At 69.5% G+C, this 115,343-nt stretch carries 87 protein-coding genes and 3 tRNA genes (1 of these 90 running past the window's edge); 54 read left to right on the top strand and 36 right to left on the bottom strand.

Translation table 11 applies throughout. From position 1 onward, the window contains the following. Window positions 1-9,816, top strand: partial view of an Ig-like domain-containing protein gene (locus K8625_RS44190; protein ID WP_370641936.1) — the end only. 22,263 nt of this gene lie to the left of the window's left edge; 9,816 of the gene's 32,079 nt are visible here — the last part of the coding sequence; the start codon falls outside the window, past its left edge; its stop codon occupies window positions 9,814-9,816. Between the two features lie 51 nt (window positions 9,817-9,867). Here K8625_RS44190 and K8625_RS20490 read toward each other — a convergent pair whose 3' ends face one another. Next, on the bottom strand, window positions 9,868-10,323 hold the full coding sequence (locus tag K8625_RS20490; RefSeq protein WP_223783649.1) for a hypothetical protein: 456 nt from the start codon (window positions 10,321-10,323) through the stop codon (window positions 9,868-9,870). Between the two features lie 492 nt (window positions 10,324-10,815). Between K8625_RS20490 and K8625_RS20485 the strand changes: the two genes are divergently transcribed. Together K8625_RS20485 and K8625_RS20480 are read left to right on the top strand one after the other, a co-directional pair. Then, window positions 10,816-10,889: transfer RNA gene (locus K8625_RS20485), tRNA-Arg, on the top strand. A gap of 547 nt (window positions 10,890-11,436) precedes the next feature. Next, window positions 11,437-12,975 carry a hypothetical protein gene (locus K8625_RS20480; RefSeq protein ID WP_223783648.1) on the top strand — a complete coding sequence of 513 codons (1,539 nt, stop codon included), beginning with the start codon at window positions 11,437-11,439 and terminating at the stop codon, window positions 12,973-12,975. A 617-nt stretch (window positions 12,976-13,592) separates the two neighbouring features. Here K8625_RS20480 and K8625_RS20475 read toward each other — a convergent pair. The 9 genes from K8625_RS20475 to K8625_RS20430 all read right to left on the bottom strand — a co-directional run bounded on the left by K8625_RS20475 (window position 13,593) and on the right by K8625_RS20430 (window position 23,122). Then, on the bottom strand, window positions 13,593-13,946 hold the full coding sequence (locus K8625_RS20475; RefSeq protein ID WP_223783647.1) for a hypothetical protein: 354 nt from the start codon (window positions 13,944-13,946) through the stop codon (window positions 13,593-13,595). Window positions 13,947-15,515: 1,569 nt separating this feature from the next. Then, window positions 15,516-15,869 (bottom strand): hypothetical protein, encoded by a 354-nt coding sequence (locus K8625_RS20465; protein ID WP_223783646.1) that lies wholly within the window; start codon window positions 15,867-15,869, stop codon window positions 15,516-15,518. Between the two features lie 849 nt (window positions 15,870-16,718). Next, entirely contained in the window at window positions 16,719-17,933 is a 1,215-nt protein-coding gene (locus tag K8625_RS20460) for a methyltransferase (protein WP_223783645.1), read from the bottom strand. 38 nt (window positions 17,934-17,971) lie between these two features. After that, on the bottom strand, window positions 17,972-19,450 hold the full coding sequence (locus K8625_RS20455) for an FAD-dependent monooxygenase (RefSeq protein WP_223783644.1): 1,479 nt from the start codon (window positions 19,448-19,450) through the stop codon (window positions 17,972-17,974). 191 nt (window positions 19,451-19,641) lie between these two features. Further along, window positions 19,642-20,367, bottom strand: a complete 726-nt coding sequence (locus tag K8625_RS20450) for a hypothetical protein (protein ID WP_223747419.1) — start codon at window positions 20,365-20,367, stop codon at window positions 19,642-19,644. Between the two features lie 688 nt (window positions 20,368-21,055). Further along, entirely contained in the window at window positions 21,056-21,478 is a 423-nt protein-coding gene (locus K8625_RS20445; protein ID WP_223783643.1) for a DUF1579 domain-containing protein, read from the bottom strand. Between the two features lie 241 nt (window positions 21,479-21,719). Then, a complete protein-coding gene (locus K8625_RS20440) occupies window positions 21,720-22,214 on the bottom strand; it encodes a hypothetical protein (protein ID WP_223747421.1) in 495 nt (164 codons plus the stop codon). Window positions 22,215-22,411: 197 nt separating this feature from the next. After that, entirely contained in the window at window positions 22,412-22,567 is a 156-nt protein-coding gene (locus K8625_RS20435; RefSeq protein ID WP_223747422.1) for a hypothetical protein, read from the bottom strand. Window positions 22,568-22,702: 135 nt separating this feature from the next. Next, entirely contained in the window at window positions 22,703-23,122 is a 420-nt protein-coding gene (locus tag K8625_RS20430; protein ID WP_223747423.1) for a hypothetical protein, read from the bottom strand. A 309-nt stretch (window positions 23,123-23,431) separates the two neighbouring features. On the opposite strand from K8625_RS20430, the gene K8625_RS20425 reads away from it, so the two are divergent. The 8 genes from K8625_RS20425 to K8625_RS20390 all read left to right on the top strand — a co-directional run bounded on the left by K8625_RS20425 (window position 23,432) and on the right by K8625_RS20390 (window position 31,424). Continuing rightward, window positions 23,432-24,403 carry a M91 family zinc metallopeptidase gene (locus tag K8625_RS20425; RefSeq protein WP_223747424.1) on the top strand — a complete coding sequence of 324 codons (972 nt, stop codon included), beginning with the start codon at window positions 23,432-23,434 and terminating at the stop codon, window positions 24,401-24,403. A 112-nt stretch (window positions 24,404-24,515) separates the two neighbouring features. Next, entirely contained in the window at window positions 24,516-26,042 is a 1,527-nt protein-coding gene (locus tag K8625_RS20420; protein WP_223747425.1) for a kelch repeat-containing protein, read from the top strand. A gap of 93 nt (window positions 26,043-26,135) precedes the next feature. Next, window positions 26,136-27,407: a CCA tRNA nucleotidyltransferase gene (locus K8625_RS20415; protein ID WP_223747426.1), complete on the top strand. Its 1,272-nt coding sequence runs from the start codon at window positions 26,136-26,138 to the stop codon at window positions 27,405-27,407. 327 nt (window positions 27,408-27,734) lie between these two features. Continuing rightward, window positions 27,735-28,781 carry a tRNA 2-thiouridine(34) synthase MnmA gene (gene mnmA, locus K8625_RS20410; RefSeq protein ID WP_223747427.1) on the top strand — a complete coding sequence of 349 codons (1,047 nt, stop codon included), beginning with the start codon at window positions 27,735-27,737 and terminating at the stop codon, window positions 28,779-28,781. A 29-nt stretch (window positions 28,782-28,810) separates the two neighbouring features. After that, window positions 28,811-29,578 carry a hypothetical protein gene (locus K8625_RS20405; protein ID WP_141323298.1) on the top strand — a complete coding sequence of 256 codons (768 nt, stop codon included), beginning with the start codon at window positions 28,811-28,813 and terminating at the stop codon, window positions 29,576-29,578. Between the two features lie 77 nt (window positions 29,579-29,655). After that, on the top strand, window positions 29,656-30,021 hold the full coding sequence (locus K8625_RS20400; RefSeq protein WP_223747428.1) for an integration host factor subunit beta: 366 nt from the start codon (window positions 29,656-29,658) through the stop codon (window positions 30,019-30,021). A gap of 136 nt (window positions 30,022-30,157) precedes the next feature. Further along, entirely contained in the window at window positions 30,158-31,033 is an 876-nt protein-coding gene (locus K8625_RS20395) for an SPOR domain-containing protein (RefSeq protein WP_223747429.1), read from the top strand. Between the two features lie 28 nt (window positions 31,034-31,061). Then, entirely contained in the window at window positions 31,062-31,424 is a 363-nt protein-coding gene (locus K8625_RS20390; protein ID WP_046714085.1) for a cupin domain-containing protein, read from the top strand. A gap of 42 nt (window positions 31,425-31,466) precedes the next feature. On the opposite strand, the gene K8625_RS20385 is transcribed toward K8625_RS20390, so the two are convergent. After that, a complete protein-coding gene (locus tag K8625_RS20385; protein WP_223747430.1) occupies window positions 31,467-32,090 on the bottom strand; it encodes a hypothetical protein in 624 nt (207 codons plus the stop codon). A gap of 94 nt (window positions 32,091-32,184) precedes the next feature. Between K8625_RS20385 and K8625_RS20380 the strand changes: the two genes are divergently transcribed. From K8625_RS20380 to K8625_RS20335, 10 genes are all read left to right on the top strand, one after another. Further along, complete coding sequence (locus K8625_RS20380; RefSeq protein WP_046714083.1) at window positions 32,185-32,364, top strand: ribbon-helix-helix domain-containing protein; 180 nt, start codon at window positions 32,185-32,187, stop codon at window positions 32,362-32,364. Window positions 32,365-32,392: 28 nt separating this feature from the next. Continuing rightward, on the top strand, window positions 32,393-33,349 hold the full coding sequence (locus K8625_RS20375) for a UDP-glucuronic acid decarboxylase family protein (protein WP_223783748.1): 957 nt from the start codon (window positions 32,393-32,395) through the stop codon (window positions 33,347-33,349). A gap of 71 nt (window positions 33,350-33,420) precedes the next feature. Then, window positions 33,421-34,362: an NAD-dependent epimerase/dehydratase family protein gene (locus tag K8625_RS20370; RefSeq protein ID WP_223747432.1), complete on the top strand. Its 942-nt coding sequence runs from the start codon at window positions 33,421-33,423 to the stop codon at window positions 34,360-34,362. 213 nt (window positions 34,363-34,575) lie between these two features. Beyond that, window positions 34,576-36,387 carry a translation elongation factor 4 gene (lepA, locus tag K8625_RS20365; RefSeq protein WP_141323305.1) on the top strand — a complete coding sequence of 604 codons (1,812 nt, stop codon included), beginning with the start codon at window positions 34,576-34,578 and terminating at the stop codon, window positions 36,385-36,387. 3 nt (window positions 36,388-36,390) lie between these two features. Beyond that, window positions 36,391-37,647, top strand: coding sequence for a signal peptidase I (lepB, locus tag K8625_RS20360; protein WP_223747433.1), 1,257 nt, complete (start codon window positions 36,391-36,393; stop codon window positions 37,645-37,647). 74 nt (window positions 37,648-37,721) lie between these two features. Continuing rightward, complete coding sequence (gene lepB / locus K8625_RS20355; protein WP_223783642.1) at window positions 37,722-38,969, top strand: signal peptidase I; 1,248 nt, start codon at window positions 37,722-37,724, stop codon at window positions 38,967-38,969. 86 nt (window positions 38,970-39,055) lie between these two features. Continuing rightward, window positions 39,056-39,949 (top strand): aspartate carbamoyltransferase catalytic subunit, encoded by an 894-nt coding sequence (locus K8625_RS20350; RefSeq protein WP_223747435.1) that lies wholly within the window; start codon window positions 39,056-39,058, stop codon window positions 39,947-39,949. Then, window positions 39,946-41,250, top strand: coding sequence for a dihydroorotase (locus K8625_RS20345; RefSeq protein ID WP_141323313.1), 1,305 nt, complete (start codon window positions 39,946-39,948; stop codon window positions 41,248-41,250). Before K8625_RS20350 ends, K8625_RS20345 begins: the two co-directional genes overlap by 4 nt. Continuing rightward, window positions 41,250-42,374 (top strand): glutamine-hydrolyzing carbamoyl-phosphate synthase small subunit, encoded by a 1,125-nt coding sequence (gene carA / locus K8625_RS20340; RefSeq protein WP_223747436.1) that lies wholly within the window; start codon window positions 41,250-41,252, stop codon window positions 42,372-42,374. Before K8625_RS20345 ends, carA begins: the two co-directional genes overlap by 1 nt. A 15-nt stretch (window positions 42,375-42,389) precedes the next feature. After that, window positions 42,390-43,055: a hypothetical protein gene (locus tag K8625_RS20335; protein WP_223747437.1), complete on the top strand. Its 666-nt coding sequence runs from the start codon at window positions 42,390-42,392 to the stop codon at window positions 43,053-43,055. Between the two features lie 19 nt (window positions 43,056-43,074). On the opposite strand, the gene pyk is transcribed toward K8625_RS20335, so the two are convergent. The 3 genes from pyk to K8625_RS20320 all read right to left on the bottom strand — a co-directional run bounded on the left by pyk (window position 43,075) and on the right by K8625_RS20320 (window position 45,890). Beyond that, window positions 43,075-44,475, bottom strand: a complete 1,401-nt coding sequence (gene pyk / locus K8625_RS20330) for a pyruvate kinase (RefSeq protein ID WP_223747438.1) — start codon at window positions 44,473-44,475, stop codon at window positions 43,075-43,077. A 149-nt stretch (window positions 44,476-44,624) separates the two neighbouring features. Then, window positions 44,625-45,410 carry a bifunctional nuclease family protein gene (locus K8625_RS20325; protein ID WP_223783641.1) on the bottom strand — a complete coding sequence of 262 codons (786 nt, stop codon included), beginning with the start codon at window positions 45,408-45,410 and terminating at the stop codon, window positions 44,625-44,627. 102 nt (window positions 45,411-45,512) lie between these two features. Then, a complete protein-coding gene (locus K8625_RS20320; protein WP_194869028.1) occupies window positions 45,513-45,890 on the bottom strand; it encodes a hypothetical protein in 378 nt (125 codons plus the stop codon). Between the two features lie 81 nt (window positions 45,891-45,971). Between K8625_RS20320 and K8625_RS20315 the strand changes: the two genes are divergently transcribed. After that, the gene (locus K8625_RS20315) at window positions 45,972-47,786 is read left to right on the top strand and encodes a long-chain fatty acid--CoA ligase (RefSeq protein ID WP_223783640.1); all 1,815 of its coding nucleotides are present in this window, start codon (window positions 45,972-45,974) and stop codon (window positions 47,784-47,786) included. An 89-nt stretch (window positions 47,787-47,875) separates the two neighbouring features. Here the strand turns inward: K8625_RS20315 and K8625_RS20310 are convergent, their stop codons facing one another. From K8625_RS20310 to aroF, 8 genes are all read right to left on the bottom strand, one after another. Further along, window positions 47,876-49,177: a citrate synthase gene (locus tag K8625_RS20310; protein WP_223747441.1), complete on the bottom strand. Its 1,302-nt coding sequence runs from the start codon at window positions 49,175-49,177 to the stop codon at window positions 47,876-47,878. A 77-nt stretch (window positions 49,178-49,254) separates the two neighbouring features. Further along, entirely contained in the window at window positions 49,255-50,544 is a 1,290-nt protein-coding gene (locus K8625_RS20305) for a 3-phosphoshikimate 1-carboxyvinyltransferase (RefSeq protein WP_223783639.1), read from the bottom strand. Next, window positions 50,541-51,611 (bottom strand): 3-dehydroquinate synthase family protein, encoded by a 1,071-nt coding sequence (locus K8625_RS20300; protein WP_223783638.1) that lies wholly within the window; start codon window positions 51,609-51,611, stop codon window positions 50,541-50,543. Before K8625_RS20300 ends, K8625_RS20305 begins: the two co-directional genes overlap by 4 nt. Further along, entirely contained in the window at window positions 51,608-52,627 is a 1,020-nt protein-coding gene (gene aroC / locus K8625_RS20295) for a chorismate synthase (protein WP_223783637.1), read from the bottom strand. The genes K8625_RS20300 and aroC overlap by 4 nt, the downstream gene beginning before the upstream one ends. After that, complete coding sequence (locus K8625_RS20290; RefSeq protein WP_223747445.1) at window positions 52,624-53,895, bottom strand: shikimate dehydrogenase; 1,272 nt, start codon at window positions 53,893-53,895, stop codon at window positions 52,624-52,626. The genes aroC and K8625_RS20290 overlap by 4 nt, the downstream gene beginning before the upstream one ends. Continuing rightward, complete coding sequence (locus K8625_RS20285) at window positions 53,892-54,437, bottom strand: shikimate kinase (RefSeq protein WP_223747446.1); 546 nt, start codon at window positions 54,435-54,437, stop codon at window positions 53,892-53,894. The genes K8625_RS20290 and K8625_RS20285 overlap by 4 nt, the downstream gene beginning before the upstream one ends. Before the next feature lie 37 nt (window positions 54,438-54,474). Beyond that, the gene (ubiE, locus tag K8625_RS20280) at window positions 54,475-55,164 is read right to left on the bottom strand and encodes a bifunctional demethylmenaquinone methyltransferase/2-methoxy-6-polyprenyl-1,4-benzoquinol methylase UbiE (protein WP_141323327.1); all 690 of its coding nucleotides are present in this window, start codon (window positions 55,162-55,164) and stop codon (window positions 54,475-54,477) included. Next, entirely contained in the window at window positions 55,161-56,066 is a 906-nt protein-coding gene (aroF, locus tag K8625_RS20275; protein WP_223747448.1) for a 3-deoxy-7-phosphoheptulonate synthase, read from the bottom strand. The genes ubiE and aroF overlap by 4 nt, the downstream gene beginning before the upstream one ends. A gap of 116 nt (window positions 56,067-56,182) precedes the next feature. Here aroF and K8625_RS20270 point away from each other — a divergent pair, with 116 nt between their 5' ends. From K8625_RS20270 to K8625_RS20245, 6 genes are read left to right on the top strand one after another with little or no spacing between them, the layout of a single operon-like run. After that, window positions 56,183-57,493 (top strand): isochorismate synthase MenF, encoded by a 1,311-nt coding sequence (locus K8625_RS20270; protein WP_223783636.1) that lies wholly within the window; start codon window positions 56,183-56,185, stop codon window positions 57,491-57,493. Then, complete coding sequence (menD, locus tag K8625_RS20265) at window positions 57,477-59,246, top strand: 2-succinyl-5-enolpyruvyl-6-hydroxy-3-cyclohexene-1-carboxylic-acid synthase (RefSeq protein ID WP_223783635.1); 1,770 nt, start codon at window positions 57,477-57,479, stop codon at window positions 59,244-59,246. The genes K8625_RS20270 and menD overlap by 17 nt, the downstream gene beginning before the upstream one ends. After that, window positions 59,237-60,097: a 2-succinyl-6-hydroxy-2,4-cyclohexadiene-1-carboxylate synthase gene (gene menH, locus K8625_RS20260; protein WP_223783634.1), complete on the top strand. Its 861-nt coding sequence runs from the start codon at window positions 59,237-59,239 to the stop codon at window positions 60,095-60,097. Before menD ends, menH begins: the two co-directional genes overlap by 10 nt. Further along, the gene (locus K8625_RS20255; RefSeq protein WP_223747452.1) at window positions 60,094-61,017 is read left to right on the top strand and encodes a 1,4-dihydroxy-2-naphthoate polyprenyltransferase; all 924 of its coding nucleotides are present in this window, start codon (window positions 60,094-60,096) and stop codon (window positions 61,015-61,017) included. The genes menH and K8625_RS20255 overlap by 4 nt, the downstream gene beginning before the upstream one ends. 9 nt (window positions 61,018-61,026) lie before the next feature. Further along, on the top strand, window positions 61,027-62,187 hold the full coding sequence (locus K8625_RS20250; protein ID WP_223747453.1) for a mandelate racemase/muconate lactonizing enzyme family protein: 1,161 nt from the start codon (window positions 61,027-61,029) through the stop codon (window positions 62,185-62,187). Next, the gene (locus K8625_RS20245) at window positions 62,184-64,019 is read left to right on the top strand and encodes an AMP-binding protein (protein ID WP_223783633.1); all 1,836 of its coding nucleotides are present in this window, start codon (window positions 62,184-62,186) and stop codon (window positions 64,017-64,019) included. The genes K8625_RS20250 and K8625_RS20245 overlap by 4 nt, the downstream gene beginning before the upstream one ends. On the opposite strand, the gene K8625_RS20240 is transcribed toward K8625_RS20245, so the two are convergent. From K8625_RS20240 to K8625_RS20230, 3 genes are all read right to left on the bottom strand, one after another. Continuing rightward, a complete protein-coding gene (locus tag K8625_RS20240; RefSeq protein ID WP_267700796.1) occupies window positions 64,006-65,694 on the bottom strand; it encodes a DUF6311 domain-containing protein in 1,689 nt (562 codons plus the stop codon). The two genes, K8625_RS20245 and K8625_RS20240, sit on opposite strands and share 14 nt — an antisense overlap. A 44-nt stretch (window positions 65,695-65,738) precedes the next feature. Then, entirely contained in the window at window positions 65,739-67,487 is a 1,749-nt protein-coding gene (locus tag K8625_RS20235) for a DUF6311 domain-containing protein (protein ID WP_223783631.1), read from the bottom strand. A gap of 302 nt (window positions 67,488-67,789) precedes the next feature. Next, window positions 67,790-68,002, bottom strand: coding sequence for a hypothetical protein (locus K8625_RS20230; protein WP_223747456.1), 213 nt, complete (start codon window positions 68,000-68,002; stop codon window positions 67,790-67,792). A 571-nt stretch (window positions 68,003-68,573) separates the two neighbouring features. On the opposite strand from K8625_RS20230, the gene K8625_RS20225 reads away from it, so the two are divergent. Next, window positions 68,574-70,196 (top strand): bifunctional 3-(3-hydroxy-phenyl)propionate/3-hydroxycinnamic acid hydroxylase, encoded by a 1,623-nt coding sequence (locus tag K8625_RS20225; RefSeq protein ID WP_223747457.1) that lies wholly within the window; start codon window positions 68,574-68,576, stop codon window positions 70,194-70,196. Window positions 70,197-70,299: 103 nt separating this feature from the next. Here the strand turns inward: K8625_RS20225 and K8625_RS20220 are convergent, their stop codons facing one another. Then, the gene (locus K8625_RS20220) at window positions 70,300-71,043 is read right to left on the bottom strand and encodes a hypothetical protein (protein WP_074952194.1); all 744 of its coding nucleotides are present in this window, start codon (window positions 71,041-71,043) and stop codon (window positions 70,300-70,302) included. Between the two features lie 19 nt (window positions 71,044-71,062). After that, entirely contained in the window at window positions 71,063-73,207 is a 2,145-nt protein-coding gene (locus tag K8625_RS20215; RefSeq protein WP_223747458.1) for a hypothetical protein, read from the bottom strand. 528 nt (window positions 73,208-73,735) lie between these two features. Here K8625_RS20215 and K8625_RS20210 point away from each other — a divergent pair. The 17 genes from K8625_RS20210 (at window position 73,736) to rsmI (ending at window position 89,526) form a co-directional block, all read left to right on the top strand. Continuing rightward, on the top strand, window positions 73,736-74,167 hold the full coding sequence (locus K8625_RS20210) for an ATP-binding protein (protein WP_223747459.1): 432 nt from the start codon (window positions 73,736-73,738) through the stop codon (window positions 74,165-74,167). A 178-nt stretch (window positions 74,168-74,345) separates the two neighbouring features. After that, on the top strand, window positions 74,346-75,644 hold the full coding sequence (icd, locus tag K8625_RS20205; protein ID WP_223747460.1) for an NADP-dependent isocitrate dehydrogenase: 1,299 nt from the start codon (window positions 74,346-74,348) through the stop codon (window positions 75,642-75,644). 33 nt (window positions 75,645-75,677) lie between these two features. Next, a complete protein-coding gene (gene mdh, locus K8625_RS20200; RefSeq protein WP_141328680.1) occupies window positions 75,678-76,622 on the top strand; it encodes a malate dehydrogenase in 945 nt (314 codons plus the stop codon). Between the two features lie 219 nt (window positions 76,623-76,841). After that, window positions 76,842-78,719 carry a succinate dehydrogenase flavoprotein subunit gene (gene sdhA, locus K8625_RS20195; protein ID WP_223783630.1) on the top strand — a complete coding sequence of 626 codons (1,878 nt, stop codon included), beginning with the start codon at window positions 76,842-76,844 and terminating at the stop codon, window positions 78,717-78,719. Between the two features lie 83 nt (window positions 78,720-78,802). Beyond that, window positions 78,803-79,609 carry a succinate dehydrogenase iron-sulfur subunit gene (gene sdhB / locus K8625_RS20190; RefSeq protein WP_141328678.1) on the top strand — a complete coding sequence of 269 codons (807 nt, stop codon included), beginning with the start codon at window positions 78,803-78,805 and terminating at the stop codon, window positions 79,607-79,609. A gap of 267 nt (window positions 79,610-79,876) precedes the next feature. Continuing rightward, the gene (sucC, locus tag K8625_RS20185) at window positions 79,877-81,037 is read left to right on the top strand and encodes an ADP-forming succinate--CoA ligase subunit beta (RefSeq protein ID WP_046714051.1); all 1,161 of its coding nucleotides are present in this window, start codon (window positions 79,877-79,879) and stop codon (window positions 81,035-81,037) included. A gap of 36 nt (window positions 81,038-81,073) precedes the next feature. Further along, entirely contained in the window at window positions 81,074-81,970 is an 897-nt protein-coding gene (gene sucD / locus K8625_RS20180; protein WP_141328676.1) for a succinate--CoA ligase subunit alpha, read from the top strand. A gap of 30 nt (window positions 81,971-82,000) precedes the next feature. Then, window positions 82,001-82,444: a nucleoside-diphosphate kinase gene (gene ndk, locus K8625_RS20175; protein ID WP_223747464.1), complete on the top strand. Its 444-nt coding sequence runs from the start codon at window positions 82,001-82,003 to the stop codon at window positions 82,442-82,444. Between the two features lie 225 nt (window positions 82,445-82,669). Beyond that, window positions 82,670-83,806 carry a 23S rRNA (adenine(2503)-C(2))-methyltransferase RlmN gene (rlmN, locus tag K8625_RS20170; protein WP_223747465.1) on the top strand — a complete coding sequence of 379 codons (1,137 nt, stop codon included), beginning with the start codon at window positions 82,670-82,672 and terminating at the stop codon, window positions 83,804-83,806. Window positions 83,807-83,895: 89 nt separating this feature from the next. After that, window positions 83,896-84,159 (top strand): 30S ribosomal protein S16, encoded by a 264-nt coding sequence (rpsP, locus tag K8625_RS20165; protein WP_141328672.1) that lies wholly within the window; start codon window positions 83,896-83,898, stop codon window positions 84,157-84,159. A 26-nt stretch (window positions 84,160-84,185) separates the two neighbouring features. After that, complete coding sequence (locus K8625_RS20160; RefSeq protein WP_223783629.1) at window positions 84,186-84,470, top strand: KH domain-containing protein; 285 nt, start codon at window positions 84,186-84,188, stop codon at window positions 84,468-84,470. After that, window positions 84,467-85,030: a ribosome maturation factor RimM gene (gene rimM / locus K8625_RS20155; protein ID WP_141328670.1), complete on the top strand. Its 564-nt coding sequence runs from the start codon at window positions 84,467-84,469 to the stop codon at window positions 85,028-85,030. Before K8625_RS20160 ends, rimM begins: the two co-directional genes overlap by 4 nt. Next, on the top strand, window positions 85,027-85,770 hold the full coding sequence (gene trmD / locus K8625_RS20150) for a tRNA (guanosine(37)-N1)-methyltransferase TrmD (RefSeq protein WP_223747466.1): 744 nt from the start codon (window positions 85,027-85,029) through the stop codon (window positions 85,768-85,770). The genes rimM and trmD overlap by 4 nt, the downstream gene beginning before the upstream one ends. 121 nt (window positions 85,771-85,891) lie before the next feature. Then, a complete protein-coding gene (gene rplS / locus K8625_RS20145) occupies window positions 85,892-86,275 on the top strand; it encodes a 50S ribosomal protein L19 (RefSeq protein WP_223747467.1) in 384 nt (127 codons plus the stop codon). Window positions 86,276-86,368: 93 nt separating this feature from the next. After that, complete coding sequence (locus K8625_RS20140; RefSeq protein WP_223747468.1) at window positions 86,369-88,264, top strand: chromosome segregation protein SMC; 1,896 nt, start codon at window positions 86,369-86,371, stop codon at window positions 88,262-88,264. 51 nt (window positions 88,265-88,315) lie between these two features. Next, on the top strand, window positions 88,316-88,687 hold the full coding sequence (locus tag K8625_RS20135; RefSeq protein WP_046714041.1) for a YraN family protein: 372 nt from the start codon (window positions 88,316-88,318) through the stop codon (window positions 88,685-88,687). Window positions 88,688-88,695: 8 nt separating this feature from the next. Further along, window positions 88,696-89,526, top strand: coding sequence for a 16S rRNA (cytidine(1402)-2'-O)-methyltransferase (gene rsmI, locus K8625_RS20130; protein ID WP_223747469.1), 831 nt, complete (start codon window positions 88,696-88,698; stop codon window positions 89,524-89,526). 60 nt (window positions 89,527-89,586) lie between these two features. On the opposite strand, the gene K8625_RS20125 is transcribed toward rsmI, so the two are convergent. The 5 genes from K8625_RS20125 to K8625_RS20105 all read right to left on the bottom strand — a co-directional run bounded on the left by K8625_RS20125 (window position 89,587) and on the right by K8625_RS20105 (window position 94,926). Beyond that, on the bottom strand, window positions 89,587-90,885 hold the full coding sequence (locus K8625_RS20125) for a hypothetical protein (protein WP_223783628.1): 1,299 nt from the start codon (window positions 90,883-90,885) through the stop codon (window positions 89,587-89,589). A gap of 96 nt (window positions 90,886-90,981) precedes the next feature. Further along, complete coding sequence (locus K8625_RS20120) at window positions 90,982-92,028, bottom strand: M23 family metallopeptidase (protein ID WP_223747471.1); 1,047 nt, start codon at window positions 92,026-92,028, stop codon at window positions 90,982-90,984. Window positions 92,029-92,103: 75 nt separating this feature from the next. Next, window positions 92,104-93,528, bottom strand: a complete 1,425-nt coding sequence (locus K8625_RS20115; RefSeq protein WP_223783627.1) for a sigma-54 dependent transcriptional regulator — start codon at window positions 93,526-93,528, stop codon at window positions 92,104-92,106. 11 nt (window positions 93,529-93,539) lie between these two features. Then, on the bottom strand, window positions 93,540-94,406 hold the full coding sequence (gene encA, locus K8625_RS20110; RefSeq protein WP_141332916.1) for an encapsulin nanocompartment shell protein EncA: 867 nt from the start codon (window positions 94,404-94,406) through the stop codon (window positions 93,540-93,542). Between the two features lie 46 nt (window positions 94,407-94,452). Further along, window positions 94,453-94,926: a ferritin gene (locus K8625_RS20105; protein ID WP_223747473.1), complete on the bottom strand. Its 474-nt coding sequence runs from the start codon at window positions 94,924-94,926 to the stop codon at window positions 94,453-94,455. A 104-nt stretch (window positions 94,927-95,030) separates the two neighbouring features. On the opposite strand from K8625_RS20105, the gene murJ reads away from it, so the two are divergent. From murJ to K8625_RS20075, 6 genes are all read left to right on the top strand, one after another. Then, the gene (gene murJ, locus K8625_RS20100; RefSeq protein ID WP_223783626.1) at window positions 95,031-96,731 is read left to right on the top strand and encodes a murein biosynthesis integral membrane protein MurJ; all 1,701 of its coding nucleotides are present in this window, start codon (window positions 95,031-95,033) and stop codon (window positions 96,729-96,731) included. Window positions 96,732-96,968: 237 nt separating this feature from the next. Further along, complete coding sequence (locus K8625_RS20095; RefSeq protein WP_223747475.1) at window positions 96,969-98,963, top strand: S1 RNA-binding domain-containing protein; 1,995 nt, start codon at window positions 96,969-96,971, stop codon at window positions 98,961-98,963. Window positions 98,964-99,066: 103 nt separating this feature from the next. Continuing rightward, window positions 99,067-99,140: transfer RNA gene (locus K8625_RS20090), tRNA-Met, on the top strand. Window positions 99,141-99,208: 68 nt separating this feature from the next. Next, a tRNA-Met gene (locus K8625_RS20085) sits at window positions 99,209-99,282 on the top strand. 496 nt (window positions 99,283-99,778) lie between these two features. Next, on the top strand, window positions 99,779-104,851 hold the full coding sequence (locus tag K8625_RS20080) for a myxosortase-dependent M36 family metallopeptidase (RefSeq protein ID WP_223783625.1): 5,073 nt from the start codon (window positions 99,779-99,781) through the stop codon (window positions 104,849-104,851). A 261-nt stretch (window positions 104,852-105,112) separates the two neighbouring features. Then, entirely contained in the window at window positions 105,113-107,512 is a 2,400-nt protein-coding gene (locus K8625_RS20075) for a cation:proton antiporter (RefSeq protein WP_370641935.1), read from the top strand. 13 nt (window positions 107,513-107,525) lie between these two features. On the opposite strand, the gene K8625_RS20065 is transcribed toward K8625_RS20075, so the two are convergent. Continuing rightward, window positions 107,526-108,584 carry a patatin-like phospholipase family protein gene (locus K8625_RS20065; protein WP_223783624.1) on the bottom strand — a complete coding sequence of 353 codons (1,059 nt, stop codon included), beginning with the start codon at window positions 108,582-108,584 and terminating at the stop codon, window positions 107,526-107,528. A gap of 108 nt (window positions 108,585-108,692) precedes the next feature. Between K8625_RS20065 and K8625_RS20060 the strand changes: the two genes are divergently transcribed. Further along, the gene (locus tag K8625_RS20060) at window positions 108,693-110,348 is read left to right on the top strand and encodes an amidase (RefSeq protein WP_223783623.1); all 1,656 of its coding nucleotides are present in this window, start codon (window positions 108,693-108,695) and stop codon (window positions 110,346-110,348) included. A gap of 16 nt (window positions 110,349-110,364) precedes the next feature. Here K8625_RS20060 and K8625_RS20055 read toward each other — a convergent pair whose 3' ends face one another. The 3 genes from K8625_RS20055 to K8625_RS20045 all read right to left on the bottom strand — a co-directional run bounded on the left by K8625_RS20055 (window position 110,365) and on the right by K8625_RS20045 (window position 114,099). Beyond that, complete coding sequence (locus K8625_RS20055) at window positions 110,365-110,736, bottom strand: DUF1330 domain-containing protein (protein WP_141323122.1); 372 nt, start codon at window positions 110,734-110,736, stop codon at window positions 110,365-110,367. Between the two features lie 212 nt (window positions 110,737-110,948). Then, a complete protein-coding gene (locus K8625_RS20050; protein ID WP_223783622.1) occupies window positions 110,949-113,237 on the bottom strand; it encodes a zinc-dependent metalloprotease in 2,289 nt (762 codons plus the stop codon). A gap of 157 nt (window positions 113,238-113,394) precedes the next feature. Further along, a complete protein-coding gene (locus K8625_RS20045; RefSeq protein ID WP_223751785.1) occupies window positions 113,395-114,099 on the bottom strand; it encodes a 2OG-Fe(II) oxygenase in 705 nt (234 codons plus the stop codon). Window positions 114,100-114,292: 193 nt separating this feature from the next. Between K8625_RS20045 and K8625_RS20040 the strand changes: the two genes are divergently transcribed. Further along, window positions 114,293-115,270: a methyltransferase gene (locus tag K8625_RS20040; RefSeq protein ID WP_141323119.1), complete on the top strand. Its 978-nt coding sequence runs from the start codon at window positions 114,293-114,295 to the stop codon at window positions 115,268-115,270. Window positions 115,271-115,343 lie beyond the last annotated feature (73 nt).

The following is a 115,343-nucleotide window of genomic DNA, read 5'->3' as shown; positions in this document are numbered from 1 at the left end:
GTGGGCGCCGTGCCGCTCGCGCAGAAGGTGTTCAGCGCGACGTTCGACGAGCCCATCCGGATGCACACGGGGAGCGAGTCGGCCACCACCGCGGTGCTGACGAACGTCGCCACGGGTGAGGTCCTGCCGGGCACGGTGAGCGTGTCGGGCTCGACGTTGACCGTGACGCGCGGCACGACTCCGCCGACCCTCGCGTCCAACGGCGCTTACAAGCTGACGCTGAAGAACGTCTACGACCTGGTGGGCAACGTCCAGGCCTCACCGGACGCGCACTACTACTACGCCCAGGACACCATCGACCCGACGGTGGCGCTGGCCTTCGTCGGCCGCGCGATGCCCGTGCACAACGCCACGCTCGGCATCGGCACGGAGTACGTCTTCGCGGTGTCAGGCACGGACGCCAGCGGGACGAATCTGGAGATGGAGTTCTTCATCGACGGCGAGGAGGTGTCGCGCGTGGACCGCTGGACGCCGCACTTCCGCTACACGTGGCGGAGCATCCCGCCCAGCGGCCAGTCCACGCTCGTGGCCCGGGTGACGGACCCCAGCGGCAACGACGCCGAGCTGTCGGCCACCGTCTTCCTGACGAATGACCGGGTCCCCTCGGTGCGCTTCCTCGAGCCCACGCTGTCCGCCGTGGAGCGCACGGAGGGGGGCACGCTCCCGCTGGTGGTCCGCGCGGAGGACCCCGACGCCCTCAACGCCCTGGAGCTCAGCCTGGACGGTCAGCCGTTCCGGCGCGTCACGGGCCTGTCGGGCCAGCTGCATGACTTGACGGAGTCGCTCCCGCTGACGCTGTCGGGCTCGACGAGCGAGGTCCACGAGCTGGTCGCGGTGGCGACGGACTCGCGGGGCCAGACGTCTCCGCCCGCCCTGTTGCAGGTGACGGTGACGCCGGACGTGCAGGACCCGACGGTGGCGTGGCTGTTGCCGACGGCGGGCGCGAAGCTGCCCTCGGGCGCGGGGCTGGACCTGCGCGTGAAGGTGACGGACGACAACCGCGTCGCTCGCGTCACCATCGAGGAGCTGGTGGGGACCGGCGCGGCGAAGCAGGTCGCCTCGTTCACGAGCGTGCCCGGGGCGGTGCGCTGGGTGGCGCCGACCGTGTCCCAGGACACGCAGGTGAAGCTGCGCCTGCGGGCCTACGACGCGCGCGACAACGACGCGGAGGCGACGGTGGACGTCACCGTGCTGGGCGCGAGCTCGAGCGCGACGCGGCCGATGGTGAGCCTGCGTGAGCCCGCCGTGGGCAACACGCTCGCGGAAGGGGCGCTCGTGGACGTGCTCGTGGACGTGAGCGCGCCCGCCGGCATCGAGTCCGTGCGGCTGGAGATGGACACGCAGTCGGTGACGCTGACGAACGCGCCGTGGCGGCACACGTTCAAGGTGCCCGTGCTGGTGAAGGACGCGCCGTACTACGTGCCCGTCCGGGCGGTGGCCACGGACGTGGACGGACTTCAGAGCGAGCAGTTGGTGCACTTCTTCTCCGTGGTGAACGCGCTGCCGGACCCGGTCATCCAGGTCGCGACGCGCCCCGCGGGGCCGATGTGGCTGGGAGGCTCGTTCCTGCGCGTGGGCGCCGAGGCGGGCAACATGACGCCCGTGCCCTCGCTCCAGGTGGGATCGGTCGCCCTCACGGAGACGGCGCCGGGCGTGTACCACCTGCCGTCCGGGCCGGAGTCGGCGCCGGTGGTGGCGAGGGTGGAGGCGCTGGAGACGGGCTCGCAGCGGCTGGCGAGCACGAAGTCCGGAACGCTGGCGGTGTTCGCGGGCACGGAGGCGTCCGTGGTGCGGGAGCCGTCGCTGCCGGTCATCGCGGTGGCGGCGCGGAGCGACGCGTGGGCGGTGGTGCGTGAGGACCCGGCGGGCGAGAGCCTGGTGGAGCTGCGCTCGCGCGGCGCGCTGGGGGTGTTGGCCGAGCGTCGGGTGAAGGGCCGAGCGGTGGGCCTGGCCTTTGTCGAGGACTCGCTCGCGGTGGCGGTGCGTCGCGACGGCGCGGGCGTCATCGAGCTGATGTCGCTACCCGACCTGACGGTGACGACGGTGCCCGTGCGGCGCACGCCCACGGCGCTGGCCTCGGTGCGTGGCGCGCTGTTGATGGTGGGCACGGACGAGGGCGTGGAGGTCCTCACGGCCTCGGGTGCGCTCGCCGCGCGGCTGTCCGGAGCGCCGGTGAAGTCCCTGTCGGCGAACGGGACGCGCGCGCTGGTGCTCGAGTCCACCCGACTGGTGTCGCTGGACCTGTCCACGCCGCACGCGCCCACGCAGAAGGCGTCGGCGCCCGTGTCGGATGGGCAGCTCGTCGTGGGCGTGGGCGCGGACCAGGCCTGTGTGATGGGGACCCATACCGTGCGCTGCTTCGAGGAAGCCGGGAGCCTCCTGGAGCAGCAGGGGACGGGGGCCGGCGTGGATGCGCCGGTGCGCTCGGCCTCCGTGCTCGGGCCGTGGCTCGCGGTGGGGACGGACCTGGGCGTGCGCGTGTTCGACGTGCGCTCGGAGCCGGTGTCGGGTGGGGTGTATCCGTTCGGCGCGGGTGACTTCCCCGCGCTGACGGGGGCGGCGGTCCTGGCGGCGGGAGACCTCCTGTCCGCGGAGGCCGGGACGGTGGCGCGCCTGCCGCTGGTCCGTGGGCCGGCCAGGCCCGAGCTGTCGCTCCAGGTGGCATCGTCGACGGCCGTGGCGGGGAGCCGCCTGGCGCTGACCGCGTCCATGACCGACGAGGCGGACACGTTCGAGGCCTTCGTCTCGGTGCTGAAGGTGAACGGCCGCACGGTGCAGGTGCTGGACGGACGGCTGCCGTCCGCGGTGGACCTGCCGTTGACGGGGGCCACCGCTCGCCTCGAGCTGTCGGTGTTCGACCAGGCGGGCAGGTCCGACGCGAAGGTCGTCGAGGTGGGGCTGACCCCGCCGACGACGGGCCCGGAGTTCGTGTCGCTGGACGCGCCCGCGCAGGTGTACGAGGGCACGCTCATGACGGTGGTCCCGAGGTTCGTGGACCCGTCGCGGGTGAAGCAGGTGACGGTGACGCTGAAGGATGGGGCGACGGTGCTCGACAGCGTCACCGTGAGCGCGCCCTTCCTGCGGGCGGTGCTGCGCGTGCCCATGGTGGGCACCGGCGTGGGCCATGGCGTGACGGTGGAGGCGACCGCGACGGACGACGTCCACACGGCCATCTCCGCGCCCACGCCCGTGCTCGTCTTCACCAACCCCCAGCCGGTGGGGACGGCGTTCACGCTGACTCCCGCGGTGGCCCAGGTCGTCGAGGGCCAGCCGGTGCAGGTGACGATGGCCTTCGGCAGCGGGGTGAGCGCGCCGGAGCGGTACACGGTGAGCTTCTCGGTGGGCAGGACGACGATGACGCAGACGGAGCAGCAGGTCATCGTCGCGCCCGCCACCGTGGCCACGCCCCGGATGCCGAACCTGGCCCAGGGAGAGGTCCAGGCGCAGATGCTCATCACCGCGCGCCTGGTCGATGGTGACGGCCGCGAGTCGGTGGCGAGCACGCAGGTGCTGGTGCTGGAGGATGTGTCGAACCCGACCATCTCCGACATCGTGGTGACGCCGACGGGGACCGAGGTGTCCGCGGGCTCGACGGTGACGGCGAAGCTGGTGGCCGCGGATGGGACGTTGCCGCTGGCGGAGCAGGTGCTGCGCGTGAAGCTGGGCGGGGCGCTGGTGGCCTCGGGTGGGCCGGCGCTGAGCTACACCGTGCCGGTGGGCACGCCCTCGGGCACCGTGCTGCGCGTGGAGGGTTGGGTGAAGGACCTCCAGGGCCGCGTCGGCGAGGCGTTCCGGGAGCGGACCGTGAGCGCGCCGGTGTTGTCCGACGGCGCGGTGACGGTGGCGGGCATGTTCGCCAACGCGGTGGACCTCGCGGTGCTCGGCGACCGGGTCGTCGTCGCCACGCCCTCGGGAGTGGCCGTGGGTCTCCGGGTGGAGGACGCGCAGGGCGTCACCGTGACGCCCGTGGGACAGGTGCGCGTGGAGGGCACGCCCCGCTCGCTGGTGGTCCAGGGACATCACGCCCTGGTGGCGGTGGAGCAGGGCGGCCTGTGGGTGGTGGACGTGTCGAGGCCGGAGGCCCCGCGCGTGGTGGGCCGGCACGAGACGTCGTTGGTGATGTCGATGGGCGCGTCGAGCCGGGCCTTCGTGGCGCACGAGTCCTCGTACAACGTCGACGAGGTGCACCTGACGGAGCCCTCGGCGCCCGAGCTGCGGCGGTACGTGGAGCGCTACAACCCGTGGCTGAACACGCCGCTGCTGGGCGTGTCGAACGACCGGCTGTTCTACGCGTCCGCGCAGACGCTCTACTCGCACAAGGTGGAGTCGGAGTCGGTGCCTTGCTGCGGTGGGCCCATGTCCGTGGGCCTGCAGTCCACGGTCCGGCAGGTGGACGTGGAGGGGGGCATGGCGGTGGTGGGCACCGCGCGGGGCATCCACGTGGTGCACCTGGGCGCGTCGAACATGGTGGCGCTGGGCGAGGCGCAGCTGGGCATCGGGACGCGGGCGCTGACCGTCAGTCGGGGTCTGGCCTACGTGGCCGGCGACGACGACGTGCTGCGCGTGGTGGACCTCCGCGAGCCCACGGCGCCGCGAGTGCTGGGGCAGCTGCCAGTGGCGGCCCGTTCGCTGCGCGTGTCGGGTGGCGCGCTGCTGGCGGCGACCCCGCGGGGGCTGGTGGTGCTGAAGCTCGTCGACCGGGTCTCGGAAGGGACGCAGCCGCCGATGCTGGGCGAGGGCTGGTCCACGACCGATGCCGTGGTGGGCGTGGCTGCGGCGCGGCGGGGTGTCATCGTGGCGGCCGGGCTGGGTGGCGCGTCGCTGCTGGACCTGGCCGACCCGTCGCACCCGATCTTGAATCGCGCGGTCTCCACCACGCTGAAGGCGGTGCGGCAGACGGAGCGGCTCGGCGGGGACACCTTCCTGCTGAACGACGCGACGCTGTCCGTGCATACCGACGCGAACAGCACGGGAGCCTTCACCGTGGACTCCACGCGGGGAAGCCGGCTGGGCGGCATCGGGAGCGTGGAGCGGTTCGCCGTGAGCACCGGCCGGCTGTGGACGGTGGGCGGAGGAGTGCTCGCCACGGCCAGCCTGCCCACGGTGGAGTCCATCAAGAAGCTGGACCTGCAGGGGCCCACGCTCGACGTGGCGGGTGATGAGCGCCGCGCCGTCATCGCGCAGGGCCCCCTGGGCTTCACCTGGGCGGAGCGTGACAGCGCCGGAGACATCCTCCGGAGGGCGAGCGTGTCCGGTCAGGCCGCGAACGTGGTGGCGCTGGAGGGACAGCGACTGCTGGCGGGCAACGACGACGGCTTCCGCGTGTACACGCTGGACGCGGCGGGGAGCCTGCGCGAGGTGGGCACGGTGCCCACCGAGGGGGCCGTGCGCCGCATCCGGATGGTGGGCCTGCTGGCGCTGGTGTCGACGGACGTGGACGTGCAGCTCTGGGATGTCTCGTCCCATACGCCCGTGCTGAGGGCCACGCTCGACGCGCCGGACGCGCGCGACGCGGTGCTGGCCGGCGACCAGGTCGTCGTGGCGCGGGGCTTCCAGGGCCTGTCGGTGTTCACGGCGCCCGCGCAGCTCGCGCCTCCTTCGGCGACCCTGCGGTTGGCGGCCGCGCCGCTCATCGTGGAGCCGGGCACGCTGGTGTCGTTCGACGCCCGCACGTCCGGGGCGCGGCTGGGGAGCGCGACGCTGTGGGTGGACGGGGCGCCCTTCGCGCACCTGGAGACTGGCGCGGTGTCGGGGCAGTGGTGGGTGCCGGAGTCGGCGCTGCCCGGCTCGGAGTGGTTGCTCCAGGTCCGCGGACGGACCGCCAGCGGCGCCGAGGCGCAGTCCGAGGCCCAGATCATCCGCGTGAGCGCTCCCGAGGAGGAGTCGCTGTGGGTGTCGATGCAGGAGCCGTATGCCTATCAGGAGTTCGCCAGCGGTCAGCTGGTCCCGGTCCGGGTGGACGTGTCCGGCGGCGCCCGGCCGTACACCGTGACGGTGAGCATGGAGGACGTGTTCGTCGGTGTGCTGTCGCCCGTCGTGGGCGCTCCGAGAAACTACGCGGGGGTCGTCCGGCTGCCGGCGCACCTGGTGGGCAACCCCGAGGTCCATGTGGACGTGGTGGACGCCCTGGGCCAGTCGGTGCGTGGAACCCTGCCGCTCCAGGTGCGTGACTCGTCGAGTCCGCCGATGCTGCTGTCGGGTCTGCCGCCGCGCCTGTTCGCGAGCCCCGCGAAGAACCCGCTCTACCTGTCGGCGTGGGACGACGGGCCGTCCGTGCTGCGCTTCTCCGTGGACGGTGTGGTCGTCGCGAGCAGCGCCTCGGACGAGCAGGGCGGCGAGCACGGCTTCGAGCACCTGCTCGAGTTCCCGACGAAGCAGGCGGGAGACACGGTGACGCTGCGGCTGGTGGTGGAGGACACCCTGGGCCAGCGCGTGGATACGGGTGAGCGCAGCTACACGCTGCTGGAGCCCGTGGCCCTGCCGGACATCGAGTACGTGTCGATGTACGAGACGCGAGCGGAGGGGACGTCCACGAACATGAGCGCCGAGGCCAGCGACGTGGACGGAGACCTGGACACGGTGAGCGCGTGGATCATCTACGGCGCGACCTGGGTGAGCCCCACGCACATCGTGGGAGGCGGGACGCCGCAGCACCTGGCCACCAGCACCGACGGCTATGTCGAGGCCACCTTCCCGGTCCCGCTGCTGTCGGACCCGGTGTTGGAGGGCAAGACGTCCCTGGTGGTGATGGTGGTCGCCCGGGATTTGATGGGCCACGAGAGCCGGCGCTACACCGAGCTGAACATCAGCGAGAACGAGGTGCCCGAGGGCACCTTCAACTTCGGCTCATGGCCGTGGGGCCGGGAGCTGGTCGCGGACCATCCCGTCGAGGCGGGGGTCAGCGCGTGGGATGACGTGGGGCTCCAGTCGGTGTCGCTGACGGTGACCGACTCCACGGGCGCGGTCTTCACCGCGTCGACGACCTGCTCTGGCACGAACAACTGCTACGTGGCGCTTCCGTCCAGGGCCTTCCCGGCGGGTGCGCTGCACCTCGAGGCGGACCTCACCGACGTCCGGGGGCTGTCCGTGTCCATCGAGGCCACGCACCAGGTCGCGGTGAACCGCGCGCCGTGGTTCTACCTCTCCTCACGTGAGAGCTATGCGCTGGCCGGCCGTCCCATCCAGGTGCGGGCGACCGTCTACGACGAGAAGCGCATCGCGCTGATGTCGCTGACGGCGGACGGCGTCACGCTGGGCGGCAACGGTGGGATCGACGTGAATCCGTACTCCGGTTACACGCTGACGGGCACGCACACGCCGTCGGCCCCGGGGACGATGACCGTCACGTCGTTCGCGGCGGACTGGCTCGGCGCGACCGCGACGTCCGCGCCGCTCCAGGTGCCTGTCTATCCGTCCGACCGGGGCGGGGCGTGCCAGTCCTCCATCACGATTCCCACGGGCGTGGACTTCTTCCCGCTGAACGTGGCGCATGCCACGACGGTGCAGCAGCCCTGCGGGTATGGCTCCAGCTCGGGCAGCGGGACGTGGTTGTCGCTGCCGTTCGATGGCCCGGTCGAGCGCCTGGAGGTGTCGGGGAGCTCGGGCTACTACCTGCCGCTGGCGTTCTTCATCCAGGACATGACGGGCGAGGAGGGCTGCACGCCGGTCCCCGAGCGCGCCACGTGCCGGACGACGGCGGTGACGAGCCTCACGACGGGGCCGCTGTCGAAGGACGCGAAGATCTACTTCCCGAACTCCGGGCCGGGCGTGGGGCTGCGGCTGGCGAGCGCCGTGCTGGGGGTCGGGGCGCGGTGCACGCCCGGGAACGCGAACTTCGTCTGCGGCCACGGTGTCTGCGGCGAGCAGGAGAACGAGCAGGACCCGGATGGCTCACCGGTGTACCGCTGCCAGGCGAACGCGTGTGACGACGGCAAGAACAACGCGGACGGAGACCTGGTCTACGACTACCCGAGCGACCCGGGCTGTGAGTCGCCCGAGGACGACGACGAGACGGACCTGCTGCCGCAGCCCGCCTGTGCGGATGGCGACGACGACGACGGGGACGGTCTGGTGGACTGGCCGGAGGACCCGGGGTGTGGCAGCGCGGCCGGGACGTCCGAGTCGGGTGAGGGCGACAGCTGCGAGGCGCCCATCGACCTGACGACGGAGGCGAGCGTGGGCCTGGAGCCGCGGGCCGTGCTGCCGCTCGACTTCACCGAGGCCGTGGATGACCACCGGTTGAGCTGCTCGACGGCGGGGCAGGTGGACCGGGTGGTGGGCATCCGGGTGCCGGGGCCCGGGTCGGTCTTCGTGGTGGGAGACCCGCAGGTGCAGGGCATCTCGCTGCGGGATGCGTGCGCGCTGGACTCGCGGACCCGGACCTGTGACGTGGCGTCGGAAGCGCAGGTCACCGGCTACACGTACCGGCCGGAGGCAGGCGTGGTCTTCGCCGTCGTCGAGGGGACGGGCCTGGGACGCATCGACGTGTCCGGCCTGCTCGATGACGACGCCGCATGCGACCCGCTGCAGCCCTGGTTCCAGTGCTCGGAGACGCAGGTCTGCCGGCCGAAGGAGCTGGAAGGGGGAGGCGTGTCCTCCACGCTGTTCCAGTGCCGGCTGCCCCGGTGCTCGGACGGGGAGGACTCGGATGAGGATGGGAAGAACGACTTCCCGTACGACCCGGGGTGCGAGAGTCCGATGGACGATGACGAGACGGACCCGACCCCGGTGCCGGCGTGTGGCGACTCGGTGGACAGCGAGCCGGTGGGCTTCACGGATGGGTTGATCGACTTCGCCCTGGCGCCGGGGGGAGACCCGTCCTGCACGAGCGCCGCGGATGACAACGAGGTCGCGTGTGGACAGGTCCTGCCGGCGCAGAACCTCCCCACGGCGCCGCTGGTCCTCGCGGGGAAGACGGCGCGGGCGGGGCGGTACGTGGCGGCGCAGTGTGGCGGGGTGAGCGGGGCGTCCATCAACGCGGTGGCCTATGACCTGGTGGCGCCCATCGCGGGGACGTACCGGTTCGCGGTGGAGGGGCGCTCGAACCTCTACCTGTCCCTGCGCCAGGAGAATTGCCGGGGTGGGTTCGTCGCGAAGTGCAGCCGGAACAACTGGCCGGACGGCGTGATGGGCGAGGTGACGCTCGCCGCGAACGAGCGCGTGGTCGTCGTCCTGGAGAGCTACGGCCCGCAGGACTTCACGCTGAACGTGGACATGCCGTACGCGTGCAGCAACGGGCGCGACGACGATGGTGACGGGCGCGTGGACTACCCGAGCGAGCCCGGGTGCGATTCGCCCAAGGATGAGTCCGAGGTGGACCCGGCGGTGCTGCCCACGTGCTTCGACGGCGTGGACAACGATGGCGACGGAGAGGTGGACTATCCGCAGGACGCGGATTGTCAGGCGGCCTCGGGCCGGACGGAGCGCGCCAACTGCCAGGGCGTGGAGGGGGTGACGCTGACGGGGGCGCTGCCCCTCTGGACGGCGGGGAGCACGTCGGGGGCCGGTCATATCGACCACGATGTGCCGGCGTGCCGCTATCCCTCCTCGGCGCCGGAGAAGGTGTTCTTCTGGGAGGCGCCGGCGGCGGGCACGTATGTGATTGATACGGCGGGCTCGAGCATCGGCACGGTGGTGGCGGTGTACCCGCGCACGTGCGAGCCTCGGCAGGTGCTCACGTGTGATGGGAACTACCGGGGCGAGGGCGTCTCGGAGGTCCGGATGCCGCTGGCGGCCGGTCAGGCCATCTCCATCGTCGTGGATGGCTACAGCGACTGGGACGTCGGCAGCTTCCAGCTCAGCATCCGTCAGGAGTGAGTGGAGGGAACACGGCCCGCGCTCGAGGAGGAGCGCGGGCCGGAGCGTCGCTCAACAGTGGCCGAAGTCGAAGGTGAGGTACCAGTTCGTCTCGACGCCGGATTTGTAGCCCACGCCGCAGCGGCAGATGTCGGTGCCGACCGAGTAGGTGTAGTACCCGTCGCTGTAATAGGTCGTCTCGACGTTGAGGAAGTAGGGGCAGATGTACGGGCCGTTGGGGCCGCCAGGGTTGGTGGGGCCGCCGCCCGTTCCAGCGTCCTCATCGGTGCCGGCGTCCTCGCTGCCCGCATCCTCGCTCCCGGCGTCCTCCTCGCCCGCGTCCTCCTCGCCTGCGTCCTCTTCTCCCGCGTCCTCGGACGCTCCGCCATCCGGGTCACCCCCCGCGTCGTCGAGGAGGAAGCGGTCGTCTGCGAAGGGGAGGGCCTCGGGGGCGGCATTGCCTCCGCAGCCCGTCAGGGCGAGCAGGGTGGAGAGCAGTGCCACACGGCAGGACGGTCCTGGTTGCATTCACGACTCCTCGAGGGGCTGCGTGGGTGCGGGGGCATCCGCGTCGCGACGCCCCAACCAGGCCGCGACGAGGTGGCGCAGGAGCAACGCGAGCGTCAGTGGAGCCAGCATGGTGCCTTCCCCCGGGAATCCTGGCGGGTGCTCCAGGGACTGAGCGCTGGTGACGCTCCTGGGTGGAGACCCAGCGTGAGCGAGGCCTTACGGGCAGGTCCATCCCAGGAATGTGGGGGCGCCCGGCCTCTGCGCGGTTCACGCCGGGTCCCGTGGCCCACGGCGTGGACGGGCGATCTGTTGATGGGTGGACGGAGCCCTGGCGGTCGGTGCCGCGAACCCGTACGTAGGGTCCAGCAGGGACGTACCCGGTGTCGATCTGCCGGAATTCGACCGGATTCGGTGCGCTTGGGCAGCCGGGCGAGGGGGGACGTACGTGGTGCTTGAGGTACCCCGGGGCTCTTGCTAGAAAGCGCCGTTGTTTCAGGCGTTTGTTGGCACGACCCCGTAGCTCAGTTGGATAGAGCGGCGGTTTCCTAAACCGCAGGCCACAGGTTCGATTCCTGTCGGGGTCACTCGCCAACTCCCTGGAACCCCAGCGGTTTCCTGGGGCGGCGGAGGATGTCGCCGGTGAAGTGGCTCCCGGCGTGGCGTCCACGTGGCGTTGGGCCTGCGCGGCGGCGAGTTGGAACGCCCAACGCAGGACCACCGGTCCAGGAACCATCGCCTTTCGCGCTGCCTTGGAGCCTCCCGTCCGGATGTCAGCGCAATGCCTGACATCCGGACCGACAGACGGGTAGGGCAGACGCTGCTGCTTGACGAACTGCGCGACCTGGCGCTCGTTCGCCTCGGACACGGGAAGCCCCCGCGCCATCGCATCGAAGACTTTGATTCGGACCCACTCCACGACTCGGACGGAAGCGGGAGTTCAGGAATGCCGCTGCCCTCCGCGACATGCTATCCGAGAACAGCTGCACATCGAAGGTCGATGAAGGATGACATTTCGAGCAGGGCTGGACCTGGACATCAATCACATTCTCGCTCAAGCTCGGAATCCTCCCATCCCAGGAGCATTCAATGAGAGGCATATCTCCGTGGGCCCTAGCGAAGACACTCGCGCTCGTGGCCTTGCTGACGACCTCAAGCGCCCTCGCGCAGAGGACCGTCACCTACAACAGCTCTAGCGGACTCTCGACCGGCATCTGCAACGTCTTCAATCTCTCGACGCCTGCGAAAGTCAACGACATCATTCATTACCCGGTCTCTGGAGGGGCCAGATTCAATGGCAGCGCTGTCATCCTCGAAGCCCAGGCAGGAAACACCTCAGCCTCGAACCTGGGAACGGCCTATGCCCTGAAGGTCGGGTTCAAGGCCGGACGCAAGTACACCCTCGCGGTGACTGCGTCGAAGATCTCAGATGATCCTGTGTCCAGCCCCCATCTCATCTTCTCTGTGCGCACGTCGCTCCCTGCGCCCAATGAGACCCAACCCACGAGCTGCGGGCCCGTTGGCGCGGACCGCTGGTCGATGCTGCTGGATGACGTCGTGGGGGCGGCCTACATCAGCTCGGCGACCGCCAGCAACTACCCCCTCACCGAGTGGACCGCCAGCGAGGACCTGGACTACCTCTTCGTCCTGGCGACCCAGGGCTCCAGCACGAAGTCGACGCAGGTCTTGATCAACAAGATCTCCATTACGGAGACGATTCCTCCCGTGTTCTCCCTCACCCCTGCGTCCATCGCCCTGGCGTGCGGGGACACGTCGGCGCGGACCTTCACTGTGAACAACCTCGGAGGAATTCCGAACGTCACGGCGTACGAGTGGGACCTTGGCTCGGCGAGCAATGGCTGGCTCCACCAGGGCGGACCAGCACCGGCCACGCTGACGACCTCCGAACCGTCCCTCACGTTGACTCCCAACTGCGGAGCTGCTCAGTCGGGCATCGCCGTCTCGGTGAAGGCCGGGAGCACCACTCATGGGCCCTATCGGTCCAGCGTGGCGAACTCTGGCTACCCCACGATGGCTATTACAGGCCCCGACATCCTTTGCGCCGCGACACCCCAGGAGTATCGAGTTACAGGGCTGCCTTGTGGTGCCTCCGTCGTCTGGAACTCAAGCAACCCGACCTTGGCGACGGCGACCACCCACGGCAACAACACTGGAACGCTCGCTCGAGGTCCTCAAATCGGCGATGTCGACCTGACCGCGACCATCTCCGGCGCCTGTGGAACCACCACCCTCACCAAGAGGGTCCGTTCTGGCCCCTACTCATTGACCCGGCCCTACGGAACCCTCACTTTCGAGACCAATGCAGGCTCCTACAGGACGGTGGAGCTGGTGACCGGGACGGACTTCTACGGTTGGACCTACGGCACGAATGGCTTGCTGCTGCGGGCCTCCGTGACCAGCCCAGGCATCGGTGGGTACTGGCTCCTGGGGGAGCCCACGGGATCGAGCGCCGAGGTCCTGTCATTTGAAACGACGGATGTAGGCAGGACCGCCATCGTGCGATTCAACCCCTTTGCGCCGGGGGACAAGGTCGTCCATATGACGTTCTACACGACCGCCAATGGCTGCAGCAGTGGCGGCGCCAACAGCCACTGGCTCTTCTATCGAGGAAGCAGCGGTCTCGCGCCAACAGGCGCGTCTACCCCCCGGTGACGCGCGGGGCGAAGGCCTTGGGCCACGAGGAAAAGGAGTCTCCCTGGTCCCAGCATGAGATTGCCCAGATATGACATTCACGCTCCATGATCACCGCGGCGATGCTCCCATCCATCCGCGAGACGGCCTCTGCGGTGCTGGGCTGGCCGGCATCGGCGCTCGCTGGACGTTCGGCCAGTAGTGGCGGGCAGCTCGCTATGGCCTCAGAGCGGGCTGCCCTCTCCCATCCGGCTAGTCCACTCCTCCCTGGCCACAATTTGGCACGCAGCGCGCGGGAGAGCCGCAGCACTGCATTCCCGCTGGGCAGGTGACAGTCTTTCCGCAGATGGCGGGCGCGTGATAGCTCTGTTCAATTTCAACGAGTTGCGCTTCCGACGCGTTCTCGGTGTCATCGACGGGCCCACCACACCCGAACATCAATCCAAGCGCCAGCAGACCACCAGTCATGAGCAACTTCATGGATTCCCCTCCGTTGCAGTGGTAATGCAGTGGCGGAATCTAGCACTCAGTGTGAAGGCTGCGAATAGGGGCTCCGGTGGTGATCGACTCGGTAGCCCTTCGGGTCGCTCCCGAACACCGGGGCGTCCGTCGGAGGTGCGGGCGGCTGCGGCGAAGCTCTACCCCGGCGGAACACGCGCATGGGGCGTCTTCGCGGGCACATAGCAGCCGCCCTCGTGAACGTAGCCAACAGAACCGCAGTCTCTGATCCACAACTCCACCTTCTCCCAGCACCCGCCGTTAATGCTAACGGGCCCTCCAGTGCACGGGGGCGTGGCCTGGCCCTGGCGCGCCCCGTGCTCGCCCATGAGCACGTGAACGTGGTTGGAGACCTGTCCGAACTGGGGCCGGGCCTCGCCCTGCCACGCCTCGAGCGCGCGCAGGCGCTGGTCCACCAGCCGGAGTTCCGCGCGGTCCGCGGCCTGCTCGTGCTTCACCTGCCGACGCGACAGGAGTCCGTTGAGGCGTGGCACCAGGAGCTGGCCGACGGCGAGGGCGAAGATGGAGTTTTCAATCGTGGGTTCATGAGGGCCAAGAAGGGGCGGTCGTTACTTCTTGGCCATTGGTCACTCGGACGTCACCGCGACGGCGCCATGCACTGTGGGCGCTGCGAAGCAGTTGGCCGGTCCTTGTTTGGCTGTGCCTCACACAGTGTGCTCAGCTTGTCATGCAACTGCTTGAGCTGGCTCCGCACCACGACAGGAGAGCGGGTGTCTTGGTATTCAGCCTTCAACTCCTCAAGGAGAGGCTCACAGAAGTCGATGCTACAGTCTTCGCATGATGTGGGAATGGGCTCCGGTAACGGCTCATACTCTCCACAGAGGTACGGAGACAGTGACGAGAAGGCAATGATGTCATTGCAAATCGCCAATTGCGTCTCAGAGTCGCAGGAGCCGTCTCTACACGCAGCCACTCGCTCGTCGAGGAGCGCGCAATACGGCTGCTCGGGCTCCGGATCACGACAACCCAGGGTTGACAGCAGCGCTCCAAGCCCAGCAAACCACGATATTCGAATCATCCCGAGAACCCCTGAGAGAGGACTCACCGTCGCAGGACAGAAAGGTGCCAGCCATCAGTCGCGAGGGAGGCCGGCAGTCCACTGCCGAGCAGAACTCTCCTGCACGCCGCGTGTCACGACCGTGCCAATGCCCAGGGGCGATAGGGGCATGGTGTGTGTGGCCGGGAGAACGGGCGGACCCGAACCGTCCACCCCTTCTCGCGGGCATGCACGACGCCGACGTACGTCCCGCGCTCCTCGCCCACGTCCGGGCCAAGCGCCCTCACGCACGGGTGGTCGAGGTGGCGCCCCAGTCGTTCCTTGGATTCAACGCCGGGACGCGCAATGCGAGCGGTGATGCCGCGCAGGCGCAGCCCACGTCAGCTCCTCTTCGATGCGTAGGCCTTGTCACCATGCAGACGACGACGAGGTTGACGACGGCAGCGCCGACGTCCCGGTCATCGGCGCATCAACGCTGATTCCAGCGCCGCCCTTGGATGTCCATCGCTTGTCCGACTGCTCCGGACGGCGTGGCTCCGCCGTCCGGAGTGAGTCGGTAGGCTACGGCGACCAGCGAACGCGCCGAACGCCACCGTGGTTGCTACACCTGCCCTGAGCCCAATCCAGACAGTTGCCACAGACCTGGTAGGAACTGTCCAGGTCTCCATCACAGCAACGGACTTCGCACGTGCGCCACCCGGGAACGCAGGCTTCCGCGAACTCGAAGCACGCGAGGTCCGCACCTGGCTTCTCGACCACCTCCGCCGACTCCTCGCGGGGGGCCGCCTCGACTCCCTCCTGCTCCTCCGGGAGGGGGCCTCCACACGCGGTCATCAACGTGAGCCCAACCCACAACACATAACGGCGCAGTCCAACAGCTGTCATTGCGGCCTCCACTTCGTTTGTGTCTGTGCGCAGCCTGGATGACGGACATGTGAAGGGCAAGGTCGTGGGGCGCGGTTCTGACGCTGTCAGGGGTTCGGGTGTGCTGGAGTTGACGGATGGGTGTTTGTGGTTGGAATGGAAAGTTCTGGTTGCTGCTTTGTCAGTCGTGTGCAGGGATGTGTCTATGGGTCTTGGTTGCAATCCCCTGTCCAGGTTGGACGGACACGTCCTCGAAGTACGTCAGCTCCGGGAACACATCCTTCCATCCGTAACGCTCACAGGACATGTGAAAGTAGATGTAGCCCTTCATGTCATTCTCCAGCAGTGAGCGCATCCGCTCCGCCCCGGGTGGGGCCGCTGCCAGGATGAACCCGCGGGCATCCATCTCCGCCTGAATCGTGGCGACCTCACGGTCGATGCTCGCCAGGTCCACCCGTGGCACATAGCGCAGGTCGGCGGGGGCGCTTGGATCCGCACCCATCACCTGAAGCAGTTGTCCACAGACAGCCCGCATCGAGGACCCGCTCCACGAGGGCTCGGTATCCCTCGTTCTCGATTCCTCTCAGCCCGGGCGCGCTTCGGTCATTCGCATACATGGATGTCGGGTCCTGGCGATGGGGTTCGTTTCGGGCATCCAGCGTCCAAAACTCCACGCTTCGTCCTGGGCACGGGCTTTCGACAAGCGCCCCAGTTCCTGGGGTGTCCGCCATGCGTCAGTGTCATGCCCTCGAGGAGGAGCCGAAGAACGTCTCCGGGGACTCCTCGAATGCCCAGGTGCGTCGCGACGAGTCGCTCCAGGATGGCTCTTGCGATTGGGTATGGTTTGCCCTGGGCCCTCAAATCTCGGAGGATGTCCGTGGCCCGGTGGTCCCTCGCTCGCACACGCTCACGACAGGGGAACCCTCATGAAGAGCTTGAAGCTGCTGTGGGTGGCTTTCGCCGTCATGTTCGCACTGGGGTGTGGCGGAGCCGCGACAGAAGTCGTCGGCGAAGAGGCATTGAGTGAAAGCTCGCAGGAGCTGGCGACGTGCTATGCCAACTGCGCCAACGGGCCCATCAGCTGCTCGGGAACGCCGTGTCAGGCCGTCGACTACTCGGGAGTGACATGCAGTGGGGTCTTCCATGCGTGTCCTCCTACGAATCCTCCGGATCCCACGTGCGCGTATGCGCCGTGCAGTTCGGTCACCAGTCAGCAGTGCTGGGGGGGAGAGAGTGTCCTCTGCTGCAACAGCGCTGGAGGGAAGAGTCAGTGCACGTGTCTGGGCGGATGGTCCTGCGTCGACGTTGATTGGTAGGCCGCCATCGGGGGCTCCTCCAGTCTCCTGGGCTGGGGAGCCCCGTCGTGGTGCTCCTCCTGCTTTCCTCAGGTGTTCCGTGACGCGATGAGCGCGAGGTTTCGCGGCGACACGTCGGGCTCGAAGAGCTGGAGCAGCTCGACCTGGAAGCCCAGTTCCTCCAGGAACATCGCGCGATCGAGCAGGAGCACGACCTCCAACGCCCTCGCGAAGCGGTCCCTCAGCAGATGGCAGAGCAGGAGCTCCCGCGTCTCGGCGCGAACGGAGACCTCGAAGGCATTCAATTCGGCCTCGGTCATTCCCGAGGAGAGCCCCAGGCGCTCCAGGCGGTCGAGCGCATAGATGGCGAAGGGGCCGTCATAGAGCGCCCGGGGCGCGTCTCCCGCCCTCACGAAGTCTCGCTCGGGAAACCGCTGCTTCGACAGGAGATGGAACGCGAAGCGCCACGCGTACACCTGCTTCATCCGCGCGAACTCCGCCTCGGTCTTCCGCGGCCGTCCCCGCGTCGTCAGTGCCAGGGCATGCGGTGTGAAGGGCAGGGGATGTTCGCGGCCGACTCGGGAGACGGGGTAGTCCCTGGGGACCTCGAGCTTGTCGTAGCAACAGCCAATGTTCAGGACGAAGCCCGCTCCCAGACTCTTGCGGAGCTGCGTGAGCGCGAGCGGCCCGCAGGTGTGCAGACCGATGGACGCGCGGTCTCGACCGGAGAAGAGCGGATCGATCCCCGGTTGGGGGGCGTCCTCGACGGAGGCCTGGATGAAGTGCAGGGTGTCTCCGACCGAGGCTCGGGTCCTCTTCAGCCACTGTCGGCCCTTGTCCTGCAACGCGGCGTCCCTGTCGATGCTGTGGAAGGTCCAGCCGAACGTCCGCGCACAGAGGCGGGCCAGGTGCCCCATGCCGCCGCCGATGTCGACCGCCTGCTGGATGAAGCGCGTTCTGGGCCCCAGCAGGGCCAGCACCCGTTCGAGCTCGTGGGTCTTCTTGTCGCTGAGTCCCTGCGTCTCCGTGACCGTCAGCGCGTGACGGCCGTCGTGCCAGGGAATCGCCGTCAGCTCCTGGAGCGCGCCCAGGAGCGCAGCCAGGGAGGGAGGCGGCACTCCCTGGAGCACTCCTTGGTCCAAGCTCCGCTCGCCTGCTTCATCGAGTGACCGGGCATAGGCCCGCCACTCCTCGGGATAGGCGGCGCCGGACTCGGGCCAGCCCTGGAGGATGGAGCGGGACCAGAGCGCGGACCAGGGGCGGAGTTGGTGCGTGAGCGCCTCGAGCCGCGCCTGGAAGTCCATGGCGGCGCATCCTATGCGCCACCGGGGACGAGCGCGTGTTACGTCGTGCTCGGCGGCCCGAACCATCGGGCCAGGGCTTCAGGCAGTCCCTGCTCCGTGCCCTCGCCGACCCACGCGACGTGGCCGTCCGGACGAATCAGCACCGCGACGGGTGCGGGGACCACGCCGAGCACTGGGAGCACCCACTCGCCCGGGTCGCGAGCCGAGACCCGTTGAACCCGGTCCGCCCAGGGCGCGATGTCGAGGGCCCCTGGTTCGCCCAGGTCGAGCAGCACCGGTCGTGCCTCGTGCAGCAGTTGGAACACGCGGCGTGGGCCGTCGGCGGTCACCAGGTCGAGGTCCGGCACGCGCCGCCCGAGCAACGGGTGTCCAGCGCCCAGGTCATACTGGACGTCCAGCCCCGACATCATCGCCGCGTACTGCTTGCGAGGCTCGTCCATCCGCAACAGCTCCGACAGCGTCTCGCGCACGGCATCCATCCGCGCGTCGCCGCGACTGAGCGCGGTCTGCGCCATGGTCTTGCGCAACGCGCGGGCCGCGACGGGGTGTCGCTCGGCCTGGTACGTGTCGAGCAGGCTCTCCGGCGAAACGCCTCGCACGACCTGCGCCAGCTTCCACCCCAGGTTCACGGCATCCTGCACACCGAGGTTGAGCCCCTGTCCGCCCATCGGCGAGTGTACGTGGGCCGCGTCTCCAGCCAGCAGCACCCGTCGGTCGCGGTAGGACGCCGCCTGCCGCGTCATGTCGGTGAACCTGGAGAGGTACGTGGCGCTTCGCAAGCCGAAGTCCGACCCGTAGAGCCTGACGAGGCCCTCGCGCAGCGTCTCGAGTGTCGGCGCCTCGCCCGTGTTGACCTGTTCCTCCCGCAGCACGACGCCGACGCTTCCGTCCGCCTGCTTGCCCATGGCGAACGTGCCCTTCTCGTCCCGGCGGATGCCGAACGCGGGGGCTCCCGTCATCTCGACCTCGGCGATGAGGTAGCTGATCGACGCGTCCCAGCCCGGGAACTCGATGCCCGCTGACTTGCGGACCAGGCTCCGGCCCCCATCGCATCCGACGAGGTACTTCGCCCGCAGCGCGCGGCCGTCGGACAGCGCCACGTCGACGCCCGTGTCGTCCTGCGCGAAGCCCGTCACCTCGCATCCTCGGTAGATGGGCACCGCGAGCTCCTCGACCCACTGCGCCAGGATGCGCTCGAAGCGCTCCTGCAGGAGCGCGAGCCCGTGGTTGTGACGCGTCGGGAAGTCACTGAGGTCCAGCGGCGTCTGTCCGAACGCCACGTTCTGGACCGGCTGCCCTTGTGAGACGAAGCGCTCGACGACTCCGCGCTGATCGAGCACCTCCAGGCTGCGCGCGTGCAGGCCTCGCGAGCGCGAGCCGGCGACATCCTGACTGGCACGACGCTCGACGATGGCCACGTCCACCTTCGCCAACGCCAGCTCCGCCGCCAGCATCAGCCCGGTCGGGCCTCCTCCCGCAATCACCACGGCGTGTTGCGTTATCATGTCCCTGTGCATGGCTCGGTCCTCCCGCTCCTGGGTCGAAACGGGCGAGGGTGGACCATGACCGGGGGGGCTTGCGGCAATACCCGGGGTCTGGCATTTGCTGATGGTGGAAGGAAGGCGGGCCCGCGCCGTGGCGGTCGGCCAGGGCGAGCGCCGCGAAGAAGCGCCACGCCGCGGCCAGGTGATTTCCTGCCCGGAGCCCTCTATGTGACGGTGGGGAGTCCGCCCTCTGCTGCTGGGAGCGGCGGGCCGTACCATTGCCTCCCAGCGACCCGTCCAATCACATAGAGGCAGATGTTGAAGGGCAGCAGATACGTGAAGAAGAAGGGCATCGTGAGGAACTCGGAGCCCGAGACCTCATATTCGATGGATGCGATCTCTTTCTCCTCGCCTTGGGTGAACAGCACCTCCCGATAGGCAAAGAGGTCATTGCTGAGTTCTCCCGACGTGCAGGTGATCAATCGCATCTGCCCCGAGTCGCCTTGCACGGTGATCGCCTTACCTCGTCGTGACGAGGCCCAGTTCCCGCAGACGCTCTCAATCTGCGGACGAAGTTCTTCCACCGACTCCGTCCGAGAGAGGTCTCCCGGTAACGTGATCACCGCCGCCATCAGCCGGTCATGCATGCACCTGGACGTGAAGTCGAAGAGCGGGCATCCGATGAACTCGCTCGGCACGATGGGCTGAGTCGGACGCAGCTCCACATCCCCGTTCGGGTCGCTCCTGAAGGACGTCAGTGCTTCGAGTCGGCGCGAGGCGGCCAGCACGCCCGCTCCACTTGGCGGCGTGATGAAGTAACCCCAGAGGCTGTAGCAGAAGACCGAGGCCTCGAGACCGCTGATGAACACCAGCGCGAGGACGACGAAGGCCTTGTTCAGCATGGCGTCGAATCCCTCCAGGGATTCCGGGTGACGCGCCGGCAGCGCCACACAGAAGAATCCCTCGCCATCCTACCTGGAAGACTCGTGCACCGCCGCCCCTCCCATGTCCGGCATGGGACGGGAGGGGCGTGATTCCAGCCATCCTCGAGCGGAATCGAGGACGGCCGTCAATGCGCCGCGACTAGAACGCGCAGGCCCACCGGTAGGGAGGCCGCGTCGCGCCAGCTCGGAAGCACACGCAGGAGCTCTCCCACGAGCCGGACGTCTCCACGATACAGCAGGGCGTCTCGGCGTTGAGGGAGTTGCAAAGCTGGCCCTGAAGCGTCGTGCAGAGCGGCAGGGAAGGGTCGCACTCCTGCGGCTCCGGCGGAGGGCACGGGATGTCAACGCCGTCGCACGTCACGCCCACGTAGTGGGTCGCGGAGCACGTCGTCGACGAAGACGGACAGCTGACCGTGCCCTGCTCGCAGGTCGCGGTACATCCAGTCAGCTCCTGGGCAGCGCCGGTCGCGTCCTCGACGGCGAGTTCGTCCGACGGAGTTCCGCAACCGAATGCGAGCACGGCGACGCATCCCAGCAACAACAGCTTCAAGCGGTTCATGGAGAATCCCCTGATGTGAAGATGTGCGAGCGAAGGACGACCGGGCCGCGCGCATCGTCGGGGATTCAAGTGCGGGGAGCAACCTGGGTCGATTCCAGACACCTGAGTCGTCCCGGCCCCGCATCCCGTGACTCGTCACTTCTCGCAGGTCAGGTCGTAGCCGGTGTTCCAGCTCATGCCATCCATCGAATACTGGCCGCGCAGGGTCAGCATCCCAGGCGAGACGAGGTGCTCGGTGTCCTGGATCTTCATCCTGCCCATGGGGCCGGTCGACTCGCCGACCCAGGTGACGCCGTCCGTGGACGAAGACGTGGCATCGCCTCCCATGTTGTCGAGGATGACATTCCTCCACGTGCGAGCCGTTGAATCGAACGTCCGGTACGACGTGAACTTGTAGGGGTACTCACCGGACACCGCCACGAAGTCGGTGCGCAGCCAGGCCTTGTCGAGCTCGAGCCGGGCCTCGAATCGGACTTTGCTCGGGCTCGCACCGCCGGGTCCGTGGATGGAGCCGTTGCAGGTCCAGGTCCCGGTCAGCTCCCTGGCGGCGTCAGACACTGCTGACGCCGCAGGGGCCGCGGATTCGGCCATCGAGGGTTGCACGGAGGCGGTGTTCGAGGACGTGCCTCGACAGCCCATCAGGCAGACAACGGTGACGAACACGGTGAGGGTCGGACGCGCGAGCAAGAGATCCTCCGGGAAGGCTGCTGTGAATGCACAGGGCATCTAAAGCAGCCTCGCTCCATGAGGACAGGGCGCCGTTTACGCGAGGATCGGCGGATCCGAGGGTGGGTTCGGATTAGAGGCCGTTGATGTACAGGCGGCCTGCTCCGCAATCGCCGCTGTAGCCGTCGACGATGATGAAGAGTTTGCGGCCCTTGGGTTGGTCCCGGAGCACGACTCGAGACCGATAGTTGCCATCCGCCCAATCGTCATTGCAGGCATAGACAACGCCCGTGTCCGCGGCCCTGCGGACCTCCAAGATCGTGTCGTACGACGACCCGTAGGTGGTGATGGAGTAGTCCCCGGTGACAGGAACCGTCCACGTGTACGACATGTCCCGCGCCGCGCCCGTGCCGCAGGTCGTGCGCCACTCGTTGTTGGCGGCGCAGCTATCGAATGAGGCGATGTGGCCCAGCGCACTGCCCAGATGCCCCCCGAACGTCGCCTGCGACACGCTGCCGTCCTCTCCTGGCTCTTCGACTTCGGGCGAAACGTCCTCCGACCGAGAAGGAGCGCCGACGTCGCCTTCGTAATCGGGGCCGCAGGCGCTCAACAGCAGGGCACAGCTCAACGACGAAAAGACTGCTCTGGGAGGGATGGGCATGTCTGGACCGGCGGGGGTGCGCGCCCAATGCTTGTCATGACAGGCTGGGCGGTCAGGCACCAGGGAGTGTGCCTGGCTGCTCTATCCTTGGGTCCACGGCTGGAGCCGGCCACTGTCTCTGTCGGGCAGGTCTCCGTCCGCTGATGGACGCTGGTGGCAATCACTCACCGAGCGAGCGTCGGCGCCTGCTGGAACGGCCGCGCGTCCTTGGGAATGTCGATGGTGAAACGGGTGCCACGCTCGGGAAGGCTGTCCACGGTGATGGTGATGGGCCGCTCCGAAGAGCCGTACTGCACCGCGTTGCTGGTCAGGTTCTCCACCGCGCGCCGCAGCGGCTCGGGCGCGGAGTACCCCCGGACCTGTGAACGCCTGGCTTCAAAGCCGGGCGCCAGGCCGAGTCCCAGGCAGGCCCGGCGAGCTCCTGTCCGCAGGGCTCGCCGACGGAGCGTATCGGCTCACCGCTGTAGTCCTGGCAGCAGCGGCCCGGCGCCGAACTCCGGCGTCGCCGCGAGCCTGCGCAACGCCAACGTCAACAACCCCAGCACCTCCAGGCGCGTCAGCCCTTCCTCATCGCTCCACACCGTGAGGCTCAACGGCGGCGCCATGTTCCGCCGCGCGCTCTCACACGCCTCATCCCAGAGCCGGTGCTCGACGACCTGGGCCGCCGATGGCTCCGCCGGGAAGGGCCGCCGCAGCTCCTCGCGACTCGACTCCTTGCGCGTCTCGGCCAGCAGCTTGTCGAGGTACGCGTGGGCCTCCGGGGACATACGCACCTGTCGCTCGACCAGGTGCCGCGCGGCCTTCAAGTCCGGGTCCCCCGAGGCAATCCGGGTCCGGAGCTCCTTCAAGGCCTGCGTGAGCGTGTGGCGAAGCATCCGTGAGCCTCCCGCGACTGGTGGGGACCCGCTCCAACACCAACACCCTGGCCATGCGCACGCCGCACGGCCACCGCCCAGCGTGCCACGTCCGAGCCCCGCGCCTCCAATCCCGGCCCCGCCCCTGATGACGACCGTCATCACCCCCTTGCCCCCAGACATCACCGCCCCCGCCCGAAATCGTCCCCTCAAAACCGCAACCCACTGGAATCACGAGCCCCAGGTGACGGAGTCGAAGTGGGGAAGGGTCGGCACGGCGAATGCTCCAGGGCTTCCACGTCACCGACTCCCACTCCGAGGCGATCCCCCATGAAGCTCCGCTCCCGCCCGTCGTTCTCCACGCCGGCCCCCAAGACGGACACGACGTCGCGCCCCCGCTCCAACAGCACCCCGGCGAAGCCCGAAACGACGTCGCTGCCCAAGGCCCGTCCGTCCGCCACGGAGCTCCAGGATGGGAAGAACCACCTCAAGCCCACCGACTACGGCGTCACGCACCCGGACCTCCCGGGCATCCGGACCCGCCGCGATGGCGGCCAGAGCGGCGCCCAGTTCGCGGACTTCACCCGCGACACGCGCGAGTCCACCCACACGTTGATGAACCGGCCCACCGGCAATCGCATGTTGACGGAGCTGGACGGCCGCACCCAGGCGCTCAACCCCGGCCAGACGGGCACCGTGCGCAACCCCATCACCTCCACGGACATCTACTCGGGCCGCAACGCCGACATGCCCATGTCGCACCTGCCGAGGCACCAGGGCACCTACGAGTCCATCCGCCCGGCCTACCGTCACGATGGCCAGCCCAGCGCGGGCCTGCCCAGCCGCATCAACTACGATGAGACGGCCCCCGGCAACATGCGCTTCAACAGCCTGGGCCACGAGTCGGTCCACGCGTGGCGCGCCTCCAACGGCCTCCAGGTGGGCTCCATCGAGTCGAGCAAGCACGCCAACGCCGACGTCTTCAAGCGCTACCCCGACTTCGCCGACAACATGAAGGCGAACCTCAACCGTCGCACGATGCTGACCGAGGAGTTCGAGACGGTGGGCCTGAAGCCCACGCCGCACACGCCCGCGGGCTGGGCGCCCACGGAGAACAAGATCCGCGCCGAGCACGGCCTGCCCAGCCGCAATGACTACTCGGGCCGCGCGCCGAACCTGCCCAACCCGACGAACGAGGCCATCCAGCGCTACGACGAGGGCTCCGACAATCGCAGCGTCTTCCAGAAGATGATCGGCACCCCGACCCCCATCGGGAAGATCCTCGGCGACATCGAGGGCTGAGCACCCCCGACGCCCGGCTCCCACAAGGGGCCGGGTAGGGGAATGCGAGGAGGCAACTGCCGGACTTCCGGGCCCGCTCCGTATACGTCACGGACTGTTCTCCGGAGGCGTCGTGAGCCAGCAGGCTGGGATGAAGAGGGGCGCCGCGCTCCTGGGAGTGTTCTTCGTGATGGCATGCGGCTCGCCCGCGCCGAAGAGCGCCGAGCCCGCCGCGCTGGTGTCCCAGCAGACGCGGGTCCTGACGGCCTCGCCCACGTACAACCGGACGGGCTTCACGCAGACGACGCTCGCGGATGGGCGGGTGCTCGTCGCCGGAGGCACCGCGCAGGGCGCTCCCGCCGACTTCCGCGCCACCGAGCTCTACACGCCGGGCGCCTCGACGCCGTGGAGCACCACCGGGGACATGGTGGTGGCGCGGTACGAGCATGCCGCCACCCGGCTCCAGGACGGGCGCGTGCTCGTGTCCGGAGGCATCACCCCCCTGGGAAATGGCCGCGACGCGGAGCTGTATGACCCGGCCACGGGGACGTGGACCGCCACCGGCTCGCTCATCGCGGCGCGGGCCCGACACACCCAGACGCTGCTCCAGAACGGCAAGGTGCTGGTGGTGGGCGGCGACGGCACCGCCACCACGCAGGGCCTTGGCTCCGCGGAGCTGTATGACCCCGCCACCGGCACGTGGACCCTCGCCGCCTCGCCTTCGAGGGGCGGGTACTCCGGCCACACCGCGACGCTGCTGCGCAATGGCGACGTGCTGCTCCTGGGAAACCGCAACCAGCACGAGCGCTATCGGCCGAGCACCAACACGTGGATCGCCACGGCGAACAGCGGCGCGGTGCTCGCGGCGGGACACTCGGCGACGTTGCTGACGACCACGGTCAATGGCGAGGTGCTCGTCGTGGGGCCGCAGTGGCAGAGCGATGTGCCCAGCCAGATGGCCTCCCGCTACGACCCCGTCGCGAACACCTGGACGACCGCCATCTGGGCGCCGTTCCCTCGCGTCGGACACGGCGCGGTGGAGCTGAGCAACGGCTCGGTGCTGGTGGTCGGCGGATATCACCCGACGACGGGCGCGCCGGCGCAGTGGGTCTCGCGCTACGACATCGGCACGGGCGGCTGGACCGCGTTGACGGCGCTCGCGCTGGCGCGGCGGGACTTCGGCATGTCGCTCGTTGGAAACGCGCCGGACCAGGTGCTGCTCAACGGCGGGTGGAACGTCGACTCGAATGGCGTGTGGTCCCGCCAGCCCAGCGAGCTGTACTCGACGGGCTGTGTGCCGAAGACGTCGTGCCTGGCGAACAACTGGCAGTGCGGCAGCCCCTCGGATGGCTGCGGCGGCAAGCTGGAGTGTGGCTCCTGCGGGGTCGGCTACGAGTGCAACCCGCTGAACTACTGCGAGTCGAGCTGTGTGCCGGACCCCCTCCTCACCACCTGCCAGAACCGCTGCGGCTGCGTCGCCAACAACTGTGGGACGTCGGTGAACTGCGGCCCGTGCCCGGACGGCGGCGCGTGCCCGACGGGGCAGCAGCTGTGCTGTGACGGGGTGTGCCGCTCCAAGAACGAGTGTTTCATCATCGCCTGCGCCACCTCCGCGCAGCCCCACGAGTCCGTCGGACTGTCCTGCGCGCCGGAGTCCTGAACACGACGGCGCATCCTGGGCCTGGATCCAGAGCGGGGGGCGCAAGTACAACCCAGGTGTCAGGCGGGCACGACGCCCGCCGACCTGGGACGCATGCTCGCCAATCTCCATAACGCCGACATTCCCCGCCCCGTGCTCGACGTCATCGCGCGGCTGCGGGAGCTCAACCACGCCGTGTACCTGGTGGGCGGCTGCGTGCGGGACATGGTGCGCCAGGTCCCCCCGAAGGACTTCGACGTGGCCACCAGCGCGCTGCCGGAGGAGGTCCAGCGCGCCTTCCGCAAGGTCATCCCCACCGGCATCCAGCACGGCACCGTCACCGTCGTCCAGGGCGGCACGCATGTGGAGGTGACGACGTTCCGCTCGGAGGGGGACTACCTGGACGGGCGCCGGCCCAGCTCCGTCGCCTTCGAGCGCGACATCGTCAAGGACCTGTCCCGCCGCGACTTCACCATCAACGCGATGGCCTACAACCCGTTGGACCGCGACCTGGTGGACCCGTTCGGCGGCCAGACGGACCTGCGGGCCCAGCTCATCAAGTGCGTGGGCTCCGCGTTCGAGCGCTTCTCCGAGGATGGCCTGCGCCCCATGCGCGCGGTCCGCTTCGCCGCGGTGCTCGGCTTCTCGCTGGACTCGGCCACGCGCGACGCCATCCCCGCCACGCTCGGCGTCTTCCGCAAGGTCGCGCTGGAGCGCGTGCGCGAGGAGCTGGTCAAGCTGCTGCTGTCCCCGCGCGCCGAGGGCGGGCTCGTGTTGCTGGTGGAGACGGGGCTGTTGGACGTGTTCCTCCCCGAGGTGGCCCGCGCCGCGCCCGAAGAGGCCCGGCTCGCGCGCGCCGCCGTGCAGGCCGCGCCGGCGGAGGTGGAGGTCCGGATGGCCGCGCTCCTCGCGGACCTGGTGGACCGGAGCCAGGCCCGGGACATCGGCCTGCGCCTGAAGTTCCCCAACAAGGTCGCGGACCTGGTGGCGCTGCTCGTGGAGACCGCGAAGCTCGAGGAGCGCTTCGCGGACCCGGACCCCGCGCTGCGCCGGCTCCTGGCCCGGGTGGGGCTCGCGCAGCTGCCCGCGCTGATCACCGTGGCCCGGGCCCGCGTCCAGGCTCGGGCGCCCGAGCGTTCGGCGGAGCTGGAGCGGCTGTGCGCCCGGCTGGAGGCGCTCGCCGCCGCGAAGCCGCCCCTGGTGGCCAAGGACCTGGCGCTCACCGGCGGCGACATCATGTCCACGCTCGGGGTCGGCCCGTCGCCCATCGTCGGAGAGGCCACCCGCTTCCTCATGGACTCCGTGCTGGATGACCCCGCGCTGAACACCCGCGAGGCCCTGGCGCAGCGGCTCAAGGACTGGCACGCGGCCCGCCCGAAGGCTTGAGGCGGGGACTGCTCGCGCGGCGGTGCGCGGGCTGCCACCTGGCTCGGTCGAAGGCCCGAGGTGAGCCCCTCGCGCGGCGGCGCATGGCTTGTCAGAGGGGCCCCGAGGTTGGCGGCCCGGCGTCCGAGCTGACACGCGGCTTGCCAGAGCCGCCAGGGGCGGCTCGCTTCCCCTGTCGGGCGTGGGCCCACCGGGGCGCACGAGGGCGCGCCTGCTCTCGTGTCGGCCGGGGCTGCCCTGTCCAAGGGGGGCTCCCGGTCGGGTTCCGGGGGCATCCAGCGTCCTGCCGCGTGCGCCCGGAGGCCGGGGCGTGTAGGAAGGGACACCATGCGAGTCGTCGTTGCGATGAGCGGCGGGGTGGATTCCTCGGCCGCTGCCGCCCTGCTCAAGGAGCAGGGCCACGAGGTCATCGGCATCACCCTGCGCGTCTGGTCCTACGAGGGCAAGGCGAAGTGCGGCAGTTGCTGCAGTCCCGACGACATCGATGACGCGCGCGCCGTCGCCCAGGCGCTGGGCATCCCGTACTACGTCGCCAACGCGGAGGAGATCTTCCAGGACCGCGTCGTCAACCCCTTCGTCCAGTCGTACCTGGGCGGACGCACGCCCATCCCGTGCGTGGCCTGCAACCGCGACGTGAAGTTCAACTTCCTGCTCAAGCGGGCCCGGGCGCTCGGCGCCAGGTTGGCCACGGGCCACTACGCGCGCGTCGAGGAGCAGGACGGCCGCTACGTCCTGCGCCGCGCCGCGGACCTGGCCAAGGACCAGAGCTACTTCCTCTTCACGCTGGGCCAGGACGAGCTGCGCGACATCGTCTTCCCCGTGGGCGACATGACCAAGGCCCAGGTGCGCGCCGTCGCCGAGCGCCACGCGCTGCCCACCAGCCACAAGCCGGAGAGCATGGAGATCTGCTTCGTGCCGGACGGCGACTACGCGGGCTTCGTGGAGAAGGTCGCCGGCCCCCAGCCCGAGGGCGACATCGTCGACGCGGAAGGGCAGGTGCTCGGCAAGCACCACGGCATCCATCGCTACACGGTGGGCCAGCGCAAGGGCCTCAACCTGGGCGGCGGCCAGGTGCGCTACGTCCAGCGCCTGGAGCCGGACACCCACCGCGTCGTCGTGGGCAACGCCGAGGACACGGGGCGGGATCGCTTCGGGCTGCTCCAGCCCCACTGGGTGGACGCGCCCCCGTCTCCCGAGACGCCCGTGGAGGTCCGCATCCGCCACCGCCACGCCGGCGCCGCCGGGCGCGTGGAGATCTCCCCCCACGGGCTCGTTTCGGTGAAGCTGGAGGCGCCGGCGCGCGCCGTCACGCCGGGACAGGCCGCCGTGGTCTACGCTCAGGACCGGGTCCTGGGTGGTGGGTGGATCGTCTGAGCTCGAGTCAACCGGGAGGAGTACGGGACATGGCGCAGCGCCTCGTGGGATGCCTGCTGGTCGCGGCCAGTCTCGTCGCCGGCTGCAAGGAGCGCTCGGACAAGCCCATCGCCGGACTGCTCGCGGCCGGCGCCCCCGTGGTGCGCAAGGAAGGCAAGGCCGAGTACACCATCGCCGTGGGCGCGCAGCTCCTGGGCGACGTGAAGCTCACCGCCACCGGGCCCGCGGTGCTCGAGTACTTCGGCGGCGGCCTGCGCTTCCTGGAGAAGGGTGACACGCTGGAGGTGGGCGACGCGGACGAGGCGAAGCTGCACGGCTCCAACCTCCCGTCGTACCGCTGGGCGGACGGCGGCGTGCAGGAGGCGCCCCGCGCGCTGCGCATCGTCGCCGCCCGCTACACCAACGTGCAGGTGACGCCCAAGAGCGCGCACGAGGACGCGTACACGTCCACCCAGTACTTCGTCGCCTTCTTCACGCCCAACGGCCTGAGCCGGCTCGGCTCCGACACGAAGCACGAGGGGCCCCACCAGCCGCTGCCCGCGCCGCCGTTCCGCCCCAAGGTCCCCTTCATCCACGCCGGAGACCTGGGCGAGGGCGGGCTGGTGGCGGTGGTGGAGGACGGCTTCGCCGTGGCGGAGACGGATGACCTGGCCACCGCGGTGCTGCTGGAGGGGCGCGAGGTGCCGCTGGGCCGCACCGTGCGCCTGCTGGTGCCGGACGGCGCGGAGGTCACCCTCAAGGGCGCGGGCGGCGTCGAGGTGGAGGTGGAAGGGCCCGCCGACGTGCGCCTGCGTTGAGCCTGGACCCGGGGACGGTTTGTCCTCGCGGGGCCGGCTTCTGTAGAGTCCCTCGTCCCTCTCGGCCGGGGTGTGCCATGACGAGGAGTGAGCTCATCGAACGCATCGCGGAGCGTGCGCCCCACGTGCCGCGACGTGAGTTGGAGTCCATCGTCCACGCCGTCTTCGACTGCATGGCGGAGGCCCTCGTGGCCGGCCGGCGCATCGAACTGCGCGGCTTCGGCGTCTTCTCGCTGCGCACCCGGCGCGCGCGCACCGGCCGCAACCCGAAGACGGGCAAGAGCGTCGCCGTGCCCGAGCGCCGCACGCTCTCGTTCGCCGCGGGCAAGGAGCTGCGCGCGCGCCTCAACGCGCCAGCGCCCCGACAGGAGCCCGTGGGCTCCGTGCTGCCGCCGGGGGTGCTCGCCACGCAGCCGCTCGCGTCGACGTCGCTCGCCCCTTAGCGGGGGCGCGGGCGCGCGGCTTTCCGTGAATTTGACCGTGTGGGAGGTGGGGCGTACCTTCCCTCGACGCCGACGCTACAGGCCGCAACACGGACTCGTGTGGCCCGCTCTGTCCGCGCGCGAGGATTCCTGAGTCATGCGTGATGCCCACCGGATGAAAGAGAAGTTCGATGTCTCTCTGGACAACCGGCAGATTGTCAGCCTGTTGATCGCCGGCATCGTGGTGCTCGGCGCCGTCTTCGTGCTGGGCGTCGTCGTGGGCAAGAAGCTCGCGGGCGATGCCCAGACGGCCAGCGCCCCCGACCTGCTCTCCGCCCTGGACGCCAACGCCCAGGCGCTGCAGGCCGTGCGCAAGGAGCCGCAGCTGACGTTCCAGGACGAGCTGACGCGCAAGGCCAGCGCGGAGCCCATCGCGCCTGTCGCGCCCAAGCCCGCCCCCAAGGCGCCCGTCGTCGCCGAGAAGCCCGTGGCGAAGCCCGCCGAGCCGGTGAAGACCGCCGCGCTCGCCCCGACGCCGGACCCGGACACCGGTGAGCTGCCCCCGGAGGAGCCGGCCGAGGAGCCCAAGGCCGTCGTCGAGGCACCCAAGCCCGTGGAGAAGCCCGCCGCCGAGAAGCCGGCCGAGAAGCCCGCGGCCCTCGCGGTGAAGCCCGCGGTGGTGTCCGGCAAGGTGGAGGTGGCGGCCGTCCCCACGCGCACGACGCAGAAGGAGGGTGGCGGACTGAAGGAGGCCATCGCCCGGGCCGCGCAGCTGCCGGACCCCGCGGTGAAGGGTGGGGCGTTCACGCTCCAGCTCTCGGCGTTCCAGGACAAGCAGGAGGCCGAGCGTTTCATGGGTCGGTTGCGCGACCGCGGCTATGCCCCGTATATCGTCACCGCGGAGGTGGCCGGCAAGGGCACCTGGTACCGCGTGCGCATGGGCACCTTCGCCTCGAAGGACGCTGCCACCCGGTATCTGTCAGACTTCAAGCGAGAGACGCAGCTCGACGCGTTCGTGGCCGGCACGAACTGAAGAGCGGCCGAGGAAGACAGGAAGCACCATGACGACGACGAGGCGGGTGGAGAAGCCCTGGGGCCACGAGCTCATCTGGGCCCACACCGAGCGCTATGTGGGCAAGCTGCTGCACGTGAAGCAGGGCCACAAGCTCAGCCTGCAGTACCACAACCAGAAGGACGAGACGATCCACGTCCAGAGCGGCAAGCTGCTCTTCGTCGTCGACGAGGGACAGGGGCTCATCGAGAAGGAGATGAACCCGGGCGAGAGCTACCACATCAAGCCGCTCACCAAGCACCGCATGGTGGCCCTCACCGACTGCGACATCCTCGAGGTGAGCACCCCCGAGCTGGATGACGTCGTCCGGCTGGAGGACTCCTACGGTCGCACCGGCACCAGCAAGCCGTAGCCGTCCTCGCCGCACCCGGAAGGTGGACGCGGCCCGGCGCCTTCAGTCGCTGGCCGCGTTGTTGGGATTGCGGGTCCACTTGTCGACGGTGCCGTCGCCGTCCAGGTCCTCGCCGATGCGGTCCACCTGGCCCTTCTCCCAGTACTCCCAATAGTCCACGCGGCCGTCGCCGTTGGTGTCGCGCTCCTTGCGCACCAGCACGCCGCGCTCGTAGTACGTGACGCTGTCGGGCTTGCCGTCCCCGTCGAAGTCCCGCTCGCGGCGCGTGTTGGCCCCCTTCTCGTAGAAGTAGGTGGCGTCCACCTTGCCGTCGTAGTCCAGGTCCATCACCTCGCGCATCAGCGCGCCGGACTCGTCGAAGAAGCGCGTCAGGTCCACGCGCCCGTCCCAGTTCAGGTCCAGCTCCTGGCGCACCTTGCGCAGCGTGTCCGAGCCCTCCACGTCCACCGTGTACGTCCACACGTCGGGCTTGCCGTCGCCATTCACGTCCTGCGCCGTGACGTGCTCGCCGCGCGCGCGCTCGGGCTGCACGGACTCGCCGGTGGTGGTGGGTGAGGATTGACCCGAGGCGCCCTGCTTGGGCCCGGAGGCCTTGTTCCCGGCACAGCCCGCGAGCAGGCCCGTGGTGACGAATCCGAGGAAAATCCAGCGCTTGCCGACTGTCATCCGGGGCTCCCGCGACGATGGGGCGTCTGGGCCAGGACATGTGCACGAGATGCTTCCGCGCGCCACGTCATTCCATATATTTTCACATATCGCCATGGCCCGAAAGAAAGTCAGCACCACCATCTACATTACCCCGGAGCAGAACGAGCTCCTCAAGGCGCTGAACCAGAAGACCAAGGTGCCCGTGGCCGAGTACATCCGCCAGGGCATCGACCTGGTCCTGGAGAAGTACAAGGCGCAGCTGCCGGGGCAGGCGACCTTCGACGAGATTTGAGAGAAGAAAGAGGCGGCACGTGAAGAGCATGCAGGGGAAGCGAGTGGTGGTCCTGGGCGGCGCGGGCTTCGTTGGCTCGCACCTGTGTGAGCGCTTGCTGGATGACGGCGCGGCCCGGGTGACGGCGGTGGACAACCTGATCACGGGCAATGAGGAGAACCTGCGCACGCTGAAGGGGCGCCCGGGCTTCTCGTACGTGAAGGCGGACATCACCGAGGGCATCCCCGTGGAGGGGCCGCTCGACTACGTGTTGAACCTGGCCTCGCCCGCCTCGCCCATCGACTACGCGAACCTCCCGCTGGAGACCTTGCGCGTGGGCTCCATCGGCACGGAGAACGGGCTGAAGCTGGCGGAGAAGCACCACGCCGTCTTCCTGATGGCCTCCACCTCCGAGGTGTATGGAGACCCGTTGGTGCACCCGCAGCGCGAGGACTACTGGGGCAACGTCAATCCCATCGGTCCGCGCTCGGTGTACGACGAGGCCAAGCGCTACTCGGAGGCGATCACCGCGGCCTACGGGCGCAAGGGCGTGCAGGTGCGCATCGTGCGCATCTTCAACACCTACGGCCCGCGCATGCGCCTCAACGACGGCCGCGTGGTGCCGGCCTTCGTGGGCCAGGCGCTGCAGGGCGAGGACTTCACGGTGTTCGGGGACGGCAGCCAGACGCGCTCGTTCTGTTACGTGAAGGACCTGGTGGACGGCCTGGTGCGGCTGGCGCTGTCGGACGAGCCCAACCCGGTCAACATCGGCAACCCCCGGGAGATGACCATCCGCCAGTTCGCGGAGGCCGTGCGCACGGCGGCGGGCGGGGGCGGGAAGATCATCGAGAAGCCCTTGCCCAAGGACGACCCCAAGCAGCGTCAGCCAGACATCACCCGGGCCCGCACGATCCTGAACTGGGAGCCCAAGGTGCCGCTGGAAGAGGGTTTGCGAGAGACCATCGCGTACTTCCGCGAGGTTGCCGTGCGACGCTCCCCGGCATAGGTTGCCGCCGCGAGTGATCCTGGATGTGAAGACGGGTCCGGCCACGGCCGGATGGCGGGGAGAGCGATAGCGTGAAAGTCCTGGTGACGGGTGGCGCGGGCTTCATTGGCTCGCACGTGTGTGACGAGTTCCTCCGGGGTGGGCATGAGGTCATCGCCCTGGATGACCTGTCCGGCGGCCGGAAGGAGAACCTGGACCCTCGCGTCCGGCTGGCGGTGCATGACATCCGCAGCCGGGAGGCCTCGGAGCTCATCAAGGCGGAGAAGCCGGACGTCCTCTGCCACCTGGCCGCGCAGATGGACGTGCGGCGCAGCGTGGACGACCCGGGCTTCGACGCGGACGTGAACATCCGCGGCATGCTCAACCTCCTGGAGGCCGCGCGCGTCTCCGGCGTCAAGAAGGTCATCTTCAGCTCCACGGGCGGCGCCATCTACGGAGAGCAGGACGTGTTCCCCGCGCCGGAGTCCCACGCCACGCGGCCGGTGTCGCCGTACGGCGTCTCCAAGGCGGCCGGCGAGCTGTACCTGGGCTACTACAAGGCCCAGTACGGCCTGCCGTACGTCGCCCTCCGGTACGCGAACGTCTACGGCCCGCGCCAGAATCCGCACGGCGAGGCGGGCGTGGTGGCCATCTTCTGCCAGCGCCTCTTGTCCGGGCAGGGCTGCACCATCTTCGGCGAGGGCAAGCAGACGCGTGACTTCGTCTTCGGTCCCGACGTCGCCCGCGCCAACCGGCTGGCCTTCGAGAAGGACTACGTGGGCGCCATCAACATCGGCACCGGCGTGGAGACGGACATCAACCGCCTCTATGGTCTGCTGGCCGAGGCGGCCGGCTCGTCCGCGCCCGCGGCCCACGCCCCGGGCAAGCCGGGTGAGCAGCTGCGCTCGTGCATCGACAACTCGCTCGCGAAGAAGGTCCTGGGCTGGGAGCCCACGGTGGACCTGCGCGAGGGCGCCCGCCGCACGGTGGCGTTCTTCCGCGAGAAGGCCGAGCCCGGCCGCGCCCACGGCTGAAGCCCGCCGGGTCGCAGGGCAGGGGAGTCCGGGAGGGGCCCTCGGGGTGCCTCCCGGGGTCCTGTCATGGCCTGGGGCGTGCCTCGGGCGGCATGATGCTTGGGGAACAATCGAGCGCCCCTGACGGGTTGCTCGTCGGGCAGTCGTTCGCGCGTAGATTTTCGCGCGGTTCGATGTTACTCACGCCCGCTTCTTTCGACGAGCGCCCCGAACATGCCGGCTGAAAACGCGCACATCCGCAACTTCTGCATCATCGCCCATATCGACCATGGGAAGTCGACGCTGGCCGACCGCCTCCTCGACAAGACGGGGACGCTGAGCAAGCGCGAGGCGCAGGCCCAGTTCCTCGACAACATGGACATCGAGCGCGAACGGGGCATCACCATCAAGGCCCAGTCCGTGCGGATGAACTACACGGCGAAGGACGGCAAGCAGTACGTCCTGAACCTCATCGACACGCCGGGGCACGTGGACTTCGCCTACGAGGTGAGCCGCAGCCTGGCCGCGTGCGAGGGCGCGCTGCTGGTGGTGGACGCGTCGCAGGGCGTGGAGGCGCAGACGCTCGCCAACGTCTACATGGCGTTGGATCACGACCTGGAGATCATCCCGGTCATCAACAAGATCGACCTGCCCAGCGCCGACGTGGACCGCACGCGCGCCGAGATTGAAGACGTCATCGGCATCGACGCGTCGGTGGCCGTGCCCGCGTCCGCGAAGGAGGGCATCGGCATCCACGAGATCCTCGAGTCCGTGGTGGCCCGCGTGCCCCCGCCGACGGGCATGCCGGACGCGCCCCTCAAGGCGCTCGTGTTCGACTCCTGGTACGACAACTACCGGGGCGTGGTGACGCTGGTGCGCGTGCTCGAGGGCACGCTGAAGCTCAAGCAGAAGATCAAGCTGTGGAGCAACAACAAGGTCTTCGAGGTCCAGGAGCTGGGGGTCTTCAGCCCGTTCTCCCGTCCGGTGCAGCAGCTGATGGCCGGCGAGGTGGGCGTGCTGGTGGCCAACATCAAGGAGCTCCAGGACGCCAAGGTCGGTGACACCGTCACGGAGGAGGCCCGTCCCACGGACGCGCCGTTCCCCGGCTTCCAGGAAGTCAAGCCGATGGTGTTCTCCGGCATCTTCCCGGTGGACTCGGACCAGTACGAGAACCTGCGCGACGCGCTGGCGAAGCTGAAGCTCAACGACTCCGCCTTCACGTACGAGCCCGAGTCCTCCACGGCGCTCGGCTTCGGCTTCCGCTGCGGCTACCTGGGCCTGCTCCACATGGAGATCGTCCAGGAGCGCCTGGAGCGCGAGTACAACCTGGACCTCATCACCACGGCGCCCAGCGTGGTGTACCGCATCACCACCAGCAAGGGGGACGTCCTGCTCGTGGACAACCCCGCGAAGCTGCCGCCGGTGCAGAGCATCGAGAAGTTCGAGGAGCCCATCCTCACCTGTCACATCCACGTCCCGAATGATCACCTGGGCGCCATCCTGAAGCTGTGCCAGGAGCGCCGCGGCGTGCAGAAGGACATGAAGTACCTGGGCAGCAGCGGTCAGCGCGTGCAGGTGACGTACGAGATGCCGATGGCCGAGGTGGTCTTCGACTTCTTCGACAAGCTCAAGAGCGTGTCGCGCGGCTACGCGAGCCTGGACTACGAGCTGACGGGCTACGAGGAGGCGGACCTGGCGCGCCTGGACATCCTCATCAACGGGGACCCGGTGGACGCGCTGAGCGTCATCGTGCACCGCGAGCGCGCGTACCTGCGCGGCCGCGAGGTGTGCCAGAAGCTCAAGGAGGTCATCCCGAAGCAGATGTACGAGGTGGCCATCCAGGCGGCCATCGGCGCGAAGATCATCTCGCGCGAGACCATCTCCGCCATGCGCAAGAACGTGCTCGCCAAGTGCTACGGCGGCGACATCAGCCGCAAGCGCAAGCTCCTCGAGAAGCAGAAGGAGGGCAAGAAGCGCATGAAGCAGGTGGGCACGGTGGAGATTCCGCAGGAGGCCTTCCTCGCGGTCCTGAAGACGGAGCAGTAGCCCATGAACGCCGCCAGTCCTTCGGCCACCCCTCCCGCGAAGCTGGCGTCCGTGATGGCGGCCCGGCGCACCCCCGAGCAGGTGCGCGCCCGGCGCACGCTGGTGTGGCGGGAGATGCTCACCAGTCTGTGGGCCCCGCTGTGCATCATCGCCATCGTCCTGTTCCCGTACACGGTGCTCATCGAGTACGTGCCCACGGCGGCCTCGTGGGCGCAGCCGGCGATGAAGGGGCTGGGGCTGTTGATGGTGGCGTACTTCGCGGCGCTGCTCGTGTGGCGCAACGTGTCGCCCAAGGAGAAGCAGCTGCGGCGCCTGCGGCACGAGGCGCACGAGCTCATCTCGGAGAACGAGCGCATCCTCCAGAAGCCGGGCGTGCGGGAGAAGGTCTCCCCGGCGGTGGCGGAGCAGATCGCCGAGCAGGCGCTGAAGGTGGAGGGCGCGTCGGCGGCGGGTGACTCGGACGCGCTGGTGCGCGAGGTGAAGGCGCTGGAGGCGCTGACCACGCAGCACCTGGGGGCGTTCCGCAAGGAGTCGGCGGCGGACTTCGTGGGCGGCTTCGTGAAGATGCTGCTGGTGGCGCTGGTGTTCCGCACCTTCATCGTGGAGCCCTACCGGATTCCGTCCGGCTCCATGCTGCCCACGCTGCAGATCGGCGACCAGGTCTTCATCAACAAGTTCATCTACGGCGTGCGTGTGCCGTTCGCCAACGTGGTGCCATTCGTCATCGTCCGCCCCCCCGCGCGCGGCGACGTCATCGTGTTCAACAACCCCGTCAACGAGGCCACCGACTACATCAAGCGTGTGGTGGGCGTGCCGGGCGACACGGTGGAGATGTACGACGGCGTGGTCCACATCAACGGTCAGCCGCAGGCGCGCCAGCTGGTGGACGGCGAGTACATCGTCCACAACATCACCGACAGCGGCCAGTGGTACGACCAGCAGGAGGCGCTCTACCAGGAGAGCCTGAGCGGCGTGCCGCACAGCGTGCTCCAGACGCCCACGCGCATGCCCCGCCACGAGGGCCCCTACGTCGTCCCCGAGGGCCACGTCTTCGTGATGGGCGACAACCGCGACAACAGCTCCGACAGCCGCCACGGCCTGGGCGTCACCGGCTATGGCCGCACGGAGTTCGTGCCGTACGGCCACATCAAGGGCAAGGCCATGGTGGTGTGGCTGTCCCTGGGCTACCACGGCCTGTTCCACGGGCTGTTCGGCGGCACCGGCCTGCGGTTGGACCGCTTCTTCGAGCCCGTGCGCTGACGTCGCCCGTCCCGGGTTGACGGGAGCTCCTGGCAATCGTTCCCCTCGTGGTTCGTAGAGGGGAGCGGTCGACCATGCGCTCCTCGAGTCCCTCCGCTGTGTCCGTGGTGTCGTTGCCCTCCCTGATGGCGGCCCGGCGCACCGTCGCGCAACGGCAGGCCTACCAGCGGCTCCGGTGGCGAGAGCGGCTCACCAGCTTGTGGGCCCCGGTGCTCATCATCGCCGCGGCGCTGTTTCCGTACATGACGCTCATTGCGTACGTGCCCTCGGCGGCGAGCTGGGCACAGCCGCTGATGAAGGGGCTGGGGCTGCTCATGGTGGCGTACTACGTCGTCCTCTGGGGCCGGCGTGGCGTCCAGCCCACCTGGTTCCAGGCCCGTCGCGCCGCGCGCGAGCAGCTCGACGAGAGCGAGCGGGCCCTGGCCCGGGCGCAGGCGAAGCAGGCATTGGCCGTGGGGACGGGCGAGCTCTTCGCCGAGCAGGCGCTGAAGGTGGAGTCAGCCTCGGTGCGCGGGGACGCGGACGTGCTGCACGGAGAGGTGAAGCTCCTGTCGGCCCTCACGGAGCGGCACCTGGGCGCCTTCCGCAAGGAGTCCACCGTGGAGCTCTTCGGCGGCGTGGCGAAGTTCCTGCTCATCGCCCTGGTGTTCCGCACCGCCTGCGTGGAGCCCTATCGGATTCCGTCCGGCTCCATGCTGCCCACGCTGCACATCGGCGACTTCGTCCTCATCAACAAGTTCATCTACGGCGTGCGCGTGCCGTTCGCCAACGTGGTGCCGTTCGTCATCCTGCGGCCCCCGGCCCGAGGGGACGTCGTCGTGTTCAACAACCCCGTCGATACGTCCGCCGACTACATCAAGCGCGTGGTGGGCGTGCCGGGCGACACGGTGGAGCTGTTCGACGGCGTGGTGCACATCAACGGCCAGGCGCAGGCCCGCCAGCTCGAGGACCCGGAGTTCGTCGTGCACGACCTCGCGGAGGGGACGTGGTTCGAGCGACAGGAGGCGCTCTACCGGGAGGACCTGGGAGGTGTGTCGCACGCGGTGCTCCAGACGCCCACGCGGACGCCTCGCCACGAGGGGCCCTACGTCGTCCCCGAGGGCCATGTGTTCGTCCTGGGCGACAACCGGGACAACAGCGCCGACAGCCGCCACGGGCTGGGCAGGCCCGGGGGCTACGGCGAGCCGGCCTACGTCCCGTATGGCCACATCAAGGGCAAGGCGCTGGTGATGTGGCTGTCGGTGAGCCACGGTGGTCTGTTGCACGGCCTGTTCGGCGGCACCGGTCTGCGGGTGGACCGCTTCTTCGAGCCCGTGCGCTGAACCACACCCAGGGGGGCGAGCGACCCGCCGTCCCTCGGACGGTGCTTGACGCGCCGCACGGCCCGGGGTACGCGGCGGCCCCGGCCATGAGACACCTCCTTGGAATCGAAGGCTGGCGCCGGGACGAGCTCGAAGCGGTGCTCGACAGGGCGCGTGCGCACCTGCCCGGTGGCCCGGATGCCACCCACACCCTGCGCGGCAAGGTCGTCGCCAACCTCTTCTTCGAGGACTCGACGCGCACTCGCACCTCGTTCCACATGGCCGCCCGCGGCCTGGGAGCGGGCGTGCTCAACTGGAGCCCCTCCGGCTCGTCCACCTCCAAGGGCGAGACGCTGCTGGACACCGCCCGGAACATCGAGGCGACGGGCCCCGTGGCCATCGTCATGCGGCACCGCTCGTCGGGCGCGCCGCACCTCGTCGCCAGGCACGTGCGCTGCGCCGTCATCAACGCGGGCGACGGCACCCACGAGCACCCCTCCCAGGCGCTGCTGGACGCCTTCACCCTGCGCCAGCGCTGGGGCGGCCTGGACGGCCGCACGGTGCTCATCGTCGGCGACATCCTCCACAGCCGCGTGGCCCGCTCCAACCTCTGGTGCCTGAAGGCGCTGGGCGCGCGCGTGGTGTTCTGCGGTCCGCCCACGCTGATGCCCCCGGGGCTGGCGGAACTGGGCGCGGAGGTGACGCACAACCTGGACGCCGCGCTGCCGCAGGCGGACGCGGTGATGTGCCTGCGGCTGCAACTGGAGCGGATGGGCGAGGCGTTCCTGCCCTCCACGAAGGAGTACTCGCGGCTGTTCGGCCTCACCGCCGCGCGCGAGGAGCGGATGAAGGCGGGCGCGCTGGTGATGCACCCGGGCCCCATCAACCGAGGGCTGGAGCTGGCGCCCTCGGTGGCGGACGGTGCGCGCAGCGTCATCCTGGAGCAGGTGTCCAACGGCGTCGCCGTGCGGCGGGCCATCCTCGAGGTCTGCACGTCATGAGTGCCACGGTGCTTTTCCGCAGAGGCCGCGTCATCGACCCGCGCAACGGCGTGGATGGCGTGCGCGACGTCCTGGTGCAGGACGGCAAGGTGGCCCAGGTCTCCGACGCGCCGCTGTCCGCGCCCGCCGGCGCCGAGGTGGTGGACGCCGACGGCAAGTGGGTGCTGCCGGGCTTCATCGACCTGCACGTGCACCTGCGCGAGCCGGGCGAGGAGGGCAAGGAGACGGTGCTAACCGGCTGCCGCGCCGCCGTGGCCGGAGGCTTCACCGCCGTGGTGGCCATGCCCAACACCAAGGTGGTCAACGACAGCGGGCTCGTCACGGAGCTGGTGCTGTCGCGCGCCCGCGCCGCCAACCTGTGCCACGTGTACCCCGCGGGGGCCATCACCAAGGGCCTCAAGGGCGAGGAGCTGGCGGAGACGGGCGAGCTCATCTCCTCCGGCTGCGTGGCGATCACGGACGACGGCCGGCCGGTGATGAACGCGGCCCTGATGCGCCGCGCGCTCCAGTACGCCACGCAGTTCGGCGTGCCGGTGATGGTGCACGAGGAGGACCTCACGCTGTCCGCCGGTGGCGCCATGCACGAGGGGCCCACGTCCACGCGGCTGGGCCTGCGCGGCATCCCCGCGTCCGCCGAGGTGGCCATGGTGGCACGCGACCTGGTGCTGCTCGAGGAGACGAAGGGCCGGCTGCACATCGCCCACGTGTCCTGCGAGGGCAGCGTGCGGCTCATCCGCGAGGCCAAGCGCCGGGGCCTGTTCGTCACCGCCGAGGTGACGCCGCACCACCTCATCCTGGATGACCGGGCGGTGGGGGACTACGACACGCACGCGAAGATGGCGCCGCCCCTGCGCGCGGACCGGGACGTGGAGGCGCTGCGCGAGGCCATCGTCGATGGCACCATCGACGCCATCGCCACGGACCACGCGCCCCATGGCGTGCTGGACAAGCAGGTGGAGTTCGAGAAGGGCATCAACGGAATCGTGGGGCTGGAGACGGCCCTCGGGTTGACGATGGAGCTGGTGCACGCGGGGCGGCTGGACGCGAAGCGGGCGGTGGAGCTGCTCTCGCACGGCCCGGCGAAGGCGTTCGGCCTGCCGGGCGGCCACCTGGCCCCCGGGGCTCCGGCGGACATCACCGTGGTGGACCCCTCGGAGGAGTGGACGGTGGATGCCCACCGGTTCTATTCCCGCAGCCGGAATACCCCCTTCCATGGCCGTAAGCAGAAGGGACGCGTGGTGCAGACCTGGGTTTCTGGCCGGAAGGTGTACGCCGACGGTCAGGTGAAGGAGTCGCGGTGATGACGAAGCGGGCAGTGCTCGCCCTGGCGGATGGCACCACCTTCGAGGGTCGCGCTTTCGGCGCGGTCGGCGAGACGGTGGGTGAGGTGGTCTTCAACACGTCCATGTACGGCTACCAGGAGATCCTCACGGACCCCTCGTACGTCGGGCAGATCGTCACCATGTCCTACCCGGAGATGGGCAACGTCGGCACGACGCCGGAGGACGAGGAGGCGGGCAAGCCGCACGCGGTGGGCATGGTGGTGCGCGCCCTCGCGAGCCAGCCCTCCAACTGGCGCTCGAAGGAGTCGCTGGACGCGTACCTGAAGCGCCACAACGTCGCCGGCATCGAGGGCCTGGACACCCGCCGCCTGGTCCGCCACCTGCGCACCCACGGCGCGCAGATGGGCGTCATCTCCAGCGAGGGCCTGTCCCCGAACGCCCTGGCCGAGCGCGCCCGCACGGCGCACGGCATGGAGGGCCTGGACCTGGCCACCGGCGTGTCCACCAAGACGCCGTACACCTTCACCGCGCCCTCGCCGGACGTCTTCACCGGCATCGGCGAGGCCCACCCCCAGGGCGAGCCCCGCTTCGACGTCGTCGCGTACGACTACGGCCTGAAGAAGTCGATGCTGCACTTCCTGGTCGACGTGGGCTGCCGCGTGACGGTGGTGCCGTCCCACACCACGGCGGACGAGGTGCTGGCCCGCAAGCCCCACGGCGTCTTCCTGGCCAACGGCCCCGGAGACCCGGCGGCGGTGAAGGGCGCGGACCGCACGGTGGCGGCGCTGCTGGGCAAGGTGCCGGTGTTCGGCATCTGCCTGGGGCATCAGATCATGGCCCTGGCGCTGGGCGGCCGGACGTACAAGATGAAGTTCGGCCACCGCGGCGGCAACCAGCCCGTGAAGGATTTGACGACGGGCAAGGTGGAGATCACCGCGCAGAACCACGGGTTCGCCGTGGACGACGCCAGCCTCAAGGGCAAGGCCGTGGTGACGCACATCAACCTGAATGATGGCACGGTGGAGGGTCTGGCCGTCCCGGACGCGCGGGCCTTCAGCGTGCAGTACCACCCCGAGGCCTCTCCGGGCCCCCACGACGCACGCTATCTCTTCGGCCGCTTCGCGAAGCTGATGGCGGGGTAGGATCTACCACCCAATATGGACTCCCCGCTGTCACCGCTCTCCTACCAGCCGTACCTGGACCAGCTCATCGCCTTCGGCAGCGCGGAGTCCCGGAAGGAGGACCTCCTCGCGGCCAAGGCGGAGTACTTCCGCCTGACGGGAGAGGTCTTCGAGGACGACAAGCTCTTCGAGCTGCGCATGGCGTCGTTCCTCGACTTCTACCTCTACGACCGCGTCTCGCCGCTCACTGGCAAGACGCCGGCCGCGGAGTTCTACGAGCAGCGGCTGGCCAACACCCCGCCCGAGGAGGCCAACGCCTTCCGCAGCTTCACCGAGACGGTCCACGGGCTCTTCGAGGTCCGCAAGCTGGCCAAGGGCCTGGTGCGGCTGCGCGAGCTGTACTCGGGCAAGGACTTCGACGTGACGGAGCGCCGCCACATCGCGGGGCTGGAGACGGGCGACATCCTGGAGGCCCGGCTCATCCCCTTCGGCGGGCACCTGCTGTTCTCCGCCGCCTTCTGCTACCACCCGCGCGTGGCGCTGAAGTCCATCAAGGCCGAAGTCAAACGCCGCAAGAAGAAGGAGCCGCAGCGCACCCCCAACGAGCTCGTCTGGGAGTGCGCCCGCCGTGCCCTCAACATGGACCGCTACCGCCAGCTCTCCGTCGAGAAGATCTACGACTTCGAGCAGAAGGTGCTCTGACGACGCGCGTCCACCGCGCTCACACGCGGTGGATGCTCATCAGGTTGGTGTTGCCGGGGATGTTGAGCGGCACGCCCGCGACGACGACGACGGGCGCGCCCTCCTCGCAGATGCCCTCGCGCAGGCACAGCTTTCGCACCTGGCCCAGCATCGCGTCGGTGGAGCGCACCCGGCGCACCTGCAGCCCCGTCACGCCCCAGTACAGCGACATCCGGTTGACGGTGGTCTCGCTCGGCGTCAGCGCGATGATGCGCGCGTTGGGGCGGAACTCGGAGATGAGGCGCGCGGTGTGGCCGCTCTCCGTGTACGCGACAATCGTCCCGATGTTGAGCTGACCGGCCGCCGCCACCGCCGCCGCCGCCACGCCCGTGCCCAGATCCTCCGAGCGCTCGAAGGGGGAGTGGTGCTGGTGGCGCGTCACGCCGCGCTCCGTCTCCTCGACGATGCGGGCCATGGTGGCCGCGGCCTCCGTGGGGTAGCGCCCCGCGGCCGTCTCGCCCGACAGCATCACCGCGTCCGCGCCGTCGAGAATCGCGTTGGCCACGTCGGACACCTCCGCGCGCGTGGGGCGCGGGTTGCCCACCATGCTCTCCAGCATCTCCGTGGCGACGATGACCAGGCCGCCCATCTGGTTGACCACCTTCACCATGTGCTTCTGGATGGCGGGCAGCTGCTCCAGCGGCATCTCCACGCCCAGGTCCCCGCGCGCCACCATGATGCCGTCCGCGGCGCGGGCGATGGCCTCCAACTGCTCCACGGCCTGGGGCTTCTCAATCTTGGCGATGAGCGGCGTCTTGTTCTTCGCCACGTGCTTGCGGGCGCGGTGGATGTCCTCGGCGGTGCGCACGAAGGACAGCGCCACGTAGTCCACGCCCACCTCCTGGCCGAAGGCGAGGTCCGCCTCGTCCTTGGCGGTAATCGTGGGCACGGACATGGGCGAGCCGGGCAGGTTCAACCCCTTGTGGTCCTTGAGCAGGCCGCCCACCTCCACCTCGCACAGCACGTCCTGGCCGGACACCTTGCGCACCCGCAGGCGCACCCGGCCGTCGTCCAGCAGGATGGCGTCCCTGGCCGCCACGTCCTTCACCAGGGACTTGATGGGGGTGGGGATGATGGAGCCCTGGCCCACCACGGCCCGGGTCGTCACCGTGACGCGTTGGCCCGGCTTCACCACGAGCTGTCCTCCCTCGAACTTTCCCAGGCGGATCTTCGGCCCCTGGATGTCCTGGAGGATGGCCACCGGCAGCTTCAGCCGCTGGGCCGCCTTGCGGATGAGGGACACCCGGTGGCGGTGCTCGTCATGCGTGCCGTGCGAGAAGTTCAGCCGGGCCACGTTCATGCCCGCGCGGATGAGGCCCTCGATGGCCTCCAGCGAGCTCGTTGCGGGCCCCAGGGTGCAGATGATCTTCGCCTTGCGCATAGGTGCGCGCATCCTAGGCGCCCGGGTGCGTGGCTTGACAGCTTCGCGCTCGGGGGACTAACTCTTCGCGTCCAAGTACCGAGCTTCAGCAAGAAAGCCCGGCTTCCCTGGGAGGGGGGGCCGGGCTTTCTCGCGTCCAACGGGGCGCGTCACAGCTCGAGGGTCTTCCCCGAGCCCTTGGGCGCGCCCAGCGGCGGGTGGCCCGGCGGCAGCACCTCCGCGTCCATGTCGATGGGAGGCGCGCTGCCCGGGGCGGGCATGCCGGGAGGAGGCAGCGGGGCGGGCTCGTCCATCAGGCCTCCCGGGCCGCTGCCACCCACGCCGGGGCCACCCTCCTGGAGGGATTCGATCTCCTCGCGGCTGATGCCCGCGAGCGTGAGCACCTTGCGCGTGACGCGGATGCGCGCGTGGCTGGTGAGCGCCATGGCGATGGAGTCCGAGGGTCGGGCCTCCAGCGTCATCTTCTTCGCGCCCTGCTCCAGGAAGACGCGGCCCGAGTAGACGTTGTCGCGCAGGTCGTCGATGCGGACCTCCGTCACCTTGCCGCCCAGCTCGTCCACCACGTTGTCCAGGAGGTCCTGGGCCAGCGGCTGCGGCGGCTCGCGCTTGGCCAGGCGGAAGGCGATGGAGACGGCGGAGGCCTCGTCCACGAAGACGGGCAGCACCACCTGGCGATCCTTGGTGGTGAGGACCACCGCGTGCGTCTGGGCCTCCATCAGCGGCACGACGTCCTGGACTTCCAGTTCGACCAGCTCCGAGCAGGCCTTGGGGTCGCCCCCGTGCTCGGTGATGCAGGGTTGCTCGGTGGCGCCAGGCAGGGTGGCGGCGACAGCACCGGGCGCCGTGAAGGCGGGGAGCAGCAACGTCCCCCCCAGCGCCAGCAACAGCGCCGAGAGGGGGGCGAAGAAGAAAGTGGCGCGGTTGGGTGTTCTCACACCCTGAAGCTACGCACCCGCACCCCTGTCGGGAGGGTACGGCTTCCGCCCGGTTGCCCTGGGCGCCACGAACCGGCCGCCCGGAGGGCAAGGGAGCGAACGTCAGCGGCGCTCGTCGTCCTCGTCCTCGTCGTCGTAGTCCTCTTCGTCGTCGACGTCCTCGTCCTCATCCTCGTCGAGGTCGTCATCCTCGTCCTCGGAGTCCTCGTCCTCGTCTTCATCCTCGTCGTCGAGGGTGTCCGCGACGTCCTCCGACTCCAGCGTCATGGAGACGGCGAACTTCTTGTCGAGCACGGCGATCTGCGCGCGCATCTCCGAGAGCGCGGCGACGAAGTCCTCCGTGAGATTCGCGGGCGCCTTCGCGTCGCAGTGGGGACAGACGATCTTCTCCGTCCCCTCGATGAGGTCTTGAACGTCAAGCTCGAAGCTTGCCTCGCACTTCTGGCAGGTGAAGTCGATGCTCATGGTCGGGCGCGGCATACAAAGCCCTCCAACCAGCTGTCAACGTCCGCGAAAAGGGGGCGTGGTGGTGAGGGCCCTACATCCGGTAGCGTCCGTCGGATGGACCTCCCGAAGACGATGGTGCATGCCCTCCATGACCGGGCCGCGCAGCATGAGCATCGGCCGGCCCTCTGGACGCGTCGAGGACGCGCCTATGTCCCCACCTCCTGGTTCGAGTACGCCCAGAAGGTCAAGGCCTTCGCCCTGGGCCTGAGGAGCCTGGGCTACGGCGCGGGCCAGCCGCTGGGCATCATCAGCTTCAACCGCGAGGAGTGGCACGTCGCGGACCTGGCCGCCATGGCCATGGGCGGGGTGCCGGTGGGCCTGTACACCACCAGCGCGCTCGAGCAGCTCGAGTACATCCTGGGCCACTGTGAGGCCACCGTCCTCGTCGTGGAGAACGAGAAGCACCTGGCCACGGGCCTGGCGCTCAAGGCCCGGCTGCCCAAGCTGCGCCACATCATCGCCCTGGACGTGCCGGAGGGGCCCCTGCCCGAGGGCGTGTGGCGCTACTCGGAGGTGCTGGCGCGCGGCACGGGCGTGGACGACAAGCCCTACTGGGACAGCGTCAATGCGCTCCAGCCGGAGGCGCTGTGTACGCTCATCTACACCTCCGGGACGACGGGCCACCCCAAGGGGGTGATGCTCAGCCACCACAACATCGCCTGGACGTCGCGCCAGCTCATCATGGCCGTGGAGTTCGGCAAGCAGGACGGCGTCATCCTCTCGTATCTGCCGCTGTCGCACATCGCCGAGCAGGTCATCTCGCTGCACAGCCCGCTGATGCTCGGCGTCCAGGTGTACTTCGCCGACTCGGTGGAGGCGATGCCGGGCAACCTCAAGGACGTGCGCCCCACGTTCTTCTTCGGCGTGCCCCGCGTGTGGGAGAAGTTCCGGGCCAAGGCGGAGGAGGGCCTGCGCTCCCAGCCCCCGCTCAAGCGCCGCATCGTGTCCTGGGCGCGCGGCGTGGCGTCCGAGTACCACTCCCGGGCCCAGCGCCACGAGCGCATCCCCGTGACGCTGGACGCGCAGTACAAGCTGGCGCAGCGGCTGGTGTTCGAGCCGCTCAAGGCCCGCATCGGCATGGAGCGGGTGGACTTCTTCGCCACCGCGGCGGCGCCCATCGCCCGGGAGGTGCTGGAGTTCTTCGCCTCCATCGACATCTTCATCCACGAGGTGTGGGGCATGACGGAGGTGTCCGGCCCCGGCACCGTCAACACCCAGGAGGCCACGCACCTGGGCACCGTGGGGCGCGCCATGATCGGCGTGGAGGTGCGCATCGCCGAGGACGGGGAGATCCTCGTCAAGGGCGGCAACGTGTGCATGGGCTACTACAAGAACCCGGAGGCCACCGCGGAGCTGCTGGAGGGCGGGTGGCTGCACTCGGGGGACGTGGGGCAACTGGACGGCGAGGGCTACCTGCACATCACCGGCCGCAAGAAGGAGATCATCGTCACCTCTGGCGGGAAGAAGACGGCCCCGGGAAACATCGAGGAGCTGCTCAAGTCGCTGCCCGCGGTGGGCCACGCGGTGGTGGTGGGCGAGCGGCGCAACTACCTGGTGGCCCTGCTGGCGCTGGACGTGGAGAAGGTGCGCGCCCTGGCGAAGGAGAAGGGCTGGCCCGAGGACGTGGGCACGCTCGCCCGCGACGCGCGCCTGCGCCAGCTGCTCCAGGAGAAGCTGGACCGCGACATCAACCCGAAGCTGTCCCGCTTCGAGACCATCAAGCGCTTCGCGGTGCTGGAGCAGGAGCTCTCCGTGGACGCCGGTGATTTGACGCCCACGCTGAAGGTCCGCCGCAAGGCCGTGGAGCAGAAGCACGTGGCGCTCATCGAGTCGCTCTACGCGGAGCTCGGCGCGGCCCACACGGGCTGAGGCGGTGCGGGGCAGGGTGGCCCGCAAGCAGAAAGGGGCGGGAACCTCTTGGGTCCCTCGCCCCTTCTCACCTCACGGAGGACCGCGGCCTACTTCGCGGCGCGCTTGTCCATGGGGACGTAGTCCCGGCGCTTCTGGCCCGTGTAGACCTGGCGCGGACGGGCGATCTTCTGCTCGGAGTCCAGGACCATCTCCTCCCACTGCGCGCACCAGCCCACCGTGCGGGGGATGGCGAAGAGGACGGGGAACATCTCCGCCTGGAAGCCCATCGCCTCGTAGATGAGGCCGGAGTAGAAGTCGACGTTCGGGTAGAGCTTGCGCTTGACGAAGTACTCGTCCTGCAGCGCGATGCGCTCCAGCTCCACGGCCAGCTCCAGCAACGGGTTCTTGCCCGTCACCTCGAAGACCTCGTCCGCCACGCGCTTGATGACCTTGGCGCGCGGATCGTACGACTTGTAGACGCGGTGGCCGAAGCCCATCAGCTTCTTTTCGCCCTCGCCGCTCTTCACCGACTTGATGAAGTCCGGGACCTTGGAGATGTGGCCGATCTCACGCAGCATGCGCAGCACCGCCTCGTTGGCGCCGCCGTGCAGCGGGCCGTAGAGGGCGCCGATGCCCGCCGTGACGGCCGAGTACGGGTCCACTTCCGACGAGCCCACCGTGCGCACGGACGTCGTCGAGCAGTTCTGCTCGTGGTCCGCGTGCAGGATGAAGAGGACGTCGAGCGCGCGCTCGAGCACCGGGTGCACCTTGTAGGTGGTGGTGCCGATGCGCTTCACCATCGCCAGGAAGTTGGCGACGTAGGACAGGTCATTGTCCGGGTAGATGTAGGGCAGGCCCATCGTGTGCCGGTAGGAGAACGCGGCCAGGGTGGGCATCTTGGCGATGAGCCTGGTGATCTGGATGCGGCGGCTGAGCGCATCCTTGGTGTTCTTCGCGTCCGGGTAGAAGCTGGACAGCGCGGCCACGGTGGAGCCCAGCATGGACATGGGGTGCGCGTCGTAGCGGAACCCGTCCATGAAGGACTTCACGTTCTCGTGCACGAACGTGTGGTGCGTCACCAGGTGGACGAACTGCTCCAGCTCCTTCGGGGTGGGGAGCTCACCGTTCAGCAGGAGGTAGGCGACCTCCAGATAGCTGGACTTCTCGGCCAGCTGCTCGATGGGGTAGCCGCGGTACTCCAGGATGCCCTTGTCACCGTCGATGAAGGTGATGGCGCTCTTACAGTTCGCGGTGTTGAGGAACGCCGGGTCGTAGCCCATCAGACCGAAGTCATCGTCCGAGACCTTGATCTGGCGGAGGGCGTTGGTGCGAATACAGCCGTGCTCGACCGGGACCTCGTACGTCTTGCCGGTCCGATTGTCGGTGATCGTCAGCGTGTCCTTGGGCATGGGCGGAGATTTCACAGGGCGCAGATCGCTTTCAACAAAAAAGAACGATAAGTCGGTGAGGGAGACACTGATGTTTCCTACGGGGACGCTGAAATGCGGACGCCCGAGCGGGTGAGCTGACGCCAGAAGCCCGGAAAGCTCTTCTCGACACACTCGGGGCCGGTGAGGACGAGGGTCACTCCGGACAGCACGCTCAGGGTCGCGGCCGTCATGGCGAGCCGGTGGTCACCCCGGCTGTCCATCTCGAAACGGGCGGGCGGCGTGGACGGGGGCGTCACGAGGAGGGTGTCATCCTCCAGCTCCGCCTTGCCGCCGAAGGCCGTCACCAGGTCCCGGATGCCTTCCAACCGGTCGCTCTCCTTCAGTCGGAGGATTCCGACGTCCGTGAGCGTGGAGGGCGCGGGGAGCACACAGGCGAGCGCCGCCAGGGTCGGCAACAGGTCCGGGCACTCCTTGCCCGAGGCCCGCAGGCCGCCCGTGGGCCGTCCCGTCACCTTCAGGACGTGCGCCTCCGACGCGGGTTCGGTCTTCAAGCCCACCTGCTCGATGAGCCGGAGGATGGCCTGGTCCGGATGGGCGCTGGCCGTGTCCGCGCGCTCCACGGTGCCGCCGGCCTTCCAGGCCACGAGCAGCAGGTAGCCCAGCGAGGACCAGTCGCCCGGGAGCGTGGGGACGCTCGGCGGCGGGGTGTGGCCGGAGACGGTGTAGCGGGAGGCGGACTTCTTCAGCTCGAAGCCGAAGCGCTCCAGCCACGTCAGCGTGAGGTCCAGGTAGCCCGCGCTCGTCAGCGTGCCCTCGATGTCCACGCTCCACGCGCGGCGCTCGCGCAGGGACAGCGCCGCGCAGCCCAACAGGAGGCTGGAGGCGTACTGGCTGCTCTGCGAGCCGGGGACACGGAACACGGGCTCGACGGAGGACGTGTCCGTGGGCGCGGTGATTTCCACCGGCCAGGGCTGTCCCTCGGTGAGGGTGAGCCCCGCGGGGCCGAGCGCGTCCTTCAGCGACGTGAAGAGCGGCCCGTGGGGACGCTCGCCCAGGCGAGGGGTGCCGCTGAGGCGCACGCGCGCGCCCGGCGTCACCGCGACCTGGGTGGCGAGGATGCGGAACGGGGCGCCACCGTCGGCGCAGTCCACGTCTCGCACGGGGCCGGCCGGGAGGCGCAGGGCCTCCACGCCCCGGCGCAGCACGCGCACGTCGGCGGGCAGGTCCTCGTCGGACTCGGCCTGCACGGAGGGCAGGGGCCAGGAGCCGGTGAGGTGGCCCAGCACCAGCGCCCGCTGCGCGTCCGACTTGGACACGGGCGGCGTGAGGGGCGAAGCCTTCAGGCCCGAGGTCTCCACCACGATGCGATGGGTGCTGGCGCTCACGGGCGCACCCCCTTCGTCCACGCGGGCCACAGCGCGCGCCACGTCTCCGGGCCCACGTCGCGGACCTCGGTGGCGCCGATGGCCGTCAGCAGCACCATGCGCAGCTCGCCCTTGGCGCCGGCCTTCTTGTCGGCGTCGAGCAGGGTGGTGATGGTCTTGAGCGATGCGGGGCGCAGCAGCTGGGCCACGCGCTCGCGGCCGAGCACGCCGGGGCCGTTCTCCAGCGCGGCCTCCGCCTGGGCGGCGATGGGCTCGGGGGTGACGCCCAGGTGGCGGCCCACGTCCAGGGCCAGCAGGATGCCCAGCCCCACCGCGTCGCCGTGCGACAGCTTGAAGTGGGACACGCTCTCCAGCACGTGGCCGAAGGTGTGGCCGAAGTTGAGCACCCGGCGCAGGCCCTGGAACTCGTACGGGTCCTGGGCGCAGACCTTCTCCTTGAGCCCGCGCGCGTGCTTGACCAGCCTCTCCAGCGCGGGGGGCGTGCGCGTGTAGCGGCGGAACAGGGCCGCATCCAGGCTGATGACCATCTTCCACGCCTCGAGCGAGCCCTCCCGCACCTGCGTGGGCGACAGCGAGGCGAACAGCTCCGGGCAGATCCACGACTCGTCGGCGTAGTGGAAGACGCCGGCGGGGTTCTTCACCACGCGGCCCTTCACGGTGAGGTCCACCGCGCCCTTGCCGCCGAGGCTGCTGTCGACGGCGGCGAGCAACGTGGTGGGCACCTGCACCAGCCGCACGCCGCGCTTGAGCAGGTGCGCGGCCACGGTGGAGACATCTCCCACGGTGCCGCCGCCCACGGCGACGAGCGTGCCCGAGCGCGGCAGGGACAGGCCCGCGGCGAGCACCTTCTCCAGCGCCGCGAAGCTCTTGGCGCTCTCACCGCCCACCAATTGGACGATGGCGCGAGGCGCGCGGGCCTCGAGCGCGGGGAGGAGCGTCGGGTGGAGCCTGGCGACGGTGCGGTCCACCACCGCGAGGCTTCCCTCGGGGAGGCGCCTGGCGAGTCGGGTGAAGGGTCCCCAGCGATCGTTGGGTGGACGGTAGGCGCCGGGAGGGTAGGGGGTCATAGGGTGTTGGGGCGTGCGTTCATCTGTTGGACGAGGTCTGCGATGACCAGGGACACCATGGACTCCAGCACCGGGACGGCGCGGGGCATGATGCACGGGTCGTGACGGCCACCCTTCGCGTGGTCCGCCAGCGTCGCTGGGGGTTTGAAGTAGGCGCGGACCTGGAGCGGCTCGCCGTTGGTGAGCCCGCCCTGGATGCCGCCGTAGACGTCCTTCACGGAGTGGAACCGGGTGCCCGGCTGACCGATGCGCTGCATCAGGTCCGGCGGTCCCCAGACGACGCCGGTGACGGCGCCCACGCTGCCCAGGGCCTGGGCGATGAGCGCCTTGATCTTCCCGAAGATGGGCTCGCCCAGTCCCACCGGCAGGCCCTCCACGCGGATGTCGATGGAGCCGCCCAGGCTGTCTCCGGCCTCCTTGGCGGCGAGGATGCGGCGGGACATCTCCTCGCGCACCGCCTCATCGGGGCAGCGCGTGGGGTGTGCGTCCACCATGGCGCGCGTCAGGCCCGGGGCGGGCACGGAGGCGACGAGGTCGCCCACCTGGGACACGTACGCGACGGTGCTCAGGGTGGGCATGTCCCGCTCCAGGTACGCCTCGGCGATGGTGCCGCCGATGACGCGGCAGAGCGTCTCGCGGCCGCTGGTGCGCCCGCCGCCGCGGTGGTCGCGGTGCTTGTAGCGCTCGCGCCACACGGCGTCCGCGTGGCCGGGCCGGTCCACCTGCTTGAGCTCCTTGTAGTCACCGGAGCGCTGGTTGGTGTTGCGGACGATGGCGGCGATGGGCGTGCCGAGCGTCTTGTCCTCGAACACACCGGAGAGGATCTCCACCTGGTCCGGCTCGTTGCGGGGTGTGACGAGCGCGGACTGGCCCGGGCGGCGGCGGTCCAGCGCGGCCTGGATGCGAGCGCTCGTCAGCGGCACACCCGCGGGGCAGCCGTCCACCACCGCGCCGAGCGCGGGGCCGTGGCTCTCGCCAAAGGTCGTCAAGCGAAAGAGGACGCCGAAGGTGTTCATGTCGCGGTCTCCCAGAGCTGGCGCTGTCGCCGGGCCTGCGCGACGAACCACGCCGCACCCAGCAGGACCGGGGTTCCGCCGCGCCGCGTGATCTCCGCCGCGATGCGTCGGCCGGGCGCACCGTACGCGATCACCGCGACGCGTGCTCGCTCGAATCGCAGGGAATCCGGTGGAGCCACCCGGTCCGGCCAGGTCCACACGACGGCCCCCGTCACCGGCCCCTGGATGTCGGCGCGCCGCAGGACTCGCAGCGCCTGGCCACGCTCGGCGGCCACGGTGCGCAGCGCGGAGGTCGCCCCGCCGTCGCCCAGGATGACGACGTCCTTCGCGTCCAGGCGCTCCAGGACCTTCCGGGCGCCCTCGGTGTCGGTGTTGAAGGACTCCCACTGGGAGCCCCGGCGGACCAGGGTGTTGATGGCGTCCAGCGACGAGCCGGTGTGCTTCGCGAGCCGCAGCTTGAAGGGGCTGGTGACGGCGAAGCCGCCGTAGTGGGGCACGAGCGAGTCGAGCACCGCCTCGACGGGTCCGTCCTCGGGGAGGTCGATGCGGTCGAAAGGCTGGCGGTGGATGCGGGGCGAGCGGGAGTGGGTGATGGCCGTCCCGAAGATGCCCAGGCGCAGGGGGGCGGGGAGCGTCGTGCGGTCCGCGCCCCTCCACTCGCGCACGGCGTCGTCGAGCAGCCGCTGTCCCGGCGCCGCGGCCCAGGAGCCGCCCGCGGCCACGTAGTCGAGCAGGTTGTTGCGCGCCAGTACCGCGCGCGCCGGCAGCGCCACCGCGCCCATGCCGAGCACGGTGACGCGCGACACGCCGAAGCGCTCGCCCAGCTGTCGCTGCGTCTCCAGCAGCACGGAGAGGTGGGCCGGGTCCGTCATGGGCTCCACGTGCTTCACCAGCGCGTCGGCGGGCAGCTCGCGCGACCACAGCGCGAGCGCTTCATCGGTGGTGAGCTGCCGGTCCGCGTGGTGCGACGCGAGCAGCTTGCCGGAGGGCGCGTCGAGCGGGCCCTTCTGCCCGGTGGCGTCCATCAGGTCCCGGTCCACGCGCCACGCGGCGGCGACCCAGGCGGGAGGAAGGGGCTTGCCACGCTCGGACACGAGCAGCGGGAGCACGTCCGCGAGCGCGGCGGCGTCCACGGCGTCGGGGGCGTGCAGGTCGGTGCGAATCTCCAGCACGTCGGCGCCGCGACGCTGGCACCCCCGGGCGAAGTGCACGGCGTCGGGGCCGAGCAGGGTGGGGGGCAGCGTCACGATGCGCCGGGCGGGCGTCACAAGACCTCCTCGGGATGCAGGCAGCCCCGGAGGAAGTCCACCAGGGCGACGGTGGGAACGCGGGCGTGCAGCGCCTCGCGCTCGCGGAAGATGGAGGCGATCTCCTCTTCCAGGGAGACCTCCGGTCGCAGCCGGGGGCGCGTCCGGTCCGTGAGCAGCCGCTCGCGGTAGGTCTCGAACGTCACGGGGATGATGAGGGTGAAGGTGCCGGCGAGCGCGTCCGGGTGATGCGACAGGAACCCGCCGCCCACGGCCACGAGCCCCCCGGGGGGCAGCTCCAGCAGCGCGCGGCGCTCGGCGGCGCGGAACTCGGCGGGGGCCTGGGCCACCCAGGTGCGCAGCGGACGTCCGTGCGTCTTCTCCAGGTGCGCGTCCAGGTCCACGCCCGTGCGCCCGAGCAGCCGGGCCACGCGGGGCAGCAGCGTGGACTTGCCGGCGCCCCGGTGGCCACCCAGCACCACGGTCTGCCCCGCAGCGGGACGGGGCGTGGGCCCCGGGCGCGTGAGGGCGTCCCTCAGTGCCGGCCTGAGCCGGGGATCCACCGAGGAGAGGACATTCTCGACGAGGTGTTGCCGCGGCTCAGCGGACGAGGCCGACATACACGTTCGCCGTTCCGAACGTCAGCGGATGCGCGCTTCGCTCCGCATAGGCGCCGGACTGGTCCATCAGCGACAGGAAGCGCTCCCCCGCGGGGAACGCCGCCGACGTGCGGGGCAGGTACTCATACGCCGCGCGGTTGCCGGTGAGCAGGCCGCCCACCGTGGGCATCACCGTCTTGCTGTAGAAGCGGAACAGCGCGCCGAAGACGCCCGTGGGCTGACCGAACTCCAGCACGACGACGCGGCCGCCCGGCTTCACCACGCGGCCCATCTCGCTCAGGCACTTCACCGGGTCATCCACGTTGCGGATGCCGAAGGCGATGGACGCCACGTCGAAGCGGTTGTCCTCGAAGGGCAGGTCCATGGCGTCGGCCACCTGGAAGTCCACCTGGAGCCCCGCCTTCGCCGCCTTGGCGGGGCCGCTCTCCAGCATCTCCGCGCAGAAGTCGGTGCCAATCACGTGGCCCGTGGCGCCCACCTTGCGCTTGAACGCGAGCGCCAGGTCACCCGTGCCGGAGGCGCAGTCGAGGACGCTGTCCCCCGGCTTCGCCTGGCTCAGGCGCACCGCCGTCCGTCGCCACAGACGATGGATGCCGAACGACAGGACCTCGTTCGTCACGTCGTACTTCGTGGCGATGGAGGAGAACATCTGACGGACTTCGGTGCTCATCTCGCCCTCACGACCTGGGCCGGACTCTCCGGCCGCCAAAGATGTCGACCCACCGCGTCTAGCACGGGTGGTAGCCGCTGCATCAACGTTTGGAAGCGCTCCGGCGTCAGCGCCTGGTTCCCATCGCACAGCGCCTGCTCGGGCCGGGGATGGACTTCAATCAGCAGCCCGTCCGCGCCCGCCGCCGCGGCGGCCAGGGACATGGGCAGGATGAGGTCCACCTGCCCCGTCGCATGGGACGGGTCGACGATGACGGGCAGGTGCGTGCGCTGCTTGGCCCAGGCGACCGCCGCCAGGTCCAGCGTGTTGCGCATCTCCGTCTCGAACGTCCGGATGCCCCGCTCGCACAGCATCACCTGCTCGTTGCCGCCCTCGAGCACGTACTCCGCCGCCAGCAGCCACTCCTGCAGCGTCGCCGACAGGCCCCGCTTCACCAACACCGGCCGGCGCACCTTGCCCAGCGCGCGCAGCAGCGAGAAGTTCTGCATGTTCCTCGCGCCCACCTGGAGGATGTCCGAGGACTCCGCCATGAAGGGAATCTGCGCGGTCTCCATCACCTCACTGATGATGGGCAGCCCGTGGCGACGGCCCGCCTCGGCCAGCAGGTGCAGGCCGGGCTCGCCCATTCCTTGGAACGCATAGGGACTGGTGCGGGGCTTGAACACGCCACCCCTCAGCACGTGGGCGCCCGCCTGGGCCACGGCGGCGGCGGTCCGGTCCACCTGCTCCAGACCTTCGACGGCGCACGGCCCCGCCATCACCACGAACCCCGGTCCACCCACCTCCACCGAGCCCGCACGCACCCGCGTGCCCTCGGGACGGAAGGCTCGGAGCACACGCCGCGCGCCCGTCTCCTTCCCGGCCACCGCCGGCGCGGATTCGTCTGGCTGCTTGCCTCCCACGAGCCCTCCCATCCACCGAGTTCAAGAGGTTTTGAACTCCTTGGTGCATGTATAGCCGTTATGGCTTAGAAGACAACCGAAGGTGATTTCAGGGCAGTCGCGGATGAGGACCGCTGATGAAGACGCTCAATCCCGTTGAGGGCCAGCGCTGGGTGGCCGGAATGATGCCCCTGGCGGCGGTGGATCCACTCTCCGGAGCGGATTCGCTGGGCGTTCCGACGGTGTATTGGGAGCGGCCCCTGGCGCGCGAGGCGGCGGCGGGCTGGGGCGAGGCGGCGGTCGTCGAGGCGACCGTGCCCGCACAGGTCCCCGCGGTGCTGGGCTCCTTGAGTGACCTCTCGTTGCGGTGGTTGGGCCCGGCGCCGTCCGACATGCCGGGGCCCTGGTTCGGCGGGCTCCGCTTCGGCGCGGCGGGGGTGGTGGACGAGGCGTGGGCCGCGCATGGCGTGGCGCGCTGGACGCTGCCGGAGGTGCTGGTGTGGCGCACCGGGAGCGGGCTGGCCGTGGCCGCGTTCGCACCGGAGGCGCGTGGGGGCGAGGACGTGGTGCGCTCGCGGCTCGAGCGGGTCCGCGCGCGCTTCTCCGAAGGGTATCGGCACGCGCGGGGCGCGGAGGTCGCGCTCACGGTGGTGTCGTCGCGGCCGGAGTTCGAGGCGCGTGTGGAGCGGGCGCTGGAGGCGATTGCCTCGGGACAGCTCCAGAAGGTCGTGCTGGCGCGGCCCGTGGATGTGGAGGCCGCCGAGGCGTTCGACGTGGTGGACGTGCTGGCGAGGCTGCGTGAGCAGAACCCGCGCTGCGCCACCTTCTTGTTCCGCGCGCTGGACGGGACGTGCTTCCTGGGCGCGACGCCGGAGACGCTGTGTCGGGTGGAGGGCCGGGCGCTGGAGACGGAGGCCCTGGCGGGCACCGCGGCGCCGCGCGAGGCCGAGGGGTTGCGAGGACAGGACAAGGACGCGCGTGAGCACGCCGCGGTGGTCCGCTACATCCTCGCGGCGCTGCGCACGCTCGCGGACGAGGTCCACTCCGACGCGGAGCCCCAGCTGCTGGCGTTGAAGAACGTGGTGCACCTTCGCACGGGCATTGGCGCGCGGCTGCGCGAGGGGGTGTCGGCCGCGCAGGTGGTGGAGGCGCTGCATCCGACGCCGGCGGTGGGCGGGACGCCTCGGGAGCGCGCGTTGTCCTTCCTGGTGGAGCACGAGGGGCTGGACCGGGGCTGGTACGCGGGGCCGGTGGGGTGGGTGGGGCCCGAGCGGGCGCACCTGATGGTGGGGCTGCGCTCGGCGCGGGTGCGGGGTGCTCGCGCGCGGTTGTACGTGGGTTGCGGAATCGTGGCCGGCTCCATCGCGGAGGCGGAGTGGCGGGAGACGGAGATGAAGAGTCTGGCCGTGTTGCGTGCGTTGGGAGGCGGGGATGTCGGGCGACAGTAATCTCAACCTGCTGTGGGCTCGCGCGCTCGTGGAGGAGCTGGTGCGCGGCGGCGCGCGACACGCGGTGGTGTGTCCGGGCTCGCGCTCCTCGCCGCTGGCCATCGCCTGCGCGCGCGCGGAGGGCCTTCGCACCTGGTCCGTCATCGACGAGCGGAGCGCGGCCTTCTTCGGGTTGGGGCTCGCGAAGCAATCGCGCACGCCGGTGATCCTGGTCGCGACGAGCGGCACCGCGGGCGCGCACTTCTACCCGGCGGTCATCGAGGCCTCGCTGTCCCAGGTGCCCCTCATCGTGCTCACCGCGGACCGACCGCTGGAGCTGCAGGGGTGGGGCGCGGCGCAGACGGTGCCGCAGGCGCGCTTCTATGGTGAGCACGCGCGCAGCTTCACGGACGTGGGCGTGCCGGAGTCGAGCGACGTGGCGCTGTCTCACCTGCGCGCGACCGCGGCCCGCGCCGTGGCCACCTCGCTGCGGGCCCCTCGGGGCGCCGTGCAGCTCAACGTGCCCTTCCGCGAGCCGCTCGCGCCGGTGACCGAGGCATATGGTGAGGAGCGCCTGTCCGCGCTCGCGAAGCACGGTCGCCCGGGGATGCCGTTCACGCGCATCGCCGCGCCCGCGCCGGTGCCGGACGCGGCGGTGCTGGAGTCGGTGCGCCAGCGCGTCGCCGCGACGGAGCGGGGTGTCATCGTCTGCGGTCCTCGCGACGAAGTGGACGGCTTCGCCGAGGCCATCTCCGCGCTGTCGCAGGCCACGGGCTACCCGGTGCTGGCGGAGGCCACGTCCCAGGCTCGGTATGGCGGCGGTCCGCTGACGCTCTCGCACTACGACGCGATGCTTCGTCACGCGCCGTTCGCCAGGGCGCATCGGCCGGAGCTGGTGCTGCGGTTCGGGGGGGGGCTGACGCCCAAGGTGCCGCAGCAGTGGCTGGACGGCTCGGGCGCGGACATCGTGCTCTTCAGTGACGGGGGGGCGCTGTTCGACCCCGCGCACCGCGCGGCCACGGTGGTGGAGGGCTCGGCAGTGGCGGCGTGTGCCGCGCTGGCGAAGGGCGTGAAGCGGAGCGTGGGCCGGTGGACCCAGGGCTTCCTCGCCGCGGAGCGGATGGTGCGCGGCGCGTTGGAGACGGCCTTCGCCGAGCGACCGGATTTGCTCAGCGAGCCGCGCATCGCTCGCGAGGTGGTGGCCGCGCTTCCGGCCGAGGTCCCGCTGTTCGTCTCCAGCAGCATGCCCATCCGGGACGTGGACGCGTTCGCCCCGGCGAGTGGTGTGCCGCTGCGCGTGCTGGCCAACCGGGGCGCGAATGGAATCGATGGCATCATCTCCAGCGCGCTCGGTGTCGCGGCCGCGGCGTCGCGTCCCGCCGTGCTGCTGACGGGGGACCTGGCGCTGCTGCACGACGTGGGCGCGTTCGTGACGGCGGCGCGCTCGCGCGTTCCGCTCACGGTGGTCGCGGTGAACAACGACGGTGGCGGCATCTTCTCGTTCCTGCCCATCGCGCAGGCGGCGAAGCCGGACGAGTTCGAGTCGCTGTTCGGCACGCCGCACGGCGTGGACCTGTCGCACGCGGCGGCGCTGGGTGGGGCTCGGCTGCATCGGCCCACGACGCCCGCGGCGCTGCGAGCGGCGGTGCGTGAAGGACTGGAAGGCGGCCTGCACCTGGTGGAGGTGCGCGTGGACCGGGCCGCGAACGTGGATGACCACCGGCAGCTCTTCGCGAGAATGGCCGCCGCACTCGGAGAGGGACCATGGGCGTGACGCTGGCGTACGAGACGTGGGGCGAAGGCCCCCGACCGCTCGTGCTGCTCCACGGCTTCACCGGGAATCGCGGCTCTTTCGACGGGCTGAAGCCGCTGATGGGCCGCTCGGTGAAGGCCATCGCGGTGGACCTGCCGGGCCACGGCGCCACGCCGCTGCCCGAGCGGCGCGGACGCGATGGCTTCCTCGAGACGGTGGACGCGCTCGTGTCCCTGGTGGACTCGCTGGGGCTGGGCACGGTGGACCTGCTGGGGTACTCGCAGGGCGCGCGCGTGGCGCTGGCCGCGGCGGTGCGCGCGCCGGACCGCTTCGGTCGGCTCATCATGGAGAGCGGCTCGCCCGGGCTGCACCGTCGTCAGGAGCGCGCCGAGCGGCGGGAGTCGGACGGGCAACTGGCGGCCTTCATCCGCGCGAAGGGCGTCGACGCCTTCGTGGAGCGCTGGGAGGCGCTGCCGCTGTTCGACTCCTTGCGCGCCATGCCCGCGGAGCGGCGGGAGCGACTGCGGGCCCATCGCCGGGCCTGCACGGCGGAGGGGCTCGCCGGAGCGCTGGAGTGCCTGGGGCTGGGCGTGCAACCCGATTACTGGTCGGAGCTGCACCATCAGCGCCTGCCCACGCTGCTCTTGACGGGGGCGAAGGACGAGAAGTTCACGAACACGGCGCGGCGGATGGCGGCGGAGCTCCCGGTGGTGTGGCGACATGCCTTCGCGGACTGCGGCCACGCGCCCCATCTGGAGACGCCAGAGGAGTACGTCCGCGAGGTGCTGGGCTTCCTGCAGACGCCCTGGTACGAGGCGCCCCAGTTCGAGGCGGCCGCCACGGGGGCGGACCCTGGGAGGATGAGTCCGTGAGCACGTCGGTTCCTGGCGCACCGGTGTCCCTGTCGAAGCCTCGTCCCACGGTGAAGACGTGGTTGATGGCCGTGCGTCCGAAGACGCTGACGGCGGCGCTGGTGCCCGTGCTGGTGGGGACGTCGCTCGCGTTCGGCCTGGGCGTGGGGCGACTGCTCCCGGCGCTCGCGGCGCTGGTGGGTGCGGTGCTCATCCAGATCGGCACCAACTTCATCAACGACTACTACGACTTCAAGAAGGGCGCGGACACCCACGAGCGCCTGGGCCCCGTGCGCGTCACGCAGAGCGGGCTCATCGCGCCGGGCACGGTGTTGATGGGCGCGGCGGTGTGCTTCATCGCGGCGACGGCGGTGGGCGCCTATCTGGTCGCGGTGGGCGGCTGGCCCATCGTCGCGATTGGACTCGCGTCGCTGCTCTGTGGCTACGCGTACACGGGTGGGCCGTTCCCCTTGGGGTACAACGGCCTGGGAGACCTGTTCGTCTTCATCTTCTTCGGGCTGGTCGCGGTGACGGGGACGTTCTACGTGCAGGCCGGCACGGTGCATCCGGCGGCGTGGTGGGCGGCGATCCCCGTGGGGGCGAGCGGCACCATGCTCATCGTGGTGAACAACCTGCGCGACGTGACGACGGACGTGAAGGCCGGCAAGCGGACGCTGGCGGTGCGCTGGGGCACGACGGCGGGCAAGGCGGAGTACGTGTTGTTGCTCGCCGCCTCGTTCGCCACGCCTGTCGCGATGTACGCGCTGGGGTACGCGGCACCCTGGGTGTTCCTGTCGTTCCTGAGCCTCCCGTTGGCGGTGCCTCCGCTCCAGCGCGTGATGCGCGAGCAGGGGGCGGCGCTGAATCCCGCGCTGGGCGGCACCGCGCGCTTCCAGCTCATCTTCGGAGTGCTGTTCGGGCTGGGCCTGTACCTGCGATGATGTGAGTCCATGCGCATCGTCAAGGCAACCCTGACCCCGCTCCGACTGGAGCTGCTCCAGCCCCTGAAGACGGCCCGAGGCACCTATTCCGCGCGCGAGGGTTTCCTCGTGCGCCTCGAGGACGAAGAGGGGCGGGTGGGGCTCGGTGAGGCGATGCCGCTGCCCGAGTTCGGCACGGAGTCGCTCCCCGTCTGCGGCGAGGTGCTGGCGGCGTGGCTGTCCTCGCTCGAAGGGCAGTTCCTGGGCGACACGGTGCGCGCCGTCGAGGACACGCTGTCTCCGTTCCCGCCGACAGTGGCGAGAGGAGAGGGTGTCCGGGTGCGAGCCCGTCATCCCGCGCCTCCGGGGCCGGTGCCCGCCGCGGAGCATGCGCTGGAGCTGGCGCTGTTGGACCTGCTCGCGAGGCGGCAGGGGGTTCCGCTGTGCTGGCTCCTGGCAGAGGAGGCGCGCCCCGAGGTCCTGGTCAATGCGCTGCTGGGCGGTGAGACGGCGGAGGCGCTGGTGGATGAGGCGCGAGTGGCGGTGGCCGAGGGGTATGGGACGCTCAAGCTGAAGGTGGGCGGTCGCGCGCTGGAGGAGGACGAGCAGCGCGTGAAGGCGGTGCGCGAGGCGGTGGGGCCGGACGTGAAGCTGCGGCTCGACGCGAACGGTGGCTGGTCGGAGCTCGAGGCGAAGCGCGCGTTGGACAAGCTGGGCTGGTACCAGTTGGAGCTGGTGGAGCAGCCGACGCCGGCGGACGACCTTGCCGCGTTGTGGCGCGTGCAGCGACGTGCGCCGTGCATGGTGGCGGCGGACGAGTCGCTCGGTTCTCCGGAGACGTTGCGCGCGCTGCTGGGTTCGGATCCATTGTTGGGCGGTGGGCCGGCGGTGGGCGCGGTGGTGCTCAAGCCGATGGTGTTGGGAGGGCTGCTGCCCGGGCTCGTGGTGGCGATGCGCGCCGCTCGGCTGGGCATGCAGGCGTATGTGACGAGCTCGCTGGACGGCGTGGTGGCTCGGGCTGGGGCGGCGCACCTCGCGGCCGCGTTGCCTTCAGGGGCGCTCGCGTCGGGGCTCGCGGTGGGGAAGCTCTTCAAGAGTGAGCCCGCCGTGCATGACTACCGGCCGCTGCATGGGCGCATCCGGTTGCCGGAGACGCCGGGGCTCGGGCTGGATGCCGGAGCGGTGGTGTGACGACGTTCGGTTGTCCCATCCGCGAGGGCGCCCGCGTTCATCCGGAAGCGGAGGCGCTCACATACGCCGGGCGCTCGTGGAGCTACGGAGCGTTGGACGCCGAGGTGAATCGGTGGGTGGCCGCGCTCGAGGCCCGGGGCATCGGCGCGGGAGAGCGGGTCGCGCTGCTGTCGACGAACCAGCCGGCCTGTGTGTTCCTGTTCTGGGCCCTGGGGCGGCTGGGAGCGCTGCTGGCGCCGCTGAACGCGCGCCTCACTCGCGCTGAGTTGGCCCCGTTGGTCGAGGACATCGCGCCCGCGCTCACCTTGGCGATGGGGGCCTTGCGAGAGCGTCTGCCAGGGGCGGAGCCGCTGGAGACCTTCGCGTCGACGGCGTACGTGGCTTCAGGGGAGGGGCTCCCTCGCGAACGGACGCCGGATGCCTTCGCGTCGACGACGTTCGTGGCGTCGGGGGAGAGTCTCTCACGCGAGCGGACGATAGAGACCTTCGCGTCGCCGGCGTACGTGGCGTCGGAGTACGTGGCGTCGAGGGAGCGGCTACCGCGCGAGCGGACGAGGGAGACCCGCGCGTCGTCGGAGACGCCGACACCTGAGCTGGCGTCGGGAGGGCAACTGCCGAATGCGCAGTCGCTGAAGTCCTCTGTGGCGTCGGCAGTACGACCGCCAGACGAGGAACTCTTGGTAACGGGTGCGTCGCTGACGCCGTCCACGGCCTGTGCGTCGTCGACAGGGCGACCGACGGAAGGCGCGCCCCTGGCTCCCTCGGAGCCCTCGACGACCTGTGTGCCGCTGGTTGAGGACGCACCGCGCGTCGTGCTCTTCACAAGCGGGACGACGGGCAGGCCGAAGGGCGCGGTGCTGACGGAGGGCAACTTCCGTGCGTCGTGCCGAGCCTCTGCGGAGAACCTCGGAGCGCATCCCGCGCCGCGCTGGCTCGGGACGTTGCCACTGTTCCATGTCGGTGGTCTCGCGATGTTGACGCGCACCGCGTACGAGGGAGGCTGTCTCGTGCTGCACGAGCGCTTCGACGCGGAGGCCACCAGTCGAGCCATCGACGAAGGCGTGACGCACGCGAGCCTCGTCGCCACGACGCTGGAGCGGGTGCTCGACATCCGAGCCGGTCGCCAGGTGCCGGAGACCTTCAAGCTCGCGCTGATTGGCGGTGGGCCCGTGCCAGTGTTCCTGTTGGACCGGGCACGCGCAGTGGGGCTCCTGGCGCTCCAGACCTACGGTCTCACCGAGGCCTGTTCCCAGGTGACGACGGAGTCTCCCTCCGAGGCGGATGGGAAGACCGCGGGACGCTCTCTGCCGGGGACCCAGGTGCGCATCGTCGGAGATGACGGCGCTGCACGAGGCCCTGGCGAGGAAGGCAACATCGAGGTCCGAGGCCCCACGGTGATGGCGGGCTACTGGAATCGTCCCGACGCGACGCGCGAGGCGTTCCGTGACGGATGGCTCCACACGAAGGACCTCGGGGTGCTGGACGCGCGAGGTCGCCTCACGGTGCTCTCACGTCGAACGGACCTCATCGTCAGGGGAGGGGAGAACATCTACCCGGCGGAAGTGGAGGCGGTGCTCGCCAATCATCCCGCGGTGCAGGAGGCCGCGGTGATTGGCGTCCCCGACGCGAGATGGGGCGAGGTCCCCGTGGCCTTCCTCGCGCCACGCACTGGCCAGCAGCGTCCGGATGCACCGGTGCTGGAGACCTGGTGCCGTGACTCACTCGCGGGCTTCAAGCTGCCCACGCGCTTCATCTGGTTGGACGCGCTGCCCCGCAACGCGATGGGCAAGCTCGAGCGCACGGCGCTGCGCAAGGGCATCACGGAGGGGTGATAGGACTTTCCGCCGTGGGAGGCAGTGGCGCACGGGCCGAGGACTTCAGGAGCACCTCCCTGAAGCGCCCATTACGACCAGCCACGCAGACGTTGAACCCGTCCACGTTGCCGCAGCTGACCAGCTCGCCCAGGCGCTGGAACAAAGCCAGCTTCGGTGGGTCCACGACGTAGAGCGTATCCGCCGAGAGTCGGCCTTGCTCGACATCGGCCTTCAGCTCCTCACAGACCTGCTGGACATGTCGTTCATTGAAGCGCGCGGCGTATCCGCTGTTCGTCGACATACCCTTGCGATACGCGAGGTCCCCCCATCGCACGTAGTCATCCCGGGCGAAGGTGTTCTCGGTGCACGGCAGCTCCGAGTCATGGATGTAGGGTGGATACAGCACCACGTGCCGGTAGAACGAATCGAGCTGGGTCCACTCCGTCGCGCGCAGCCGGGGCCAGGGCGCCGAGCGAAACCGTTGCTGTGCCCAGAGCTCCTCGGTGTCGACCACCTGGATGAGCAGCGCACCGAGCAACACGCTCGTGATGACGACGGGGCGCTCGCGCCAGCGCCAGGTGACGAGCGCGAGGATGCCCGTGAGCACGACATAGTGCAGGGGCCAGATGAAGCGCCCCGAAGCGCGGAACATGCCCAGGACGGGCATGAACGGCTCGGCGACCTTCCGCATCGACAGCACGGTGGTGCCACCGAGGGTCATCGTCGTGGAGAACGCGAGCAACGCCAGCAGCCCCACCACGGCCAGGAGCGGCCCGTGTGCTCGAGCACGTGCGCGCGCCTGAGGCCACCAGGCGGACGGCCTGCCCAGCAGCGCGACGAGCGCGAGCACGAGGACGCCAGTGCCGAGATAACCGAAGCCCTCGTATTGGCCACTCCGCGCGGGCAGCCACGGCAACACCCGTGACCACCCCATGGGATTGATGAGCGACAACATGTCCGCGCTGTAGACACCGAATCCCTGTGTGCCTCCGCGTACGTCCTGGCCCACGTATCCGAACGCGAAGAAGACGCCACCCACGGCCAGGCATCCAGCCAGGAGCGCAAGTCCCGCCTGTCGCCAGGTGAGGTGTCTCTCCTGCCACGCCATGCTGACGAGCAGGGCCGTCGAGAGCGCGAGGACCATGACCGCCAGGTACGGGTGGACGCCAGCCGCGAGCACGTTGATGAGCAGGGCACCGCGCAACGTCCGCCACGCGCTTCGCGCATCCGGCCGCGGACGCAGGTGCAGCCACAACAAGGCCGTGAGCATCCAGTGCGCGCAGAGCGCGTCGTGCCCGAACCGGAAGACGAGCACGGGCGCGAGCACGAACAGCGCGGCCCCCAGGAGCTGATGCGAGGCCCGAGGCGTGAACAGCGCCATCAGCTTGACGCCCATGAACCCCTGGAGCGCCAGGCACGACGCGAGCCACAGCCCGATGAACTGGAAGTCCTGAGGCAGCCACCCGGAGAACGGCTTGAGCACCAGCGAGACCCACGGTGTCGAGTCCGTGAAGCCCACCGTCGTCGTGAGCGGCGCCATGTAGCCGGGCGTCCTGCCGAGGGGAAACCCCCAGGGGGCCTCACGGAAGAACCACCAGCCGAGGATGCTCTTCGTCCAGTCTCCCCATCCCAACCAATCCAGGTAGGTGGGGTCCAGCGCGCGTACACCGCCCAGCGCGACGAACCAGAGCACGCCCAGAAGCGCTCCGGCCCAGGGGAGATGTCGTGAGGCCGCGCTCATGGAAGGGGCCTCTGTGCGCGATTCGAGGACCTCAAGAGCGCCTCCCTGAACCGACCGTCACGAGCGGCGACGCAGACATTGAACCCATCCACCGTGCCGCAGGTGACGTGCTCTCCCAATCCCTGGAACAACCCCAGCTTCGGAGTATCGACGACATAGAGCGTGTCCGACGAGAGCCGGCCCTGCGCGACATCGGCCACGAGTGCCTCGCAGCTCTGCTCGACGTGTCGCTCATTGATGCGAGCGACATAGCCGCTGTTCGTCGACAGGCCCTTCCGGTACGCGAGGTCCCCCCAGCGTACATAGTCATCCCGGCGGAACGTGTTCTGGGTGCATGGCAGCTTCGAGTCATGGATGTACGGCGGATACAGCACCACGTGCCGGTAGAACGAATCCAATTGCGCCCACTCCGGTGCACCGAGCCGAGGCCACGGCGCCGGTCGAAACCGCCTCTGCGTCCACAGTTCCTCGGTGTCGACCACCTGGGTGACCACCGCGCCCAGCAGGATGCCCGTGAGAACGGCGGGACGCTCGCGCCAGCGCCAGATGACGAGCGCCAGGATGCCGGTGAGCACCAGGTAGTGGAGCGGCCAGATGAAGCGGCCCGAGGAGCGGAACATCCCCAGCACCGGCATGAACACGTCGGCCATCTTGCGCGCCGACAGCACGATGACGCCGCCGAAGGTCAGCGTCGTCGAGAACGCGAGCAGCGTGAGCAGTCCCACCGCGACCCACAGTGGCTGATGGGCTCGGGCCCACGCTCGAACCTCGGGCCACCAGACAGAAGGTCGCCCCAGGACCGCGCCGAGCGCGAGCACTCCCGTGCCGAGATAGCCGAAGCCCTCGTACTGGTCCTTGCGCGTCGGGAGCGCCGGCAACATCCGTGACCACGCCATCGGGTTGATCAACGTGAGCATGTCGGAGCTGTACGCCCCGAAGCCATGCGCCGCGCCTCGTACCCCCTGGCCCACATAGCCGAACGCAAAGAAGAGCCCGCCCAGCATGAGCGTGCCCCCCAGGAACACGAGTCCCGCCTGCCGCCGCGTGAGCAGCCGCTCCTGCCACGTCATGCTGACGAGCAGCGCCGTCGAGAGCGCGAAGACCATGACCATCAAGTACGGGTGGACGCCAGCCGCGAGCACGTTGATGAGCAGGACCTCGCGCAGCGTCCGCCACGCACTTCGCGCATCCGGCCGCGGACGCAGGTGCAGCCACAGCAAGGCCGTCAGCATCCAGTGCGCGCAGAGCGTGTCGTGCTCGAATCGGAAGACAAGCACCGGCGCGAGCACGAACAGCGCGGCCCCCAGGAGCTGATGCGCGGCCCGAGGCGTGAACAGCGCCATCAGCTTGACGCCCATGAACCCCTGGAGCGCCAGGCATGACGCGAGCCACAGCCCGATGAACTGGAAGTCCTGGGGCAGCCAGCCCGAGAAGGGCTTGAACGCCAGCGCGAGCCACGGATTCGAATCCGTGAAGCCCACCGTGGTGGTCAGCGGCGCCATGTAGCCGGGAGTCCTGCCGAGGGGAAAACCCCAGGGGGCCTCACGGAAGAACCACCAGCCGAGCACGTGCTGCGCCCAGTCCCCCCATCCCAACCACTCCAGAGACGTGGGGTCCAGCGCCCACGCGCCGCCCAGCGCGATGAACCAGAGCACCCCCAGGAGCGCCCCCGCCCAGGGGACAAGTCGCGTCAGCGCCGTCTCGGGGCGCGCTGCGAGGCCAGGGCTGCGTGTGTGGGTACCCACCGACGTCCTCTTCCGCACACCAGGACCGCGACGAGGCGCGGCACTCGAAGTGGGAGGGGAGCAATACCCCGGGCGAAGGACCGGAACCAGCCCGCCGATACGCGGGAGGAGGAGCCACCGTGGATTGACAGGTCAATCAAGTGCGCGGCGAACCGCGAGGTCCCTGTCGTTTCCACCGGAGGGAGGCGGGCATGGAGCCCTCGAGGGCCCTTCATGCGCTCACCGTCGACGGTGGAGCAGGGTGTGTCCCGAGCATCACGAGGTGCCGGAGCCCCGGGGCTCACGGCGGCCCCGCCTGGGGCTCAGGACTCCGAGACGGGGTGGCCCCAGGGGTTGGTGCGCGGATACTCGCGGAGCATCGCGCTCAAGCGGTACGCCGCCGCCACCGTGGCGCTCATCCGGACCCGCCGGGTCAGGGAGGCTCCGCGGGCCGCCGTGTCGCCCAGCCGCGCCGCCTGCTGCGCGAGCTGACGCTCCACCTCGGGAGACCAACGGGAGAATTCGAGCCATTCCATGGAACTGCTCCTTCGCGAACCACGCGTGAGGGGGAAGCGCCACCTAACCACTGGCGATCTCCGAATGCACGACGCCGCGCGTTGCCCACGACGTCAATGCGGTGTTTCCGACAGCGATTCCTTCTGCCGTTCGACAACTGTGATTCGGTGTCAGTGCAATGTTGAAGTCCGTAAGGAATGTCTGCCCACCTTGACTCCTCGCGGGAACCCACCGGGTGGGGAGTGCACCCCCGCCTGCAACCGCGAACACCCAGGGGCTGATTCCAGAGGCTCGCCGAGGGGTGAAACTCAAACATGCAAGGAATTTTCCCCGGGGCGTTCTTTGAATCGAGAGGCACGGGGTCGGGGTGACGGGATGGGTCGCACGCTCGCCGGTGGAGTTGGCGAGGACTCGGGGCCGCATTGTTTGCGTGGGCCGAGTGAAAACGCGACGGCGGCGCCTTTCTGGAGTCCACTCGCGTGAGGGGACCGCGCGAGAGCGAGGGTGAATGGCCCGCTGATAATTCCAGCCATGGCCTGGGGGATGAATCATCAAAGGCAGCTCAACAACGAGACGACCCGGAGGGCGGACGTGGCTCCAGAAACTGTTGATGTCATCATCGTGGGATGTGGACCGGTCGGAGCGATGGCGGCCAACCTGCTCGGACTGCAGGGCGTCAGGACGCTCATCGTGGAGAAGGAGCTGTCCGCGCATGCCCAGTCGCGCGCCATCAGCCTGGATGACGAGGCGCAGCGCATCTTCCAGTCCGCGGGCCTGGAGGGAGAGCTGGGGCCGGGCTTCCATCCCTGCAAGACGCTGCGCTACCTGGATGACCGCCTGCGCGTGCTCGCGGAGGTGGACTTCACGAAGCTGGACCGCCCCTACGGGCATGACGTGGCCACCTTCTTCCAGCAGCCGCGGATGGAGGCGATGCTGCGCAAGGGCATGGCGCGCTTCGAGCACGTGGAGCTGTGGCAGGGCCACGAGGTCGAATCCTTCGTGCAGGACGCAGAGGGCCTCACGGTGCGCGTGCGCGAGCTCGCCAGCGAGCGGGTGCTCACCGTCCGCGCCCGCTACCTGCTCGCGTGCGACGGCGCGCACAGCCCCATCCGACGCAAGCTGGGCCTGAAGCTCGAGGGCACCACGGGCCTGGAGCACGCGCTCGCCATCACCGTGAGCACGTCGTCGCCGGAGCCCGACTACACCAGCTACCTGTGTGGCCCGAAGCGCCGCGGGTTCATCGCGCGCACCGCGCGGGACGAGATGCGCTTCGACATCATCGTCGACCCGGACGCGGACCTGGAGGCGGTGCGGCAGCCGGACCACGTGCGCACGCTCATCGCGCCGTACATCGACCCGTCGACGGTGAAGATCCGCTCCATCAACGTCCACTCGTACCACTCGCGCCTGGTGGACCGCTGGCGGGTGGGACGCGCCTTCCTGATGGGGGATGCCGCGCACCTGATGCCGCCGTTCCTGGGCCAGGGCCTGTGCGCGGGCTTCCGCGACGCGGCGAACCTGACCTGGAAGCTGGCGCGGGTGCTGGACGGCTCGGCGGACGACTCGCTCTTGGATACGTACGAGCAGGAGCGGCGCGGCCACGTGGCCGAGGTCATCAAGAGCTCGGACGCCATGGGCCGGGTGATGATGTCCGGAGGCCAGGTGCTCTCGCGCGTGCGCAACGCGCTCATCCAGCTCCTCTACCGCCTGCCCGTCACCGGGGAGTTCATCCGCCAGTTCAAGGTGAAGCCCGTCTTCGCGCTGGAGCAGGGGTTCCTGCTCGGCGCGCGACGCAAGAAGGCCGCGCCGGAGGGCACCTACTTCCCGCAGCCGCGCGTGGAGGTGCTCGAGGGGCAGCGGGTCCTGCTGGACCACGTGCTGGGCGATGGCTTCGTCGTGCTCACGCGGCCGGGCGCCTCGCAGGACCTGCAGCGGGAGGCCCGTGCGCTGGCGGCGGAGCTGGGCGCGCGTGCGTGGACCGTGCTCTCCGCGGAGCGCATCGGCGAGCCTCCGCCGGAGGCGCTCGTGGACACGGAGGGCCGGCTGGTCGCGTGGTTCGCCCGCCACGGCAAGGACGTGGTGGTGCTGCGCCCGGACCGCTACGTGTTCGGCACGGCGACGGGGCCGGAGCTGGAGGGGCTTCGCCGCTCGCTGCGTGGACGCATCCGTCCGCGCGCGCGCACGGCGGACGCGGTGGTGCGTCGCGCGGGGTAGGTCGGTGGAACACGACGGGGCGCCCAGGCCGATTCCTCGGCCCGTGACGCCCCCGGGGCATGACTGAGCGGGGCTCGCCTTCCGAGCGGGCCCCGGTGGGACCTCAAGCCGCGGCGGGCTTGATCATCTGCTGGGCGCGCTCGACACAGTCGCCCATGAAGCGCAGGTAGATGTCCAGCGCCTGCGCGCCCGTCTTGCCGATGACCGCGGTCTTCTCCGGGACCTGGTCCAGCAGCTTGCCGAGCATGACCTCGTTGAGCGCGGTGTGGCCCACGTCCAGCTCCGCGTGCTCCTTCACGAAGGACATGGCCTCCATGATGTCCTCGCCACAGACGCGCTTGGCCTGCTCCATCAGCCCGGGCGCGAACACGACGGACAGGTTCTCGATTTCATATTCGATGGCCACCTGCGCCGCCGGCATCTCGCCGACGATGGTGTCCTCGTGGATCTTCCGGTACTCGACCATCGCCTGCGTGGGCGTCTGGCTCAAGAGCGCGTTCACGTCCAGCTGCGGAGAGCGGCGCGAGTTCCACCGGGCCACCAGGTTCTTGGTGTCCTCGATCATCATCAGGTGGTGGCCCTCCTCGTGCTTCGCGTGGGTGATGAGCTTCTCGCCCACGTCCTTGAGGCCCATCTTCACGGAGGCCTCGCCCGCGCGGCGGATCCACTTGTCCACCGGCTCCGTCATGTAGACACCCAGCGAGTTGAGCTGGATGAGGAAGCCCTCCACGAGCGCCGGGTCCACGTTGGGATCCAGCAGCGCCTTCAGGGCGGGGGACGTCTTGAGGCGCTCGCGCACGGGGGCCACGTGCGGAACATAGTTCTGCTCCACGAATTGCTTGCTCATGTGTCTACCTCTGGGGCGTTTAGCGAGGGTTGTGGGCGCCGCGGCGCCCGATGGTCAGCTCACTGATGTGCTCGAGGAAGTCCGGAATCAGCTTGGAGGAGATGATCCACATGTAGGGATCGGGCCCTCCGTGGATGCCGGCCTCCTGCACGTAATCCCCCCCCTCGTCCTCACATAGGAAGTGGAACGAGGTGCGGCGGCGCGCCGCATACCACCGGCGCGCGGCGTCCACCAATGCGACATAGGTGGACGGTCCTTCTTCGGTCAGCGGGAACAGGCGGGCCATGTCCAGCAGGCAGTACAGGTTCGTGCCCCGCTGACCCAGCTCCAGCACCGTCGCGGCCACGGGGACTCCGTTGCGCCGCGCGACCAGGATCTCCCGCTCACGCTCGAGATTGAACTGCTTCCAGCGCGCCTGCACCGGACGCATGTCGATGCGCTCGCGCGTGAAGTCCAGCGCGTCCACGTAGCAGGCGGGGCGGGTGCGCGCGATGGTGTCCGCCAGCAGCGTCAGCTCCTGCGCCGTCGCGAGGCCAATCTGGATGCCCTCGTGCGCGCGGCCCGTCTGCTCGTGCGTGTACACGTCCAGCATGTGCACCTTGCGCGTGAAGGCCAGGCCCTGGCCCGTCTCCATCTGCCGCTCGGCGTAGCGCACGTGCGCCTTGGCGATCCACGGGTTGAGCGCCTCCACGTAGGCCACCACCCAGCGGAAGTCCGGGTCGCTCTGCGGATGCTCGAAGGTGCGCACGTACAAGTCGCGCATGATCTGCCCCGGCTCCTGCACGCTCGGGGGCGGCTTGCCGGGACGCTTGGCGACCTGGTGCCCCATCCACGCGTGGCGGTAGGGCTTCATGAAGGACAGCGTCGCCTCGGGGCCGCGCTCGGACGGCCACACCGCCTGGCAGAACAGCTGCGGAATCTCCGCGCCGCGCTTGGCCATGCTCCGGAAGGCCAGCCGCTGCTCCTCGAACTCCTCGGACGTCTTGCCCGCGAGGCTGAAGAAGCCCGAGCGGGTGAACAAATCCCACAGCCCGTCCTCCATGTTCTCGCTGGTGCGAGTGGCGGGGGACGTCGTCTGCGACACGAAGCGCACCCAGCGCGCCTCGTCCACGGAGTAGGGCTGCACGCTCAGGCCGCACAGCATGTAGCCATCCGCGCGGGGGCTGGTGACGTAGCGGATCTCCCCGCGCAACGTCAGCGTCTGGCCCTCGCCCGTCTGCAGCTCGATGTGCGGCGGCAGCAGGCCGGGGAACATCAGGTCCTCGGGCTTGCAGCGCAGGCACAGGCCGGAGAACGACAGGTCCACCACGTCGCGCTGCAGCTCGCCCAGCTCCCGCCACAGCGGGTGATGGAAGCGCACGTTCGCGCCCGCGGGGGCGGGGACGCGGCGGTGCCAGCGGTGACGGATGCGGGAGATGCGCGTGGGCAGCTGCGTGTAGAGCCGCTCGCCGTCGCCGCTGCCGCCGTCCAGGCGCATGCGGTACGCGCTGTTGTAGCCGATGACGTCCACGTCGAAGGGCGCCTCGCCCCACTCGGTGACGGGCTCCTCGGAGCGCCACTCCAGCTGCGACGTCGCCGTGTTGAAGCGCTCGAGCACCATGCGCACCGAGCGGCCCTTGCGGCGCAGCACGCCGTTGTTCCCGGACGCGCAGATGGCCACCAGGATGGAGCGGATGCGCTCGGCCTGCTCGATGGTGTCCTGCACCGGCAGCACCGACGCCGCCGGCTCCGCCACGCCGTTCTTCAGCGCGTCCGCCAGCAGGGAGAGGATCTGCCGGCCCTGCTCCACCGTCACGCCCACCAGCTGAAGGCCGACGGGCGCGCTCGCCGTCTCCGCGTCCGCGCGGATGAACGCGCCGACCAGGGGACCGATGGTGAGCCCACGGCCCTTGAGGAAGACGGGCAGGGTGGGGCCCTCGGTGTGCGTCACGGGACCGCGCGGCATCACCCAGACCACGGTGGGGCTCAGTCGCGTCACCTCACCCAGCGTCGCGTCCAGCGTGCCCAGCGAGCACGTGATGGCGTTGGCGCCCCGGCCGTGCAGCGAATAGCCCGAGTCGTCCAGCGCGGCTTCCGCTGGCGGCAGCGGAATCACATTGATGAAAGCGTCGCGGCTATCGAACTCGACCGTCCGCCGGTCGGAGAGCGGGTTTCCCCCTTCCATGTCCAGGAGCCCCCTTCTCCGGTAGTGAGGAACGCCTGATGCGGATGGCGAAGTTGCAAGCACAACAGTTCCTCCCTGCTCCAGCGGTGCTGCGGTGGGCGGCATTTCGCTATGGGTCCGTATCATACGGAGTCGAGAGGAACAGTCAAATCGAATTTGTGCAGCCTTGCTGTTTTCGTCAAGGCCGGAATCTAGGGCACTGGGTCAACCGTGACAGGCCATTTCTCCAAGTTTCACGAACTGCATGCCCAGCACCCGACAACGGCACGGCCAAGATGTCGCGAAGCTGTAATGTCTCCAGTCAACCACGCCCTGCGTACTTTCTCGTAGTGAAATGGAGCGCGTCGGATTCCGCCAGTAAAGTCCCTCTGTAGGGCCAACGGGACGAGGTGCGGCATGAGCGCGGCGCGGGATTGGGTGGACAGGACGTCGGGTGAAGCCGGGGCGGCGCCCCAGGCTGCTTCCCCCAGGGCCTCGCTGGCGTCGGTGGAGGGTCCGGATTCCCAGCAAGTGGAGGTCGCGGCGCTCATGGAAGAAGCCCTGGAATTGCTGGAAGCCACGCGAAGAATCCACGGCATCGAAGTGAAACTGGAACTTCCAGGGGAAACCGTTCTGGCGCGGACAGGGGCGCGACGTACACGGCAGGTGTTGCTGCTGCTGCTGTCGCACGCGGCGGACCACGCGGGGGAGGGAAGTGTGCGCGTGGTGCTGGACGCGCCGGATGACTTCGGTGACGAGCCGCCGCGCTTCCAGGTGGTGACGTCCGCGGCGCGGCTGTCCGCGCGCGAGCTCCAGGCGGTGTTCCTGTCGCCCATGTTGGTGGGGCCCGCGCATCGTCGGCTCGCCCGGGCGCGGGAGCTGGTGGAGTCCGTGGGCGGGGCGCTCGGCGTGGAGCGCGGCGATGGCGAGGGCCTCACGGTGACGGTGGAGCTTCCCGCGCCGGGCCTCGCCTGCTGGTAGGTCGGTGCGCAGGCGCGGTCCTCCAGGCCTGGCGCGCGTGCCCGAGCGCATGCGGCGCCGCTGGGTCCGATAAGTCCTGCAACCTGGAGGAGCGGCCAAACTCCTTGACGGGAGGGGGGCGGGTTCTCGACTATCCCGCGCCAATTCTTACACGGCCACACCTTCCAGGAGTACGTCCATGGCTCCCCCGACTTCCGGCGAGAAGATCACCCTCCAGAACGGCAAGCTGTCCGTGCCGGACCATCCGATCATCCCCTACATCGAGGGCGACGGCACGGGCCGCGACATCTGGCGCGCGTCCCAGGCCGTGTTCGACGCCGCGGTGGAGAAGGCCTACAAGGGCAAGAAGAAGATCGCCTGGCATGAGGTCCTCGCCGGCGAGAAGTCCTTCAAGCAGGTCAACAACTGGCTTCCCGACGAGACGGTCGAGGCCTTCCGCACCTACCTGGTCGGCATCAAGGGCCCGCTGACGACGCCGGTGGGCGGCGGCATCCGCTCGCTGAACGTGGCGCTGCGCCAGCTGCTCGACCTGTACGTCTGCCTGCGCCCCGTGCGCTACTTCAAGGGCGTGCCCAGCCCGGTCAAGTCGCCGGACAAGGTGGACATGACCATCTTCCGTGAGAACACGGAGGACATCTACGCGGGCATCGAGTTCGAGGCCGGCAGCCCCGCGGCGGCGAAGTTCCTGTCCCTGCTCAAGCAGGAGTTCCCGAAGGAGTTCGGGAAGATCCGCTTCCCGTCGGACATCGGCCTGGGCGTCAAGCCCGTGTCCAAGGAGGGCAGCGATCGGCTCATCCGCGCGGCCATCCAGTACGCGGTGGACCACAAGCGCAAGAGCGTCACGCTGGTCCACAAGGGCAACATCATGAAGTTCACCGAGGGCGCCTTCCGCAAGTGGGGCTACGAGCTGGCCGCCCGGGAGTTCGGTGACAAGGTCTACACGTGGGACCAGTGGGAGGTGACGAAGGCCGCCAAGGGCGAGGAGGCCGCCAACGCCGAGCAGAAGGCCGCCGTGGCCGCCGGCAAGATCGTCATCAAGGACTCCATCGCGGACATCACGCTGCAGCAGGTGCTCACGCGTCCGGACGAGTTCGACGTCATCGCCACGCTGAACCTCAACGGCGACTACCTGTCGGACGCGCTGGCGGCGCAGGTGGGCGGCATCGGCATCGCCCCGGGCGGCAACATCAACTACGTCACGGGCCACGCGGTGTTCGAGGCCACGCACGGCACGGCGCCCAAGTACGCGGACCAGGACAAGGTGAACCCGGGCTCGGTCATCCTCTCTGGTGAGATGATGTTCCGGCACCTGGGCTGGCACGAGGCCGCGGACCTGATGATCCAGGGCATGGACCGCGCCATCGCCGCCAAGACGGTGACGTACGACTTCGCCCGCCTGATGAAGCAGGAGGGGCAGTCCGGGGTGACCGAGGTGAAGTGCTCCGAGTTCGGTCAGGCCATCATCAAGCACATGTAGTCCCCTCGCGGGGAATTGGGAGACGGCGAAGCCATGGCTCAGAATCGCAAGAAGAAGATTGGCCTCATCGGTGGCGGGCAGATCGGCGGCAACCTCGCGCTGCTGGCGGTGCAGAAGTCGCTCGGTGACGTGTTCCTGTACGACATCCCGGCGGCCGAAGGCCTGGTCAAGGGCAAGGCCCTGGACATCAACCAGCTGGCGGCGGTGGACGGCTACGACTGCCGCGTCACCGGTACCACGGACTGGAAGGACGTCGCTGGCTCGGACGTGATCATCATCACGGCCGGCATGCCCCGCAAGCCGGGCATGAGCCGCGAGGACCTGCTGGAGATCAACCTCAAGATCATGACGGACGTGGCGGGCAACATCAAGCAGCACGCCCCCAACGCCTTCGTCATCAACGTGGCGAACCCGCTGGACGCGATGGTGTTCGCGCTCCACAAGATCGCCGGCCTGCCGGACAACATGGTCGTGGGCATGGCGGGCGTGCTGGACACCAGCCGCTTCAAGTGCTTCGTGGCCGAGGCGCTCGGCTGCTCCATCCGTGACGTGGAGGCGCTGGTGCTCGGCGGCCACGGCGACGACATGGTGCCCCTGGTGCGTCACAGCACCGTGGGCGGCGTGCCCCTCACGGAGTTGATCGCGAAGGACAAGCTGGACGCCATCGTCAAGCGCACCCGCGAGGGCGGCGCGGAGCTGGTCGGCCTGTACAAGACGGGCAGCGCCTACTTCGGGCCCGCGGCCTCCTCCATCGCCATGGCGGAGAGCTTCATCTTCGACCGCAAGCGCATCCTGCCGGGCGCGGCCCTGCTCAAGGGCCAGTACGGCATCAACGGCTACTTCTTCGGGACCCCCGTGCAGATCGGCGCGGGCGGCATCGAGAAGGTCATCACCGTCGACCTGAACGACGCCGAGAAGGCCGAGCTGGAGAAGTCCTTCCAGTCGGTCAAGAAGACGGTCGACTCCGTCAAGCTGTAGGCCGTTCCAGTCAGAAGCCCGTCGGGGACCCCCGGCGGGCTTCTTGGCTGATGCCGCGAATGACGCGGGCTTATCGAGTTTCTCGCCGCCGTTGCGGCGTGCTTCCAGCAAGTTAACTAGCCTGTAGAACTCGCACGGAGATGTCCGGAGCGTGGCGCGCCGGTTGTGGCGGGCCGGCTGACGGCAGGCGCCCTGGATCCGGCGGTCAAGGAGACGATGATGGCAGCAGCAGCGCGGTTCACAGTGGTGGGCGGCGGTCTCGCCGGGCTGATGACGACGATCAAGCTCGCGGAGGCGGGCCACCAGGTGGATGTGCTCTCGCTCGTCCCGGTGAAGCGCTCTCACTCGGTCTGCGCGCAGGGAGGCATCAACGGCGCGGTGAACACCAAGGGAGAGGGTGACCACCCGGAGATCCACGTCAAGGACACGCTGCGCGGCGGCGACTTCCTGGCCGAGCAGATCTCCGTGAAGGGCATGTGCTACGCGGCCCCCGGCATCATCTACCTGCTGGACCGCATGGGCGTGACGTTCAACCGCACGCCGGAGGGCCTCTTGGACTTCCGCCGCTTCGGCGGCACGCTCCACCACCGCACCGCCTTCGCCGGCGCCACGACGGGCCAGCAGCTGCTCTACGCGCTGGACGAGCAGGTCCGCCGCTACGAGGCCGAGGGCAAGGTCACCAAGTACGAGTACTGGGAGTGGCTCGGCACGGTGAAGGACGAGGGCGGCCGCTGCATCGGCAGCGTGGCCGTGGACCTGCGGACCATGGAGATCCGCACCTTCCCGGCGGAGGCCGTGTGCCTCGCCACGGGTGGCCCGGGCATCGTCTTCGGTCGCTCCACCAACTCCATCATCAACACCGGCACCGCCGCGGGTCGCGCCTACATGGAGGGCGCCATCTACGCCAACGGCGAGTTCATCCAGGTGCACCCGACGTCGATTCCGGGCGAGGACAAGCTGCGCCTGATGAGCGAGTCGGTGCGCGGCGAGGGTGGCCGCGTCTGGGTGCCGCGCAAGAAGGGCGACACGCGCGGGCCCCGGGACATCCCGGAGAGCGAGCGCTGGTACTTCCTCGAGGAGAAGTACCCCAAGTACAAGAACCTGGTCCCCCGCGACGTCGCCACGCGCGAGATCTTCATGGTCTGCCGCGACCTGGGCCTGGGCGTCGGCGGGCGCGACGGCGTGTACCTGGACGTCACGCACATCCCGGCCAAGACGCTCGACGCCAAGATCAAGGGCGTGATGGAGATCTACGAGAAGTTCGTCGGAGATGATCCGCGCGTCACGCCGATGGTCATCTTCCCGGGCATGCACTACTCGATGGGCGGCCTGTACGTGACGTTCGAGGCCGACTCGAAGACGCTCACGCCGCTCGAGGGCAGCCCCAAGAACCAGTCCACCAACATCCCGGGCCTGTACGCCGCGGGCGAGGCGGACTACGCGTTCCACGGCGGCAACCGCCTGGGCGCCAACTCGCTGCTCTCCTGCATCTACTCGGGGATGATCGGCGGCCCGGCCATGGCGTCCTTCGCCAAGAGCCAGACGACGAGCGCGGCGGCCATGCCGGAGAAGTACTTCCAGGACGCCAGGCGCTACTGGGAGGACCGGTTCGCCACCATCAAGAAGATGGCGGGCCCGGAGAACCCGTACGGCCTGGCGCAGGAACTGGGCGACGTGATGACGGAGAACTGCACCGTCGTGCGCTACAACGACCGCCTGAAGAAGACGGTGGAGAAGATCCGCGAGCTCAAGGGCCGCTGGAAGAGCGTCAACGTGCTGGACACGGGCAACTCGTCCAACCGCTCGATGTCGTTCGTCAACCAGCTCTGGAACATGCTGGAGCTGGGCGAGGTCATCGCCACGAGCGCGCTCTTGCGCGACGAGAGTCGCGGCGCGCACTACAAGCCGGACTTCTCGCTGCCCGAGCCGAAGACGAAGGATCCCAACGACGATCCCGCCTGGATGGCGCTGTGGCAGGCGCGCCACGACAAGTGGGCGAAGACGACCATCGCGAAGTACGCGGAGCAGGGGCCGAACATCTCCTACGAGGATGTGCCGACGCCCGTGCTGAAGCCCGAGCCGCGCTGGTACGCGTAAGGCACCGGGGAACTTTCTGGGCGTGCCCGCGCCTGAATCGCGCGGGCCCCCGTAACTGACTTGGAAGCGAAGGGTCGAGCGACATGGACACCGCACAGGCAGGCGCCGTCAGCAGCCAAACCATCTCCTTCCGCATCTGGCGGCAGGATGATCCGAACCAGCCGGGCCACTACGAGGAGTTCAAGGTCCCGTATCGCAAGGGCGCCAACGTCATCTCGTGCCTGATGGAGATCCAGCGCAACCCCGTCACCGTGGAGGGCAAGAAGGTTGCGCCGGTGGTGTGGGACGCCGCGTGCCTCGAGGAGGTCTGCGGCAGCTGCGCGATGAACATCAACGGCCGCGTGCGCATGGCCTGCTCGGCGCTCATCGACAAGCTGGAGCAGCCGATCACGCTGGAGCCCATGAGCAAGTTCCCGGTGGTCCGGGACCTGGCCGTGGACCGCAGCCGCATGTTCGAGGCCCTCAAGAAGGTGAAGGGCTGGATCCCGACGGACGGCACGCACAACCTGGGCCCCGGCCCGCGCCAGTCCCCGGTGGACCAGTCCACCATGTACGTGCTGTCCACGTGCATCACGTGCGGCAGCTGCCTGGAGGCGTGCCCGCAGGTGACCCTGGGCAACGACTTCGTGGGCGCCGCGGCCATCAGCCAGGCCCGCCTGTTCAACATGAACCCCACGGGCAAGCTCAACTCCGAGGAGCGCGTGCGCGCGCTCATGGGCCCCGGCGGCGTGCAGGACTGCGGCAAGGCGCAGAACTGCGTGAAGGTCTGCCCGAAGGAGATCCCCCTCACCACTTCCATCGCGATGATGAACCGCCAGGTGACCAAGCTGGTCATCAAGGACCTCTTCTCGCAGGAGGAGGAGAAGAAGGGCCACAGCGGTCCAGGGTGACGCTCGCGCGGGCGCTCCGCCGTGTCCTCGGCCCCGCGCCGGTCTCCCTCGTGGAGCCCGGGCGGGGCTGTTGACGTTCCAGGGGCAGGGGCGCGGTGAAGGGCGCCTCATCTGCCCGGACATTCCTGGTTATCAGCGGTCCACACCGTGCCGCACCGCGGTGCCTGTCGGGTCAAACGGCCTTGCCATCCGTCGGTTTCTGCGCAATGAGGGCGACGCGCTGACGCCTGTAAGGGGTCGTCCCCCTCGTCTCCACATGGAGCCTCGATGAAGATCCACGAGTACCAGGGCAAGGAAATCTTCCGGAAGTACGGCGTGCCCACGCCGAAGGGAATCCTCGCGCTCTCGCCCAACGACGCGGAGGCCGCGGCGAAGACGCTCGGCACGCCCGTCGTGGTGGTGAAGGCCCAGATCCACGCCGGTGGTCGTGGCAAGGGCGGCGGCGTGAAGCTCGCCAAGAGCCCCGCCGAGGCGAAGGAGCTGGCCAAGCAGATGCTTGGCATGAAGCTCAAGACCATCCAGACCGGGCCCGAGGGCCAGACGGTCCACAAGGTCTACATCGAGCAGGGTCTCGACATCGGCCAGGAGCTGTACCTGGGCGTGACGCTCGACCGCGCCACCAGCCGCGTCACCTTCATGGCGTCCCGCGAGGGCGGCGTGGAGATTGAGGAAGTGGCGGAGAAGCACCCGGAGAAGATCCTCCGCGAGACGGTGGACCCGGCGGTGGGCTTCCTGGACTTCCAGGGCCGCAAGCTGGCCTTCGGCCTGGGCCTGACGGGCCCGACGGTGAACAAGTTCGTCCAGTTCTGCACCGCGCTCTACAAGATGTTCGTGGAGACGGACGCGTCCCTGGTGGAGATCAACCCGCTGGTCATCCTGAAGGATGGCGGCGTGGTGGCGCTCGACGCGAAGGTGACCTTCGACGAGAACGCGCTCTACCGGCACAAGGACCTGCTCGAGTACCGCGACCTCGCCGAGGAGGAGGCGCGCGAGACGCAGGCCAAGGAGTGGGACCTGGCGTACATCGCGCTCGATGGCAACATCGGCTGCATGGTGAACGGCGCGGGTCTGGCCATGGCCACCATGGACACCATCAAGCTGGTGGGCGGTGAGCCGGCCAACTTCCTGGACGTGGGCGGCGGCGCGACGAAGGAGAAGGTGACGGCGGCCTTCAAGCTCATCCTGGCCGACCCCGCGGTGAAGGCGGTGCTGGTCAACATCTTCGGCGGCATCATGAAGTGCGACGTCATCGCCGAGGGCATCATCGCCGCGGCGAAGGAGGTCCAGCTCAAGGTCCCGCTCGTGGTGCGCCTGGAAGGCACCAACGTGGAGCTGGGCAAGCAGCTGCTCAGCAACTCCGGCCTCGCCATCACCCCGGCGGACAACCTGCGTCAGGCGGCCGAGAAGGCCGTCGCCGCGCTGAAGTAGTCCGCGCGCTTCATTGCCCACACCTTAAGGAGCGCCATGAGCATCCTCGTCAACGAAAACACGAAGGTCCTCTGCCAGGGCATCACCGGCTCGGCGGGCTCGTTCCACTCGAAGCAGATGCTGGAGTACGGCACGAAGCTCGTGGCCGGCGTGACGCCGGGCAAGGGCGGCACCCAGTTCGAGGGCAAGGTTCCCGTGTATGACACGGTCGCCGACGCCGTGAAGCAGACGGGCGCGAACACGTCCGTCATCTTCGTCCCGCCCCCGTTCGCCGCCGACTCCATCATGGAGGCCGCCGACGCGGGCGTGTCCCTCATCATCACCATCACCGAGGGCATCCCCGTCCTCGACATGGTGCGCGCCAAGCGCTACCTGCAGGGCAAGCCGGGCGTGCGCCTCATCGGCCCGAACTGTCCTGGCGTCATCACCCCCGGCGCCAAGTGCAAGATCGGCATCATGCCGGGCCACATCCACAAGCCGGGCCGCATCGGCGTGGTGTCGCGCTCGGGCACGCTGACGTACGAGGCGGTGCACCAGCTCACCCAGCTGGGCCTGGGCCAGTCGACGGCCGTGGGCATCGGCGGAGACCCGGTCAACGGCACCGACTTCGTGGACGTGCTGAAGCTGTTCCAGGCGGACCCGGACACGGACGCCGTCATCATGATCGGTGAGATCGGCGGCAGCGCCGAGGAGGCGGGCGCGGAGTACGTGGCCCGCGAGTTCACCAAGCCCATCGCCGGCTTCATCGCCGGCCAGTCGGCGCCCCCGGGCAAGCGCATGGGCCACGCCGGCGCCATCATCTCCGGCGGCAAGGGCACGGCGACGGAGAAGATCAAGGCGATGGAGGCCGCGGGCATCCTGATGGCCGCCAGCCCCGCCGAGCTGGGCACCACCCTCCAGGAGGCCGTCAAGCGCGGCCCCAAGAAGCGCTAACACCCCTTAAAGGGAAAAGGAGCCAGTCACATGGCCATCGAGCGTACGCTGTCCATCATCAAGCCGGACGGTCTGCAGAAGGGCGTCATCGGGAAGATCATCAGCCGCTTCGAGGAGAAGGGTCTGAAGCCGGTCGCCATCCGGCTCCAGCAGCTCTCCCAGAAGGAGGCCGAGGGCTTCTACGCGGTCCACAAGGCCCGGCCCTTCTTCAAGGACCTGGTGCAGTTCATGATCTCCGGCCCCGTCGTCCTGATGGTGCTCGAGGGCGAGAACGCCGTCCTGGGCAACCGCGACATCATGGGCGCCACCAACCCCGCGCAGGCGGCCGAGGGCACCATCCGCAAGGACTTCGCCACCAGCATCGACCAGAACACGGTCCACGGCTCCGACAGCCTGGAGAACGCGAAGAACGAGATCGCGTACTTCTTCCGCGAGACGGAGATCCAGCCGTACGAGTACAGCGCCAAGAAGTAGGCGACAGGGCCCTTCCAAGGGCTCCTGACCCGCGGCCCGGTGTCGGCACTCGTCATGGGGCTGGCCCGGGCCGTTGGTTTTCGAGCGGAGCGGTGTGGGGATGCGTAGGGTTGGGGGAGGGGAGTGCGTTCCCGTGTCGACCAGGCGACCGGGGCCTCCTTTGACACCTCGACCCCAGGTGTGGGAAGGGACGCCCCCGGGCCCCCGTTTCACTGCGCGACGACGATGACCGAGACCACCGCCACCGCCACCCTTCCCGTCACGGAGCCCTTGCCGGCGCCTGCTCCCGCGAAGCTCGTGGACGTGGCCAGCCTGTCCATGGAGGGGCTCACCCGCTTCGTCACCGAGCAGCTGGGCGAGCGCGCCTTCCGTGCCCCGCAGATCTACCGTTGGCTGCACCAGCGCGGCGCCACCTCGTTCGACGAGATGACGGACCTGTCCAAGGCCTTCCGCGAGAAGCTCAAGGTCGCCGCGGAGATCATCCCGCTGGTGAAGGACCTGGAGCAGCGCAGCGTCGACGGCACCATCAAGTACCGGTGGAAGACGCGCGACGGGCGCTACATCGAGTCCGTCTACATGCCCTCCGAGGACCGCCGGACGCTGTGCGTGTCCACCCAGGTGGGCTGCGCCATGGCCTGCGGCTTCTGCATGACGGGCACCATGGGGCTCAAGCGCAACCTGACGCCCAGCGAGATCGTCGCGCAGGTGCACGCCGTCAATCGCGAGGTCCGCAAGAACGAGGGCCACGAGACGCTGCGTCCCTTGAGCAACCTCGTGTTCATGGGCATGGGCGAGCCCCTGCACAACTTCGAGAACCTCAAGACAGCGCTCGCCATCCTCCAGTCCGAGGACGGGCCCAACTTCAGCCACCGCCACATCACCGTCTCCACCGTCGGCCTCGTCCCCATGATCGAGCGCTTCGGCCAGGAGACGGACGTGAAGCTGGCCATCTCGCTCAACGCCAGCACGGACGAGCAGCGCAGCAAGACGATGCCCGTCAACCGCAAGTGGAACATCGCCGCGCTGTTGGACGCGTGCCGCAAGTTCCCGCTGCGCCAGGGCCGCCGCATCACCTTCGAGTACGTGCTCATCCAGGGCTTCAACGACAGCGATGAGGACGCGCACCGGCTCATCCAGCTGCTCAAGGGAATTCCGGCGAAGGTCAACCTGATTCCCTACAACGAGAACCCCGGCCTGGGGTTCCTCACCACCGCGGAAGAGCGGGCGGAGCAGTTCCGGGCCATCCTGTCGGACGGCCACGTGGCCGCCTACATCCGGAAGAATCGGGGCCGGGACATCGCGGGGGCCTGCGGGCAGCTCGCGAATCGTGGCGAGGCCACTCCGGCCGAAAGCACGACATAAAGTCCCGAGCTTCCTTGACAATCCCGCGGGTGCGGCGTTAAGAGCGCCACCCCGTTTACATCGTCGTTTCTTGTTCGCTGGAGCACTCCATGGCCGTCGTCCTCCGTCTTGCCCGCGCGGGCGCCAAGAAGAAGCCCTACTACCACGTGGTCGCTACCGACTCCCGCAACCCCCGGGATGGCAAGTTCATCGAGGCCGTCGGCGCGTACGACCCGAACCTCAACCCGCCCAAGGTGGAGTTCAACGAGGAGCGGCTGAACTACTGGCTGAAGACGGGCGCGACCCCCTCCGAGACCGTCGCGGACCTCATCAAGGTCAACGCGAAGGCCGTGAAGTCCACCCCCGCGGCTTGATCCGCGACCGGCTTTACTGAGCGGACGTGGAGCAACTCCTCACGTATCTGGCGCGGGCCCTGGTCGATCAACCTGACCAGGTGGGCCTGCGCATCTCCGAGGTGGACGGCGCACGGCTCTACGAGCTGAAGGTCGCCCCCGAGGATGTCGGCAAGGTCATCGGCCGTGACGGGCGCACCGTGAACGCCCTCCGGACGCTGCTCAATGCCGCCGCCCAGAAGTCTGGCCAGAAGGTCCGGCTGGAGATCCTGGACGACCGCCGCAACGCCGCCGGCACATCGCCCGCCGCCGCACCGGACGCGTCGCGGTGACGCAGAAGCCGCTGCTGGAGCTGGGCTTCATCTCTCGCGCGCACGGGCTGCGGGGCGAGCTGGCGGTGCGTCCGTTCGACCCGGGCTCGCAGACGCTCTCCACCGTGGACCGGGTCCGCGTCCGCACCCGTGCGGGCGTGGAGCGGGACCTGGTGCTGGAGTCCCTGCGCCCCACGCCGAAGGAGGACATCGTCGCCTTCGAGGGCGTGGAGTCCCGCACCGAGGCCGAGGGGCTGGTGGGCTCCACGGTGTTCGTGTTCCGCGAGGACCTGGAGCCGCCCGAGGAGGGTGAGTTCTTCCAGGGAGACCTCCTGGGCCTGTCCGCCGTGGACGAGGCGGGGACGCCGCTGGGCAAGGTGGAGGAGATCTGGGCCACCGGTGAAGTGCCGAACCTGGTGATCCGCGCCGCGGGCCGGCAGGAGCTGGTGGTGCCGTTCGCGGACGAGTTCGTCCCGACGGTGGACCTGGCGGCCCAGCGCATCGTGATCCGTCCTCCCGAGTACGTGGAGGTCGGCCGGCGCGACGCCGACAAGGACGCCCCGGACGGGTCCGAGTCGTGAGCCCGCCGTATCCGGTGGAGCTGCTCACGCTGTTCCCTGGGATGGTGTCCGGCTACCTGGGCGCGAGCATCCTCGGCAAGGCCCAGGAGAAGGGCCTCTTGTCCGCCACCGTGACGGACATCCGCGAGTACGCCGAGGGCAAGCACCGTGTCACCGACGACGCGCCCTACGGAGGCGGTGCGGGCATGGTGATGAAGCCCGAGCCGCTGGTCGCGGCGATCAGCGCGGCGCGGGCCCGACTGCCCGGGGCGAAGGTGCTCTTGATGAGCCCTCGCGGCGCGACCTTCACCCAGGTCACCGCGCGCGAGCTGGTGGCGCACACCGCCGGGCTGATCCTGGTCTGCGGCCGCTACGAGGGCGTGGACGAGCGGGTGATGAGCCACCTGGACGGCGAGCTGTCGCTGGGGGACTTCGTGCTCACTGGCGGGGAGATCGCCGCGATGGCGGTGGTGGACGCGGTGGCGCGGCTGGTGCCCGGGGTGCTGGGCAACGTGGCGTCCTCGGTGTCGGAGAGCTTCGAGGAGGGGACGCTGGAGCATCCCCAGTACACCCGCCCGCCCGTGTTCCAGGGCGTCGAGGTGCCGGCGGCCCTCCAGTCCGGAGATCACGCGCGCATCGCCCGGTGGCGCCGGTGGAAGTCGCTGGTGCTCACGCGCGAGCGACGGCCGGACCTGTTCGCCCGCCTCACCCTGTCCAAGGCCGACGAGAAACTGCTGGCCCGACGGGAGGAAGAGCTGTAACCCTGGGGGTTCTTTGGGAGTCGGGCCTCAGCGGGCTTGTCCGACACCGCTCTCTCTGCTAGTACGGCCCGCTCTTTCACGCGTTCTCATCGCGTCAGCTTCCGCTTCACTGGAGTCCGAAATGCGTAACGCCGCCATTCAGCACGTCGAGGCCAAGTACCTGCGCCAGGACGTCACCTCGTTCCGTCCTGGTGACTCCGTGCGCGTCTTCTGGAAGGTGAAGGAGGGCGAGAAGGAGCGCGTTCAGGCGTTCGAGGGCACCGTCATCCGGAAGACCTCCGGCAGCCACCGCGCCACGTTCACCGTGCGCAAGATGTCCTTCGGCGTCGGCGTCGAGCGCATCTTCCCGCTGCACAGCCCCCGCTACGAGAAGATCGAGGTCCTCTCGCGCGGCCGCGTGAACCGCAGCCGTCTGTTCTACCTCCGCGACCTCAAGGGCAAAGCCGCCCGCGTGGACGTGCAGGAGGAGGCGGACACGACCCAGGGCAAGGGCGCGAAGGCCTGATTCCCTGAGTCCTCGTCGGCCCTCGGGCCGTCGTGAGAAGGAGCGTCCGATACCGGGCGCTCCTTTTTTCATTCGCGCTAACATGGACGCGCCATGCAATTCGTCGAGGTCGCCGTCCAGAATGTCCGGGGATTCACTGCCGCGGGCCGCTTCGCGCTGAAAGCCGGGTACCTCGTCCTCAAGCCGCCCTCGGCGGAGGCGAGTCCCTTCGCGGGCGTGCTGCTCGCGCTGCTCTACGCCGACGGGCGGGGCGGGGATGCGTCCTTCATCGCGCCGGGCGCGAAGTCCGGCAAGGCCGCGCTGACCTTCGTGGGCATCGACGGCGCCACGTACCGCGTGCTGCGCGAGCTGGGTGGCTCCGGGACGCTGCACCGGATGAACAAGACGACGCAGCAGCCGGAGCTGGTGTCGTCGGACGCCTCGGAGATGAACCAGTTCCTGCGCGGACAGGTGGGCCTGCCGCCGCGCACGAGCTTCGAGCAGCTCTACTGTCTGCAGCCGGGGCAGCTGCCGTCACGGCGTCCGCGCAAGGCCGCGGCGAAGGCGGCGGATCCGAAGACCTCCGGCAAGTTCCCCTCGCTGGCGAACGCGTCCTCGGTGGCCGCGGCGGAGGACATCCCCGCGGCGGAGGCGAAGGTGCGCGCGCTCGAGGCGGAGCTCGTCTCCGCGCGCGAGGTGGATCAGCTCCAGTTCAAGGTGGATGGGCTGTCGTCGCAGATCTTCGACGCGGACCAGCGCCTCAAGGGCACCGAGGGCCTCAAGGCGGCCATCCACGAGGCGGAGAACGCGTGGCGGGCCGCTCCGACGCCGCAGACGCTCGGCCTGCCCCAGGACATCCTCAACCGCGTGCAGCGCTATCCCAAGGCGCTGTCCCGGCGTGACGAGGCTTTGAATCGGCTGGGCGCGGACCGGGACGCGGACGCGGCGGACGTGCCGGACGCGGTGGAGCCGCTGACGCAGGACCGGATGTTCTGGTTGGGCATCGTGGTGGGCGTGTTGTTCCTCGGGTTGTCGTTGGGCCTGGGGCTCGGCGTGCACCGCGCGTTCCGCTACCTGGCGCTGCTGGACATCCCGGCCTTCGGCTTCGCGGCCTTCCTGGCGCTGCGCTACGTGGACGAGCTCCAGCGCGCCTCGCGCAAGGGCAGCAAGGAGGGGCGCTTCGACGCGCGCGAGAAGAAGATCCACGAGGAGTTCGAGGCCGAGGCCGCGCCGGTGCGCATGGCGCAGAAGGCGCTCGGCGTGGAGAGCCTGGACGAGATTCCCGCGGCGCTCGAGCGCAAGGAGCTGCTGGCCGCGCGGGTGGTGGAGCTGAAGGATCAGCTCGCGGCCGTGGAGGCCGACCCGGAGTTCGTGGCCGCGTCCACCCAGCGCCAGGCGCTCAAGGAGCAGATGGACGCGCTCAACGCGGAGCTGACGCGCAAGGGCTCCTACGTGCGCGACATCCGCGAGGTGGAGCGTGAGCTGGGGCGCGTGAAGGAGTCGATCACCCTGGCCAAGGCCCCGCCCGCGCCGGTGACGCAGGCGGATGGCTCGCCCGCGCCCGTGGAGCCGCTGGAGGACCCGTCTCCCGCCGTGCTGTCCCAGGCGGCGGACATCTTCACGACGGATGTGCTGAGCGTGCAGGGGATGCTCAAGGAGCGCTGCGTGCAGTACCTCACCGCGCTCACGGACCGGCGCTACCAGGGCGTCGAGTGGGACAAGGAGGGGCGGGCCTTCGCGCTCGCCTCGGGGCGCCGCGTGCCGGTGGGTGAGCTGCCGCCGAAGGACCTGGACCTCTACTACCTGGCGCTGCGGATGACGGTGGTGGAGAAGGGGAGCGCGCGGGTGAAGCGGCCCTTCGTCCTGGAGGACGTCTTCGCGGGCATGGACGAGGTGAAGCTGCCGCTCATCGCCCGCATGCTCAAGCACCTGGGCACCCTCACGCAGGTGGTCCACGTCACGTCACACCCCGGCTTCGCCCAGATGTCGGACGGCACGGTTAACGTGTAGTCCGATGTGGCGGGTGCCCTCCATGGAGGAGGGCGTGGGAGTGGGGGCGGGATGGGGCGTGGGGTGCGGCGGGAGTATGGGGATGAGGCGGAGGCGGCGGCGGTGCGGTACCTGGAGGAGCGGGGCTGGCGCGTGCGAGCCCGCAACTGGCTCTGTCGGTATGGCGAGCTGGACGTGGTGGCCGAGCGCGAGGAGCTCCTGTGCTTCGTGGAGGTGCGGATGCGCTCCACGGCGGTGTGGGGAGACCCGGCGCACACCGTGTCGTTCGCGAAGCAGCGTCGGGTGGTGAAGGCGGCGCTGCACTATCTCTTCGCGCATGAGCTCCAGGGACGGATGATGCGCTTCGATGTGATAGCCGTCGTCGGGCGCGGCGAGCGGGCCACCGTGGAGCACATCCCCGGCGCCTTCGATGCGGGCATGTGAGGGAAGTCATGGCTGGAACGCTGTACCTGGTGGCCACGCCCATCGGGAACCTGGGTGACATCTCTGCTCGCGCGCTGGAGACGCTCCGCGCCGTGCGCTTCATCGCCTGTGAGGACACGCGGCACTCACGCGTGCTGCTCGACCACTTCGGCATCGGCGGCAAGGACCTGGTGAGCCTGCCCGCGTTCGCGGAGGGGCAGCGCGCCGGGCGCATCCTGGACCGGCTCGGGGAGGGCGAGGACTGCGCGCTCGTCACCGACGCGGGCAGCCCGGCCATCAGCGACCCCGGTGAGCGGCTGGTGGCGGAGGCGCTGGAGCGGGGGCTGACGGTGGTGCCCGTGCCGGGCGCCACGGCGCTCGTCGCGGCGCTGAGCGCCTCGGGGCTGCCCACGGGCCGCTTCCACTTCCTGGGCTTCCTGCCGCGCAAGGGGCCGGAGCGGCGGGCCATGCTGGAGGAGGTGGCCTCGCTGTCCGCCACGTTGGTGCTCTACGAGTCTCCCCGCCGCCTGGGCGAGACGCTCCAGGACCTCCAGGAGGCGTGGGGGGACCGCAGGGCGTGCGTGGCACGCGAGCTGACGAAGCTGCACGAGGAGTTCATCCGCGCGCCGCTGTCCGAGCTGTCCGCGCGCTACGCGACGGAGGAGGCCCGGGGCGAGGTGGTGGTGCTGGTGGAGGGGCGCACCGGGGAGCGGCGCTGGTCCGAGGAGGAGCTGCGCCGGGCGCTCGAGGACGGGCTCGCGCGAGGCGACAAGCTCAAGGCCCTGAGCACGGAGCTGGCCCGCCGGGCGGGGTGGTCGGGACAGGACGTGTACCGACTCGGGTTGTCGCTGAAGAAGTAGGTGGTCCGGAACCGGGAGGCGCGTGCTCGAGGCCCGCGTCTCCCGGGGACTTCCCTGGCGCTAGAAGTTGAAGGACGCGCTCAGGTCGAAGCGGAACGTCGTGCTGCCGATGGCGCGGAACCGGCGCGACACCAGGTCGTAGCGCCAGTCGAACGTGGGGTTGAGCTCGGGCGAGCCGAGGCTCGCGTCGATCTCGCCGTTGCCGTCCAGGTCCTTGCCCAGCTCCTCGTTCGTGAGCGTGTGGTCCGTGTTGTAGAGGAACGTGCCGCCCGCGCGGATCTTGAAGGACTCCGAGGCGCTCGCGGTGACGCCGAGCATGCCACCGACCTGGAAGTACTCCTCCGAGGTGAGCAGCTTGCGCAGCGCCGCGCTCAGCTCGTTGTGGTAGCGGCCCGCGCCCACGTAGTTGCCGATGGCGCGCAGGTCCAGGGTGAACTTCTGGTGCTTCTGCGGCCGGTCGAAGGGCACCAGCTCCACGCCGGCGAGGATGCCCATCATCTTGGGCGCCTTGATGCCCGTCTCCTTGCGGTCCCACGGCCCGGTGCCGCAGTTCGCGGGAGCACCCAGGGTGGCGGGATCCGCGTCGCGCTGGTCGCAGTTCGAATAGAAGACCGGACCGCGCACGGGGATGGTGTAGCTGGCCTTGAAGTACGGCTCGGCCACGCCGATGCGCCGCGAGAACGACGTGTAGAGCTGGTACTTGTGGACGCGGTCACCGATGTTGCCGCGGTCGTCCGAGTTCGTCGTGTCGACGCTCGGGTCCCGCTGCTTGGCCGTGGGCGCCTCGTAGTCGATGCCGACGATCCACGTGGGCTTGGTGACGTCCTTGTCCTGGTTGAAGAACGCGTAGGCCAGGCCGAAGTGCAGGTTGCCCAGACCGCCGCGGAAGCTCTCCTGCGGCATACCGAACAGGGGCACGCCGTTGGCCTGCGGGTCGTCGAGGCACCCGGGGATGGTGGAGCCGTCCGGGTTGATGCAGTTGTTGGTGATGGTGGACGTCTCTTGCGACGACTGGGAGGTGAAGTCCCAGCGCTCGTTCTGCTGGAACACCAGCGGGAGCGTGAAGGACAGCTCCAGGTCGCGGTAGAGGCCGACGGCCATCCTCAGGTTGAGGCGGGCGTCCACGCCCTTGTACCAGAGCTCCGAGGCATCACCGCGCCCGGGTTCACTCCCCACCGGCGCGAGCTGCTCGCGGATGATCTTCGCGCGAGTCTGGGTGCGTTCGAACCCGACGTCGATGAACAGATCGAACGGGTCATCGTCCTCGAAGGACGAGGCGATCCGGGTGATATCCGCCGCGCTGGCGGCGAACGGCGCGCCTAGCGTCAGCGCGGCGAGTACGGCGCGAAGCCTGTGCATCCGACCTCCGACGGCGAAACGACCGGGCCTTCCGGCAAGCCCGGGGGGCTTCCAGCTAGCCGCGCCGTCGGAGGAGTGTCAAGAATCGGGTTGCTTTTACTTCCCCGCGACGGACGTCCCGAGCAGCCCTTCCAGGCGGCGGACCTCGTCGTCGAAGGCCGTCTTGTGGTTGGCGGCCAGGGTGCGGCGGTAGGTCTTGTGCTGGTCGAAGGGGTCCAGGACCTTCTCCTCGCCCTGCATGAGCTGGTAGTGCAGGTGGGGCGCGAAGGAGCGGCCCGTGTTGCCGCTCCGCGCGATGACCTGGCCCACGTTGAAGCGCGTCCCGGCCTGGATGTCCTTGGACACCTCGTCCAGGTGCAGGAAGAGCGCGCGGCGGCCCTTGCCGCCCGTTTCAATCAGCTCCAGGCAGTTGCCGTTGCTGCTCCAGTTCCAGTTCTTGCGCTTCACCACGCCGGAGAAGGGCGCCTTGACGGGCGTGCCCACCGGGGTGCGGAAGTCCACGCCCTTGTGGCGGCGGCCATCGCGCAGGAGCGACGTCACCTGCTCGTAGTCGTCCAGCGGGGACTTCTCCAGCCGCAGCTCCAGCTCGTCGCCGGAGGGCAGGTAGTAGCGCGCCGTGTTCTCCGCGGAGCCCTGGAAGCGGTAGGCGCTCATCGTCTTGCCCAGCTTCGCGCTGGTGAAGCGCACCGCGTGCACCAGCGGCTCCTCGTTGGGGCGGCGCTGGAAGAGCACGTCCAGGGTGTCCCCGCGGAGGATTTCGTTGGGGACGGCCACCCACCACACCAGCGTGCGCGTCACCACCTGCGCCAGCGCCGGGCCCACGTCCGCGCCCGCGGAGTTGACGAACGCCGTCTCCAGCGGCCCGTCGATGCGCATGGAAGCGCGCTCCATGCCCGCGGCCTTCACCGGGTCGGTGGGAGCGGCGGGGGCGGTGGGCGCCGCGGCCAGGGCGCCCGCGTCGGGCGTGGCGGCGGCATCGGCGGTGGCCTGGGTGACGGCGGCCTCCTGCGTGGCGGTGGCCATGCGCTGCTTCCACCACCACACGCCCCCGGCAGCGCCGCCGAGGATGAGTGACACGGCGACCACGGGCCCGATGGGGCTCCGCTTCGGAGGTGCACCGAGGGTGGGAAGGTTCGGCCGCATGCTGGCTCCATGAATCGGAAAGAGTGAGCGGGCGCGAAACCAGCGCCCGCGACGAGGAATTCCGCCAACCGAGGGTCAATCCTCGGGGCCGTCCTCTTGCTCGTCAGGCGTGGTGTCTCGCAGACCGAATTCCTTCATCTTCGTCTGCAGGGACTTCCGGCTGATCTGGAGGAGACGCGCGGCGCGGGTGACGTTGCCGCCCGTCTCGTCGAGCTTCTTGACGATGAGGTCCCGCTCCAACTCCGCGGCCTTCATCCGGACGATGTCCTTCAGGCCCACCTCGCCCGCGGGAACCTCCAAGGCGGGCAGGGAGGGCGCCGAGGTGGGGCTCGCCTGGACGCCCGCTCCCTGACGGATGGGCTCGGGCAGGTCCTTGGCGGTGATCAACGGCCCGTCCGCGAACAGCAGGACGCGCTCGATGAGGTTCTCCAGCTCGCGGATGTTGCCCGGCCACGAGTACGCCTGGAGCAGCGCCAGGGCGTCGTCGGTGATGCCCTCGATCTTCTTGTTGAGGCGCTTGTTGTACTTCTCCACGAAGTGCCGCGCGAGCATCAGCACGTCGCTGCGGCGCTCGCGCAAGGGCGGCAGGGACAGTGGCACCACCGCGAGGCGGTAGTACAGGTCCTTGCGGAAGCGGCCCGCTTCGATCTCCGCCTGCAAATCGCGGTTGGTGGCGGCGACCAGGCGCACGTCCACGCGCGTGGTCTTGATGCCCCCCACGCGCTCGAACTCGCCCTCCTGCAGCGCGCGCAAGAGCTTCACCTGCATCTCGACGGGGATCTCGCCAATCTCGTCGAGGAAGAGCGTGCCCTCGTCGGCCAGCTCGAAGCGGCCCGGCTTGGAGGTGACGGCGCCGGTGAAGGCGCCCCGCTCGTAGCCGAACAGCTCGCTCTCCAGCAGCGTGGCGGGGATGGCCGCGCAGTTGATCTTGATGAACGGCTTGTCGCGGCGGCTGGACGCGCCGTGCAGCGCGGTGGCGATGAGCTCCTTGCCGGTGCCGCTCTCGCCGGTGATGAGCACCGTCGACGGCGTGTCCGCCACCTTGTCGATGACCTTGTAGACCTCCTGCATCTGCGGCGCCTCGCCGATGATGGCGGCGCGCGCCTTGAGGTCCGGACGCACGGAGCGACGGGCGCTCTCGTTGGTCTTGGCGGCCTTCGCGACGACGGAGGACAGCTCCACCTGGTCGAAGGGCTTGGTGATGTAGTCGAACGCGCCCGCCTTGATGGCGTCCACGGCGGAGTCCACCGTGCCGTGCGCGGTGATGATGATGACCGGCACGTCCGGGTTGGCGGCGCGGATGGTGCCGAGCACCTCCATGCCTCCCACCTTGGGCATCACCAGATCGGTGACGATGATGTCCGCGCCGTTCTTGTTGAACTCGGCCAGGCCCTGCTCACCGTTCTCCGCGACGGTGACGTCGAAGCCGTCCCTGCGCAGCATGGCGGCGAGCACCTTGCGCAGGTTCACCTCGTCGTCGATCACCAGGACCTTGGCCATGGGGGGCTGGACTACCGACGGGCGGCAGCCGCGGGAGCGCCCTCGAGGGTGCAGATGGCGTCCGGGTGCTTGATGCGCAACAGCAGCGCCTCCAGCACGCGGAACGGGTGGTTCATCCTCGACGCGCCCAGGTACGCGGCCACCATGTCCATGGAGACCGCCAGGTCCATGTTCTCGCGGCCGGTGGACACCACCACGCCCGAGTCGCCGCGCAGGCGGTTGGACTGATAGACGCCGTCGGCGGCCAGCTGCTTGATGGTCTCGATCTCCAGCACGCCCGTCTTCTCGTAGATGCGGTGCAGCTGCGAGTAGAGCTTGGGCGACAGCACCACGGCGTAGGGGCCGAAGTGGCCGTGCTCGTTGAGCGTGCGCGTGGCCTCGACGATGGCCTGGAACCCGCCACCCGCCGCCGTCCAGTCACCGAGCGGCACGGTGAGCCGGCCATTGGCCGTCATCAGGCCCTCGTAGCCCAGGCGCGCGTCGCCGTAGAAGATGAGCTCGTCCTCCTGCTGCGCGCACAGCGCCGCGGCGCCGGCGGCGGCCGAGACATCCAGCGGCATGTTGTGCGTGCGCGCCGCCTCGATGTCCCGCCAGTGCAGCAGGAAGTCCTTGTAGATGATGGGGATGGTCTTGAACTTGCGAGCGTCCGTGAAGACCATCGCGGTCTCCTGCTCGCCGACGATGTCCACCGCGCCCGGGGACACGCCCTGGAACTCGTCGTAGGGCACCGTCTGTACGCCCGCGCCCAGCGGACCGTAGATGTCGAGGATGCGGCGGCCCACCAGTGAGCGGCGCGCCACCTGGATGACGGTTTCATTCAGGCGCGCCCACTCCTCCTCACGAAGCGGGTTCTCGGCATGTCCAAGGAAGTCAGGCATCGAACAATCTCCGGCTCAACATCTAGGGAGAAAAAGGGGAACGTCGTCAGCGATTACCGCCACCACCGCCACGGCGCAGCGAGCCCACCGTGAGGGGGTGGGACTCGACGGCGGGCGGCGGGGCGGGCAGGCCATACATGAGCCGCTGCGGGGGCAGGGCGGTGAGGGGCTCCACCGGAGAGCGGCCGTTGAGGACCTGCTTGGCCGGAGGCGGAGGAGGCGGCGGCGCGAGCACGGCGGCGGGAGGTGGCGCCTCGCCCACGGCCTGCTGGAAGTGACCCGGCGCGATGGGCGTGGTGAAGCGCGAGTCCTGGTGGGCGTCGAGCATGCGCAGCATGTGGACCGCCTCGGACACGTGCTCCTTCTCCTCCGTCGCCAGGTGGAGGAAGAAGGCCCGCACCTCGGGGTGGGAGGACGCCCGGGCGAAGGCCTCGTACTCGTTGATGGTCTCGAGCTCGCGCGCCAGCACGAGGCGGATACGCGCCACGTCGTCCAGGTCGCTGTCCGGTATGTCGGCCATTGAGGACGGACCCTCGCAATCCGCCGGGGGCACCGTCAAGAGAAACAGGGGCCATGGGTTTCCCGCTTCATGCCACTTGACGTCACGCATAGAGTCCCCGGCCCGTGACCGCCTCCGCGCCCGAGCCTTCCCCGACTCCTCCCGCCCCGTCAGGTCGGACCGAACGCTCGGGGGGCAAGGGCGCGATGCTCGTGGCCACGGGCATCCTCGCCTCGCGCCTGATGGGCCTGGTGCGCGAGCGCGTCTTCGCCCACTACCTGGGCAACGCGGAGGCGGCCGCCGTCTTCAAGGCCGCGCTGCGCATCCCCAACTTCCTGCAGAACCTCTTCGGTGAGGGAGTCCTCTCCGGCTCCTTCATCCCCGTGTACGCCCAGCTGCTGGGCCGCAAGGACACGGAGCAGGCGGACCGGGTGGCGGGCGCGGTCTTCGGCCTGTTGTCCCTGGCGACGGCGCTGCTGGTGTGCGCGGGCATGCTGTTCACGCCCGTGTTCGTGGACCTCATCGCTCCGGGCTTCGAGGGCCACGCGCGAGAGCTGGCCATCCGCGTGGTGCGCATCCTCTTCCCCGGCACGGGCTTCCTGGTGCTGAGCGCCTGGTGCCTGGGCATCCTCAACAGCCACCGACGCTTCCTGCTGTCGTACCTGGCGCCCGTCGTCTGGAACGGGGCCATCATCGCCACGCTGCTCGTCGTGGGCGGCCGCTACGAAGAGGACCGGCTGGTGGAGCTGCTGGCCTACGGCGTGGTGGCCGGCGGCTTCCTCCAGTTCGCGGTGCAGGTGCCCCGCACGCTCCAGCTGCTGGGGAGGTTCCGCCCGTCGCTCTCCACGGCGACGGAGCCGGTGCGGCAGGTGCTCCGCAGCTTCGGCCCGGTGGTGCTGGGGCGCGGCGTGGTGCAGTTCAGCGCCTGGGTGGACACCGCCTTCGCCACGCTCATCTCCGAGCGCGCCATGTCGTCCCTCGTGTACGCGCAGACCATCTACCTCATCCCGGTGAGCCTCTTCGGCATGGCGGTGTCCGCGGCGGAGCTGCCGGAGATGGCCCGCGCGGCGGACGGCGCCGGGTCGGAGGAGGTCGCCGCGAAGCTGCGTCAGCGCATCGACGGAGGGGCGCGGCGAATCGCCTTCTGGGTGGTGCCCTCCGCGGCGGCCTTCCTGTTCCTGGGCGACATGGTGGCCGCGGCGCTCCTGCAGACGGGCCGCTTCGACGCGGCGGACTCGCGCTACCTCTGGTACCTGCTCATGGGCGCCGCCGTGGGGCTGGTGGCCTCCACCGTGGGCCGGCTGTACGCCTCCGCCTTCTACGCCTTGAAGGACCCCAAGACGCCCTTGCGCTTCGCCATCGTCCGCGTCGCGGTGGGCTCGGTGGGCGCCTGGGTCCTGGGCCTGCATCTGCCCGGGTGGCTGGGACTGCCCTCGGAATTGGGCGCGCTGGGGCTCACGCTCGCCAGCGGGCTCGTGGCCTGGCTCGAGTCGTATCTCCTGCGCCGCAAGCTGACCCGGCAGTTGGGGCCCGTGGGCGTTCCCCCGGGGCTCCTGCCCCGGCTGTGGGGCGCGGCCGTCATCGCGGGCCTCGTGGCCCTGGGCGTGAAGCTGGGGCTCGCGGCCGTGCTGGGCCCCATGCCGGGAGTGCAGGCGGAGTGGGGCGGGGCCTTCCTCGCGCCCCCCAGGCTGCACCCCGTCCTGGGCTTCCTGGCCGTCGCCATCCCGATGGGCGGCATCTATTTCGCGGTGGCCGCCGCGCTGGGTGTCCCCGAGGCCGGCGCGGTGTTCCGCAAGGTCTCCGGACGGCTGCGCCGGGCGCGCTAAGTGCTCGCCGATGCTCGGCTCCTCACGGAGCGGGCAGGGGGTGGTTGGAGCAGCAAGGAGGGGGTGGGCGGGATGGGCTGGCGGGGGGCCTCCGTTGAGGTCCTTGCGGTGGTGTGGGCCGCGCGCCTGTCTTCGGGGCTTCCTCCGGACAGGGCGCGCGTGTAGAGTGCGCCGCCTTTTTCATGGGCCCGGCTTCACGGGAAGTCTGGCTGACTTCGTCTCAGGAAGGTCTCGGCAGTGAGCGACGAGAAGAACGGTTCCAATGCGGGCGGTCCGGGTGGGATGGGCGGCCCCAAGAAGCCGAAGGCCACCTTCGGTGACGTGATGCTCGGCATCCCTTCGGGCGGCAGCGGCCGTGGCGAGGGTCCTCGCGGCGGCGGCGAGCGCGGCGGTCCCGGTCAGGGCCGTGACGCGCGTCCGCGCTCCGAGGGAGGGGCTCCGCGCGACGAGCGCCGTCCTCCTCGTGGCCAGGGCGGTCAGGAGCGGGGTGGAGGCGAGCGCCGCGGTGGCGGCGAGCGCCGTCCGTCCGGCCCCATGGTCGTCGTGAAGCGCGCGTCGGGCGCCATCGAGACGCGAGGCCCGGTGGGGGAGAACCCCGCCGAGGCGACCGCGACCGCCGAGGCGACCACCGCGGAGGCCGAGGCCTCCGGCGCGCCGACGACGACCTCCGCGCCGCGCCCTGTGACGCCGACGCCGGCGCCTTCCTCCGCGCTGTACGAGGAGGTCCCCGAGTCCGAGTCCTTCGCCGAGATGTTCGAGGCGCAGGCCAAGGAGGGTGGGGCGCCGGGCCGCCGGGGCGTGCGCCTGGGCGAGAAGGTCAAGGGCACCATCTTCCAGCTCGGCGCGGACACCGCGTTCGTGTCGCTGGAGGGCGCGTCCAAGAGCGAGGCGATGATCGAGCTGCGCGAGCTCAAGGACGACGAGGGCATCCTGCGCTACGGCGTGGGTGACAGCCTGGACGCGCACGTCATCGAGGTGGGCGCCAAGGGCATCGTGCTGAGCCGCGCGCTGGCCAAGGGCAGCGCGTCCATGGCGATGCTGGCCGAGGCCCGCGCGTCGGGCATGCCCGTCGAGGGCATGGTGCTGAGCGTGAACAAGGGCGGCGTGGAGGTCGCCATCGGCGACGTGCGCGCGTTCTGCCCCATCAGCCAGCTGGACCTGCGCTACGTCGAGAAGCCGGACCAGTTCATCGGCGAGAAGCTCAAGTTCCGCGTCACCGAGGTCCGGGACCGCAACGTGGTGCTCTCGCGCCGCTCGCTGCTCGAGGACGAGCAGCGCCAGCTGGCCGCGGAGACGCGCAAGAACCTGGGCGACGGCAAGGTCGTCAAGGGCAAGGTCACCGGCGTCCGGGACTTCGGCGTGTTCGTGGACCTGGGCGGCGTGGAGGGGATGATCCCCGTCTCCGAGCTCTCGTACACGCGCGTGGGTCACCCCAGCGACGTGGTGAAGGTCGGTGACGACGTGGAGGTGGAGATCCTGCGCATGGAGGCCGCGCAGCCCAACTCCCCCGACAAGAGCAAGCAGAAGGAGCGCATCACGCTGTCCATGCGCTCGCGGCAGGAGGACCCGTTCAAGAAGGCCATCTCCGAGATCAAGGAGGGGGACCGTCTGCAGGGCAAGGTCGTCCGGCTCCAGCAGTTCGGCGCCTTCGTGGAGCTGCGTCCGGGCGTGGATGGCCTGGTGCACATCTCCGCGCTGAGCGACCGCCGCATCGCGCACCCGCGCGACGTGGTGAAGGAAGGCGAGACCATCTGGGTCGCCGTCGAGAAGATCGACGAGAAGGACAAGCGCATCGGCCTGCGCCGCATCTCCGAGGAGGAGGCGCAGCGTCCCCCCGAGGAGCGTCCGGCCGCCTCGGCGGAGAAGGCCGCGCCCGCGGCTCCCGCGGCGCCCCGTCCCAAGGTGGGCCAGGTCGTCGTCGGCAAGGTGGACCGCATCGAGCCGTACGGCGTCTTCCTCGTGTTCGCCGGTGGCAAGGGCCTGCTCCCCGCGAGCGAGACGGGCACCGAGCGCGGCACGGATCTGCGCAAGCACTACGCGCTGGGCCAGGAGGTGAAGGTGGCCATCCTGGACATCGACGCGTCCGGGAAGATCCGCCTGTCCGTCACCGCCGCCGTCCGCGCGGAGGAGCGCGCCGAGGTGGAGGCCTGGCAGAAGACGCAGCAGCCGCAGGGCGCGGGCAAGAAGGGCTTCGGCACGATGGCCGACCTCTTCAGCAAGCTGCGCAAGTGATTCACACCGCGCGCTCGAGCACGTGTTGGATGCGTGCTCGGGTTCGCTCGAAATAGATGTTGCAGTCCCCGGCGAGGGGCGGTACTACCTCCCTCGCCGCTGACGCGGGGTGGAGCAGCCTGGTAGCTCGTCGGGCTCATAACCCGAAGGTCGCAGGTTCAAATCCTGCCCCCGCAATTCAGGAAGCCAGAGGTCCGGTGAATCAAAGCCGGACCTCTGGTGTTCAAAGGCAGACATCAACATGACGCGGGGTGGAGCAGCCTGGTAGCTCGTCGGGCTCATAACCCGAAGGTCGCAGGTTCAAATCCTGCCCCCGCAATGATGTTTCAAGAGGCCCCATCCTCCCGCTCCGGAGGATGGGGCTTCGCTTTTCAGGCGTCCTGCTCCCTGAGTTCCGCGTACCGTTGCCCAGGCTCGCGTCGAGCTTTCGCCAGAGGGGCTCCGAGTCCCGCCTGTCTCCGCCGCGACACTTTGTCCACCGTGCGGGTCATCACTGACTTGACTCTGGAGAAACTGGGTAGGTCCGTCCTCACTGGAATGTGTGCCAGGGACATTGCAACCCTCTGTTCTTGCTGGAGAAATTTTGCGCCGGGTCTCCCGTGCCCATGAAAATCTCCCGCGAGCGTAGAAAAAACGGCTTTGTCGCCTTTCAACCTACATCAGTAAAGGCACTAATCTCTTCAACAGGTGACAATTTGTCACCTGGGGGCCTTCCCGAAGAGATCCGTGTACCCGGTGAGCTGTCCGGGGCGCGCAATACCCGTCTCTTCGGGGTGGCTTCCTACCCCCGCGCTTTCCCAAGGGAGCACCCCCACGTGAGAAGGTTGGTTGCCAAGCTGTCCGGCCTGGCGCTGGTACTTTCGGGTACCGGTTCCTTCGCTCGGACGCTGCCGAACTACGACGCATACCTGGAAGCCAAGCCCGCGGAGCCCAAGTCCGCGAAGCTCAAGTCCGCGGCTGGTGACACGAGTGCGCGTGTCTCGCTGCCCGCGGCAGGCTCGAGTGCTCCTCGCTTCATCTGGGCCCGGACCACGGACGCGCAGAAGGCGCAGCGTGCGAAGCTCGCGAAGATGTCGCCCGAGGCCGCGGCGCTCTCGCAGCTGAAGGACTACGCCTCCGACTTCGGCCTCCGCTCCTTCGAGGAGGCCGGCGCGCGCGTCACCTCCGTGAAGCTGCTCGGCAACGCCCGGCTCGTCACGCTGACGCAGGAGTTCGGCGGCGTCGAGGTGTTCCGCAACAACGTGACGGTGCTGCTCGACAAGGGCAACTCCGTGGTGGGCCTGTCCGGTGCGCTGTCCGAGCACGTGTCCACCAGCGCCGTCCCCGAGCGCCTGGCGTTCAAGGGGAGCGCGAGCGCCGCCATCGCCGCCGCGTACCAGGACGTCACCGGCACGCGCCTGGACGCGAGCCTGCTGGCGCAGGTCAAGAGCGCGCGGCCTGGAGACCGGTACACGCACTTCTCGCTCGCGACCTACGCGCGTCCCCTCGAGGAGGGGCTGCGCGTCCCGGCCCGGGCCCGGCCGCTCTACTACCCGTTCGAGGACAGGCTCGTCCCCGCGTACTACGTGGAGGTGCAGAGCGGACGCGAGGACAGCCTCGAGTGGGATGCGTACTCGTACGTCATCTCCGCGGTGGATGGGCAGGTCCTCATGCGCAAGAACATGCGCGAGGAGGCCGCCTTCAGCTACCGCGCGTTCGCGGACACCACGCCTCCGTACACGCCGCATGACGGCCCCGCGGGCACCAACGCGAGCCCGCACCCGGACGGCGCGCCCACCGGCTTCCGCCCGGCCTTCGTGCCCCCCGCGCTCATCACGCTGCAGAACGCGCCCTTCAGCCGGAACGACCCGTGGCTGCCCGCGGACGCAACGGTGACGACGGGCAACAACGTGGACGCCTACGCGGACCTCGTGGCCCCCCCGCGCTTCTCCGCCGGAGATCTGCGGCCCACCGTCACCGCGCCCGGCGTGTTCGACCGGACGATGCAGTTCGACATGCGGCCGAACATCAACGACGAGCAGATCGCCGCGGCGACCACCAGCCTGTTCTTCGTGAACAACTGGCTGCACGACTGGTACTACGACTCCGGCTTCGACGAGGCGTCGGGCAACGCGCAGACCGACAACTTCGGTCGCGGTGGCATCGGCGGTGACCCGGTCCTCGCGGAGGCGCAGGACTACAGCGGCACCAACAACGCCAACATGTCGACGCCGGCGGACGGTGCCTCGCCCGTCATGCAGATGTACGTCTTCAACGCGGAGCGCATCGCGACGTTGACGGTGACGGCACCCGCCGAGGTCGCGGGCAGTGTCCCCGTGGGCATCGCGATGGACATGGGGCCGCAGGGCTTCGACCTGACGCGGCCCGCTGTCAACGCGCTGGACGCGGCGGGTCCCGGCTCGACGGACCGTGATGGCTGCAGCCCCCTCACCAACGCCGCGGAGGTGGCGGGGAACATCGCCATCATCGACCGAGGCGGCCCCCCTGAGTGCTCCTTCGTCGTGAAGGTGCAGAACGCGGAGGCGGCTGGCGCCGCGGCCGTCATCATCGCCAACAACGTGGCGGGCGCGGTCGCGAACCTCGGTGGCTCCTCGAGGACCATCGGCATTCCCGTGGTGCTCATCACCCTGCCGGATGCGACCCGCATCCGCAACGCGCCGGGCCTGACGCTGCACCTCAACCGCACCGCGACGTACCGGCCGGATGGCACCGTCGACAACTTCATCGTGGCCCACGAGTGGGGTCACTACATCAGCAACCGCCTCGTCCAGAACGCCGCGGGCCTCACCAACAACCAGGGCCGCGCGATGGGCGAGGGCTGGGCGGACTTCCACGGCCTGCTGATGATGACGCGTCCGGAGGACATCCAGGTCGAGTCCAACGCCAACTGGATGGGCGCCTACGGCCCGGGCGAGTTCGCCACGCGCGCCATCTCCCTGGACAGCGCCTTCTACGGCATCCGCCGGGTGGCTTACTCGTCGGACATGGCGAAGAACGCGCTGACGTTCCGCCACATCATGAACGGGGTGCCGCTGCCCACCACCGCGCCCATCTCTCCGAGCGCCAGCGTCAACTCGCAGGTCCACAACTCGGGTGAGATCTGGGCCACCATGCTCTGGGAGGCGTACACGTCCCTGCTGCGGGTCCACCCGTTCGAGGAGGCCCAGGCGCGCATGAAGCGCTACCTGGTCACCGGCTACATGCTGACGCCGGCCGCGCCCACCTACAACGAGGCGCGCAACGCCCTCATCGCCGCCGCCGAGGCGAATGATCCCGAGGACGCGCAGCGCTTCTGGGTGGCCTTCGCCAAGCGCGGCATGGGCCCGGGCGCCATCTCCCCACCGCGCGGTTCCACCACGCATGCGGGCGTCGTCGAGAGCTTCAAGGTCGGCGCCTCGCTCGAGTTCGTGGCGCTCACGCTCGCGGACGACTCTCCGACGGGCTCGTGTGATCGCGACGGCGTGCTCGACAACGGCGAGACGGGCCGCCTGGTCCTGACCGTCATCAACAATGGCTCGGTGCCGGCGAACGCGAGCACCGCCACGGTCATCTCCCCGACGCGGGGCATCACCCTCGGCAACAATGGTGTCGTCGCCATCCCCGCGCTGGGCTCCTTCGAGCAGGCGACGGTGTCCGTGCCGGTGACGCTGACGGACGCGGCGCCCAGCACGGTCGCGGAGTTCACCGTCGCGCTCCGGGATCCCGACAGCGCGAACCCCGGAGACGTGGTCGCCTCGATGGCCGCCACGACGAACTACAACGAGGCGCCGGCGACCAGCACCACGGAGACGGTCCAGTCCAACATCCTCCTGCTGCCATGGGAGATGGAGTCCGCCGAGGGTGGTGGCATCACCGAGCAGTACTTCTCCTTCACCACCTTGGACACGCGTGGCCTGAACCGCGCGTTCCTCGGGCAGGCCGCGGGTCGACCCACGGACTTCTGGCTCAAGACGCCGGAGCTGAACGTGGCGGAGACGGGGGACCTCATCGTCCGGTTCGACCATGCCTACCAGTTCGAGACGGGCACCAACCCCACCGTCTACTACGACGGCGCTGTCATCGAGCTGACCCAGGATGGCGGGCAGTCATGGGTGGACGTCGGCACTCCGCTCTATGGCGGCACGCTGAACACGGCCGCGGGCATCATCAACAACCTGCAGGGCCGTCAGGCCATCGTCGGCACGAGCGCGGGCTTCCCGAACCTGGTGGCCGCCACGCTGAACCTGGGCACCACGTACGCGGGCAAGACGGTGCAGCTGCGCTTCCGCATCGGCACGGACAACGCGACGGGCACGACGGGTTGGGCCATCGACAACATCGCCTTCACGGGCATCACCAACACCCCGTTCACCAGCCTGGTGGCGGACACGGGCGTCTGCTTCAACCGTCCCCCCGTCACCAACGCGGGTCCTGACCTCACGGTGGACGAGCGCACGCTCGTCACGGTTGCGGGCAGCGGCACGGACGCCGACGGCGATTCGCTCACGTTCCAGTGGACGCGCGTGTCCGGCGCGGCGGTGGCGCTGTCCGGCGCGACCACGCCGACGGTGACCTTCACGGCGCCCGAAGTGGCCGTCGACTCGAACATCGTCCTGCGGCTGACCGTCAGCGACGGCACCCTGACGACCTCCGACAACGTCACGGTGCGCGTGCGCAACGTCAACCGCGCTCCCACGGTGAACGCGGGCGCGGATGGATCCGCCGACGAGCGCAGCACCGTCACCCTGTCCGGCGCCGCGACGGACGCGGACAACGACCCCCTGACGTACCTCTGGACCCAGGTGTCCGGTACGCCCGTGGCCATCGCGAACTACACGACGCCGACGGCGACCTTCGTCGCGCCCGAGGTGACGGGGGACGAGACGCTGTCCTTCCGCCTCACGGTGTCCGACGGCAAGACGAGCGTGAACGACACGGTGAACGTGGTCATCCACCCCGCGAACCGCGCGCCGGTGGTGACGGCGACGTCCGTGACGGTGAACGAGCGCAGCACGGCCACGCTCACGGCCGTGGCCTCGGACGCCGACGGCGACACGCTGACGTACGCCTGGACGCAGCTGACCGGTACGCCGGTGACGCTGGACAACGCCAACACGGCGACGGCCACGTTCGCCACGGGTGAGGTGGCCGCCAACGCCGTCCTCACCTTCCGCGTGACGGTGTCCGACGGGACGGCCAACGCCACCCAGGATGTGTCGGTGGACGTGCTGAACGTCAACCGCGCGCCGACGGTGAACGCGGGTCTGGATGGCACCGTGGCCGCGCGCGCCACGGCCACGCTGAGCGGCTCGGCGACGGACGAGGACGGTGACACGCTCTCGTACACGTGGGTGCAGACGGCGGGTACGGCGGTGGCGCTGTCCAATGCCACCTCCGCCGTGGCGACATTCACCGCGCCGGACCTGTCGGCCGCCGAGACGCTGACGTTCCGCCTGACGGTGAGCGATGGCAGCGTCATCGCCAGCGACACGGTGGACGTGCAGGTCACCCCGTCGCCGATTCCGAACCAGGACCCGGTGGCGAAGGCCCGCATCATCGTCAATGGTTCCCAGACGTCGCTGACGCTCGACGGCTCGGAGTCCAGCGACCCCGATGGTGACGCCCTGACGTACAAGTGGGAGCAGACGGGGGGCCCGAGCGTCACGCTCAACGAGTCCACCCGCGCGGTGCTCAGCGTGGACGTGCCGGACCTGGACGGCGAGAGCGCCACCTTCTCCTTCAAGCTGACGGTGAAGGACCCCAGCGGCGCCTCGCACAGCGTCACCGTGCAGGCGACGGCCAGGCCCGACGAGGGCGGGGGTTGCTCCTCCACGGGCGCGGGTGCTCCGGCGGGCATGATCGCCCTGGCGCTCCTCAGCCTGCTGCACCGTCGTCGCCGCGTGAGCTGATCCGGACGCCGCCTCTCCTCGGAGAGGTGGCACCCTCCGGGGCCGGGTGCCTGACAGGCCCGGACCCGGAGTCGCTCGAGACAGTCTGAAGCAGTCCGACGGCCGGCATCCTCGCGCGAGGGTGTCGGCCGTTGAGCTTTCGCGCTGCAGCGGGCGCTGACTGGTGCACGAATGCTCCCGTGGGGCATGAAGCCCGGACGCGGGCCCGGAGCAGGCTGGAGGCACACGGCGGGCCCATCGTGGGGCCTGCGTGTCGCGCCCATGCCCCAGCTCGCCACCGCCACCGCGCCGTTCCTGCAGGAAATCGTGGTGCTGATTCTCGCAGGCGCGCTCATGGCCTATGTCGGCCATCGCTTCCGGCTGGTGCCCATCGTCGGCTTCCTGCTCGCCGGCGCGCTGATTGGTCCCAACGCGCTCAAGCTGGTGAAGGACCTGGAGCTGGTGAACTCGGCCGCGGAGCTGGGCGTCATCCTGCTCCTGTTCAGCATCGGCCTGGAGTTCAGCCTGGAGAAGCTGGTGCGCCTCCAGAAGCTCCTGTTCGGCGGCGGCGGGCTCCAGGTGGGCCTTTCGTCCGTGGGGATGATGGGCCTGCTGATGCTGTTCGGCGTGGCGTGGCGGCCCGCGCTCTTCACGGGCTTCCTGGTGGCGCTGTCCTCCACCGCCATCGTCCTCAAGCTGCTGGGAGATAGGGGCGAGACGTCCTCGGACGTGGGGCAGGTGTCGCTGGGGCTGCTCATCTTCCAGGACCTGGCCGTGGTGATGATGGTGCTGCTGGTGCCCGTGCTGGCGGGGAAGGGCGATACGCCGCTCCACTTCCTGGGGGCCTTCGGCAAGGCACTGGGCATCATCGTCGCGGTGCTCGTGGTGGCGCGCAGGTTGATGCCCAGGCTCCTCGAGGTGGTGGCGCGCACGTGCTCACCGGAGCTGTTCCTGCTCACCGTCATCGCCGTGTGCTTCGGCACCGCGTACCTCACCAGCCTCGCGGGTGTGAGCGTGTCGCTGGGCGCCTTCCTGGCGGGGCTGGTGGTCAGCGAGAGCCGCTTCAGCGAGCACGCCTTCGGCGAAATCCTCCCGCTGCAAATCCTCTTCAGCGCCACGTTCTTCGTCTCCGTCGGCATGCTGCTCGACGTGGGCTTCCTCGTGGAGCACCTGCCCGAGGTGCTCCTGGCCATCGTCGCCGTGCTCCTGGTGAAGGTCCTCACCACGGGCATCGCGGTGCTGGCGCTCGGCTACCGCGTGCCGGTGGCGGTGGAGAGCGCGCTGCTGCTGGCCCAGGTGGGCGAGTTCTCCTTCGTGCTGGAGCGCAGCGGCCGTCGGCTGGGCCTGTTCCCCGCGGGGCTGGAGGAGGGCTCGCAGGCGTTCATCGCGGCCACCGTGATGTTGATGGTGCTCACGCCGCTGCTGTCACGGCTGGGCGGCTGGGCCCAGGGGCGGCTCACCCGCAAGGTCCATCGCGCGGTGGCGCAGGCGGGCCCCACCACGGACGAGGCGGAGGCGCTCGCGGCCGAGTCCTTCGCCCGCTACGAGAACCACGTCATCATCGCGGGCTACGGAGATGGGGCACGCAGGCTCGCGCGGGTGCTGCGCGGCTCGGGCATTCCGTTCCTCGTCTCCACGCTGAGCCCTCCGGGCGCGAACGAGGCGGAGGCCGAGGGCATGGCGGTGCTCCGGGGGGACTACGCCCGACAGCGCACGCTGCGCGTCGCGGGGGTCCAGCGCGCCAAGCTCCTGCTCGTCGTGGATGATGACGCGGCCATGGCCCACCGCGTGGTCGCCGTCGCGCGGATGGAGAACCCGACGCTGCGACTCGTCGCCCGCGTGCGCGCCGTGGCGGACGTGGAGCCGCTGCGCGAGGCCGGCGCGGACGTCGTGGTCTGCGAGGAGCTGGAGAGCCTGGTGGCCGTGCTGTCCTCGGTGCTGGAGGACTACCGTCAATCCCCCGAGGACATCGAGGACCACGAGGACTCCGTGCGTCGCTCGGGCTACGCGGCGCTGCGCAGCTCCGGCGCGCTGGAGAAGCCGCTGCTCGTCTGCGCGCTGGAGAAGGACTGCCTCGGCTCGCGCCGCGTGTCGGTCCGTCCGGGCGCGCCCATCGTCGGGCTCTCGGTGGCGGCGCTCATCGAGCGCGCGGGCGGCGCCCTCGGGGTCCTGGAGCTGCGACGAGACGACGTGCCGCTGACCGTCGTCACGCCCCACACCGTCTTCGAGGCCGGGGACGAGCTGGTGCTCAAGGGCGCCGCGGACGCCTTCGAGCGGTGCGCCGAGCTGTTCCGCACCCCCGCGCCCGAGGGGCTGGAGATGGAGCCCGTGCCCGCCGCGCCGCGCACGTCGGCGGAGCTCATCGACACGCAGGCGACCCTCGAGTTCCTGCCGAAGCCGGGCACGGGACCCTGTGGCCATCTGGACCGGCTGCGGCCCGTGCGACCGAGGACCCGGGGGTGCGAGGAGTGCCTGAAGCTCCACGACACCTGGGTGCACCTGCGGCTGTGCATGACGTGCGGCCACGTGGGGTGCTGCGACGACTCGAAGAACAAGCACGCGACGCGGCACTTCCACGAGTCGGACCACCCCATCATCCGCTCACTGGAGCCGGGCGAGCGCTGGGGCTGGTGCTACGTGGACAAGGTCCAGCTCGACAGCGAGCCGCCCTCGCGCACGTAGCCCCGCGGTCGCCTCAGAGCGGCCGCACGTGCTCGGCGAGCCTGCCCGTGGCCATCAGCTCCTGGAGCTCGTCGCCCATGCGCTCGCTCTCGGAGACCACCTGGTTCCAGGCGCGGATGCGCGCGGTGTCGCTCATGCGCTCGAAGTCGGAGCGGTCCGGAATCCGTCCTCCGGGCAGGCGCGCCACCAGCTCCGGGGAAGGGGAGATGAGCAGGGCCCTGCGGAAGTTCAGCGGCTTCGCCCGTCGCCAGCGCAGCGCCTTGTCGAACCAGCCCGGCACCACGTATGGATAGAAGTGCGGATAGAGCACCAGGCCCTCGCCCGCGCCGAAGTCCAGGTCCAGGTGGTAGTCGATGACGCCGCCGTCCCGGTACACGCCCGCATGCGCGCCCGGGATGCGCACGCCGCTGAGCACCAGCGGGATGGAGCCCGACGCGATGAGCGCCGGCTTCAGGTTCTCCTTCGTCAACGGCAGGTGGACCGAGGGCAGGTCCTTCTGTCCCACGAAGGGGCTGGTGTCGCCCGCCGTGTCGAAGATGACGCGCTGCAGATGCAGGCTCAGGCTCCGGCGGCTCACCACGTTGCCCATGGCGCACAGCGCCAGCCCGAGCAGCTGCACGCGTGGATGCTCCACGCCCAGCGGTCCCTTGCACAGCGCGGTGACCACGTGCAGCCGGGCCCACGGGTGGCGGAGGATCTCCTCCACGCCGTCATCGCCCAGGAGCGCGTCGAGGATCCGCTCGCTCGTCTCGCTCACCAGGGCGGGGGAGGGCTTGGGCGGATAGCGCTGGTCGATGTACGCCGCCTCGAAACGATGCAGCGCGGCGACCGGGTCCTTCTGCGCCAGACACGCCAGCCGCCAACTGCCGATGGAGCTGCCAATCAGGTGCAGCGGACGGGTGCGCCCCTGGAAGAGCCCACCGAAGAGCGCCCGGTCCAGCCCCGCGAGCACCAGCCACTTGGGACCTCCGGAGGCCCCAGGAACGACGTCCACGTCGTCACCACGCAGGCCCCGCGCGCGCAGGAGCCGCAGTGCGTCGGGGCCGGCCAGAAGCGTCAGGTTCGATGCCATGTCGACCCGGTACGCTAACAGGGCGACGCGTCGTGCGCGGGACTTCCTCCAATCGTCCCACCCGGGTTGCGGCCGTTCATGCACCACTGCTGTAGTGCGCGCGACGCCATGAAAAAGCTCCCGCCCTCCGAATGGAATCTGAGTCGTCGCGCCTTCCTCGGTGGCACGGCCGCGGCCACCGCGCTGGCCACGCTCGACGCCTCGGCGAGCCCCGACGCGACGAAGTCCCTGCCCGCGCCGTTCGAGCTGGAAGAGGCCACCGTCGCCGACCTCCAGGCCGGCATGCGGGAAGGGAAGTACACCGCGCACGGCCTCACCGAGCGCTACCTGTCGCGCATCGCCGCCCTGGACCGCTCGGGCCCGCTGCCGCTGTCGTCCGTCATCGAGGTGAACCCGGACGCGCTCGCCATCGCGCAGGCCCTGGATGAAGAGCGCAAGAGCAAGGGCGCGCGCGGACCGCTCCACGGCATCCCCGTGCTGCTCAAGGACAACATCGCCACGACGGACCGGATGCAGACGTCGGCGGGCTCGCTCGCGCTCGTCGGCGCGGTGCCTCCTCGCGAGGCCTTCCTCGTCACGAAGCTCCGCGCGGCCGGCGCCGTCATACTCGGCAAGACGAACCTCAGCGAGTGGGCCAACTTCCGCTCCACGCGCTCGGCCAGCGGCTGGAGCGGACGGGGCGGGCAGTGTCGCAATCCCTATGCGTTGGACAGGACGCCGTCGGGCTCCAGCTCCGGCTCGGGCGCGGCCACCTCGGCCAACTTCTGCGCCGTGTCCGTGGGCACGGAGACGGATGGCTCCATCGTGTCCCCGTCCTCGGCGTGCTCACTGGTGGGCCTCAAGCCGACGGTGGGGCTCATCAGCCGCGCGGGCATCATCCCCATCTCCCAGAGCCAGGACACCGCGGGGCCCATGACGCGCACCGTGGCGGATGCCGCCGCGCTGCTCACGGTGCTCGCGGGCATCGACCCCGCGGACGCGGCGACCGCGCGCAGTGAGGGCCACACCGGGCTCGACTACACGAAGTTCCTCGACGCCGACGGGCTCAAGGGCGCGCGCATCGGCGTCCCGCGCGAGCACTACTACGGCTACCACGCCGCCACGGACGCGCTCGCGGAGCAGGCCCTGGAGGTCATGCGCTCCAAGGGCGCCATCATCATCGACCCGGCGCCCATCCCCAACGTCGAGAAGCTCCAGGAGCACGAGTTCGAGGTGATGCTGTACGAGTTCAAGGCCGGCACGGAGGCCTGGCTCGCGAGCCTGGGCGACCAGACGAAGCTGCGCACGCTCGCGGACCTCATCCGCTACAACGAGGAGCACTCGGACCGGGAGCTGCCGTACTTCGGCCAGGAGCTGTTCCGTCAGGCCCAGGCGCGCGGGCCGCTCACCGACGCGAAGTACCGCAAGGCGCTGGCCGCGTGCCGCAAGCTGTCGCGTGAGCAGGGCCTGGACGCGGTGATGCGCAAGCACCGCCTGGACGCGCTCGTCGCCCCCACCGAGGCGCCTCCCAGCCTCATCGACCTGGTGAACGGAGACCACTGGCTGGGCAGCAGCTCCACGCCCGCCGCAGTCTCCGGCTACGCCACCCTCACCGTGCCCGCGGGCTACGTGCGCGGGCTGCCCGTGGGGCTGTCCTTCATCGGTCAGGCCTGGAGCGAGCCCACGCTGCTCAAGCTCGCCTACGCCTACGAGCAGGCCACCCGCCACCGACGTCCGCCCGGCTTCCTGCCCACCGCCGAGCTGCGGCTGCTCGCCGGGCGCTGAGTCGGCGCTACACCGCTCAGGGCGACGCGGCCCACGGCAGCGTCGCCTGCATCACCGCCTCGTGCAGCGCGGCGGTGCGCAGGTGGTTGAAGCGCTGGTACTCCGGGTCGCTCACCATCTGCAGGAAGGCGGCGCGGCTCGGATAGCGCACCAGCATCACCGCGTCCCACGTCTGGCCCGGCTCGGCCACCAGCGGAGTGGAGCAGTCGCCCGCGTACAGCGGCTGCGCGCCTGCCTTCAGCATGAAGGGCATCACGGCGTTCGCGTACTCGGCGAACGAGGCGCGGCCACCCTCCTTGAACTTCACCAGGTTCATCATCACCAGGGGACCGCCGGGGTCTTCCTGGAGAAATCGCTCGATGTCGTTGCCCTGCGGATCGACAGCCACGGTGATGCCTCCTCGCTCCTGCGAATCAATCCGCCCCCCATCGAGACGGCGGGCCATTGTCTCCCAGACGCGCAGTGTGGTGCACCTGGCGCGCCGGCGACTCGGGCCTTTCAAACACTGGGGCCCCCGCCACCCACGACGAGCACGTCGCGAGCGGCGGAGGCCCCGGTCGGAAGCCCGGCGCACCAGGCCCCGGGCTTCACGTCACGGCATCAGCGGTAGTACGGCGACAGCGCGGCCTGGATGCGCGCCAGCAGGTCCTCGGCCTGGATGAGCTCGGTGCCGCTGAGCGTCCCCAGCTGGGCCTGGACCGCGTCGCGGCCCTGGCGCAGGGCCACGTAGGCCGGCAGGCTCTGCATGTTCTTCAGGATGTCCACCATGGCGCGGCGGGACTGGAAGCCGCGCACGCCGTCCACGTTGATGAGGATGCCGTGGATGTCCGCGAGCACCTGCGGCGTGATGGCGCTGTCCTCGCCGGGCGTGGCCGTGAAGCTGCCGCGCGCCGCGAGCGGGTCCAGGTACAGGCGGGACAGCACGCGACGGGCGAGGTCATCGGCCACCGCGCCGTAGCCCGGGCCCGCGTCCGGCGGAACCGCGAGCGGAGGACGCACGGCCGCGATGGCGACGTCGTACGCGTACGTCTGGTCGACCTCCACGCCCGAGCGCGCCCACTGCAGCGTCGCGTTCAGATAGTAGTCGAACGAGCCCGCGAGCAGCGGGAAGGGGAGGACTTCGTACAGCAGCAGCTCCTGCACCAGCGCGTACGTGGAGCCGTAGAAGGCGCCCAGCGGGTCGGAGTAGCGGTCATACGGGTTGCAGTACGGTTCGATCTCCGTGTCCTCGTCCGTGCAGAACAGCTCCGTGGGCTCGTCCGCCGACAGGTCGTACAGGTAGCGGACGGCCTGCACGTCGTAGGACTGCGGCGTGTCCACGAAGATGGCGTCGGGATCGTACACGTACTCCATCACCGAGTTGGAGCGCGGGCTGTTGGGCGCGCCCGTGTACACGAGCGAGCCGGCGAAGTTGTGGCGCAGGCCCAGCGTGTGGCCCACCTCGTGGAGGATGACGTGCGTCAGGTACGCCTCCACCTTCTCCTTCTTCGTGCGCTGCGTCTCCGCCGCGGGCCCCGGCAGCTTCTTGTGCTTCGCCAGCGCGTCGTCGCGCATGGGGGGCAGGGGCATCGCGCACAGGTGGTCCTTGTCGAAGCCGCCCCACGACATGCGCACCGGCTTGCGCGCGTTCTTCAGCTTCGCCGCGACGGCGGCCTGCGCGTCGTCGCCGAACTCACCGTCGGCCAGCTCCAGCCACAGCGCATTGACGTAGACGGTGGCGCCGCGAATCTCGCTGGTGTTGGGGTTGAGGCGCCAGTCGGCGAAGGCAAAGCCCGCGGACGCGTCCGGGTCGAAGATGATGACGTTCTTGTCGTCGTCCGCGAAGCCCGACGTCGCGCCCACGGAGGCCTCGAACACCTTGAAGCCGAACGCCTGGTTCCAGCCCTCGACGCCCCGCTTCACCGCCGCCACCACGTCGTAGTTGGCGAAGCGCGGGTCGGCCTGCACCTTGTTCACCGTGTCGGTGATGATCCACTTGATGGGCTTCATGCCCGGGCGGATGTTCCACTTCGCCGCCGTCTGGGTGACGTAGCCCGTGTTGGGGAGGATGCGCGGCTCACCGCGGAAGTAGTGCTCCAGCCACGGCAGCTCCGTGGGGGTGTAGCCCTGGCCCTCCTTGTACTGGCGCAGGGCGATTCCCAGCGTGCCGGAGGTGCGGAACAGGTTGTCCTCCAGGAAGTCCGGCGCGGACGGGTCCGGCACGTCCGCGTAGCCGGTGAACACCTGCTCGAACGTGACGCCGTCGGAGATCTTCCGGAAGCGCTGCGCGAAGCTCAGCTCCGTCTGGAAGCGCACGCCGGTGGCGCCGTAGGCCTCGCCCATCACCCCGTAGCGGTTGAGCCCCGCCGTCGGGTCCACCAGGATGTAGCTGTTGGAGCCGCGCAGGACGTTGAAGGCGCCGTAGTCGTTGACGATGGGCCACGCCTCGATGAGCACCTCCGGGTCGAACACGTCGCTCATCGTCTTGCGGTCATCCGCGTCGAAGACGAACAGCTTCCCGTTCTGCTCCTTGAAGCTCACCACGCGCGTGCCCAGCGAGGACGCCGCGCCGTAGTACACCGCGCCGGGGTGCAGCTGCTTGAGGTACGCCGACATGAACCAGCGCTGCCCCAGCTCGCTCTTGCGGATGGCCAGGTAGAAGCTCTCGCCGGAGTTGGACACGGAGCCGTCCAGTCGCTGGACGACCCGGCCCTGCTCCTCGGCGCTCACCTTGCGCGGAACGGCGACGAACGCGTCATCCAGCTCCACCTGCAATGACTCGGCGGGTGCTTCAGGGGTCGGGGGTTGAGGCTCGTTCGCGTCGGATGCGGGACCGCAGCCAACGCCCAGGGCCAAGATGGTGGTGACGGCGCCGAACAGGCCGCGCCGCAGCGGGGAATTCCACCTCATTGTTGCCTCCATGGGGTTTCGCCACTTCGCTTCGCGGCTTCCCCTTTGCTCAAGGAGATGCCGCAAAGAGTCATCCGCGCAGCCTGCCTGGAAGTTGCTCCTCACATTGATTTCTTGGTTTCGCGCAATCCGGTGACACCAGCAGTACGGATGCGGGTCAGCCGTCGGTGCGCTCGCGCTGCGAGTCCAGGTAGGCCGCGAAGCCCGCCTTGGACTGGATGCGGAAGGGCGGCAGGCGCGCGAGGGCCTCGGGCGCGAAGACGTACTGCTCGCACACGAGGCTGGCGCGCTGGGTGTCGTCGCTTGCGCCGATGAAGGGCTGCACCTCGTGCTGGAGGTGTCCCTGGAAGTGCACCAGCAGTCCCGGGCGCGGCCGCACCTCACCCAGCGGGCGGTTGTCCTCGAGCAGCCGCAGCGCGCCGCCTCGCGCGCCCGGAGGCACCTGGAGGTAGAGCACGCTGACGTGGCGGGGCGTGGCGTCCGGCACGCCGCTGGGCCCCTGGAGCGTGGCGTCGATGTGCCGGCCCACGCCCATGCCCGCGTCGAGCAGCAGGAGGTTCAGATAGAAGGCGTTCGGCTCGGCTCGGGGCTGTCGTCCGCTGAACAGTCGCTCGCGCCACGGCAGCAGGCCCCGCGCGCTCCCCGGCTCCAGCACGCGCGCCAGGAAGGGCGTGAGGAAGGGGAAGCGCGCCTCGAGGGCGGGGCGGCCCTCCCGGGTGAAGATGAGGGCGAAGCCCCGGCTGCCCTGGAACGTCCCCATCAACGGGCTGCGCGCCACGAAGCGCGAGCCGAGCAGGGCGTCCCGGAGGGCCTCCAGCTCACCGGGAGGCAGGGCTTGACGGTGGGTGATGTAGGCACTCAAGACGAGAAATAACGGAGTTTCAGGGGGAGCGGATCAATTGGCTTTTACTGCCTACCTTTTAGGTTCCAGAATTGCGGGGCCGTCCCTCCCCCCCGCGCAAGGTCCCCCCTGCATGAGCCAGCAACCTCGTTCCGTCAACAGTGCTCCCTCCGCTGCTCCCAGCTCTCCGCCGGCCGCGGCGGTGATGACCCAGATGGTCTACGGATTCTGGATTTCTCGCAGCCTGCAAATCATGGCGGAGCTCGGCATCGCCGACATCATCGGTGACGTCCCCAAGACGGCGGAGGAGCTCGCGCAGGCGAGCGGCACGTATGCCCCCGCGCTGCGCCGCATGCTCCGGCTGCTCAGCGGGCTGGGCGTGCTCATCAAGGACGAACAGACACAGGCCTTCGGGCTGACGGAGCTGGGGGAGATGCTGCGCAAGGACAGCCCCGGCTCGGTGTACGGCTCGCTGCGGGCGCATGGCCACCTGCTGTCGTGGTCGGCCTGGGGTGACCTGGTGTCGTCGCTGAAGACGGGGCAGCCGTCCGTCGAGAAGTTCATGGGGGACAGCTTCTTCGGCTACCTGTCGAGTCATCCGGAGGACGCGGCCATCTTCAACGGCAGCATGGCCGCGTACCAGAGCCTCAACGCGCCGGCGGTGGTGGGCGCGTACGACTTCTCGCAGGTCCGCTCGGTGGTGGACGTGGGCGGCGGCACGGGCACGCTCCTGGGCCACATCCTCCAGTCGCACCCGCACCTGAAGGGCGCGCTGTTCGAGCTGCCGCACGTGAAGGCGGAGGCGACGGCGCGGCTGAACGGGATGGGGCTGGGCAACCGCTGCCAGGTGCTGGAGGGCGACTTCTTCGCCAAGATTCCGGCGGGCCACGACGTCTACATCCTGTCGCAGATCCTCCACGACTGGGACGACGAGCGCAGCCTGAAGATCCTCACCAACATGCGCGAGGCGATGGGCCCGCAGTCCAAGCTGCTCATCGTGGAGACGGTGCTGCCGGGCGACAACGTGCCGCACTTCGGCAACCTCTACGACATGGCCATGCTGGTGCTGGTGGGCGGCCGCGAGCGCACGGGGCCGGAGTACTCCGCGCTGGTGGAGAAGGCGGGCCTGCGCGTGCACCGCGTGCTGCCCACGTACATGCCGCCGAGCGTGGTGGAGGTCGTCCCCGCCTAAGTAGGTCGCCAGAAGTTCTCTAACAAATCGCGTAGCCAGAAGCCCTCGGCGAGGCAGCCGGCCTTGCGGAGGG

Origin of the sequence: Myxococcus sp. AS-1-15 (assembly GCF_020037055.1) — a bacterium.
Taxonomy (GTDB): domain Bacteria; phylum Myxococcota; class Myxococcia; order Myxococcales; family Myxococcaceae; genus Myxococcus; species Myxococcus fulvus.
Note: the sequence above shows the minus strand (reverse complement) of the source record. Positions and strands in the feature narration are given on the sequence as shown.

Bases quoted from the DNA above. Each gene is read 5' to 3' on its own strand.
- K8625_RS20490 (WP_223783649.1), bottom strand. From the start codon at position 10,323: ATGCAACCAGGACCGTCCTGCCGTGTGGCACTGCTCTCCACCCTGCTC.
- K8625_RS20465 (WP_223783646.1), bottom strand. From the start codon at position 15,869: ATGCGGGCTGTCTGTGGACAACTGCTTCAGGTGATGGGTGCGGATCCA.
- K8625_RS20460 (WP_223783645.1), bottom strand. From the start codon at position 17,933: ATGGACTTCCAGGCGCGGCTCGAGGCGCTCACGCACCAACTCCGCCCC.
- K8625_RS20455 (WP_223783644.1), bottom strand. From the start codon at position 19,450: ATGCACAGGGACATGATAACGCAACACGCCGTGGTGATTGCGGGAGGA.
- K8625_RS20430 (WP_223747423.1), bottom strand. From the start codon at position 23,122: ATGCTTCGCCACACGCTCACGCAGGCCTTGAAGGAGCTCCGGACCCGG.
- K8625_RS20425 (WP_223747424.1), top strand. From the start codon at position 23,432: ATGAAGCTCCGCTCCCGCCCGTCGTTCTCCACGCCGGCCCCCAAGACG.
- K8625_RS20415 (WP_223747426.1), top strand. From the start codon at position 26,136: ATGCTCGCCAATCTCCATAACGCCGACATTCCCCGCCCCGTGCTCGAC.
- mnmA (WP_223747427.1), top strand. From the start codon at position 27,735: ATGCGAGTCGTCGTTGCGATGAGCGGCGGGGTGGATTCCTCGGCCGCT.
- K8625_RS20405 (WP_141323298.1), top strand. From the start codon at position 28,811: ATGGCGCAGCGCCTCGTGGGATGCCTGCTGGTCGCGGCCAGTCTCGTC.
- K8625_RS20400 (WP_223747428.1), top strand. From the start codon at position 29,656: ATGACGAGGAGTGAGCTCATCGAACGCATCGCGGAGCGTGCGCCCCAC.
- K8625_RS20395 (WP_223747429.1), top strand. From the start codon at position 30,158: ATGCGTGATGCCCACCGGATGAAAGAGAAGTTCGATGTCTCTCTGGAC.
- K8625_RS20390 (WP_046714085.1), top strand. From the start codon at position 31,062: ATGACGACGACGAGGCGGGTGGAGAAGCCCTGGGGCCACGAGCTCATC.
- K8625_RS20385 (WP_223747430.1), bottom strand. From the start codon at position 32,090: ATGACAGTCGGCAAGCGCTGGATTTTCCTCGGATTCGTCACCACGGGC.
- K8625_RS20380 (WP_046714083.1), top strand. From the start codon at position 32,185: ATGGCCCGAAAGAAAGTCAGCACCACCATCTACATTACCCCGGAGCAG.
- K8625_RS20375 (WP_223783748.1), top strand. From the start codon at position 32,393: ATGCAGGGGAAGCGAGTGGTGGTCCTGGGCGGCGCGGGCTTCGTTGGC.
- lepA (WP_141323305.1), top strand. From the start codon at position 34,576: ATGCCGGCTGAAAACGCGCACATCCGCAACTTCTGCATCATCGCCCAT.
- lepB (WP_223747433.1), top strand. From the start codon at position 36,391: ATGAACGCCGCCAGTCCTTCGGCCACCCCTCCCGCGAAGCTGGCGTCC.
- lepB (WP_223783642.1), top strand. From the start codon at position 37,722: ATGCGCTCCTCGAGTCCCTCCGCTGTGTCCGTGGTGTCGTTGCCCTCC.
- K8625_RS20350 (WP_223747435.1), top strand. From the start codon at position 39,056: ATGAGACACCTCCTTGGAATCGAAGGCTGGCGCCGGGACGAGCTCGAA.
- K8625_RS20345 (WP_141323313.1), top strand. From the start codon at position 39,946: ATGAGTGCCACGGTGCTTTTCCGCAGAGGCCGCGTCATCGACCCGCGC.
- carA (WP_223747436.1), top strand. From the start codon at position 41,250: ATGACGAAGCGGGCAGTGCTCGCCCTGGCGGATGGCACCACCTTCGAG.
- K8625_RS20335 (WP_223747437.1), top strand. From the start codon at position 42,390: ATGGACTCCCCGCTGTCACCGCTCTCCTACCAGCCGTACCTGGACCAG.
- pyk (WP_223747438.1), bottom strand. From the start codon at position 44,475: ATGCGCAAGGCGAAGATCATCTGCACCCTGGGGCCCGCAACGAGCTCG.
- K8625_RS20320 (WP_194869028.1), bottom strand. From the start codon at position 45,890: ATGCCGCGCCCGACCATGAGCATCGACTTCACCTGCCAGAAGTGCGAG.
- K8625_RS20315 (WP_223783640.1), top strand. From the start codon at position 45,972: ATGGACCTCCCGAAGACGATGGTGCATGCCCTCCATGACCGGGCCGCG.
- K8625_RS20310 (WP_223747441.1), bottom strand. From the start codon at position 49,177: ATGCCCAAGGACACGCTGACGATCACCGACAATCGGACCGGCAAGACG.
- K8625_RS20300 (WP_223783638.1), bottom strand. From the start codon at position 51,611: ATGACCCCCTACCCTCCCGGCGCCTACCGTCCACCCAACGATCGCTGG.
- aroC (WP_223783637.1), bottom strand. From the start codon at position 52,627: ATGAACACCTTCGGCGTCCTCTTTCGCTTGACGACCTTTGGCGAGAGC.
- ubiE (WP_141323327.1), bottom strand. From the start codon at position 55,164: ATGAGCACCGAAGTCCGTCAGATGTTCTCCTCCATCGCCACGAAGTAC.
- K8625_RS20270 (WP_223783636.1), top strand. From the start codon at position 56,183: ATGAAGACGCTCAATCCCGTTGAGGGCCAGCGCTGGGTGGCCGGAATG.
- menD (WP_223783635.1), top strand. From the start codon at position 57,477: ATGTCGGGCGACAGTAATCTCAACCTGCTGTGGGCTCGCGCGCTCGTG.
- menH (WP_223783634.1), top strand. From the start codon at position 59,237: ATGGGCGTGACGCTGGCGTACGAGACGTGGGGCGAAGGCCCCCGACCG.
- K8625_RS20250 (WP_223747453.1), top strand. From the start codon at position 61,027: ATGCGCATCGTCAAGGCAACCCTGACCCCGCTCCGACTGGAGCTGCTC.
- K8625_RS20230 (WP_223747456.1), bottom strand. From the start codon at position 68,002: ATGGAATGGCTCGAATTCTCCCGTTGGTCTCCCGAGGTGGAGCGTCAG.
- K8625_RS20220 (WP_074952194.1), bottom strand. From the start codon at position 71,043: ATGAGCAAGCAATTCGTGGAGCAGAACTATGTTCCGCACGTGGCCCCC.
- K8625_RS20215 (WP_223747458.1), bottom strand. From the start codon at position 73,207: ATGGAAGGGGGAAACCCGCTCTCCGACCGGCGGACGGTCGAGTTCGAT.
- K8625_RS20210 (WP_223747459.1), top strand. From the start codon at position 73,736: ATGGAAGAAGCCCTGGAATTGCTGGAAGCCACGCGAAGAATCCACGGC.
- icd (WP_223747460.1), top strand. From the start codon at position 74,346: ATGGCTCCCCCGACTTCCGGCGAGAAGATCACCCTCCAGAACGGCAAG.
- mdh (WP_141328680.1), top strand. From the start codon at position 75,678: ATGGCTCAGAATCGCAAGAAGAAGATTGGCCTCATCGGTGGCGGGCAG.
- sdhA (WP_223783630.1), top strand. From the start codon at position 76,842: ATGGCAGCAGCAGCGCGGTTCACAGTGGTGGGCGGCGGTCTCGCCGGG.
- sdhB (WP_141328678.1), top strand. From the start codon at position 78,803: ATGGACACCGCACAGGCAGGCGCCGTCAGCAGCCAAACCATCTCCTTC.
- sucC (WP_046714051.1), top strand. From the start codon at position 79,877: ATGAAGATCCACGAGTACCAGGGCAAGGAAATCTTCCGGAAGTACGGC.
- sucD (WP_141328676.1), top strand. From the start codon at position 81,074: ATGAGCATCCTCGTCAACGAAAACACGAAGGTCCTCTGCCAGGGCATC.
- ndk (WP_223747464.1), top strand. From the start codon at position 82,001: ATGGCCATCGAGCGTACGCTGTCCATCATCAAGCCGGACGGTCTGCAG.
- rlmN (WP_223747465.1), top strand. From the start codon at position 82,670: ATGACCGAGACCACCGCCACCGCCACCCTTCCCGTCACGGAGCCCTTG.
- rpsP (WP_141328672.1), top strand. From the start codon at position 83,896: ATGGCCGTCGTCCTCCGTCTTGCCCGCGCGGGCGCCAAGAAGAAGCCC.
- rplS (WP_223747467.1), top strand. From the start codon at position 85,892: ATGCGTAACGCCGCCATTCAGCACGTCGAGGCCAAGTACCTGCGCCAG.
- K8625_RS20140 (WP_223747468.1), top strand. From the start codon at position 86,369: ATGCAATTCGTCGAGGTCGCCGTCCAGAATGTCCGGGGATTCACTGCC.
- K8625_RS20135 (WP_046714041.1), top strand. From the start codon at position 88,316: ATGGGGCGTGGGGTGCGGCGGGAGTATGGGGATGAGGCGGAGGCGGCG.
- rsmI (WP_223747469.1), top strand. From the start codon at position 88,696: ATGGCTGGAACGCTGTACCTGGTGGCCACGCCCATCGGGAACCTGGGT.
- K8625_RS20125 (WP_223783628.1), bottom strand. From the start codon at position 90,885: ATGCACAGGCTTCGCGCCGTACTCGCCGCGCTGACGCTAGGCGCGCCG.
- K8625_RS20120 (WP_223747471.1), bottom strand. From the start codon at position 92,028: ATGCGGCCGAACCTTCCCACCCTCGGTGCACCTCCGAAGCGGAGCCCC.
- K8625_RS20115 (WP_223783627.1), bottom strand. From the start codon at position 93,528: ATGGCCAAGGTCCTGGTGATCGACGACGAGGTGAACCTGCGCAAGGTG.
- encA (WP_141332916.1), bottom strand. From the start codon at position 94,406: ATGCCTGACTTCCTTGGACATGCCGAGAACCCGCTTCGTGAGGAGGAG.
- K8625_RS20105 (WP_223747473.1), bottom strand. From the start codon at position 94,926: ATGGCCGACATACCGGACAGCGACCTGGACGACGTGGCGCGTATCCGC.
- K8625_RS20075 (WP_370641935.1), top strand. From the start codon at position 105,113: ATGCCCCAGCTCGCCACCGCCACCGCGCCGTTCCTGCAGGAAATCGTG.
- K8625_RS20065 (WP_223783624.1), bottom strand. From the start codon at position 108,584: ATGGCATCGAACCTGACGCTTCTGGCCGGCCCCGACGCACTGCGGCTC.
- K8625_RS20060 (WP_223783623.1), top strand. From the start codon at position 108,693: ATGAAAAAGCTCCCGCCCTCCGAATGGAATCTGAGTCGTCGCGCCTTC.
- K8625_RS20050 (WP_223783622.1), bottom strand. From the start codon at position 113,237: ATGAGGTGGAATTCCCCGCTGCGGCGCGGCCTGTTCGGCGCCGTCACC.
- K8625_RS20040 (WP_141323119.1), top strand. From the start codon at position 114,293: ATGGTCTACGGATTCTGGATTTCTCGCAGCCTGCAAATCATGGCGGAG.